Here is a 95,071-nt window from a genome sequence, read left to right on the forward strand (position 1 = left end):
TGATAATCAGGGTTAGAACAGGTTTTAATATAGCCTTTTTCGTTGGAACCATTTCCTTTAAATTCCAGTTCTACACCTATATGAGCAAAGCACATTTTTACAAAGTCTCTAACTGTTGTTGTTTTCCCAGTTGCAATAACCCAATCTTCTGGGGTTTCAGCTTGTAGAATCATCCACATCATCCTAATATAGTCTTTGGCATGACCCCAATCTCGCTGGGCATCTAGATTTCCCAAGTAAATTTTCTCTTGTAACCCAAGAGCTATTTTAGATGTTGCTCTAGTTATTTTTCTTGTAACAAAAGTTTCTCCTCTTATTGGGGATTCGTGATTAAACAAAATACCATTACAAGCATATATACCATAAGCTTCCCTATAGTTTACAGTTATCCAAAAAGCATACATTTTCGCTACAGCATATGGGCTTCTTGGGTAAAAAGGAGTCTTTTCTGTTTGTGGTACTTCTTGTACCTTTCCGTATAATTCAGAGGTAGATGCCTGATATATCCTTGTTTTTTTTTCTAGTCCTAATATTTTAATTGCTTCTAATATTCTTAAAGTACCAATTCCATCAGCATTTGCAGTATACTCCGGCATTTCAAATGATACATGAACATGACTCATTGCTGCTAGATTATATATTTCATCAGGTTGGACCTCTTGTATTATCCTGATTAAATTTGTGCTATCGGTTAAATCACCATAATGAAGAATAAAGTTTTGGTTTTTCTCGTGAGGATCTTGATAAAGGTGGTCTATTCTGTCAGTATTAAATAAAGAGGATCTTCTTTTAATACCATGAACTATGTAGTTTTTTTTTAACAAAAATTCACTTAAATAAGCTCCATCTTGTCCTGTTACTCCAGTTATAAGTGCTACTTTTCTACTCATTATTAATTAATTTATTCAATTACAGTGTTTAAAAAATTGATTTACAAAAATACCATAAATATTCATTTATCCTATTTTACTTAAACTAATAGTTATAAGTGTTTTAAACAGTTATTTAAACTGGTTAAAAAAGGTTTTGATTTTAAGTTAAAAACCTCTTCTGTTTTTTTGGTACTCAAAACTGAGTATAACGGTCTTGTTGCCAGTGTTTTATATTTTGAAGAGGAAGTTGGAATAACTTTAGTGTGAATGTTCAATATCTTGAATATGTTTAATGTAAATTCATACCAGCTAATGGATCCGGAATTGCAATAATGATACAAACCATAATCATTGATGTTTTCTGAAATAATCCAAAGTATAAATTCTGCTAAGTCTTTAGCATAAGTTGGCGAACCTATTTGATCATTCACAACCTGTATTTCATTTTTTTCACTTGCTAATCGTAGCATGGTTTTTACAAAATTATTGCCATGCTCAGAATATAACCAAGAGGTTCTGATAATAAAATAGTTTGTGAGAATGGTTTGAATATGAGTTTCGCCTTTTAATTTTGAGTTTCCATACACATTTAATGGATTTGTGGAATCCGCTTCTGTATAGGGTTCTTTTTTTGTACCGTCAAAAACAAAATCGGTTGAGATATGGATTAAGATGGTTTGATTGTTTTTAATTACAGTGGCAAGATTTTTTACCCCAAGTTCATTGATTTGATATGCTTCTTCTGGATTGTTCTCTGCTTGATCTACTGCTGTATAAGCTGCACAGTTAATACAAAAATCAATAGAATTGTTTTTAAAAAAATTCTCAACTGAGTTAAAATCAGAAATATCAAGCTCTTGGTAGTCTGTAAAAATAAAATTAAAGTTAGAGTGCTTGTGCTCCATATCTTTAATTGATTTACCAAGTTGCCCATTACTACCAGTAACTAAAATATTAATCATAGCTTTAAGTCAGAAAATTTTGGTAAAGCTAAATCTTTTTCTGAAACTATCAGGGAATCTTCCGGCAATTGCCAATTTATGTTCAAAGTAGGGTCATTATATATGATACCTCCTTCAGATTCTTTATTATAAAAATTATCACATTTATATGAAAAAATAGCTGTCTCGCTTAAAACAACAAACCCATGGGCAAAACCTCTAGGGATAAACAGCTGTTTTTTATTGGTTTCTGTGAGTTCAACAGCAACATATTGACAGAAAGTTGGGGAGTTTTTTCTAAGATCAACTGCCACATCCAATACACTTCCTTTAATAACACGAACCAATTTGGCTTGTGCATGCTCGCCTGTTTGATAATGCAAACCTCTTAAAACCCCTTTAGTTGAAAAAGATTCGTTGTCTTGAACAAACGTTGTATTGGTATTGGTCAAGGTATTGAATTGATTTTGATTGAAAGACTCAAAAAAATAACCTCTATGGTCTTCAAAAATCTTGGGTTCTAGAATAAAGCAGTCTTGTAATTTAGTTTCTAATGCTGTCATTTATTTGTTATTCAATAAACCTAATAAGTTTTTGCCGTAGCCACTTTTTAATAAGGGTTGAGCAAGTTCTTTGAATTGTTTCTCAGAAATATAATTCATTTCATATGCTGCAGCTTCAATGGATCCTATTTTCAATCCTTGCCGTTCTTCAATAACCTCAACAAATTGAGACGCCTGCATAAGCGATTGAAACGTCCCTGTGTCCAACCATGCAGTGCCTCTATCTAAAATACTAACATTTAATTTACCTTGGGATAAGTATTCCTTGTTTACATCTGTAATTTCAAGTTCGCCTCTATGGCTAGGTATGATGTTCTTGGCAATTTCAACTACGGAATTGTCGTAAAAGTAAATCCCAGGAACGGCATAATTGGATTTGGGCTTTTTTGGTTTTTCTTCTATGGAAATGGCTTGACCGTTACTGTCAAATTCCACTACGCCATAGCGTTCGGGATCGTGAACCCTATAAGCGTAAATAACACCTCCTTCGGGATTGTTGTTGCTCTGCAATAAATTTGATAATCCAGTGCCATAAAATATGTTGTCTCCTAAAATTAGGGCTACTTTATCTTTACCAATAAAATTTTCTCCTATAATGAAAGCTTCAGCTAAACCATTTGGGTGCTCCTGTACTGCGTACTCAAACCTGCAACCATACTTTTTTCCATCCCCAAGCAAATCTTTAAAAAGTGGTAAGTCTTTTGGTGTGGAAATGATTAAAATCTCATGGATTCCAGCATACATTAATGTAGACAATGGGTAATAAATCATGGGTTTATCGTAAATAGGCATTAATTGCTTGCTTACCGATAATGTTAATGGGTGTAATCTTGTGCCTGATCCTCCTGCTAGTATGATTCCTTTCATTAAAATGATGTTTTTATTTCCATGAATTACTATCTAACTACAGACAGGTGGAAATTTAGTTATATTGTTTTTCGTAATAAGATTGGTATGCGCCACTAGTAACGCTTTGTAACCAATCTTCGTTATTTAGGTACCAGTCAATGGTTTGTTTTAGGCCTTGTTCAAAGGTTACAGAAGGTTTCCAATCCAATTCTTTGTTTATTTTAGAAGCGTCTATAGCATATCTTAAGTCGTGACCTGGACGATCTTTTACAAAAGTAATCAATTCTTTTGATGACCCTATTGGCCTTTCTAAAGCTACATCCATTTGTTCGCAAAGCAAGGTTACCAAATCGATGTTTTTCCATTCGTTAAAACCACCTATATTATAGGTTTCGCCAATAGTTCCTTTATGGAAAAGTAAGTCTATGGCTATAGCATGATCAACAACATACAACCAGTCCCTGGTATAATTTCCATCCCCATAAACAGGAAGTGGTTTTTTATTTATAATGTTGTTAATGAACAATGGAATTAATTTCTCTGGAAATTGATTTGCACCATAATTGTTTGAGCAGTTTGAGATTATATAAGGCAATCCATAGGTTTCCCCATAAGCTCTTACAAAATGATCTGAACTTGCTTTTGAAGCCGAATAAGGGGAATTTGGGTCATAGGCTGTTGTTTCTGTAAAAAGTCCTGTTTCTCCCAAGGTGCCATAAACTTCATCTGTACTTATGTGATAAAACAGTTTGTTATTGAAATTATCTTTCCAAAGATCTTTAAAGGCATTTAATAATATCATAGTGCCTATAACATTGGTTTTAACAAATGCCAAGGGATCCGCAATAGACCGGTCCACATGAGATTCGGCTGCCAAATGAATTACCCCTTCAAATTGGTGTGTTTTAAAAAGCGAATGAATCTCTGGCTCATTTGTGATATCTGCTTTTAAAAAGGTGTAGTTAGGTTTGTTCTCAACATCTTTTAAGTTCTCTAAATTGCCAGCATAAGTTAAATTGTCTAAATTAAAAACATGGTAATCTGGGTATTTGTTTACAAACAATCTAACAACATGTGATCCAATAAACCCAGCACCACCCGTAATCAATATAGCTTTTTTATGCTTCATAATTTTTTACATAAGTAATTGTTTTTCTGGATAAGTAAACCACACATAAAAGCACAAAGGCAATTGCTGGAAATATTAACATGTATTTTTGATACCATTCAGAAGTTCTATTTCCTACATCTTGAAAACTGGAAATAACATCAAAAAACACGTCCTCTTCAATTTTTTTCTCCTCTAGTTGTTTTAATTGGTCCCGAAGTTTCATTTCTGTATTTAAAAGCTCGTATTCCTTGGTGTTGGTTTTGTCTTTGCTTAAAGAAAACCCTTCTCCTCCTATACTAAATTCTGTGGGTTTTGACTGAGATTCATCTTCAAGTACTTTAATATATATTTTTTGAAGCGAATCTACCTGAGCAATCTGTTCTAAAATATTTGCTTTTTGGATAGCTATTAAGGAATCTCTTTTCTTCATTTTCTTTAAAGAATAGAAATTAGTAAAAGAGTTATTTAAACCTTCTTCAAGTTTTGGAAAAATATCTTTTTTTAATGCTGTGACACTTATTTCAAAAAAATCACTTGAGTAAATACTCCTGTTTTCCACAAAATCGTCATAACTAATATTTTGAGCCCTAACGCTATCAACATTCTTTAAGAAATTTTCATATTGTAAAATTCTTTCATTTTCTGTCTCTGGTCCCGGTTGAATGTCAAATTCACCAATGTCCATAACCTCCTCTTCTGGTATTTCGAAAAGAGTGGAAAGGGTTTCATAATTCTCATTTTCAATCAAGGCATTAAAATAGTTAATATTTGTGATTAACTGATACTTGGATTCAAAGTAAGGCTTCACAAGCATGGTTGAGGTATAGGAAACTGGTTTCACTTTATCAAGGATATAACCTAATACACCAGCTAAAACCATGGTTATTATAATGATTTTAAAATTTACTATAAAAGCTCTTAACGTATAAATAAAGACCGAAAAAATGGCTTTAAAAATAGAAACTATAAAAGTTATAAGTTTATTAAAAGCGTTGCCAATTAATCTAAAAATAACAATTAAATCTACTTCTTCAGAAGGATGGTGTTCGGGTAAATTCTTATTCATTATAATGATTGGTGTTAGTTAAATATCTGTTCTAAAATTTTTCTTGTAATTAAATAGGTTGGTTTTACTCCTGATGTCCCCAGTCCTCCAGAAGCTAAAGTACTTCCTGTTTCCAATGGGTTGTCACTGGCATAATAGGCATATCTAACCTTTACCTTGGGATTGATACTATGCCTTACTTTGGATGCTGCCTGAATGGCCTTTTGGTAATGGGCTCCTTCCATTTCCAGTCCAATCACATTCCAAGTGGAGTTAAAAAAGAATTTCAAAATTTCTTTGTTTTGTAATGAGGTCCCTAAAACCGTAATCATGGCTCCTTTATAAACGGCTACGCCATGGCCATCCAAATCTTTTTTGCTCAACTCGTTCTTAAAAGGATAGTTGTCTGCTGTCCCTTCAAAAATATGTGCCGAAGGGATCATAATATCCCCTTTGCCTCCTTCCAAGATACCTGCTTTTCCCATGATGGAAATAGACTCCACATTTAAATGCACTTTTTTTCCATTGAATCTAATGGGTTTTAAGAGTTCGTCTATGGTCTCATAAGCTTGCTCGCCAAACGCATAATCCATTACGAATATAACTGGTTTTTCTGAGTTTTTAAAGTTCTCGCTTACGTCTATATCTACTTTTGAAAAATCTATTTTGGCTGTATCAAAAATCTGCACATCGATATTGGTTCCAGAACTATCTGGAATATAAATCATGCCATTCTGCAACGCTTCTTTTGTTACTTTATTGCGAAGATCTTGGTTATTCTTTTCACTCAAGGCTTCGTAAACCTCAAAAACAGTCTTCTTTTTTGCTAAGGTTTTTAAGGCTTGACTGGCAAATAACGAGTTCATAACACTGTGCATGTTGGCACTAATAATATGAATGGGCCTTTCCAACAATTCGTTTTTATGAAGAATCTCTTTAATGTTATTGGACCAAATCTCACCATGGATATGGTGTCCCAAACGCTCTCTTAACACGGGACTGAAAGTGACTGTTCTTTTGTTGTTGTTTATCACTTCTTCAATGGCCAGTTTTCCCAACCAATAAACTATATGCAACAATCTTTCTGGTTGTGAATGGGATGCAAACTGATCATAAACCGTTACTATTTCGTTAAAAGTTCGGCCTAAAATGTTTGCAGTATGCGAAATGGCAACTTCCCGTTCCTCTAGAGTAAGCTTCTTTTTTGCCAATACAGCAGATTCCAACTTTTTCCAATCTCTAGTGGTATTGCCTGTCTCGTCTATAATAACACGCTTGCTTATTTTATGCGACTCAATAAACATAAAGGTAAGGTGTGTTAAAATATCGTAAATTTCAGAACGACCGCGAGTGATTTCAATATTCATCTGTTCGCTGTCTATTCGGTAGCAGTTTCTTCTTCTTTTGGGAGGAATAATGGGTTTAAAATGTGAATTCGCATAGCCTTCATCACTGGTTAAATTAATAAAAGTACACTCTTCAATCCCTTGAGGCAATCTGTCTATAACATAAAGCAGCCCTTCCAGTTCTGCTTTTTCTTCTCCAATAGAGCCATAAATCTCCGGTCTTAAAAGCAAAAGCGCTTCACGAAGTGTTTCGCCAGAAACTCCCATAGGCTTGTAAAACCCTCTGTTAAACAAGTGCCTCATGGTAATATACATTCTCTCTATGGCATTTGAGCTTTCTTGAGCTCTCGTTCTTTCATGATGTTTTATTTTACTCATAAATCTAATTTAGCTAACAAATATAGTATTATTTAATCAGATTTTGAGCTTCAAATACATTCGCTATGTTTCTGTCGTTTGAAAGTCTCGCTATTTTGTTCTGACCACCTAGTTTTCCTATGGATTTCATATATTCCTGAAAACCGTTTTTCTTGATTTGCGTGATTTTTAAAGGCTGAAGCACCTTCCCGTTTATCAAATCAAAATAATAGCTGTTTTGTTTTTGTAAAGACGCATCTATTTTTTTAGAAAATGCTTCAAAATCTGAAGGTTCACTTTCAAACTCTATAAACCATTCGTGATAAGGCAAGCCCTTTTCTGGGTTAATTTGTGGAGCAACCGTAAATTCGGTTACCTGAACCTTACTGTTTTTCACTGCTTCTTGAAGGGCTTGTTCCACTTCTTTCCCAATAACATGTTCGCCAAAAGCAGAAATAAAATGCTTAATCCTACCAGATACAATAACACGATAGGGTTTTAAAGACGTAAATTCTACCGTGTCTCCTACATTATATGCCCAAAGTCCTGCATTGGTTGAAACAATAAGCACATAGTTAACACCCAGTTCCACATCTTTTATGGTAAGACGTTTAGGGTTTTCGGTAAAAAACTCATCTGCTTTAATAAATTCATAAAAAATGCCTGAATGGAGTTGAAGCAACATGCCTTTTGTGTCTTGTTTATCTTGAAAAGCAAAAAAACCCTCACTTGCAGGAAACAATTCTATACTATCTACCTTTCTGCCAATTAAACTTTCAAATTTTGCTCGATAAGGTTCATAGTTGACGCCTCCAAAAATAAACAAGTTGAAATTTTTAAAAACATCTCCTACCTTTTTACCGGTTTTTTCCTGAATTTTTTCAAAATACATTTGAACCCAAGACGGAATCCCGGAAATAACGGTCATGTTTTCACTTAAAGTTTCTTCAACTATAGCATTTACTTTGGTTTCCCAATCTTCAATGCAATTGGTTTCCCAAGAAGGCATTCGGTTTTTTTGTAGATATTTTGGCACATAATGAGCCACAATTCCAGAAAGTCTTCCTAGTTGGATTCCGTTTTTCTTTTCCAAAATAGGGCTTCCTTGTAAAAAAATCATTTTACCAGCTACAAATTTGCTATTTCCCGTTTCGGCTATATACATTAAAATGGCATTTCTTGCAGCTTCTACATGGGTTGGCATGCTTTCTTTGGTAATGGGAATATATTTTGCTCCAGAAGTGGTTCCTGATGTTTTTGCAAAATATAAAGGTTTTCCCAGCCATAATATATCTGTTTCACCAGCTACAACACGTTCTATATAAGGTTTAAGGTCTTCATAATCCCTAACTGGAACACGCTTTACAAAATCTGCATGCGAATGGATGCCTATAAAATCATGATCTTTGCCAAATTGCGTGGAAGTTGCTTTTCCTATTATTTCGTGAAATACTTTTTCTTGGGTTTCCACAGGATTGTTAGCCCATTTTTTTATGGATTTGGAAACATGTTTTGCAAAAGGTTTGGCTAAGGCAGATTTTAGTGAAAACATTAATTAAAGTCTATAAAATTAGTTGGATTTATTGGATACCCATCTTTCCAAAGTTCAAAATGTAAATGAGGTCCGGAAGTTAGTTCCCCAGTATTTCCAGAAGTGGCAATTACTTCACCAGATTTTACCATTTCACCTTGTGTTTTGGTTAATGTAGCGTTATGCTTGTAAACAGAAATCAAGCCATTGCTGTGTTCAATAATAATAACATTTCCTGTTTCCACAGTCCATTCAGCAAATATGATGGTGCCATCAGCTGTTGCTTTTACAGGTGTGTTGCTTTCCACAATGACATCAACACCATAATGTTTGGCTTCAAAATTATAAGTTTCGGAAATGGATCCTGTTACAGGTGGAAAAAGCACGAAATTTATTTTAGAAGTCGCTGTTTCAAACAGGTTGTATTTATCTTCTTTAGCTATTTTTTCCCTTAAAAGGGAGTCTTCCCTGGACGGACTTAAATTGACTTCGGAAACATTTATTTTGGCTTCTTCTAAAATAGAATCCCTGTTAAAATCTACCGAACTGATTTCGCCTTGCAGAACTTTTTTTATGGAAGCGTAATATTTTTCGTTTACAGCCAACAACCTCTGTAAGGAATCTGTTTTATAGCTTAATTCTACAGCTTGTTTTTTTAGGGCTGTTGATGAATAACCAGGAATGTATTCCCTTAAAGAAGTAAAGGCAATTAATAGAGTGGTTCCAGCAATTAAAATAATTGCAGATAAGGACATGACCACAAACACATTTAAGCGTGTTAACTTAAAGGAAAGTCGCTCTTCAAAAGTATCCTCATTAAGTATCACTAAACGATACTTGTGAAGTAGTTTCTTTTTAAATTTTTTGGTTTTCTTTTTATTCTCTGCCATTCTGCTAACAAAATTAAATAAAATTATCTCACTAGTGGATGTACATGATGCTAAAGTTCGTGTTAAAACGGTAATATTAAACTTTAATTATTAACTTTGCGCTTTAAAATAAATCTATATGAGTTTATATATGTTACCCTTAGCAATTGGACCTTGGCAAATAGCACTTATTGTTGTTATTGTGTTATTATTATTTGGTGGAAAAAAGATTCCTGAATTAATGAGAGGTTTAGGTAGCGGCATTAAAGAGTTTAAAGACGCTAGCAAAGAAGAAGACAAAACAAAAGACACTAAAGAATAGTGTGCTTATTATAACACGAAAAAACCCAACAAGTCATATTTGTTGGGTTTTTTTGTGTTGTGAAAAAAGCTGCAAAAACTAACCTCCTATTTTAAGCGATCTAATTATGGCTTCAAGCTCAAACATGTAATCTCTTTTTTCCACAGAAGGCGCAAAAGCAAATCCTTCTATAACCAAAAGTCTGTTGTTGATTTTATCTTCTATAATGTAGTTAATGAATGGGCCAGACATAAAAGCGTTTTTTACATCCCAAAGACCCTTGGTTTCAATAGCTGGTTTATTGTCTATAATGGTTTCAAAAACAGCTGGAGCATAAGCTTCTTCAGTAATCATATAGGTGCCTTCTGTTGGTCCAGGAATATGTGCTTGCCCAATGGAATCCCTTAATTTTATAATTTGGTCCACCAAACTATCCCCTTTTTTAATGGCGCTAAAAGGCAGTTCAAAAACCATTAAGTTAGTGGTTCCTGTGGCAATATCCTTCCGTATCCAGTAAAACTTGTCTTCTTCCTTGGCTATTCTATAAGCTGTAGGGAAATTTAGTGTAATCCCCAATTTTTCTTTTAAGGTGTTGTTTTTATGAAGCGACAATTTAATACGCCTTTGTTTTTCCTTTATTTCTTCGCTTTTAAATGCTGCCACTATTTTTTGAGCGTTTTCTTGAATTTGCTGAATGATTTCAGTGTCTGTTTTTCCTGAAACCAAGACCACTTTTTGAGGTTGTGCATATACATCTGATGCTATTTTTACCGAAGCTTCGCCTTCTTTTTCTATTTTTAAAACGGTTCTGTTATGAGTAGCAAATCCTGAAAAAACAGCTGGAGGAATTTGACTCATGTTAAATAAAGGCTCGTCTTGAGGCAAACCATCTACAGGAGCAGCCAAGACTTCCCTAATAGCCTCTCCAACATTGCCTTCCCAAAGATTATTTTCTATAACAACCGATAGGTTATTGATATTTCCCGATGAGTCTGAAAGCAATTTCTGGTTTGAAGATTTTTTGTTACCACAACTCATTACCAGTAATACTGAAAATAATAATAGTGTTTGTTTCATGGGTGTCATTTTTTAGTGTTTTGAACACAAAACGTTTAAAACCGTTCTATGTTCAGGGATTAACAAAATTATATGGAAAATTTAAAACTTAGCCTTTGGAAACCTTAAGCTTCATTCCAGGCTTTAAATTGTTACCACTAATATCGTTCCAATCTCGAATATTTTGAACAGAAACTCCCGGGAATTTTTGAGAAATACTCCAAAGGGAGTCTCCACTTTTAACCGTATATATTTTTTGACCTCCAGAAGTTGTAGTTTTATTGTCGGTTTTAGAAGTACTTGTTTCTTGTGAAACAACAGGGTTTCTAGGGTAAATGGTTAATCTTTGACCAATTCTTATGTTATTGCTCCTCAGGCCATTCCAACGTTTAATGTCGCTCACCCTTACTCGGTATTTTCTTGCTATAAATCCTAGATTATCACCACTTTTAACCCTATAGGTAACCTTGGATTCTGCTTTAAAAAACTGTGGCAACGGTTTTTCCCTTGCTTCCAGCTCTGCCTTGGCAGCTGCATATATTGTGGATTCGTTGGTAACAAAGGTTCCTATTGAAGTTCTTGGTAATCTTAAGTAATAATTTTTGTTTTCTATTACCGGAATGATATCTAATTTATAAGAAGGATTTAAAAACTGAAGTTCTTCTATGGAGATATTTGTAGCTTCAGAAACTTGGTCGAGTGTGATCATTTGTTTCACACGAATGGTGTCTGTTTCAAATCCATAAAACAAAGGTTTTTCAGACACAAAACCATGCTCCTTGGCATATTCAAAAATGTACATGGTAGCTAAAAAAGCAGGTACGTAACCAGCTGTTTCCCTTGGCAAGTTATGACGTATGTTCCAATAGTTTTCATATCCTCCAGATCGCCTAATAGCTTTAGATACGTTTCCTGGTCCAGAATTATACGCTGCTAAAGCCAAATCCCAATCGCCAAATATTTCATACAATTTAGATAAGTAAACTGCTGCAGTTGTTGTGGATTTAATGGGGTCGCTACGTTCATCTACATAACTGCTAACCTCTAATCCATATTGCTTTCCAGTAGCATACATAAATTGCCATAATCCTGTAGCTCCTACTCTGGATTTAGCCCTTGGGTTTAAAGCAGATTCCACAATGGCTAAATACTTCATCTCCAAAGGTATGTTATATGCATCCAATTCACGTTCAAACATGGGGAAATAATAAGCGCTCAATCCCATGATACGCTCAAAGTAACTTTTTCTGTTTTTTAAAAAGTTTTTTATAACACTCTCCAAGGAAGGGTTGTATTCCACATTAAAAGGTGTTCTGGCATTTAATCTGGCCAATCTGGCTTTTAAGGTATCTGTGGATAATTCTGGGTATTCAATGGTGTTATATTCCAATTCGGAAACCGTTTGGTAAATGGTATCGTAAAGTGTATTGTTGTAAAGTTCTTCCAGCCATTTTTTATCAAAGTCGGAGGCGATTTCCAAGTCTTGAAGTGAATCCAATTCCGAAATTTTAGTAATGGCATCTATTTGTTTTTTATACAATGGCTTCCCATCAATAATTGTATCAACCACATAGGTTTCGCCTTCTTCCAATTCTGCTTTAGAAAGTTTTTCGTTTAACTTTTTTATTTCTAAAGAATCTTGAGCGAAAGAAGTGCTTAAACTTAATATGAATAAAAGATTTAAAACTCTATTTAAAATCATGTTGATACTTTGTTTAACTAAGGTAAACGTAGCTATTGCCAATTTCTTGTTATAAAAACATTAAAGATACGTTATTTTCCAATTCAATCCATAATGGCAGCAATTCCTGGCAGTGTTTTTCCTTCCAGGCTTTCCAGCATGGCTCCACCTCCAGTACTTACATAACTTACTTTATCTTCAAAACCAAATTGTTTTACAGCAGCAACTGAATCGCCTCCACCTACTAAAGAAAATGCGCCATTTTTAGTGGCATCTGCAATAGCATGGCCTAAAGCTATGGTTCCTTTGGCGAAATTTGGCATTTCAAAAACACCTAAGGGTCCATTCCATAAAATAGTCTTGGATTCTGATATAACTTTAGAAAACAAAGCCTCTGTATGTGGTCCTACGTCCAGTCCCATCCATCCCTCTGGAATGTTGTTGATCTCGCAGGTATTGGTATGAGCATCATTACTAAAGGCATCTGCAATAATAACATCTACTGGTAAATGCACTTGTACGTTTTTTGCTCTGGCTTTTTCCAAAATGTCGTTTGCCAGTGTCATTTTATCGTCTTCCACAAGCGAATTTCCAACTTTACCTCCTTGTGCTTTTATAAAGGTAAAAGTCATGCCTCCACCTATGATCAAATGATCTATTTTATCTAAAATATTATCGATAATTGTAATTTTGGAAGAGACTTTAGCTCCTCCAAGAACAGCGCATACTGGCTTTTCACCGGTTTTCATGACTTTATCAATGCTTTTTATCTCCTGTTCCATCAGATATCCAAAGCATTTTTTTTCTGGAAAAAACTGTGCAATAATGGTTGTTGAGGCATGCGCTCTATGTGCTGTGCCAAAAGCATCGTTAACATAAATATCTCCTAAACTGGCAAGCTCTTTAGCAAAAGCTTCATCTCCAGCTTCTTCTTCTTTATGAAAACGCAAATTTTCCAACAACAGTATTTGTCCAGATTCTAGGTTTTTGGAAGCATTTGTGGCTTCTTCTCCCACACAATTGGAAGCAAATTTAACTTCAACGCCTAATATATCTTCCACTGTGTCCACAATGTGTTTTAAGGAAAACTTTTCTTCAACACCTTTGGGTCTTCCCAGATGCGACATCAAGATACAACTTCCTCCATCTTCCAAAATTTTTATAATGGTTGGTTTTGCAGATTGAATCCTGGTGCTATCTGTAACTTTAAAGTCATCGTTTAAAGGCACGTTAAAATCCACACGGATGAGGGCTTTTTTGTTTTCGAAATGGAAGTCGTTGAGAGTTTTCATAAGATTTGATTTTGAGACACAAATATAATTTTTTCATTTCAATAAAAAGAGATGAAATCTGTTATCTTTGCCATATGCTTTTTAGTGACATACTTGGTCAGGAACATATAAAAAATCACCTTACGCAAAGTGCCGAAAACGGTCGTGTACCTCATGCACAACTATTTGTTGGACCAGAGGGATCTGGTACTTTGCCTATGGCAATTGCTTATGCCCAATATTTGCTGTGCAAAAATACCAATGGTGAAAATACTGGTGGAAATGAGGCTTGTAATTTAAAATTTGAACATTTTTCTCATCCTGATTTACATTTCGCCTTTCCTGTAGCTACCAACGATAAGGTTAAAAAACATCCTGTTTCCAATATGTTTTTGGAAGAATGGCGTGAGCTTTTGTCCGAACAACCTTATGGTAACTTGTTTGATTGGTATAAGAAATTAGGCGTGGATAACAAACAAGGTCAAATTGGTGTGGATGAAGCAACCGAAATTGTAAAATCCTTATCCTTGAAAGCCTATGAAGGTGGCTATAAAGTGATGCTGATATGGATGGCAGAAAAAATGAATACATCTGCTGCCAACAAACTTTTGAAACTTATTGAAGAACCACCTAATAAAACCGTTTTTATACTTGTTGCCGAAGATGAGGAACAAATTATAAACACCATCCTTTCCAGGTGCCAAGTGCTGCATTTTCCCCCTCTAGCCGAAGAGGTTATTAAAGATGCCCTTGTTAGAAATTACAATCTGGATCTAACAGTTGCTACAAAAATAGCACATCAAGCCAATGGAAATTACAACAAAGCTTGTGACTTGGTTTATCATGATAGCGAAGACACTCCTTTTGAATCGTGGTTTATATTTTGGATTAGAAGTGCTTTTAAAGCTAAAGGAAACAAAAGTGCCATTCACGATTTGATTTCATGGAGCGAAGATATTTCAAAAACTGGTCGTGAAACTCAAAAGCAATTTTTACAATTTTGTATTGTCTTTTTTAGACAAGCACTTTTATTAAATTATCAAGCAGATAGTTTGGTTTATTTAGAAACCAAAACTGAAAATTTTGATCTACGGAAATTTGCACCTTTTGTTCATGGAAATAATATTTTGGACATTACCAATGAACTTCAAGATGCCATTTACCATATTGAAAGGAACGGAAATTCCAAAATTATACTCACAGATCTTTCCATAAAATTAACCAGGTTACTTCATAAAAAAGCCGATTGATATGCCAAGCTCCAAAACTTGGTTTGTTATTGTTAATCCAACCTCTGGAAATGGCTCATGCAAGAAAAAATGGCCAGACATTCTAGAGCTACTTAAAATGTATGAATTTCATTTTGAACACGTTTTTACAGAATATCCAAATCATGGCATAGAACTTACTCAAAATGCTATATATCAAGGTTTTAGTCGTTTTATTTGTGTTGGTGGTGATGGTACGTTGCATCATATTGTAAATGGAATCATGAGCCAAAAACACGTGGTTCCCAATCACATCCATGTTGGAGTTGTGCCTATTGGCACAGGAAACGATTGGGTAAAGACCGATAACATTCCCAAGAATTTAGAAAGAGCCATACTACTGATTAAAAATGGACATCCCAAACAACAGGATGTTGGTAAAATAGAGTTTTTGAATTCCTCCAAGAAACCCATTTATTTTATCAATTTGGCTGGAATTGGTTTTGATGGTCTAGTAGTAAGCAAGGTACATAAGTACAAACATTTTGGCGCTTTGGCTTATGTAGCTGGAGCTTTGCTTGGTTTGTTTTTATTTAAAAATTTTCAATCTAGGATCATGGTGAATTCCAAAGTTATTGAAACAAAAACCTTCATGGTTTTGGTTGGGCTTTGTAAATATTCCGGAGGAGGAATGCAGCTCACCAAATCACCAAATCCGTTTGATGGTTTGTTTGATATCAGTCTCGTGAAAAACATTGGGAAATGGGATATAATAAAAAATATGTCCAAGCTCTTCAATGGTAACATTACCAAGCACAATAAGGTAGAAACGTATAAAAGTAGTTCGGTATCCGTTACTATTTTGGATAACGGAAATCCTTACATTGAAGCAGATGGCGAACTCATAGACAGTGGCAACATGCATCTAAGCTTGATTCCCAAATCCTTTTCATTTTATGGAGGAACAAAAAACGCCAAACAAACGTTTGGCGCTAATCAATCTGGTTAAAAGACCTTAGTCCTTTTTGTAATCAGCATTTAAAGCATCTAAAATAACTTTGGTCAAATCGTTTGCTTCTGCTCCATACATCACACTTCCACCTTCGTTACTTCCAAAAATATAAGTGTAACCATTTTTCTTTCCGTAATCCTTAACAAAATTCCTTACTTTGGAGATAAGCGAATCTATTTCGGCTTGACTTTCTTGGGAAATTTGTTGCTCTTCTGCTTGAATACGTTGTTGAAGCATTTGTTGTTTCTGACTTAACACTTGGTATTCCTGTTGTGCTTGGGCATCAGGCATTTTTTGAGCTTTTTGTTGAAACGCTTGTGCTTCCAATTGAAAAGCCCTTCCTGTACTGTCTGTTCTTTTTTGAAATGCTTCCACTTTGGCTTTAAACTTGGCTTCTATATCAATTTTTTCTTGATAGTTATTAACCACTTCACTATTATCGATAAATCCGGTTTTTAGTGATGGTTCGCAAGAAGCTAATGTTACCATTGCCAAAGCAATTAAAAATATGTTTTTCATTTTTTAGTTTTTTTTTTAATTCGTCGCAAATGTAGAAAAGTAAAAGTTATCCTTTTAAAAAAAGACCAACAATTTAATGGATAGGGATAATTTATAGCATACCATAAACACCATAAACAATATTGATTAAAAATGAATTCATAGGAAACGATTTAAGCCGTTTTTATAATTTTCGGCACATATTGCTTATTTTAATTGGAAATCTTTCAAATAAAGCGCTTAAATTGAAAATTACTTGTTTTTTATGACATAAATGAGCGAGGAATACTCACCTGAGCGCTTAGCTTTAATATTTGACAGCCAACCTATACGAAGCGCATTAAAAATGTTCAATGAACCTTTTTTATATTTTTCTGAAAGCATGCTTACATAATACGAATCGAAAATTAAAGGCAGCACTTTTACCACTGTCATGTTTTGAGATGAAAATAATTCCGAAATGGATGTTTTACAAAAATGCCACAGATGTCTAGGCACATCAAAAGCTGCCCAAAAATTTTTATAATAGCTAGCATCGTAACTTTTGTAATTAGGAACAGCAATTATTAAAGTCCCATGAGGTTTCAGTAAAGATTTTAAAATGCTTACCTGCTTTTCAAGATTGGGCAAATGTTCCAACACATGCCAAAGAGTAATGACATCAAAACTGTGCGTTTTAAAGCTCTCTAGTTTTTCTGTATTGAAAACACGTTGATTTGTTTTGGAGTTGGCAATTGTTCTTGCTTGTTCGTTAGGTTCTATACCAAAAACTTCCCAATGATGTTTTTGTGCCATTTGCAAAAAATCACCTGTACCACAACCTATGTCCAATAATTTTTTTTCGTTTGAAGATTCATGTGGTTTCTCTGCTTGAAAAAAAGATTCGATTAATTTTACTTTTCTTTTTAAAGAGAAAGCACGAACCGTATGATATACTTTTTCAAACAGATTTCTTTTTGAATCTGTATGGGAAATATAATCTTCGGTGTTATAATATTCTGGAAGTTGCTCTACTTTTGGTTGAGGATGGGTTTCTAGAAACCCATAGGTTGTATTTTCTATAAGTTGAAAATCTTGCCCTGAAACAGAATGGTCTTTAACTTGCAAATACACTTTTTTATCCTTCATTAAAAGTTTTGACTGACTTTATTTAATTAAAAATACAATATGTTCCACGTGGAACATATTGTATTGATCGTTTTTTATCTTCCCATGTAAACCAAAAGCACTGAAACATCACTAGGGGATACACCACTAATTCTAGAAGCTTGGGAAATGGTCACTGGTTGAATTTTGTTTAACTTTTCCCTAGCCTCCATACTCATGGATTTTAACTTGGAGTAGTCGAAATTTTTAGGGATTTTTATATTTTCAAGCCTATTCAATTTATCGGCATTGTTTTTTTCCTTTTCAATATAACCCGAGTATTTGATTTGAATTTCTGCTTGCTCAATGATTTCATTGTCCAAATCATGTTCTTGAATATATGTTTCTACAGCTTCCACCTGTCGCATATCATCTATGGTAATATTAGGTCTTGAAAAAATCTTGAACATCTTGTCCGATTGTTTCATCAAGGAAGATTCCTTTTGTTCCAAAATAGGATTTATTTCTTCGTGCTTCACGCTGGTATCAGCAAAAAACTGCACAAAAGCATCTGATTTTTTTTGCTTTTCCTCCATGCGTTTCATGCGTTTTTCAGAAGCCAAGCCCAATTCAAAAGATTTAGGAGTCAATCTAAAATCGGCATTGTCTTGTCGCAATAAGGTTCTATACTCTGCACGGGATGTAAACATTCTGTATGGTTCTTCTGTGCCTTTTGTAATCAAATCGTCAATTAAAACACCTATATATGCTTCACTTCTACTTAAAATAAATGGCTCTCTTTCTTGTATTTTCAATGCTGCATTGATGCCTGCCATCAATCCTTGCGAAGCAGCTTCTTCGTAACCTGTGGTTCCATTTATTTGTCCAGCGAAATACAAACCCTCAATCAACTTTGTTTCCAAAGTATGTTGTAATTGTGTTGGTGGAAAATAATCGTATTCTATGGCATATCCAGGACGGAAAAATTTCACGTTTTCAAAACCAGCAACTGAGCGTAGAGCTTTAAACTGAACATCTTCTGGCAAGGACGTTGAAAAACCGTTGATATACATTTCAACCGTGTGCCATCCTTCCGGCTCAATAAATAACTGATGTCTATCCTTATCTGCAAAACGGTTAATTTTATCTTCGATAGAAGGACAATATCTAGGTCCTAAACTTTTAATTCTTCCGTTGAACATAGGTGATCTATCAAACCCTTCTCGAAGCAAATCATGAACTTCAGGACTTGTATAACTCATATAACAAGAACGCTGTTTGGTAAGTGGTTTTGTGACATCCAAATAAGAGAATTTTTCAGGATGTTCGTCACCAGGTTGCTCAATCATTTTGGAATAATCCAGGGATCTTCCATCTACCCTTGGTGGTGTTCCTGTTTTCATTCTTCCAGAATCGAAACCAAAACTTACCAGTTGTTCCGTGATTCCAGTGGCTGCTTTTTCTCCTGCACGACCTCCACCAAAATTTTTATCTCCAATATGAATTAATCCATTTAAAAAAGTGCCATTGGTAAGCACAACAGATTTACAAGATATTTCAATACCAAGGGATGTTTTTACACCAACCACTTTGTTGTTTTTAACAACCAGTCCAGAAACCATTTCTTGATAGAAATCCAGATTGGCTGTTTTTTCCAACATCAACCGCCAGTCTTCAGCAAAACGCATTCTGTCGCTTTGCACACGAGGACTCCACATGGCAGGCCCTTTAGACTTGTTAAGCATTTTAAATTGAATAGCCGAAGTATCGCTAACAATACCACTATAACCGCCCAACGCATCTATTTCCCTTACAATTTGACCTTTAGCAATTCCTCCCATGGCAGGATTACAAGACATTTGGGCAATGTTTTGTAAATTCATGGTAATAAGCAAGGTTTTACTACCCATGTTGGCTGCTGCTGCTGCTGCTTCACTACCTGCATGTCCTCCTCCTACTACTATAACGTCATATACTGTATTAAACATAAATTGTTCTATTCTATTTAAAAAATTCTTTTTGAAAAATATTGTTCCACGTGGAACAATTAAATTACATATTTACCAATAACGGCTTTTAATGGTAAAATAATTTGCAAATATACGCTGATTTACTGCATATTAGCAAATTTTTGAAGATAATGATTTTCCTTTTCGCGCATAGTATGTGCTTCTGCATCTGTTTTATCTTTATAGCCACAATAATGCAAAACGCCATGTACCATGACACGAAGTAACTCTTCCTGAAAGGACACTTGAAAATCCTTTGCATTGTCTGCTACTCTTTCTGTAGACACGTAAATATCGCCTTGTATTAATTTTCCTACCGTGTAATCGAAACTAATAATGTCTGTTAAAGTATCATGCTGCAGAAATTCCATATTTAATTTATGTAAATAATCGTCGTTGCAAAAGATGTAATTAATCTCTCCCAACTTAAAATTTTCTTCGGTAATAACCTCTTCAATCCATGAAGAGATTTGGTGTTCGTTATCAAGTTTAAAGGTGTTCTCTGAATTGTAACTAATCATTATCTTGCTTAAAATAGTCTTTCACTTTATTGTTGTAAACTGGTTGCAAAGGTAAACTTTGTCTGTTTAAAATTTCATTCGTGTTAAAATATTCTTTGGCTTTAGGGATTTGATTGTTACTGTTGTTGTCAAAATCGTTGGTGTTTGTTTCAGATTTACGTTTGGTATCTTGTCCTTGTTGAAAGGTTGCATTATCCATTTTTAACAATTGATGTTGTAAATTCATCATTTTTTCCAAGGTTCGTTGGGTAAAACCTTTATTGAGTAAATCCATTTCAACTTGCTCCATTTGTTTTAATAAATGATTGCCTGATGGATTGAGGCCTTCTTTAGCTAACTTATCCTCCAAGGCTTGTCTGATTTGCTGCTGCTGCTGATAGATTCTAAACAATTCGCCATTTAATTCTTCAGACATGGAGCCTTCTCCTTCCCCTTGTTGTTTGCCATCTTGCCCTGGTTTGCTGTCTTTTCCTTCTTCTCCTTCCTTATCACCTTGCTCTCCTTCATTCCCTTCTTTTCCTTCGCCTTCATCTTTAGGCTTGCCATTTTGGCTTTTCTTCATGCCTTCTTGCATTTGCTTATTGAGTTCCTCTTGGCTCATAATAATATCAGGTAAACCTTGTTCTGGTTTTCCTTGTCCGCCAGAACCTTGACCACTGGCCTGCATTTGCATGGAATCCATTACATTACTTAAAAAGTCTGCAAGATTGTTGGCAGCTGTTATGGTGTATTGCTGATTGGACACACCCTGATAAATATTGTTTTCTGAAAATTGATCCAAGGATTTGTCTATGTTATAAAAGACTTCGGAAATTTCCTTATTAACAAATTCCGATAATTTTGGTTGCCTTAAGGATAAAGCAAACAAGCTATCGTCTATATGGGAAAAATGTTCTTTTAAGGTGTATTGTTTTTTTAAATAGGTTGCGTATTTGTTGTGGTTTACTTCTATGACCTTAAATTGATTCATTAACGCCTCTTGATCCAAAGAAAACAAAATAAGGTTGTCCAAGATTTGACGTAGCATGTCTATATCCTCTTGCATTTGTTCTGCGCCTCCCATCATCTGCATACCAGCTTGCATTTTTTGGCTTAGACTTTTCATTTTCTGTCCAGCTTGTTTTTGTTTTTGAGAAGCATTTTTTTGGTTTTGCTGGGCATCCTGTTCTTTATTTTGTTCTTGGTTTTCTTCTTTTTTACCTAATTCATCTGTAGCTGCTTCCTGATCTTTCTTAATATCTTCTTCTTGATTTTTATCCTGAGGAAGTTTTAAAGGGTCTATTAAACTTTCGTTTTCCTTTTGAAGTTGTTCCATCTCTTTTTGAAAATCTTCAAATTCCTTATTTAACTCGTCTTGTTTTTCTTTGGTGTTGTTTTCTTTGTCTTCTTTAGAAAGATCCAGTTGTTTTTCGGCTAAATCCTCAAGTTCTTTTTGAAGTTTTTCCAGTTTTTTGGACACATAATATTTCTTGGTCAATTCCAATAGCTGTTCCAAACTACGCTTTTTGTTTTTATTTTGTTTTGCAAGTTGTTCTAGCTTTTCTGACAACTCTTCTTTATTGATTTTTTCTTGGAGCTTTTCCAGTTCTTCAAGAAGTTTTTCGTCTTTTTTAAGCTGCTCTTCGTTCTCTTTTAAACGTTCTTTTAAATCTTCTTTAAAAGGATCTTCTGTTTCTTTATCCTTTTGAAACTCTTCCAGGTTTTCTTTAAGCTGTTTGTTGAAATTCTGCATCATTTCTTCTTGTTGTTTTTGACGTTTCAAGAAGTTTTCCAACTGACGCTTGTCGTTAAAGTTCAACTCTGCTTTTTCTTTTTGGGTTTTTGATAGGGATTCCAATTCTTTTTGTCGTTCTTCAAATTTTTCAAGGGATTTATCCAAACTTTGGATGGTTTCACTTTGTTGTTCCAATTGCTTGTTCTCCTCCTCTTCCTTGGTTAATTTTCTATAGGAGTACACTGCACTCTTGGTACTTTTATAATTATGAAGCACATCATTGTCAAATACTTGAAAATACAAATGATAACTAACACCTTCTTTTAATTCCAATTGGTTGGGAAACGCACTTATAAAATCTGCCACATTGGACTTGGTAACCGGAATAGGTTCAAATTTTACATCTATCTCATTATCAATAGGATAATAAACCATTTGTAGTTTGGTCAATCCATAATCGTCACTTGCTTGTCCGTGGAAATAAAGCGACTGTTGGTCTAAACTATCAACAGCCATTTTAATATGGAGTTCTGGGTGTTCATCAGAAACAACATCAATGCTATAAGATAAGGTTTCGTAGTTCTTTAGTTGCGTATTACTGGTTGTTAAGCTATAATCCAAAGGGTTGGATACTTGTTTTGTGGTTTCAAATTTATTGGAAGCTGTTTCAGTTAATTGAACCGTATCTTTAGAAATCAATTGCACCAAATCCGTTGCTTTGGTTGCCAATTTCCAGGTAATCTTAGTTCCTTGTGGGACAATGGCATTTCCAGTGCTTTTTATAACCTCATCTGTTTTTTTGGTATATGAAGGGTAATCCAGGTGCATTTCAAAATGTAACAGGCTAGGCACTTCCACTACCTTTAAAACATAAGGTTTGGATATAACATTATTTGCTGTAAGTTGAAATGATACTTCTTGTTTAGGTTTGGAAAAAACATACTCAAATTGTCCAGGATTTATCTGTTGCAAGACATAAGATTCGTTATTGAATTTAATGTTTACATTCTCAGGAACCACCTCTCCTGCTGTGGATACCCTTAACCTAAAATCTGTGTTTTCGTTGGTGGTTAAGGACTCATTCAGTATAAAAAACTGAAAAGGTGCTGGTGGCTCATAAGCCGTTTTATAATTAACAACACGTTTATAGCTATCACTGAACCAATTTATGTGTCCTGTAGCATAAGTTAACAACAGGATGACAACGGGAATGGCAGCAAATTTTAAATATTTTAAATTGGATTTAAAGTTAATTGCCAATTTAAAAGGAATGGGTTGCAACTCGGCAGATTTTTGGTCGATGCTCGCCAATAACAGTTCAGATTCTACTGATGTTTCTTTTAATTGAAGTACATTTAAAAGCTTATCGTTAACCTCTGGAAAATGGTTTCCAATAATTTTTGAAGCATCTTTGTAATTTATGCCTTTTTGAAGTTTAAACAGTTTTGCCAATGGTATGGCAATAAATTTCACAAACAAAGCCAGTTCAACAACCACAAAAACCCAAAACAATGCTGTTCGCGCTGTTGGGTTTAACCAAAGAACGTATTCCACAAAAAGTGTGAACAAAAAATATAAAAAACCCAAAGCGAAAAAAAGAATGGTTCCTTTAAGCAATTCGTTGTAATAAAATCGCTTAATAAACGCCTCCAATTTTAATTGTATGTCTTTAAATTTTGTCATGAATTTAAGTCGCTGTTTTCTTAACCAATAAAACTACAATAATATTTTTACTCTGAAATGTTTAGATTTGGTAAAACTTAGTTAATTTTAGTAAGATTTGCTTGTTTTAATAATTGCAACTTGATATTTATGAAGGATTTAAAGTATTTGGCAGCTCTGTCCATGCCTGTTATGGCCTTTTTGGGTATTTATTTCAAGGGGTTTTTTGTGTTTTTAACACCTTTTTATGCGTTTGTTTTGTTACCAGCCTTAGACTTGTTATGCCCTATGGATCCATCGAATTTAAGTTCAGAAGAAGTGACAAACAAACTTAAAAACAGACTTTTTGATTGGTTGTTATATTTAAACGTTCTTGTGGTTTATGGCTTGGTTTTGTATGCTTTAACAAGGGTTTCCACCAATTCCTTGGAATTGTTTGAAGTCATTGGTCTGGTTTTTTCTATAGGTATTGTTTTAGCAGTAAATGGCATTAATGTGGCTCATGAACTTGGACACAGACAAAGCTCCAACGAACGTTTTTTAGGGAAGGCTTTGTTATTGCCATCCTTTTACATGCACTTTTACATTGAACATAACTTTGGACATCATTTACATGCCGCAACTCCTGAAGATCCTGCAACTGCAAGATACAATCAAACGGTTTATTCTTTTTGGTTTACATCTACCTTTAGACAATATATCAATTCATGGAAAATTCAAAACACACTATTGAAAAACAATAAAAATACTTTCTTTTCGGTTAAAAATGATATGTTTTGGTTTTTGGTATTTCAACTCTGTTATCTTGTATTGGTCCTTGTGTTTTTTGGAACCATAGGTCTTTTGTTTGCTATCGCTTCAGGAATAGTTGGGTTTATCATGTTGGAAACCGTAAATTATATTGAACATTATGGTTTGCTGCGTTTAAAATTGCCTTCTGGACGCTATGAGCGTGTTCGTGAAATTCATTCCTGGAATTCCAATCATGCCATTGGGCGCATTGTTCTGTATGAACTTACCAGACATAGCGATCATCATTACAAATCGTCCAAGAAATACCAAATACTCAATAGTTATGAGGATAGCCCTCAAATGCCTTATGGTTACCCAACATCTATGGTTTTGTCGCTCTTTCCTCCTTTGTGGTTTAAGATTATGAACAAACGCGTGCCTCGCGAAATGATTTCTTGATTGTTTTCAGTTCTGGTTTGCCTTTTGAGAAACTTTAAACTTTAAACTTTGAACTTAAAACTTCAAAAATCTATCTTTGCAACTTCAAACAAAACAAGATGTCTAAACAAGTTAGAGTGCGCTTTGCACCAAGTCCTACAGGACCTTTACATATTGGAGGTGTTAGAACAGCACTTTTCAACTATCTTTTTGCTAAAAAACACAACGGAACTTTTATCCTTAGAATTGAAGATACCGATCAAAACAGATATGTTGAAGGTGCCGAAAATTATATTGTGGAATCCTTAAATTGGTGTCATATTCCTTATGATGAAGGACCAGGGAAAAATGAAAAATTTGGTCCTTACAGACAAAGCGAACGCAAGCATTTATATAAAGAATATGCTGATAAATTGATTGCCACAGGCAATGCCTATTATGCGTTTGATACAGCTGAAACTCTGGATTTCCATAGAAAAGACCATGAAGAAAAAGGAAAAACCTTTATCTACAATTGGCATAACCGTTTGAAATTATGCAACTCGTTATCCCTTTCTGCAGAAGAAACCCAAGCAAAGTTGGATGCTGGAGAAGACTATGTTATTAGGTTTAAATCGCCTCAAGATGAAACCTTGCATTTAACAGATATCATACGTGGAAATATCACTATTGACACTAATATTTTAGACGATAAAGTGTTGTTTAAAAGTGATGGCATGCCAACCTATCATTTGGCAAATATTGTAGACGACCATTTAATGGAAATCACACATGTGATTCGTGGTGAAGAATGGTTGCCTTCCTTGGCATTGCATATTCAACTTTATAAAGCCTTTGGTTGGGAAGTACCAGAATTTGCGCATTTACCACTAATTTTAAAGCCTACAGGAAAAGGAAAGTTAAGCAAACGTGATGGCGATAAATTAGGGTTTCCGGTATTTCCATTAGCTTATAAAGACCACCAAACAGACGAAATATCCCGTGGTTATAGAGAGGATGGTTATTTTCCTGAAGCTGTGGTTAACTTTTTGGCCTTTTTAGGTTGGAACCCAGGATCCGAACAGGAAATTTTTAGTTTGCAAGAATTGGTTCAAGCCTTCGATTTAAGTCGTGTAAACAAAGCTGGTGCACGTTTTGATCCAGATAAAATAAAATGGTTTAACCACCATTATATGCAAGAACAAGACAACAATGTGCTTGCAGAACAATTTCAAATGCTTTTTCCCGACGCATTGAAAGACATTGATGTAAACTACATTTCCATGGTTATCCATTTAATTAAGGAGCGAGCCACTTTTGTAACCGATTTTTGGGATTTAGGACATTATTTCTTTGAAACACCTACAGATTTAGATGAGAAAGCCGTTAAAAAAGCATGGAAAGAAGAGTCGCCAGAGTTAATGAAAAAGCTTCTTTCAATAATATCTTCCATTGAAGATTTTACGGTTGAAAACCTTCAAACAGAGATTAAAGGTTGGATTACTTCAAAAGAAATTGGTTTTGGTAAAGTGATGATGCCTTTACGTTTGGCATTGGTTGGCGCTTTACAAGGTCCAGAGGTTTTTGATATTATGTATTTAATTGGGAAAGATGAAAGTATAAGACGAATAGACAATTTAATCAACACCTTATCATAAAATAAAAAAGCGACCAAAAGGTCGCTTTTTTATTTTTAATATTTTTATTTATTAAAACGTAATCATTGCAGTAAAAGCAAACATGGATTGGTTTCCTTTAATTTTTTTATCGTTTCCGGTTAAATCCAAATCGCTATCGTTTAACTTGTTCAACATATTGGTAAAACCGTAGATATATTGAGCTTTCAGTCTAAAAAAACCAAATCCAGCCGATGCTCCAATGGCTCCATCAATATTGAAATTACTAATGTCGTTCAAATCTTTGGCCAATAAATTATTGTAGTTGTTTATAATATAATTCTCATATTTTTTATCGTCCATTTCCATGTCGCCATTATATTGAATCATAGGACCTACATCGATGGTCAAAAAACTATCAATCAACTTTACATGCATCAATAAAGCAATTTGAGCCGTAAATATTTTATAATCAACAAACTCTTCACTTAAACTAATTGGAAGTGGTCTTGCAGCTATGCCAATATGGTTTTCAGATAGTTGAATGGTGTAGCTTACATTGTACCATTTATGAGGAATATCAACCGTTGCCGAAGCTCCTGCTTGCCAACCATTGCCTTTTTTGGTGTTAAAATTATCTGTTATAATATCGTACTGCGTAATTCCTCCATAAATGCCAAACCCGTTTTTGATTTTATATCTTGTGTGTTGTCCAAAGGACATTGTAACAAATCCCATACAGATGGCTACTAATACAATAAGTTGTCTTTTTTGCATGATGCTTCTAGTGTGATTGTGACAAATATAACTTAAATTAGTAGTCATTTATTTTACAATCTAAAAAAATCCTATTATGTCCATTTTATCCATTCCTATTATCATCTTATGTCTGTTTATTATCATTTCACTTTTTTTTATAGTAAAACAACAAACAGCTGTTATTATTGAACGCTTTGGAAAGTTTCAAAGCATTCGCCATTCTGGTTTACAAATTAAAATTCCACTTGTAGATAGAATAGCCGGAAGGTTGAGTTTAAAAATCCAGCAATTGGATGTTATTATTGAAACCAAAACCCTGGATGACGTGTTTGTAAGGTTAAAAGTATCTGTCCAGTACATGGTAATTAAAGACAAGGTGTATGATGCTTTTTATAAGCTGGATTATCCTCACGAACAAATAACCAGTTATGTATTTGATGTGGTTCGAGCAGAAGTCCCTAAAATGAAATTGGACGATGTATTTGTTAAAAAAGATGATATTGCCCTTGCCGTTAAAGCAGAATTGAACGATGCCATGTTGGATTATGGTTTTGATATTATTAAAACCTTGGTAACAGATATTGATCCAGATCCACAAGTAAAACAAGCAATGAACCGCATTAATGCTTCTGAACGTGAAAAAATTGCTGCTCAATTTGAAGGTGATGCTGCTAGGATTTTAATTGTGGAAAAAGCCAAAGCAGAAGCTGAAAGCAAGCGATTACAAGGCCAAGGTATAGCAGACCAACGTAGGGAAATTGCCAGAGGTTTGGAGGAATCTGTAGAGGTTTTAAACAAAGTAGGCATTAACAGTCAGGAAGCTTCAGCATTGATTGTTGTAACACAACATTACGATACCTTACAGGCCATTGGTGGGGAAACAAATACCAATTTGATTTTACTGCCAAATTCACCTCAAGCAGGCAGTAACATGCTAAATGATATGGTTGCCAGTTTTACGGCTAGTAACCAAATTGGTGAAGCCATGAAAAATACCAACAAGAAAAAGGAAGAATAAAAGGCTTATAATTGTTTAGAAAAAACCTCCAATTTTAAAACATTGGAGGTTTTTATTTTTTTATTTGTTTCTTGGCTATCAAGTCTTTTAAAATTTCAAGGTATTTTTCCAAATCTTCGGTAGACACATGAGGGTGTTCCAGATTGGGAATGGTTATAGGGTCTTCGTCCAATAATTTGTAACTAACTGGATACTCCTTTTTAATAAAAAGCAATAACTCTGATATTTCCGAAATTAAATCTTTCACAGTTTTCATATTAAAACCTAGCTTAAAGAAGTTTAAAAGATAGTGAAAATTGTCATGTTTTCAAAATAAAAAAAATGGAGATAAAAGAAAGTTAAGATTTAAAAGGTTGTATTTCTTTCCAATCTTGTTTCTGGGTTCTAAAATATCCTTAAAATAAACCATATAATAGAAAAAAAAGCCTTGAAAACATAAGTTTTCAAGGCTTTAATTTGTTTTAAAATTCCATTAAAATAGCTTTAGTTTCTGCAACCAGAAGCTCGTTGTTGTCTTCCAACGCTTTTTCAATAAATTCATTAATAGTTGCATTTCTCTCTAATCCGTTTTTTAGTAAAACACTTAAAACCAACATAACGGCAATTCGTGTTCCAACCTTTTTTGCTGCTGTGTTGAAAAGTGGTTCCAATTCTTCATAACTTACATTTTTAGCTAATTCTAAAATTTCAGCTTTTACCTTTTGTTGTTTGGTTTCTGGAAGGTTGGTATATTTTTTTCCCAATTGCTGGATCACATCAATAGCTTTACGTTGGGATTGGTTTTGTTTGGTTTGTTGCTGTTTATGATTCTTTTGACTTGATGGTTGTTGTTTGGCCCAAGAATCTTTTAAACCAACCGTCTTATTGAAAACAAGCTTTCCTGAAGTGGTGTCTGGATCCACACTAAAATAACCTATACGTTGAAACTGGAACCTATCTCCTACTTTGGCATCCTTTAAACTTGGCTCTACATAAGCTTGGACTATATTTAATGAATTTGGGTTTAAAAATTCCATGAAATCCTTGTCTGGATGGGCATCTGGAGCTTCGTCCAAAAACAATCTATCGTATTCCCTAACTTCAGCTTGTATGGCGTGAGGTATGGAAACCCAATGCAAGGTGCCTTTTACTTTCTTTGAAGTATCTTCGGAATACGTACAATGAATTTCGGTAATTTGCCCTTTATCATCTTTTATTACGCTTTCGCCTTTAATGATATAGGCATTTTTTAATCGTACTTCTTTTCCTAAAGTCAACCTAAAATATTTACTGCCTGCTTGTTCCTTAAAATCGTCTTTTTCAATGTAAATTTCACGAGAAAAAGGAACTTTTCTGTAGCCAGCACTATCATCTTCTTGATTGTTTTCGGCTTCCAACCATTCCACTTTATCTTCAGGATAATTGGTTATGACTACTTTTACGGGATCCAAGACAGCCATAACCCTTGGAGCTGTTTTATTTAAATCTTCACGTATACAAAACTCCAATAAGGCCACATCAATCACATTATCACGTTTGGCAACGCCAACGGTTTCCACAAATTTCCTAATGGAGTTTGGTGTATAACCACGACGACGAAGTCCAGAAATGGTAGGCATTCTAGGATCGTCCCAACCAGAAACAATACCTTCTTCCACCAATTTAAGCAACTTGCGTTTGCTCATAATGGTATAACTTAAGTTTAAACGTGCAAATTCCCGTTGTTTAGGAAGCATAGGAAGCGCTTCTGGTTGATATTTATAGACTTGTTCCTTGAACCAGTCGTAAAGCTCTCTATGAGGCTTAAATTCAAGCGAGCAAAGGGAATGTGATATTTGTTCAATATAATCGCTTTCACCATGAGTCCAGTCGTACATAGGATAAATGCACCAATCTGTTCCAGTTCTATGATGGGCTTTCTTTAAAATGCGATACATAATGGGATCACGCATCAACATGTTGGGATGCTGCATGTCTATTTTTGCACGAAGTACATGTGAACCTTCTGCAAATTCGCCATTTTTCATGCGTTCAAACAAATCCAGGTTTTCTTCCACAGATCTATTTCTATAAGGGCCATCCACTCCAGGTTGTGTAGGTGTGCCTTTTTGCTCAGCCATGGCTTCGCTGGATTGGGAATCTACATATGCTTTGCCTTCTTTAATCAATAAAATGGCCCAATCGTAAAGCTGTTGAAAATAATCTGATGAATATAGCTCGTTGGCCCATTTGTAGCCCAACCATGAGATGTCTTCTTTAATGGCATCTACATATTCCTGTTCTTCTTTTGCTGGATTGGTATCATCAAAACGTAAATTAACGGGAGCATTGTATTTTTCGCCCAAACCGAAACTGATTCCTATGGCTTTGGTATGACCAATATGTAAATATCCATTGGGTTCTGGTGGAAAACGGAAACGTAAGGCTTCTTGTTTTAAGCCGTTTGCTAAATCTTCTTCTATGATATGCTCAATAAAATTGAGTGATTTTGTTTCTTCAGACATATTTAAAAATAAAAAGCAAAGTTATTAAATAATAGTGTATTATTTTTGTTGAAAAGAATTTGTTTTGGGAATTATAAAAGTTGAGAACATTAGGGTTTTTGCACATCATGGTTGTTTAAAGGAGGAAACAAAAATTGGTTGTGATTATCGTGTGGATTTGAAAATTAAAGCCAATTTAAAAACCTCTGCAAAAACTGATGATTTAAGCGATACAGTTGACTATGTTTTTTTAAACAGAATTGTTAGGGAAGAGATGTTAAAACCCTCTAAACTATTGGAAACGGTAGCAAAACGTATATTAAACAGGATATTCAAAGAAGACAAACTGGTGGATAAAGCGACCATTTGTGTAAGTAAACTAAATCCTCCTATTGGAGGTGATGTTGAAATGGTTACCATAAAAATGACAGAAAAACGTAAAAATTAGATTCTAAATAGCTAAAAAGGGGAAATATTTTTATATTTGCCATCTCGTAATTTAATATGGGAAGCCTGTTTCTACAGGAATTTAAGGTGTCGTGGCCGAGTGGCTAGGCAGTGGTCTGCAACACCATCTACAGCGGTTCGAATCCGCTCGACACCTCAATAAAGAGTTACTTTATAAGTAGCTCTTTTTTTTGTTTAAATTTTATGAAAATTTATAGTAAGATTATGCGGTTCTAATGCACTCGACACCTCTAAAGCCTCCAAGTTTAGCTTGAAGGTTTTTTATATACAATTTTTAAGAAACATTCATTAAATCCAAACCCCTCTATAGCAATTCTTTATTCTGAACAATTGTTGTGAATAGGTATGTATAGCAGCTGCTCTTTTAAGACATCCTTTTTTTACTGTTTAAGTTTGGTTATTGGCGGGTTTCTATTTCTAATCTGGTTTAAATTTGTAAGAAAAAACGCTGGCTTCCATGCACTATCCATGGAGTATCTATGGAGTATCTATGGAGTATCCATAAGGTTAATTATTTGTTTAAAAAATTACATCCAAAAGCAATTTTCAAATATTTTGTTAATGATTCCTAGAAAGCTTTTTTACTTAAGCTGGACTTTATTTTAATTAATAGGATTAATTTGTTCCAACTTATCTTTAATGAGTGCTTTTTCTTTTGGAAAAAATCCTTGAACCAACAATAAAAGTCCAAAACCCAATATCACCAAAGCCACTATTTTCTTGGTTTTAAAAATACGTCTTGGTGTTAATTTACTTTTAAGTGTTTTGGCAGCTATCATCTTCAATAAATCCACTAAAAAATAAACAGCTAAAATGGTTCCTAAAAACACATATAGTTCTTGAGTGTTTTCGGTTAAGGAACTGCCTATAACAATAAAACCCAACCAACCTAAAAGCACACCTACATTAATAAAATTGAGAAGAAACCCTTTAATAAAAAGCATTCCAAATTTCTTTTTTATTTCTACTGTATGGTATTCCCTAACAATGTCACGAAAAGATTTAGAGGTTTTTATAAACGAAATAAAACCATAAATAGCCAATAGAACACCACCAAAAATCAAAAAATTTGGATCGTCTTTTATTTTATCCAAAAGCTTACTGGTACTGTAAAATGCTACGATAATGAAGAAAATATCTGCAAGTATCACTCCTAAATCGAAAATTAAAGCACTTTTAAACCCTTTTGTGGCACTGGTTTCCAAAAGCACAAAAAATACAGGTCCAATTGTGAACGATAAAATAATACCAAAAGGAATTGCTGTAAGAATAGCATCTTGCATACAAACGAGGTGTTTTCTACAAAATTACATAATTTTTTTAGCGATTACAGATAAATTGACATGAAGCTTTGCTTTTAAGCTTATTCTTTTCTTATAATTTTTCCACCAAAAACAGTATTTTCTGTTAAGGTTTCTGGATTTCCATAAATGTATGCTGTACCTCCTGCCCTAACTTTTACATCCACTTCATTGGTAGCTCTAACATGAGCTTCTCCAGCAGCTTTAATGTTAATTTTGGCTTTTTCGGTTTCTAAATCCTTACCAAGATAAGATCCTCCTGTAGTTAGGTCTATATTTTGATTTTTTGCTTGTCCTGAGATTTTTATAACACCACCTGTTATGGCTTTGGCTTCCACAAAGGTGACATCTTCAACTTGTAATTTTACACTGCCTCCTTCTTGAGCCCTCACATCTATTTCAAATTGTTTCATGACATCGTTAGAACCTATAAAAGTACCTTCATTGGCATCTATAATATCTATATTTGTATAGTATAATTGTACCCTAGTATCATCGCCATTAAACACTTTTGGAACTGTCATACGTATTTTTAAAGTGCCGTTTTTGTTAACCAAAACCACGTCTTCGGTGTTTTTTCCTGTTATAATCACTTTATTGCTATCGGATTTTATTAGCTCTACTTCTATTCTATCATAAACTTTCAGTTCCTTAAAATCGCCCAAATTCTTTTCAATTTGTGCGTAAATATTTGTTGTTGCAATTAAAAAAAATGCAAAAATTAACTGTTTCATTTGTACTATATATTTTTATAAATGTTTTGCTAAATTCTATTAAAAAAAGTATTATCCTTATTCAAGGAGCTATCAAAAACTATTCCTCATGTTTACCTATTAAAGTAAAATCCAAATGTTTCTTAACCAAATCTGTATCTTTTACTTTTACAACCACTTCATCTCCTAATTGGTACATGGTTTTTGAATTTTTTCCTATAAGTGCAAAATGGTCTTCATCAAACATATAATGATCGTCTTTCATATCGCGAACACTAACCATACCTTCGCATTTGTTGGCAATTATTTCCACATATATGCCCCAATCTGTAACTCCTGAAATCACTCCAACAAAATCTTCATCTTTATGATCTTGCATGAATTTAATTTGCATGTATTTTATGGAATCCCTTTCGGCTTTTGTTGCTAAATTTTCCATATTACTGGAATGGTTACACTTATCTTCGTAAACGGCTTCGTTGGCCGATTTTCCACCATCCAAATAATGCTGCAACAGCCTATGTGCCATAACATCTGGATAACGACGAATAGGTGATGTAAAATGGCTGTAATAATCGAAAGCCAATCCGTAATGTCCTATATTATGGGTTGAATATTCGGCTTTACTCATACTTCTAATGGTTAAAGTATCTACCAAATTTTGTTCTTTTTTACCTTCAACATCTTTCAATAAATTGTTTAAAGATGCAGAAATGCTTTTTCTATCTTTAAAATTAAGTTTGTAACCAAAACGGCCAACCACATTTTGCAGGGCAGCCAATTTACTATCGTCTGGTTCGTCGTGAACTCTGTACACAAAGGTTTTTTTAGGAGCTTGTTTGCCTATAAATTCAGCCACTTTCCTATTGGCCAATAACATAAATTCTTCAATTAATTTATTGGCATCTTTACTGGTTTTAAAAAAAACTCCTACAGGATTTGCCTGTTCATCTAAATTGAATTTTACTTCTACTTTATCGAATGAAATTGCTCCAGATTTCATGCGCTTTCTACGCATAATTTTTGCTAGTTCATTTAATTTTAAAGTAGCGAATGCAATTTCTGGTGTTGTTTGGTATTCTTTACTGGTTAATGAAACTTCGGCTGGTATTGTGTTATTCAAATGAGATGCTTCAACAGGGTTAAGTATGACATTTGAATTATTTTCTATAATGGCTTGAGCTTCTTCATAAGCAAATCGTGCATCACTATAGGTAACGGTTCTTCCAAACCATTGGTTTTTAACTTCGGCTTTATCATTCATTTGAAAGACTGCAGAAAAGGTATATTTTTCTTCATGAGGTCTTAAAGAACAGGCATTGTTGGATAGTACCTCTGGTAACATTGGTACCACTCTGTCCACTAAATAAACAGAGGTTGCTCTTTCGTAAGCTTCATCGTCCAAAACAGTATCTGGTTGTACATAATGCGAGACATCTGCAATGTGGATTCCAATTTCAAACAAACCATTGTCCAAAATCCTAAAAGATAAGGCATCGTCAAAATCCTTGGCATCTTTTGGGTCTATTGTAAAAGTCAAGACATCTCGCATGTCGCGACGTTTGGCAATTTCTTCTTTGGTAATGGACGTATCTAATTTGTTTGCATAGTCTTCAACTTCATGTGGAAAATCGTAAGGCAAACCATATTCGGCTAAAATAGCATGTATCTCTGTATTGTGTTCTCCAGGTTTTCCTAAAACCTTAAGTACTTTTCCGTTGGGAGAATCGGCTTTTTCCGGCCAATCTTCCAAGGAAACAAGCACTTTGTCTCCATCTTCTGCTTTATTGATTTTATTAATGGGAACAAAAATATCCGTGTACATTTTATTGCCATCTGTAACCACAAACGCATAATTTTTATGTATTTGAATCACACCAACATATTCGCTTTTGGCGCGTTTTATAATGTTGGTAATTTCTCCTTCAATCTTACCGCGTTTTCGTCTTTTGTAAGCATAAAATTCCACCTCATCTCCATGAAGTGCTTTGTTCATATTGTTTGAAGCTATATATATATCTTCGTCAAAATCGTCGCTAACAATGTAACCGGAACCTCTGGAAGCCATATCTACAATTCCAGTATGATATTCGGTATTTACAATGGATTTAAATTTTCCTCTTTCTACTTCTTCAATTTCTTGTTTCGCTTTTAATTGTTGAAGTTTTTTTATAATTTGATTTCTGCTACTGGCATCGTTAACACCAATTTTAGCAGCAATTTGTTTATAGTTAAAGGATTGGTTTCTATCTTTTTTTAAAATACTTAGAATGGTATTTGTAAGGTTGGAAATCTTGTTATGAGACGATTTCCTTTTTTTCTTTTTTGTCATGTATTAATTGTAATCATTTTCTATTCCTATTAAAGATAGGAATCTGTTGTTTTATAACCTAATAAAAGTGAAGTACTGGTTATAAATTTAATACAAAGCTACGGTTTTAATATTAAATGAGTACATCTTTAATGTTATGTTAACAAAAAAAGGCTTACAAATTAATGTAAACCTTTTAATTCATTATAAAATTTTATAATTATTCTTTAATCAATTGTTTCGTTACATTTCCTTGATTGGTTTCTATTTCTATTAGATACATACCTGGAGATAAATGAGTGGTATTTATTATCTTTTCTTTTGAAGTATTAATAAGCTGACCTAGAGTACTATAAATGTTTACTTTTTTAAATTCTAATCCTTTTTGTAATTGAATGTTTACTTGATTATTTGCTGGATTTGGATAAATTTTAAATTGAGTGCTTCTGCTTTCATTATTTAAACCTAAAGTTTCAATATCTGTATCATAAACTCTAACATGACCTGATTTATCACCATTTTCGTTTACATTTTCTGTTGCTCCAATAACAAGAGTTGTTTCATCTGCAGACAAAGCAAGAGCATAACCTGAGTTATCACCTGTAGCTTCTCCATCTATGGGATTTCCATATACATTCCATGAATCATTTTCAAATCTAAATATTTTAACTTGACCAATTGATGGTTTATCAGCTAATTCACCATCATGACCATGTGCACCAATAGTTAACGTTAAACCAGTTGCTGATAGATCAACTTGTTGTCCAAAACCAGACCATGATTCATCTCCATGTATTGGTAATCCCATTAATTCCCACGAATTATTATTATATATATAGGTTCTAACCACACCAGAATTACTTGCATTTCCAGTTTCATCACTAGCACCAATTGCAACAATATGCCCAGAATTAGACAATGAAACATCACGACCAAAATATGCACCTGGTGTTTGACCATGTAAATTGGTTCCTAATTGATTCCAAGTATTATTAGTGCTATTATATTGATATATTGCTGCATGGCCAGATCCTGGTTGAACTGTACTATTATAATATGCACCTATAGCAACTATTTCACCATTTGAAGATAAAGAAACGACTGTTCCAAATCTATCACCATCTGAAAGACCTATAATATCTGACCCTAGCTTACTCCAGGAATTATTTTGATATTTATAGATACTGACTAATCCTCTACTTGAAGCAAAGCCATCAGTTCCAACAGCAAGAATTAATCCATCTGAAGATAAGGAAACACTTGTGCCTGCTTTATAACTATGATACTTACCATTTATATCTGATCCTTTTTGCGTCCATAAACCATTATTGAAAGTATATACTCTAACTTCACCGGACGCATTACCATTAGAATCATTTAATGGAGCACCAACAGCAAGTGTTAATCCATCTGAAGATAAAGAAACACTTGTACCAAACCTGTCGTAAGCATTTTCTCCTACTAAGGTGTTACCCATTTGTACCCAAGTTCCATTATTATTATTAAAAACACGTACATGACCAGATTGAATTCCATTATCTTGATTATGAGGAGCACCAACTGCTAAAATACTTCCATCATCAGAAATTGCGACAGTATTTCCAAATTTATCACCATATGATACACCATCTATATCAAATCCAATTTTAGTTTGAGCAAAAATAAAAGTAGGTAATAACAGTAAAACAAAAAGTAGTTTAATTTTCATAATTATTCATTTAATAGGGGTTAATTTGTAATATTTTTTTTACATTATTAATTCGCGAACATATAAAAAAATTTAATTTTAAAATTTAGAGCTATGTTAATTATTAGTTAATATTAAACTTATCCACACATATATATACAATCATCTTTTTCTTTTAAAATTTTAAAAAAATATTAATGATTATGATGGGTTGTTAATAACAGGTATAACTTTTTTAAGTTTTGTTTTGAAATTACCTTATTGACGTTCTATTAAAATATAATTAACAATTAGTTAATATTTAAGAGCTTCATTTTTAGTTGTATTTTATTTTCTATTAACAAAATACAAGGGTTGTTAATAAGTGTTTTTTAGGTGGAATAGCTCATAAATTTCTTAAAAATTTGTGTTTATAACCTACAAATGATTGCTGAAAACTTGTCCAAAAATTATAGACTTATATTTTGGTGATGTCAACCCTTTTTTTGTTTGAAAAAATTCTTGAATAAACCATGTTTTAGTTTTAAATAATTATAAACAGTTATTAACAGGTTATGAGATTTGTTTAGCCTAACTATTAACATTAATAAAAGCTGCTTTACTAAAGCTAATAAAATTAATAAGTCATAAAACTACATTTTGTACCTTTACGGAAATAAAAACACAACTTAAAAATGAAAATTTCAATAGGCAACGATCACGCTGGAACAGAGTATAAATTTGCTATTTTAAAGCATTTGGAAGCCAAAGGGTTTACAGTAACAAATTATGGTACAGACTCTAACGATAGTGTGGATTATCCAGATTTTGTACATCCTGTGGCACAAGATGTAGAAAGCAACAAAGCCCATTTTGGCATTATTATTTGTGGTAGTGGCAATGGCGCCAATATGACAGCCAATAAACATCAAGGTGTACGTTCTGCTTTATGTTGGAACAAAGAAATTGTGGCACTTGCCAGACAACACAATAATGCCAATATTTTGAGTATACCTGCTCGTTATACTGCTTTACCACAAGCCATTGAAATGGTTGATACGTTTTTGGACACTGCTTTTGAAGGTGGTAGGCATAAAAACCGTGTTGATAAAATTCCTGTTTCCTGCTAAATGAGCCATACGCATCATACACACAGTTATAAAGATGTAAAAGATAGAAACCTGTTAATTTCCATCTTTCTTAATGTGCTTATTACTGCAGCTCAAATTATTGGAGGACTTGTATCTGGTAGTTTGGCTTTGTTAAGTGATGCCCTTCATAATATTAGCGATGTCATATCATTAATAGTCAGTTTTGTTGCTTCTAAACTCTCAAAACAAAAAGCATCCATAAATAGGACCTTTGGTTATAAACGAGCCGAAATTTTAGCAGCATTCGTAAATGCTGCAACTTTGGTTGTAGTGGCTGTTTTATTAATTATAGAAGCTGTAAAACGATTTCATGAACCTCAGGAAATTGCATCCAATTTGGTTATTTGGCTCGCTTTGATAGCTATTTTTGCAAATGGTTTTAGTGTGTTGCTGCTTAAAAAGGATTCTAAAAGCAATATCAACATACGTTCGGCATATTTACACTTATTAACAGATATGTTGGCAAGTGTGGCTGTGTTAATTGGTGGACTGCTCATGAAATTTTACCAGATATTTTGGGTGGATAGTTTATTGACCTTTTTAATTGCTTTATATTTAATTTACGTAGGATACGATTTGCTTAAAACATCCACCAAGATGTTGATGCTTTTTACACCAGATCACATAAATATCAAAGAAGTGGTACGTGTGGTCAACCAATTACCAAAAGTAAAAAAATTGCATCATGTCCATATATGGAATTTAAGTGATGATGAATTGCACTTGGAAGCTCATTTAGATTTGGAGGAAAACATTAGCACTCGAGATTTCAACGAGCTGTTATTGGAAATAGAAAGCGTGTTGCATGACCAGTTTAACATAAATCATGTTACCATTCAACCAGAATATAAAAAGGAAGACCCAAAAGAGGTTATAGTACAGGATTAAAGGAAAATATCATGAAGTTTAATGGATTTTTATTGGTAATTGCATTGTTGCTTTTTTCTTGTAATGAAGTAACAGATAATTTATTGGACGAGGTAATTCCAGAACCTGATACTCTTGAAGTAGGTATAAAAAACAATACCAATTATAGATTTAACAGAACTGAAATTATTTCAAACAATAACACCTATGTATATCAAGTTATAGAACCTGATGCTATTTCCAATTTTATTGAAATGGCCTTTATTTATTCAGAAGTGGAACTTAAAATCCAAACAGACGATGGCTATTTTTCGTTTTCGCCATCACACTACCTTGAAGACACAAAGGTAACCAAAGGGCTGTATTATTTTGAAGTAAACATATCCAACAATCAAACGGTTTCCATAACCAGAAAAATCTTTTAAACATGCTTGATATACGTATAAAAGCTTTTAATGAATTAACAATCCTGGAATTGTATGATCTCTTACAGTTAAGAGCCGAAGTATTTGTGGTAGAACAGGATTGCGTGTATCAAGATGTGGATGGCAAAGATAAAAACGCATGGCATGTTTTAGCTTACAAAGATAAAACACTAGTGGCTTATACACGTATTTTTAAAGCAGGCGATTATTTTAAGGAAGCCAGTATTGGAAGGGTTGTGGTTGCCAAAAACCAAAGGCAGCACAAATATGGTTACCAAATTATGGAAGCTTCCATAAAAGCCATAAACGAGCAGTTTAATGAAACCACCATTAAAATATCTGCACAATGTTATTTAAAAAATTTTTACAACCAACTTGGTTTTAAGGAAACTGGAGAAGAATACCTGGAAGATGGCATTCCACATATGGCCATGATAAAACATTAATGTCTTTGTCTTGTTTCACCAACATAGGTAATTAAAATCTCGACACGTCTATCAAATTTTGGTTCACCACCAAGAGGGAATTTTCTTCGCATGCCTACATATTTCATACGTTTTTTTTCAACTCCTTTTTTAGCTAAATAATCGTAGATATATTTTGCCCTGGCAACAGATAAATTGCGTTGTTTGGTTTTTCTATCAATGGCATCCCTACTGTTTTGTGTACAGCACACATGTCCTTGTATGGTAAAGTAAATATCTTTTCTTTCCACCAGAACATTGGCTATGTCTTCCAATGTTTTTTTAGACTCTGGCAACAACACACTATAACCTGTTTTAAACAAGATGTTTTCCAGTAAAATCTTGTCTCCAGCCTTTAAGTTTTCATCTTTAAAAGAGTCTGCAACATCCTTTTTTTCAGGTTGTTTCAATTCCCTGGGAGGATCGAAAGGTTGCACGATAATTTCCACTTTTCTGTTTAAACCCCTAATTTTGTTAAGGTCTTCTTCTTTAATGAGTTTCACCAAAATTTTTCCTTTTCCATCTACATTGGTAATAATGCTTTCATCAAATTCGTTATTGGAAAAAATGGTTTTTATGGCATTGGCACGTTCTTGCGAAAGGACCAAGTTATAGGAGTCACTTCCTCTATCGTCTGTAAAGCCGTAAATGGAGATTTTTTCAATGTCCAACCCTTCAATTTCAGAAAGAAAAATAAGCAATCTGTTGTGTTCGGTTTCAGGAACTTCATATTCATCGGTTTCAAAATAAACCTCGTGTGTTAACTGTTTTTGAGCAGTTATATTAAAACCGACAAAAATGAATAATATGAATACAAGTTTTTTCATAAGGGCACATGAAATTTCAAGTAAATATAAGTATTTACATTTAATATTTCAATGAAGCCATAATTACCTTAAATAATCTCTGTATTTAATAGGGTTTGCAAGGATTTCTGTGGCTTTTTTTATTTCGGTATTGTGAATTTTGTAATAATCGTACAAGCCTTCCCTGTACACATATCGTTTTACGATTTCGTCTGTTAACAAGGATAGAATTTGCTCTTTATTTTCGTTTAAAGCCAATTCTTTTGAATTTTTTAAATTGGATAACAAAGTGTTGTAATCGTTTTTGATATTATCGTCCAAAGCTTCTTTTTTAGCTTGTTCATATACGCTGTTTAAAGCTTTTTCTGTTTCTGTGATAAACGAAAAATTATTGGTACTTAAATAGGTTTTAAAATCTTTAAAATCGGAATCTTTCAATTCAAATTCATTGATATCTTTTATTTTAGGATGTTTGTAATAATAATCTGTTGCATAATCGAAGATTAAAAAATCGTTCACGATAGCATTTGTAATGGCTGAATTTTTAGTGATTTCGAAAGTTTCATCTGGAAGCACACCACCTCCATCGAACACAGGACGACCATTTTTGGTTTTAAATTCGTGATATTCCTTGCTATCAATTTTAACAGCATTGCCATCATCATCCCTGTTCCAATAATCCAAAGCTTGGATACAACGTCCAGAAGGCGTATAATATCTGGAAATGGTTATTTTTAATTGAGTTCCATAGGTTAATGGTTTTGGTCGTTGCACCAAACCTTTTCCAAAACTTCTGGAGCCCAAAATAACAGCTCGATCCAAATCCTGTAAAGATCCCGATACAATTTCGCTGGCAGAGGCACTGCTTCCATTTATTAAGACCACTAAAGGAATTTCGGTATCTATGGGATCCTTTTGGGTGTAATACGTCCGATTGTATTTTTTTACTTTGGATTTTGTGGTCACCACCAATTGTCCTTTAGGTACAAATAAATTAACCACATTTACAGCTTCGTGCAACAAACCACCAGGATTGTTACGTAAGTCTAAAATAATGCGTTGCGCTCCTTGAGCCTTTAAGTCTTTTAGTGCATAGGCAGTTTGCAAAGACGCTTTATTGTTAAAAGCACTTAGTACTATATAACCGGTTTTATCGTTTATCATGGAAAAGTGTGGTACAGCATCAATTTCTATTTCAGAACGTTTAATGGTTGTTTTATACTCTTTTCCTTGTCTTAAATAAGTAACTTCCACTGATGAGTTTGGTGTGCCTTTAAGCAAATCTCCAGCATCATCTTTATAAGTAGAAATAACTACATCTTCTACCTTTATAATTTCGTCTCCTGCTTTTAAACCAGCTTTATCTGCTGGATATTCTTTATAAGGTTCCACAATAACCAACCTGTCCTTTAAGGTTCTTACCTTGGCTCCAATACCAGTATAATCGCCAGTTCTCCTTATACGCTCTGCTTCTACGTCCTGTTCGTTATAAAAATTGGTATATGGATCCAAATCTTTCAACATGCTTTTTATGGCAGTATCCATTAAGTCTGCAGGATTGGTCTCATCCACATAATTCATGTTAATTTCTTTGAACAAGGTGGTAAAAATTTCTATTTGCTTGGCAATTTCAAAAAAATCGTTTTGAAACGCTGTTCCTGTAAAAAAGATGGTGACTGCCAAAACAGGAATGACAATCAGTTTTTTGAATCTGTTTTTCACGTGTTTGTATTTTTTGAGGTTATGGAACTTTCTTTCTCTATTTGGTTTTCTGTGAAATTGAAAAAAGAATGTTTCATATTAAATTATTCCTTGGTGGTTTTTTCTATAAATTTTTGCAACAATTGCGCCATTTTAGCCTCAATTTCCTTAAAAGTTGGCTTTTCTTTCCCAATGTACAAAATCATTAACGCATATTGTGTTGTCAAGTTGTTAAAATAAGTTGCTTTTTGCAATCTATAAGCTTCGCGAAGCAAACGTTTTATTTGGTTTCTTTTTACAGCTTTTTTAAAATTCCGTTTGGAAACCGAAACACCAGCTTTTACCTGTGTTTTATCCTGAAAAGAAGTTTTTAAATACACCATCCTTAAAGGATATGCAGAAACCGATTTGCCTTCCAGGAACAGTTGCGAAATAAGTTTTTCGCTTTTTAGTTTTTCTTTATGTGAGTAGCTTGTGTTCATAACTTTATTAGTAACAAATGTAACAAATACCAACAAGCTAAAGGCTACCTTTTTCCATATGATATATGTCATATTTTATTTTATTGATTTCCTGTAACTTAATGTTTTTATAACCAACACGTTTAAGAATGGGAGAATTACATGTTACAAAATTTCAAAATAAAAAGCAGTACGCAAATTATATACATCATTTAATGAATGATATTGAAGCCTTGGATTTAATGCTTAAAGAAGATTTAATTGAAAAAGAACCTATAAGGATAGGAGCAGAGCAGGAATTTTTTATTGTGGATGAAGCGTTTTTTCCTGATAACAATGCACTGGCTGTTTTGGAAACCATTAACGACGACCATTTTACCACAGAAATTGGAAACTTTAATTTGGAAATTAACTTAGATCCTTTTGAACTTAAAACCGATTGTTTTTCAAAATTGGAACATCAATTGACCACATTATTGGATAAAGCAAAGCAAGCTGCCAAAAAACATGATTCCAAAATAGTATTGACAGGTATTTTACCAACCTTATCCTTAAAGCACATTACCTTAGAAAACATGACACCAATACAGCGTTATTATGTATTGAACGAAGCTGTAAAGGAATCCAGAAACCAAGATTTTCATATTCATATAAAAGGCGTGGACGAGCTAAGTTTAATTCACGATTCTGTGATGTTGGAAGGCTGTAACACCAGTTTTCAAATGCATTTACAGATCCATCCAGATACCTTTATAGATAGTTATAATTGGGCTCAAGCCATTGCAGGACCTGTTTTGGCAATCTGTACCAATTCGCCGTTGCTTTTTGGAAAAGAATTGTGGGCAGAAACCCGAATTGCCTTATTTACACAAAGTGTGGACACACGAGCCAATTCGTTTTTATTAAATGAAAACCAATCCCGAGTAAGTTTTGGAAACAATTGGGAAACTGGAACGGTTACAGATATCTTTAGGGACAACATTTCCAGATTTAGAAGTTTACTTACTACAGAATATATTACAGATAGTGTAGAAATGATTGAACGAGGCGAAATACCAAAACTTAAAGCTTTAAGCCTTCATAATGGAACGGTTTATAGATGGAACAGGGTTTGTTATGGTGTTGGTAATGGGAAACCACATTTAAGAATTGAAAATAGATACATTCCCTCAGGTCCTACTGTGGCAGACGAAATTGCAAATATGATGTTTTGGGTAGGACTCATGCTTGGAAAGCCCGAAGCCTATAATAACATTAACAAAAAATGGGATTTTAAGGACGTAAAATCCAATTTTTTCAGTGCTGCTCGATATGGCATGGGTACCCAGTTTTTTTGGAACGGATCTTACATGTCCAGTCAGCAATTGATATTAGATGAATTATTGCCTATGGCTTACAGAGGTTTGTATCGCGTTGGGATAGATCCTGCCGATGTTGAAAAATATTTAACCATTATAGAAAACCGGGTAACATCCAATAATGGGTCTCAATGGTTGATAAAAAACTACAGAGCTTTGTCCAAATCCAAAACCAAGTTTGAAGCAGCTCAAATAATAACCTCAGAATTATACGAAAAGCAAGAATATAATTACCCAATAGGGTCTTGGAATGCACTGAATGAAAACGACATTGAAGTGGATACAAACAGCTATGTTGTAAAACACGTAATGAGTACAGATATTTTTTCAGTACACAAAAATGACAGTTTAAAGTTGGTTGTAAATATCATGAGATGGAAGAACATTAGGCATATGCCTGTTATAGATGCATCTAAGAAAATTATTGGACTGGTTACCCATACCGATGTTAAAGGTTTGTCCAAACAAGCAATTGATAATGGCATTTCAGTAGAAGAGGTCATGACCAAGGATTTAATTACCATTACTCAGTACGAAAGTGTTGAGACGGCAAAAGTACTGATGATTACCAACCTGATAAACTGTTTGCCAGTGGTTGAAAAAGGAAAACTCATTGGTTTAATCACCTCAAAAGATTTTTTCAATTAATGGTACATATTAAAAGCAACGCATTAAACAAAGACATACAGATAGATAGATTAATTGCTAACATTAAAGGTTCTAAAAAAGGGCCAATCCTTGTTTTTTTTGCTGGTATCCATGGTAATGAAACTGCAGGAGTATTCGCTTTAACAAACACCTTAAAAACCATGTCTCCTGCAGATTTAAGTGGAAGCATTTATGCAATTGCAGGCAATTTAAAGGCATTATCCAAGAACCAGCGATATTTGGAGAAAGACTTAAACAGGTTATGGACACAAGCTGATTTAGACGCTTTGGTTTCAAAAGAAGAATTAATTTCAGAAGAAAAAGAACAATTTGAAATTTATAACTTATTGAAAGCTATACAAAAAGCACATTCTGAACCTATATATTTTATAGATTTCCATACCACTTCCAGTAAAACGTTACCTTTTATTACCATAAACGATGCTTTGATAAACAGAAAATTTTCACAACAATTTCCTGTGCCAGTGGTTTTGGGCATTGAAGAGTATTTAAAAGGCCCTTTGTTGAGCTATATCAACCAATTGGGCTATGTGTCCTTGGGTTTTGAATCTGGACAGCACGACGAGCTTGATGCTGTTTTAAATTGTGAAGCGTTTATTTACCTTTCGTTGGTTTTTACACAAGCTTTGGATAAAGATTCTATCAAGGATTTCCAGATGCATTATAACAGGTTAAAACATCAGTCCAAAAACATTTCAGAGATATTTGAAATCACTTATTTATACAAAATAAAACCTCAGGAACATTTTAAGATGCTTGAAGGTTTTAAAAGTTTTCAGGCTATTTCCAAAGGAACACATTTGGCACAAAGCAATGCACAAGCTATTTTCTCTGGATACAATGCCAGGATATTTATGCCGTTGTACCAAACTCAAGGAGCTGAAGGTTTTTTCATAATAAAAAGCATTCATCCAATTTTCATGAAAATTTCCGAATTTATACGGAACTTCAAATTGGATAGTTTATTGGTGTTTTTACCTGGCATTTCTTGGGAAAATAAAAAGCAAGGTGTTTTATCGGTTAATTTAAAAGTGACCAGGTTTTTAGCCAAGCAGATTTTTCACATTTTTGGGTTTAGAAGTCAGCAATTAAGCAAGACACATATGTTGTTGTACAATAGGGAACGGGTTGCTAAAAACACTTTGTATAAAAATGAGGCTTGGTTTAATAAATAAAAAAAACCTGCAAGGTTATTAATAGTTTGCAGGTTCATGGATATCAATTTAAAGTTTGTATTTAATTAAGTTCAAACTTATTGTTTACTTTATTAATGTCTGCCATCCACTCTTTAGGATCTATTTGAACCGATTTTATGGCTTTGGAAGCTTCAAAGGTATAAGTTGGATAAGCCCAAGCCCAATCCGATAGTGTAGTAGCCGTAGTTGGTTTTTTACCTCGCATCATACGCAACGGAATGTAATAATCTTCGGTTGTTCCGTCGGTATAAGTAATGGTTAGGTCTATAGGCATTGGCATAAGTCCTATACGTTCTAAGGTAACCTTATTGCCACTTACAGCTTTTACGCCATAATCTATAGTGTTTGTGGTTTGAGCAAAATCTATTAAATACCAATCCAATTCGAAGTCTGTTATTTTTTCTGCTGTGCGAATAAAATCGATTGGTGTTGGATGTTTAAAGGCAAAATCGTTATAGTACTTTTTAATGGTAGCTTTTAAATTGTCTTCCCCTATAACATAGTCCAATTGCGCCATAAATACTTCTCCTTTACTATAAGCAGAAATTCCATAAGCTTGATTGTACTCAAAACGGTCAGCATGTGTGGTTAAAGGCTGCTCTTTCCCAGAAGTTGCCAGGTAAATATAGCCTCTATAAGCATTGGTTGTTGGGTTTTCTTCATTGCCATCCATAACGGCGTTCATGGCATAATCACTAATATAACTGGTAAATCCTTCGTCCATCCAATAATGTCTGGCTTCGTTAGTTGCCAATAAAAATTGAAACCAAGCATGAGCCAATTCGTGTGCCGTAACACCAACCAAACTTCCAAATTTGCGTTTTCCGGTGATAAGTGTGCACATGCCATATTCCATACCACCATCGCCACCTTGGATTACAGAATATTGTTTGTATGGGTATTTTCCAATATGCTCACTGAAATACTCCATTAATTCAACCGTTTTTGGTTGTAGTTTTTTCCAGTTTTCCAGGTATTCGGCTTCTAAAGTCTTTTTGTATAAGAAATGTAACATTGGACCATCTGGAACCTGCATGGTATCGTGAATAAATTCTGGATCTGCAGCCCAAGTAAAATCGTGAACTTTTGGTGCTATAAAGTGCCAAGACAGCATATCTCCTTTAGGTTGCTTTACTTCTCCAGTTTCGTAACCATGGCCAATTTCGTTTGGATTTTGTAAATAACCAGTACCACCAACCACATAGTTTTTATCGATGTTTATGGTTACGTCAAAATCTCCCCAAACACCATGGAATTCTCTTCCAATGTATGGATCTGCATGCCAACCTTCAAAATCGTATTCGGCTAATTTTGGGTACCATTGTGTCATGGATAAAGCCACACCTTCAGCACTGTTTCTACCAGAACGACGAATTTGAACAGGTACTTGGCCATTAAAAACCATATCGAAAGTTACTTTTTCTCCTGGTTGTATTGGCTCGTGCAATTGCACCTGTAAAACAGTTCCTACTACATCGTAATTTAAGATAATACCATTTTGCTTTAATGAGGTGACATTTAAAAAACCAATTTCGTCTGGTTTCAATTTTCCAATTCTATCTCCCACACGACTATCTGGATCTGCTATGGTTTGCGATCTTACATCCATTTCGCTGCCAGGTTGAAATGCGTTAAAATAGAGGTGGTAATACACTCTGGTTAATACATCTGGAGAGTTGTTGGTATAAACCAATTGTTGCGTTCCAGTGAATTGATAATTGGTAACATCCATGGTTACATTCATTTTGTAATCTACATGTTGTTGCCAGTAACCCGTATTGTTAGCCGTTTTGTATGGTTCTGTTTGATTGGTATTGGCTGAAGTAAAAAGAACGCCTAAACCAAAAAGGAATACAAAGATTTTTTTCATTTTAAATGAATTAAAAAAACCTCATCTTTTGATAGGATGAGGTTTAGGTTTTTTATAATTATTTAGATAACTGATCTGCCATAATAAGCGCGTTGTAAGCGTTTACAATTTTACCGGATTTTGTTAAATCTCCAATAGGTTTTACGTTATTGGTATCTCCACCAACCACTACTTTTGTAGAAAGCGCCAATCCAGAATCCATAATTATTTGCTTTACTTGAGCAGCAGATAATTTAGGGTAATAAGAACGGATTAAAGCAGCAACACCAGCTACTGCAGGAGCAGCCATAGATGTTCCCCCTTTGGTATCGTATTCGTTTTCTGGAGTTGTGGAATAAATTTTAGCTCCTGGAGCAAAAACATCTACATTGATTTTTCCGTAGTTAGAAAACCCAGCTAACATATTGGCACCATATTTAGGCTCTAAAGCGCCAACTGTAATAAAAGAGGTAGATACTTCTGGACCATTGTTTACTTGATCGTTTGGATAGCATTCTTTTTGGTCTAAATCTATACCTTCGTTTCCTGCAGCATTTACAAAAACAACATCTTTACTACTTGCGTAAGCTATTGCGTCTCTAACCCAATCGCTATGTGGAGAGTAGTACTTACCAAAACTTCCGTTGATAATTAACGCGCCATTATCTACGGCATATCTAATAGCCAAAGCAATATCTTTATCGTACTCATCGCCATTTGGAACAGCTCTTAAGCTCATGATTTTTACATTGTTGGCAACACCATCTACACCTTTACCATTACCACGTTCTGCAGCAATAATTCCTGCTACGTGAGTTCCGTGGCTTTCCCCTTTTTCAGAAGGAAGTACATTGGCGTTTCCGTATCCAACATCAGACAAGTCGTTAGGATTGTCTCCAGTGGTTCTTCCGTTGAAATCTTTGTTTAGGTTGTAGTTTAATTTATCAGTAAAATAATCCACACCTTCTTTTATGGAGTTTAAAGCTACTTTTGTGTCTTCAAATCCATTTCCATACATAAAGTTCATTACGCTAATGGCTTTGGTAATGGCTTCATCTTCTGAATCGATGGCTTCAACATCTTCTTTGGTGTAGTTTTCTTTACCTAAATGCTTGGAGATGGTTTCATCGGCATTTTTTACTTGCTCATAAATTTGATCGTATTGTGCTTTTCTACCAACCGTTTCTTGATATTCTTTGTCGTATTCTTCTTTAGCTCTAGCATAATCTGGGTTGCTTGTGTCTCCAGATGCAAGGATACGTACGTATTCCAATTGTTCATCGTAAGCATCTCCTAAAAAGTTCCACCCATGAATATCATCCACATAACCATTATTATCATCGTCAATACCATTTCCTGGGATTTCATCTTCGTTGGTCCAAAGAACTCCGTCTAAGTCTTCGTGTTCAATATCGATACCAGAATCAATTACAGCAACAATCACAGATTGGCCTTTTCTATTTTTTATAATTTCAGCATAAGCTTTTTCAACACTCATTCCAGGAATTGTATCTTTTACAAGATCTAAATGTCCCCAAGTGTGTTTTTCGTTTTCAGTTAATTCCGACACTTTTAAAGGCACAGAATCTATGTTTTCAACAGGTGTTGATACAATATCAGCACCTCCACCACAACTAGAAAGAGTAGCGGCTACAAGTACTGAAAGCATAAAAGGTTTCATTAATTTCATTTTAATTTATTGGTATTAGTTAAATATTTCATTACAGGTAAAAACATGGTTTAATCGCACACCTTTATCAGTTTGCTTTACTGTAATAATCTCGTTATGTGCATCGTGCTCCAAAAATAAGTAATAATTATTATCTGCTGCTAGTTTGAGGAATTTTTCTTTTTCGTCTAAAGTCAGCAGAGGTCTTGTATCGTAGCCCATTACAAAAGGTAAGGGTAAATGCCCTGCAGTTGGCAGTAGGTCTGCCATAAAACAAATGGTTTTGCCTTTGTAATGTATCATAGGAATCATTTGTTTATCTGTATGGCCATTTGCGAAAAAAATATCAAAGCCCAAAGGGCTGTTTTTCAACATATCTGTTTGTGGTAAGTCTGTGAATTTTAACTGGCCACTTTCTTCCATTGGCAAAATGTTTTCTTTAAGGAAAGAGGCTTTTTCCCTGTTGTTGGGTTGTGTTGCCCATTTCCAATGGTCTTGATTGCTCCAAAAATGGGCATTTTTAAAAGCAGGCTCATAACCCGTTCGGTTCTTGTTCCACTGGATTGAGCCTCCACAATGATCAAAATGTAAATGGGTCATAAACACATCTGTAATGTCATCTCTATGAAAACCATATTGTTCTAAGGACTTGTCAATAGAATCATTTCCCCAAAGATAATAGTATCCAAAAAACTTATCACTTTGTTTGTTGCCCATTCCAGTGTCTATTAAAATGAGCTTGTTGCCATCTTCAATTAATAAACAACGTGCAGCAATATCAATCATGTTGTTGGTATCTGCAGGATTGGTTTTTTGCCAAAGGGATTTAGGGACTACACCAAACATGGCGCCGCCATCCAACTTAAAATTTCCAGATTTAATAGGATATAATTTCATAATGCCTGCAAATTACTAAAACGCCCCGTATAAGTGAAAATAAAGCAAGGATATTAGTTGTTTTTTAACATTTTGGATTGGATTGGATGAGATAATTTATTTGTAGCTAATAAATATTAATTATAATTTTATAAAAAACCATTTATGAAAACACTTAAACCGAGTCCCTTGAAAATAAAAAAAATGAAATTGCTTCGGTTTGGTAGAGATTTTAAGCCAGATGAAGAAGTTATTTTAAGAGATTATTTAGCTATTGAGCGAACCAGGTTGGCAAATGAGCGTACTTTGTTATCTTATGTAAGATCTTCTTTGTATTTGTTGTTGGGTGGTATTGCTTTTTTTCAATTAAAAGATTTCCCTTTTCCAAATTTCAGGTTTCTAGGATTGTTGTCATTAGTATTTTCGGCACTTTTTTTTATAATTGGCGTATATCGATTCGTACTTCTTAAAAAGAGTTTAAAACGTTTGTACTATATGTCCGAATCCAAAAATGAGGATTGATGGTTTCATCTTTTTAATTTTTTTCTTTAGTTTTTTAACTTGTTAATAAAGCGCTATTTATAATTGTAAAATAAAAAAGCATTATTTTGCCAAGGTTTTTTATAATTGTTCACAAAATTTAAAATCTTTATATGGTAGAATTAGCAGGCATTATCATACTTGGTATATTGGCACAATGGGTAGCATGGAAATTAAAAATACCAGCTATTTTACCTTTAATTCTTATTGGTTTATTTGTAGGACCTATTGCAGCAGAATTTTTAAGTGCAGATGGCACCAAATGGATTGAACCTAGATGGAATGGCGAAGAAGGGCTTTTTCCTGGAGGCAGTTTGTTTTTCTTTGTATCTTTGGCAATTAGTATAATTTTATTTGAAGGTGGATTAACCTTAAAAAAAGGTGAAATAAAAAATGTTGGTCCAGTTATTACCAAGTTAATTACTGTAGGTTCTATAGTCACCTTTTTTGGGGCTGCCATAGCAGCACACTATATTTTTTATTTAAGTTGGGAAATTTCTTTTTTATTTTCAGCTCTGATTATTGTAACAGGACCAACGGTAATTACACCAATTTTAAGAAATATACCCCTTAAAAAAGATGTTTCTGCCGTTTTAAAATGGGAAGGAATCCTTATAGACCCAATAGGAGCCTTGGTAGCTGTACTTGTTTTCGAATTTATTAGTGTGGATGCTGGTGGGGAATTTACCAAAACGGCTTTTATTGAATTTGGGAAAATCGTATTGTTCGGTACTACTTTTGGATTTACTTTTGCTCATGGTCTTAATTTGATTTTAAACCGAAATTGGGTGCCCCATTATTTAATGAATGTGTTTGCATTGGCAGCTGTATTGGGAGTTTTTATTTTAGCCGATGAATTTGCACATGAGTCTGGTTTATTGGCAGTGGTGGTTATGGGAATGGTTTTGGGAAACTCCAAATCCCCTTACTTAAAAGAGCTGCTTTACTTTAAAGAATCCTTAAGTGTTTTATTGATATCCATACTTTTTATCCTTCTAGCTGCAGATATAAATTTTGAAGATTTGCTTTTAATTTACAATTGGAACACAGTAATCTTATTTTCTGTTGTTGTATTTGTTATTAGACCTATTGGCGTGTTTTTAAGTACCCAAGGCTCTAATTTAAAACTTAAAGAAAAACTGTTTATAAGCTGGGTTGGTCCACGAGGAATCGTGGCAGCAGGTATTGCCTCGCTATTTGGACTTAAACTTGCCGAAGATGGCGTTCCAGGAGCCGAATATATTACTCCATTGGTATTTATGATTGTGCTAGGAACTGTTATCCTTAATGCTACAACAGCCAGAATGTTTGCCAAAATAGTTGGAGTGTTCTTGACCGAGTCTAGAGGGATTTTAATTGTAGGTGCATCCAAACTCCCTAGGTTATTGGCCCATTATTTAGAGAAAAATGGCAGACATGTTGTTTTAATAGATAGCAACCAAAATAATATTGCAAAAGCCAACGAGCTTGGTCTGGAAGCAATGAATACCAATATTTACTCCGATAAGTTATTGGATAATATTGAGCTTAACGATATGGGTTTTTTATTGGCTTTAACTGGAAATACAGATATAAATAAGTACGCCATTAAGCAGTTTGGGGATAAATTTGGGGAAAATGGGTCTTACAGGTTGTTAACCTCTACAGAAATGCAGGAAACCTCAGAAATGCCAACAGAAGGCGTGTTTTCTTATACAGACGATTTTAACTCATTGACAAACGTTATCAATAAATATCCTTCCATACAAGAGATTAAATTAAAAGATAAAGACCATTATTACGATTTAATTGAAATTTCAAGTAAGGATCCAGATATTATTCCTTTGTTCATTAAAGATAATGACAACGATTTGTTTGTTGTTAAGGCAGACAAAGAAGAAACCCTTGAAAACCTTGAACCAGGTTGGAAATTAGTTTATATAGGAAAACCTTTTGATGTAGAAACAGTAAAGAATGAAACAAACGGAGGAAAAACCAATTTAAATTAATTTATTAAAAGATGGGTTTCTCGATTTAAGAACAGAGTTTAACCGTTTTTTTGCGAGATCATTTACCAATGACACAAAATCAAAAAGGTTTTGTTAGTCGTTCAGTTTTAAAACAGCCATAAAAGCTTGTTGGGGGATTTCAACATTTCCTACTTGTCTCATACGTTTTTTACCTTTTTTCTGTTTCTCAAGAAGTTTACGTTTTCTGGAAATATCTCCACCATAACACTTGGCAGTTACATCTTTACGTAAGGCTTTTATGGTTTCCCTAGCAATAATTTTTGCACCAATGGCGGCTTGAATAGGAATATCGAATTGTTGTCTAGGAATGAGTTCCTTTAATTTTTCGCACATTTTTTTACCAATACTATGTGCATTATCAGCATGTATTAAAGCTGAAAGTGCATCTACTGGTTGTGAGTTCAATAAAATATCCACACGAACCAGTTTAGAAGGTTTCATCCCAATAGGATGATAATCGAAAGAGGCATATCCTTTGGAAACGGTTTTTAAGCGATCATAGAAATCAAAAACAATCTCAGCTAAAGGCATATCAAAAGTCATTTCAACCCTTTCGGTTGTTAAATAGGTTTGATTGGTAATCATGCCTCGTTTTTCAATACATAGAGACATGACGTTTCCAACAAAATCTGCTTTGGTAATGATGGTAGCTTTAATATATGGTTCTTCCACACGATCCAAACCGGATGGGTCTGGTAAATCGGATGGATTATTAACAATGATTGGTGTCTCTGGGTATTTTTTGGTAAAAGCGTGGTAACTTACGTTAGGAACTGTTGTAATAACAGTCATATCAAACTCTCGTTCCAAGCGTTCCTGGATGATTTCCATGTGTAGCATGCCCAAGAAACCACAACGGAACCCAAAACCCAAAGCAGCAGAACTTTCAGGAGTAAAAACCAAAGAGGCATCGTTAAGCTGCAATTTTTCCATAGATGCTCGAAGTTCTTCATAATCTTCCGTATCTACAGGATAGATTCCGGCAAATACCATGGGTTTCACATCTTCAAAACCTTCAATAACATTGGTAGTTGGATTTTTAGCATCAGTTAAGGTGTCACCAACTTTTACTTCTTTAGCTTCTTTAATTCCAGTGATTACATACCCAACATCTCCAGCTTTTATTTCTTGTCTAGGAAACTGTTTTAGTTTTAAAGTACCAATTTCATCTGCAAAATATGTTTTGCCTGTGGCAATAAATTTAATGTTCTGTCCTTTTTTTATGGTTCCATTTAATACCCTGAAATAGGTTTCCACACCACGAAATGGGTTGTAAACCGAATCGAAAATCAAAGCCTGTAAGGGTTCATCAGGATTTCCGGTAGGAGCAGGAATACGCTCAATAATGGCAGCTAAAATATTATCTACACCAAAGCCTGTTTTTCCACTGGCATGGATAACATCTTCTGGTTTGCAGCCCAATAAATCCACAATATCATCGGTTACTTCTTCAGGATTGGCACTTGGCAAATCCACTTTATTTAAAACAGGTATTATTTCCAGATCATTTTCCAAGGCCAAATATAAATTGGAAATGGTTTGTGCTTGAATGCTTTGCGCAGCATCAACAATCAACAAAGCACCTTCGCAAGCAGCAATGGAACGTGATACCTCGTAGCTAAAATCTACGTGTCCAGGCGTGTCAATTAAATTTAAAATATATTGCTCTCCTTTATAGGTATATTCCATTTGTATGGCATGAGATTTAATGGTTATACCACGTTCTCGCTCCAAATCCATACTGTCCAACAGCTGTTCTTTTTTCTCGCGTTCGGTTACAGAGCCTGTATAATCCAATAATCTATCTGCCAAGGTACTTTTACCATGGTCTATATGTGCTATAATACAAAAGTTTCTAATGTGCTTCATAAAATTTATTCTAGCATAAATCTAATTTGCAAATATAATTGTTTTAAACTTGCTATAATTGTTAATAACTAACTAAATATCATATTTATTTACGGGTTTTCAGTAAAAATATGTTCAAAACTATTTTTATATTGTAGCCCCAAATAATCTTATGAGTTTTAAGTTAAATTTTTTTTACGTTTTTGTTGTCTTTTTGTTACCATTTACAGTGATGGCTCAAGATGTTTCCATTACAGGAACTGTAAAAGACATAGACCATAATCCTGTTTATTTTGCCAATGCATTGTTGCTGTCTGTAAAAGATTCCACTGCCATTAAAGGCACATCTACTAACGAACAAGGTTTTTTTGAACTAAAAAATGTTCAAGAAGAGGATTATCTTATTAAAATAAGTTTTATAGGTTTTAAAGATTATACCGAATTTGTTAGTGTGTCTTCTAAAGATATAAGTCTTGGTGATATCACCTTAGAAGAAAATAATGAAGCTTTAGACGAAGTCAATATTGTAGTGAACAAACCTACCATAAAGAAAGAAGCAGACAAACTGGTTTTTGGGGTTGAAAACACAGCGCTTTCTGAAGGTAGCTTGCTTCAAGTAGTAAAAAGTACTCCAGGAGTTTTGGTTTTGGATGGGCAAATATCTGTTAAAGGTTCTGCGCCAACAGTTTACATAAACAATAGAAAAGTGCAGCTGTCCATGGATGAATTATTGCAGCTGTTGGAAGGTTCTCCAGCCAATGCCATAAAATCTGTTGAGGTTATTACCAATCCATCTGCTAGTTATGATGCTGAAAGCGGAGTGGTTTTGAACATTCTTATGAGTAAAAACCTGGTTACAGGCTATAGAGGTAGTGTTTTTGCAAATTACACCCAAGGTGTATTTCCTAGATACAATGCAGGAATGACTAATTATTTTAAAACAGACAAAGTTAATTTATTTGCCAATTATAGCTATACGGACGACAAAATAAACAGGGACAACGACGATGGTGTTTATTACCTCGATACCAATGGTCAAGTTGATGAATTTTGGAAATCATCCGTTAACAGAAATACCTGGAGCAAATCGCATAACCTGAATTTCAACATTGATTTTCTACTAAATGAGGCAAACACCTTAAGTGTATCTTCCAACATGTTATGGACACCATATTACAAATACAACATAGATAACAATACGAATGTCTATAATGCAAACAAAGTATTTCAATCCCGTTTTGAGGCAGCTAACATGGCGAATGACGATAAATACAATTTAGGTTTTGATTTGGATTATGTACATCAATTTACAAAAGGAAGTTTGGCGCTTAATGGGCATTATACCATTTATGACTATAACAGATTTCAAGAATCCTTAAGCAATTATTACGATCAGAATAATAACTTTATAGAGCCTACAGCTTTTAATACAGATGCCAATCAAGAAACACAAATCATAACCTCTCAGTTGGATTATAAATTGCCTATAAACGACACATCTTATTTTGATGCTGGAATAAAATTCTCCAATGTGCAAACAAACAGTGATGTGACACGCTACGATTATGATTTTAACACCAATCAAGAGATTTTGGATGTAACAAACTCCAGTACTTTTGATTATAACGAAAATGTGTTTGCTGCCTATTCCAATATTAAAAAAGAATGGGAAAAATGGCGTTTGCATGCAGGAATAAGAATGGAACAAACCTCTCTAGAAGGGATATCTTTAACCAACAATCAAACAGACAAACAAGATTATTTTGACTGGTTTCCCAATGTAAGTCTAACGTACCAAGCAGGTGAAGTCCTAAGTTTTTATGCTAATTATAAACGAAGTATAGAACGGCCAAACTATAAAGATTTAAATCCTTTTACTTTTTATTTGAACGACTATACCTTAGTGGTAGGTAATCCCAACCTCATGCCTACCTATAAAGACCATTATGTTGTTGGGTCTACTGTAAGCCCCTTTTTAACCTTGGAAGCATATTACATTCATAAAAATGATAACATTTTTGAAATACCTATTCAAAACAACCAAAGTAATGAAATTACTTATTCACCAATAAACATTGAAAAATCTATAGAATTTGGCTTTGATGTCATTTCTTATTTTAACGTAACAGATGCTTGGTTTGTTTACGCAGTAACCTCTTTTTACAATACTTACGATAAAACTGCTACTGTAAATGGTATTATTGAAGCTAAAAAATGGTCCAATTACAGTGTGTTAAGTAACGATTTCACCTTTTTAGAAGACCAAAGTTTAACAGCAAATTTAACTTTTATCTACATCTCTTCGAATGTCCAAGGATTTATGGATGTTGCTGGAAGGTTAGAATCTGAAATATCAGTATCAAAAACCATTTTAAATAAAAAAGCAGTGATTTCCTTAAGTGCTGCAGACCTATTCAATTTAGGGGATTTTGATACAACAACCAATTATTTAAACCAGCGTAGTTATTACAATACCAATTTAGACAACAGATATATAAAATTAGGTTTTAGGTATAAATTTGGAAATACCAAATTACAAACCAACGAACGCCAAATTGATATTAAGGAAAGAGAGCGTATTAAGGAAAGAGATTAGTTCTGCTTGTTAACACTTTACGTAACGGTAAGTAAAAACAATTATAAATATGAAAGATAAATTAACTCTGATACTATTTGTAATTGGGATGTTGCAAACATTGTATTCGCAGGATCAATTTAAAATAGATAAATCTAATAATTCCCGTCTTATAAAAATCCTGAATAACTCCGAATTGATTGGAGATATCGTTACGGACTATGTATCTGTAAGAATTTATAAAATGGATAACGGAAGTGGAAGTGCAGGACGCGAAAGCTGCGAAGTTTCATTTAACTTATTGGTTGCCGTATCTGAATTTGGTGAATACCCAAATCAAAATCTTTTCGAAATAGGCCAACTTTATAATCCCAAATTCATTAATTGGAATAATACGGAAGACAGCAAAATTGAATTTCAATTTGAACATGGAAATTTTAATAATAGAAAAACAATCACATTAGCAGTAAATGTTGAAGAATTAAAACTAATAAATTAAAATTCACACTCTATTTCTGTTTTACTAATTTTCAGCCTGTCAATCCTTTCGGTCTTGCCATTCTGCAATAGTGATATCAGTAGTTGGATATTTCAGCCTGTCAATCCTTTCAGTCTTGCCATTCTGCAATAGTGGTATCAGTAGTTGGATATTTCAGCCTGTCAATAATTTAGTCTTGCCATTCTGCAATAAACAAATTCGTGTCGTGACCACCACCATTATTTCTATTGGAAGAGAAAATAAGTTTTTTACCATCGTTGGAAAACACAGGAAAAGCATCAAAAGTATCGCTGTGGGTAATGCGTTTTAGGTTTTTACCATCAATATCTATCATATACAAATTAAAAGGGAAACCACGTTCAGACTCAAAATTTGAGGAGAATAGTATTTTTTCTCCAGATGGATGAAAAAATGGACTCCAATTGGCGTTTCCTAAATCGGTTAATTGACGTAATTCACTCCCATCAGCATTACAGATATAGAGTTCCATTTCGGTTGGTTGTACCAAGCCTTCGGCTAACAGATCTTTATATTCCTTAATGGCTTCTTCGGTTTTTGGTCTGGAAGAACGAAAAATGATTTTGGTGCCATCTGGCGAAAAGAAAGCGCCACCATCATAGCCTAGTTCAAAAGTAATCTGTGTCACATCGCTCCCGTCAATGTTCATGGTGTAAAGTTCCAAGTCGCCACTTCTATCGGAAGTGAACACAATTTTATCACCTTTGGGCGATACGGTTGGCTCTGCATCATAACCAGGTTCATTGGTTAGTTGGTTTACAATATTACCTTCTAGATCGGCCACAAAAATGTCGTATGTATCATAAATTGGCCAAATGTATTTTCCGTTTTTTCGTAAAGGTGTTTCAGGACAATCTTCGCCACCTAAATGTGTGGATGCATAAATGATATGTTTGTTATCTGGCAAGAAATACGCACATGTGGTCCTTCCTTTTCCAGTGCTTATCATTGGAGGCATCTTGTCCTTAAAGGTTTCATCGGCATTCATTAAAAACATTTGGTCACAGTTTACATTCCAGTCTTTATTGTTGGATTGAAACACTAACTGTTTGTCATCAAAGCTCCAATAAGCCTCTGCATTGTCACCACCAAAAGTGATTTGCTTTAAAGATTTAAAATGAACTTCATCTGCATAAATTAAGGTGTCTACCCATTTAGTGGCGCCAGTTTTGGCATCTTCAGTTTGTGTTTTTTTATTTTTACAGGATACAATGCTTGTTACCAATAACAAGCCAAAAAAAAGTTTTAAAAATAGAGACATAGATTAAAGTTTAAATAAGTGGCAATTATTCCATAATTTTGCCAAAAATAACATTAATAATATGAAGAAAATATCGTTACTGGTTCTTTTTATATCGCTTTTGGGTTGTAAACAGGAATATAGCTATAAAAACAAAATAAAAGAAGATGTTGCTTTTCTGGCAGATGATACATTAGAAGGTCGAGAAACTGGCACTAAAGGAGAACAAGCTGCTGCAGCATATATTGTAGAGCGATTTAAAGAATTGGGACTACAGCCAAAAGGAACCGAAGGATTTTATCAAACCTTTACCTTTAAACCTAAAAAAGGTCCTCATGGAGAAGTAGACTATACCAATGCAGGTGAAGACTCCACCATTACAGGAACCAATGTTTTGGCATATATAGACAATCAAGCAGAAAACACCATTATTATAGGAGCTCATTACGATCATTTAGGGTATGGCAGCGAAGGCTCTTTGCATAGAGGCTATAAAGAAATCCATAATGGAGCAGACGATAATGCCAGTGGCGTTGCCGTTATGTTGGATTTGGCTGGTAAGTTAAAAACAGCAAACAGCTCCAACAATTATTTGTTTATGGCTTTCTCTGGAGAAGAAATGGGCCTATTGGGCTCTAATTATTTTACTAAAAATGCTACCTTGGATTTAAGCAAAGCCAATTACATGATAAACATGGACATGGTAGGACGTTTAAAACAAGACAGCACCTTAGCTGTTTATGGTGTTGGAACCTCTCCACGTTGGAAACAAACCCTTTCAGCAACCAATCCTGGGTTTAAAATTGTTGAAAACGAATCTGGTGTTGGACCAAGTGACCACACTTCTTTTTACTTACAGGATATTCCAGTGCTGCACTTTTTTACAGGACAACATGACGATTATCACAAGCCTGGAGATGATACCGAAAAGTTGAATTTCGAAGGTATGGATGCCATTTCCAACTATATTTTTGATGTTATAACCGAATTGGATAAAAGTGGCAAATTGGCCTTTAGAAAAACCAAAAATGAAAGTGAAGAAACACCTCGTTTTAAAGTTGGTTTAGGTGTGGTTCCTGATTATTTGTTTGATGGGGAAGGCATGCGAGTAGATGGAATAAGCGAAGACAAACCTGCACAAAAAGCAGGTTTGCAAAAAGGAGATATTGTAATAAAACTTGGTGATAGCGCTATTGTGGATATGATGAGCTATATGAGGGCTTTATCGGTTTTTCAAGCTGGCGATTCCACACAAGTGGTAGTAAAAAGAGATGGTAAAACAGTTGAAGCAAGCATTCAATTTTAGTATATTTTTTCAAAAATCAAACTAATTAATACAAAAAAAAGGTGGTAAAAATAGGTCATATAGAACTTCCAGATTTTCCTTTGCTTTTAGCTCCCATGGAGGATGTAAGCGATCCACCTTTTCGTGCTTTGTGCAAGGAACAAGGTGCAGATGTGGTTTACACCGAATTCATTTCCAGTGAAGGTTTGATTCGGGAAGCAGCTAAAAGTGTCATGAAACTGGATATTTATGAAAAAGAACGTCCAGTAGGCATTCAAATTTTTGGAGCCAATTTAGAAAGCATGCTTCAAACCATAGATATTGTTGAAAAATCAAACCCAGATATCATAGACATTAATTTTGGGTGTCCTGTAAAAAAAGTTGTAAGTAAAGGTGCTGGAGCAGGTATTTTAAAAGATGTCTGTTTAATGGAGCAACTTACTGCCGAAATGGTGAAACGTACCAACATTCCCATAACCGTTAAAACCCGTTTGGGTTGGGACCACGATTCCATTAAAATTGTTGAGGTTGCCGAAAGATTACAAGATGTTGGTTGTAAAGCCATAGCCATTCATGGAAGAACCCGAGCCCAAATGTATAAAGGGCATGCAGATTGGAAGCCCATAGCAGAAGTGAAAAACAATCCAAGAATGCATATTCCCGTGTTTGGAAATGGCGATGTGGATTCTCCAGAACGTGCCATGGAAATGCGAGATGTGTATGGCCTGGATGGCTGTATGATTGGTCGTGCCACCATTGGAAACCCTTGGTTTTTTAAGCAGGTAAAGCATTTTTTTAAAACAGGGGAACATTTAGAACCTGTAAGCCTGGAAGAACGTGTAGAAGCTGCCAGAAGACATTTACAAATGGCCATAGACTGGAAAGGGGAGAAACTAGGTGTGTTTGAAACCAGAAGACATTATACCAATTATTTTAAAGGTATTCCAAATTTTAAGGAATATAGAATGAAAATGGTTACCAGTGACGAATCGAAAGATGTGTTTGCTGCTTTTGATGAAGTTTTGGATGCTTTTTCCGATTATCAGTTTGTGTAGCAAACAAACTCCAAATTCCACAAAAGAAAATTAGATAGACACCAGTTTTTTTGAAATCCTTACCGAAGCTATTTTTGAAGCAATGATGCCCAAAACGGAAATGGTTATAAAAACTATTAAGAGGTTTTCGGCTTTTAAAGTTACAGGATAGGGTAAACTTTGCGTGATCATTATCAACGAAAAGGTTTTTTGCAACCAAACAATAATGCAACCTATTAACAAACCTATCAAACCACCAAAAATGGTCATTAAACTTCCTTGAAGAAAAAAAATATTTCTAATGTTTGGAATGGTTGCTCCTAAATTAAAAAGCGTTTTTAAGCTGCTTTTTTTATCCAGAATCATCATAATCATGGAACCAATCACATTAAACAACGCAATTATCAATACCAAGGTAAAAATTAAATACACAGCTAAATTTTCGGTATTCAACATTTTGTAAAGCGCATCATTTAATTGGGCACTGTTTTTTAGAATGATCTTATCTCCCAAAACTGAAGTAATTTCTGTCCTGGCTTGGTCTTCTGTAGCCTCTTCTTTCAATTTAAACTCTAAAGAGGTCACTTCATTTTCATCAAAACCTAAAAGCGCTCTAGCCATGTCTATGGGAGCATAAATATACTTGTCGTTTAAGTTTTCATTAACATCAAAAACACCAACATTTACAGCATTAAAGGTATTAAAGGCCTGTTTTGCAGAAGTTATTTGCCCTTTTCCTGGTTTTGGGACATATAAATTGATGCGTTTGCCATAATCCAAAACCCCAAAGGACAAGGTATTGGCAATTCCCCAACCAGACACGATCTGGTTTGTTTTTTGGGTGAGCCAACTACCAAGTACTACCACGGAATCTATGGCGTTTACCTTTTCAAAATGTAGGTCAACACCTTTTATATAAGCACTTGTGTAACTTTTTTCCTCGAAGGTTACAAACACACGTTCCTCAATAATTTTTGAAAAGGAAGCAATACTTTCCAAGTTATTCAACTTAGAAAACTCATCTTCAGAAATTACAAAAGATTTCCCAGTAGAAGCTTCAGCTTTCAAATCTGGATCGATGATTGAAGTAAACTGCAGGGTAAAATCCTTTAAACCTGCAAAACCGGAAAGCACAATAAAAAGAGAGGCTGAGCCAAGAACAACGCCAATGGCAGCAATAATGGTAATAAAATTAATAGCATTGTTAGAGCTTTTGGAGAGCAAATAACGTTTGGCTATGTAGAGTGAGAAGTTCATAAATTACAACAGCTAAAACAGATTTAACTGACAAAAGGCTTTTATTGTGAAGGTTTTATTAAAACCGATTAAGATTTTTTACGTTTATCCAATAAATCTGGTTTTTTCAAAGGGTTCTCTTCACCTTTTAGAGACTTGTCTATCTTGTCTATATACTCCAACGAGTCATCAAGATAAAACTGAAGTTCAGGCATGCGTCTCAATTGGTTCTTGGTACGTTGTGCCAATTCATGCTTAATTAAAGGCGCATTGGATTTAATGCCTTGAATCAATTCTTTGCCTTTATCGTTAGGAAAGATGCTTAAATAGACCTTGGCAACCGATAGATCGACAGTTACCTTTACTTTAGTTACCGAAATAAGTATGCCTTGCATGCCACCTTGTGTTGCTGCTTTTTGAAGCACATCAACCAAGTCACGCTGTAACACAGATCCTATTTTTTTTTGTCTTTGACTTTCTTCCACAATACTAGTTTTTTTAATGCCTTATGCAATTTACACCCTTGGACATTGGTTTTCAAAAAAATCCATTAGGGATTTCTACCTTGCAAAAATAGGGATAATTAAAGATTATTGTATTTTTGAAGATACTAAATTAGTTTTAATAAATATAGATTTCCGTTTTCGGGAAACATTCATATGAATAAAATTGAACACATAGGTATTGCTGTTAAAGACTTAGACGCATCCAATCGTTTGTTTTCCAAATTATTTGGCAAACTACATTATAAAATAGAAGAAGTGGCCAGTGAAGGTGTCAATACCTCTTTTTTTCAAGTAGGGGAGAATAAAATAGAATTGCTTGAAGCCACTAAACCAGATAGTCCCATTGCCAAATTCATAGAGAAGAAAGGGGAGGGCATCCATCATATAGCTTTTGATGTTACAGACATTCATGCTGAAATAGCCAGGTTGAAAGACGAAGGTTTTATTGTTTTAAATGAGATACCTAAAAAAGGAGCAGATAACAAACTGGTAGCATTTTTACATCCTAAATCAACAAATGGTGTATTAATAGAGTTGTGCCAAGAAATAAAGGAATAAAAAATCTTGCAGTCTTTGAAAATATGTAGTAATATTGCACACTCTTTGTCAAAAAGAGACAAGTCGCGTTAGCTAAATGCTAAAAAGGTCCTATAACTCAGCTGGTTAGAGTATCTGACTCATAATCAGAAAGTCCCTGGTTCGAGCCCAGGTGGGACCACAGAAATGAAAAGAAACCTTTCGGGAAATCGAAAGGTTTTTTTATGGGCTCCAATTTTAACTAATGCACTTAAAACCAAAGCTTTTTGTATATTTAAGCAACACTTAAACCCTTTTTTCATGAAACTACTTATCTCTTTGTTTTTTGTGCTTAGCTTTGGATTTACTTGTTTTTCACAAAAGGTTTATTCCGTTCAATATGCCAATCAAGCCGATGTTAAGGTGTTTGTTGTGGATTATGAGAATCAGGCCGATTTAAAGGTTTTCAAAGTAAAATATGCCAATCAAGCTGGAAAAAATAATGGAAAATGGTTTTTCACAGAGTATGAAAATCAAGCAAAAAAAAGCATCTATTATGTAGATTATGAAAACCAAGCCGATTTAAAAATATATTTTGTTGATTATGAAAATCAAGCTGGTTGGCTTAACAAATCAAAACAGCATTTGATGTATTGATTCAATGTTTTCATAGGCTTCATGTTAAACAAAAATTTTACGTATTTTAGTTTGATGGTTATTTAAAATTAGCAATCAATGCAAAAGTCAATTAAACTGGGACTTGTTTTATCTGGTGGAGGTTATCGAGGGGTTGCTCATATAGGTGTTTTAAAAGCCATGGAAGAACTGGGGATAAAACCAGATTTTATATCTGGTACAAGTGCAGGAGCTATCGTGGGTTCCTTGTATGCTGCAGGATGTACATACAATGAGATTTTTGATGTGTTTATAAAAACCGAATTGTTTTCCTATCAAAATTACACATTTAAAAAACCTGGTTTAATTGATGGCTCTAAAATTGAAAAGCTTTTAAAAACACATTTAAAGGAAGATAGTTTTGAATGCTTAAAAATCCCCATGTTTATAGCCACTACCGATTTAATAGACGGCAAAACCCATTTTTTTAATAAAGGACCTCTTATAAAACCCATTATTGCCTCCTCTTCTGTTCCTGGTGTTTTTTCACCTATAGTTTTTAACGATTTATTATTATGCGATGGAGGAGTTACAAATAACTTTCCTATAGAGCCCTTACAGATTTGTTGCGATAAAATTATTGGTGTGTTTTTAAATTCGCTTTTGGAAACTTCCAAAAAACAATTAAAAACCACAAGATCTGTACTGGAACGCGCCTATAAGATTACACGTGTAAACGCTTCCGAAGATAAATTTAAGTTTTGTGATGTATTTATTGCTCCCAAAGAATTGGGAAAATATGAAATTTTTTCAAAATCGCATGCCAAAGAAGCTTTTGAAATGGGTTATCAGGAAGCAAAATTTCAATTAAGTGAACTATAATTGACACTCATTCCCTAGCCTTTTTCATAATAGCTTTTAACCGTTCTTTACGCAAAACTTTTTCAGCTTTTTCCTTCTTTATTTTTCTGTTCAAAAGCTTGCTATGCTTCGCTTTGTTTTTCGTGTTTTTTTGTCCCTTGGGTTTTGGCATGATATCCTTATATTTTATTTCTAAGCTATTGTACCTTATAAAAATGGCCCGTTTTTATCAATACGGGTTAAAATAGTGTAAAAATTTAGAAATTTGGTTACATTTCAATATCGTATTTCTGCGTTAAAGCTATTAATAAATAGAATAAAGCACCAATGCGCATTATTAAAATAATAAATTTGTAATTCAGATAAATTTGTTTGGAAAAAGAAGCACATAAAGACATACCAAAGCCAACCAAAAAGAAAAGGTTTAGATTCTTAAAAATAATCGGACGGATTGTTTTGGGCATTCTTGCGCTCTTATTTTTGCTTATTTTATTTATTAGAAGCCCTTGGGGACAAGACATAATTGTAACTAAAGCTGTATCCTTTCTGTCCAATAAAACACATACCAAAGTTGAAGTTGAAAAACTCTTTATCACTTTTGATGGCGACATACAACTGGATGGGCTTTATTTGGAAGACACCAAGGGAGACACTTTAATCTATTCAAAATCCTTGGAAGCCAATATGCCTTTGTGGTCTCTAATACAAGGTAATGGCATAGGCGTAGATGCCTTGGACTGGAAAGGGGTTCGAGCCAATATTGTTAGAACAGATACCGTTCAAGGGTTTAATTTTCAATTTTTAATCGATGCTTTTACCTCGCAGAACACAACAACTGTTGCAACAGACACCACCTCTTCTTCAATAAACCTGATTTTGGGACATTTATATTTTGAAGATTTCGATGTGGTTTATAACGATGCGGTTACAGGTATTGAAAGTCGTTTTAAAGTTGGGGAACTGATTGTAGATATGGATGAAACCGATTTGGAATCCATGATTTTTAAGGCTTCGGAACTGGAATTAACTCACAGCGATATCACCTTTATTCAAACAGCTGTTCCAAAGACTGAAGATTCAGAGTCTAGTACCTTACCAACTTTAACAGTAGATGAATTAACACTTACCAAGGTGTTTGCCAATTACCAAAACCAAACAGATAACATAGCGGCAATCTTGGACATTGAAGAACTATACACTGAAATTCCCAAAGTCGATCTGGTAAATCAGCAATTTGAAATTACTGAATTTAGCCTTAAAGACTCTTCCATTACCCTAAAAACTGAAACCGAAAAAAATGCTGTAACTGAAAAAGTAGAGGAGGTGTCAGAAGATATTGAGCAAGATATCTTGAAGTTTGAATGGCCAGATTTGCAATTGGACCTTGCCGAAATAGAACTGGAAAACAACAACTTCAGCTATTTGGTAAATAACGAAACAGGTAAAAAAGGAGTGTTTAATTCAAATGCCATTGTGTTAACAAACATAAACTTACAAGCCGAAGACATAAAGCTTAAAGACAAGATTGCCCATTTGCAGTTGGATGATGCGTCTTTTAAGGAGGTTTCTGGAATTCATTTAAAGAATTTGAAATTGTCTCTGGACGCTACAGATAAGCAGCTTAATATTTCAAATTTAAAAACCCAATTAAACAATAATGCCTTAAAAGGTCAGCTGCAATTGGACTATCCTTCCTTGGCACAGTTTATTAGCATGCCTGAACAATCTAGAGTGGCATTAAACCTGCCTTCATTTGTGGTTTCCCTTAAAGATTTGTTTTTAATCCAACCAAATTTAAAAGAGAACGACTATTTAAACACTTTAAGCGAAAAACGTATTACAGGTAACATTCAAGCTACAGGATATCTGGCTGATATTAACCTTTCAAAAATGACTGTTCGTTGGAATGACACAAAAGTTTCTGTTAAAGGAAACATTCAAAATATAACACATACAGATTCCATATCTTTTCAAATTCCTGAATTTTCAGTTAGTACCAAACGTTCAGACATCCTTCAGTTTGTAAAAGAAGACGATTTTGACGTAAGCCTTCCAGAAAACGTGGAGTTGGCAGGCACAGCTACAGGAAACTTAAACCTTATGGAAGCCAATGCTACTTTAACCACTTCACAAGGGATTGCAAAAATAGAAGGACAATTTAAAAACGATGAAACTTTAGCGTTTGATGCCAACTTAGAAATAGAAGAATATAAATTAAACGAATTACTTAAAAACGAAGAATTAGGCACGTTAAACCTTCAATTAAATATAGAAGGGAAAGGGGATAACATTAATAATTTAGATGCCAAACTTGAAGCAACCGTTTCCAGTTTTAAATACAATAATTATCAGGTAAACGATTTAAAACTGGTTGGTGATATTACAAATGGTACTGGAAACATCACTTCCAATTATAAAGATAAAAACTTGAACGCGAATTTATTTGCCACTGTGGTATTGGATTCCATTGCTCCAGAAATTACTGCAGAAATAAATATTATTGGAGCAGATTTGCAAGCCCTTGGCCTTATGGATCGCAACATTAAAACAGGCATGAACATCTATGCCGATTTTAAAGGCAACGGAAATAGTTTTGACCTGGCAACCATTGTGGACAAAGGTGTTGTGGTGTACGACAATAAAAGTTATTTGCTTGGAGATTTCAATGCTTTGGCACATGTTAGAAAAGATACCACATCAGTCTCCTTAAACAATAAAATGGTACAACTGCAGCTGGAATCCAATGCAGATCCACAAACCTGGCTGTCGTCTATAAAACAACATGTGTTGAGTTATTTTTATCGTGACGAAAAAGTTTCAGATAGCATTTCCAATCCTATTAATTTAAAATTAAGGGGAAAAATCAGTCAAGCACCAATTTTAAACGATGTGTTTTTGGTAAATGTTAAAGACCTTGACACCATTGATATTTCAGTGGATTTTGAAGAAGCAGAACGTAAACTGAAAGCAAATATTACAGCGCCAAAAATCAATTACAATGGTTACGAGTTGGATAGCTTGGCTTTTTCCATGGATACAGATGTAGATAAATTTAATTTTAATTTAGGCTTTAACAACATCCAGGCTGGACCCTTAAACATTCAAAAAACGGTGATTTCCGGAAACCAAACCAATAATGAATTGACTTTGGACTTTTTAGCATATCACGATACCGAAATTTTGGCCCAGATTTCCAGTAAGATTACTGGAAGTCGCGAGGAATTGCGATACCATGTTGTTCCAGGCAACCTTATTTTAAGCAAATCGGCGTGGACTATTCCAGATTCCAATGACATTCTTATTTACGATAAAAAACTGGTGTTCAACAATTTTAAAATGACCAAAGGCAATCAAGTCATTGAAATAACCGATGCGTTTCCTGAAATTCCCAAAGACCATGTGGCTATAGATTTTAAGAATTTTAATTTAAGCGGTTTTTTAAGTTATTTAAATCCAGACGATACGTTGGCTTCTGGAAACCTTAATGGCCATTTTATTTTGGAAGAACCTTTTGAGGATACAGGCATTGTGGCAGATTTAGATGTTCAGTCCCTTCGTGTAATGGATGTGGATTTAGGTGTTTTTAAGGTGGATGCCACATCTTTAGGAAACGATAGCTACGATTTTGATGCCAGCTTAAAAGAAGGAGAAGTGGATTTTGATTTTCACGGCGATTATGTGGCAAGTCAATCAGGTGCACGTTTGGATTTGGATTTAGATATCAATCAATTCAATATGAAAGCCCTTACAGGGTTTTCACAAGGGGAAATAACAGAAACAGCAGGTAGTTTCTCAGGGAATTTTAAATTATATGGCACGACCAAAGAACCAAAATACGAAGGCACTTTGAAATTTGAGGATGCCAATTTTAAAATAGCCATGTTCAATTCGGCTTTTACGCTTCAGGACGAAACCTTGAACATTGATAATTCCGGTTTGTCCATGGATCAATTTGTAATACGTGATGCCAATAGCAATACTTTTGAAATGTCTGGAAAAATAGGGACAAAATCGTTTATTAATCCCACTTTCAATTTGGAAGTAAGCGCCAACGACTTCCAAGTTATCAATGCCACAAAAGACGACAACGATTTTCTCTATGGACAAGCTAGTTTTGATGGAACGGCTACCATAACTGGCGATCTGCAAATACCTAAAGTAAACATGGACATGACAGTAAGTTCCGATACAGATATTACCTATGTCTTGCCATCGGCTACGGTCAATGTGGAAGAGCGTGATGGTGTGGTGATTTTTGTGAATAGGGAACATCCAGATGCTATTTTAACCAGGACCCAAGAGAAAACGGCAACCATTAAAGGGTTTGATATTTCAGCCCTCTTAAAAATTGGAAAAAAAGCCACTGTAACCATTATCATTGATGAAGAAACTGGCGATAATTTTAAGGTCTCGGGCGAAGGCGATTTTAACATGACCATGAATCCCAATGGGAATTTAAAACTCTCTGGGGTTTATGAGGTTTTGGATGGTCATTATGAATTAAATTTATACAAATTGGTTAACCGAAAGTTTAAATTGGTGCCAGGCAGTCGTGTTACTTGGTCTGGAGATCCTTTTGATGCGAAACTGGATGTCAAGGCACTTTATGAAGTAGAAGCCTCAGCCTCTTCCTTAATGGCTCCTGTATATTCTGGAGACGATCCTGCCGTTAAGGGGAAATTCCGTCAAGTACTGCCCTTTTATGTCTATCTAAACATTGATGGCCAACTTATGGAACCTGAAATTGCGTTTAATTTAGATATGCCAGAAGAGGAACAAGGTGCTGTTGGAGGTCAAGTGTACGGAAGGATTCAGCAGTTAAACAATCAAGAAGACGAATTGAACAAACAGGTCTTTTCCCTTTTGGTTTTAAATAGGTTCTACCCAGATCCTGGCAGTGATGGCAGTACAGGAGGAGTAGCATCCATAGCAAGGGACAATTTAAACGATGCCGTGGCAGATCAATTAAATGTGTTTACAGATAAATTATTGGGAAATTCAGGATTTGAACTCGATTTTGGTATCAATAGTTATACAGATTATCAAGGGACTTCACCACAACAACGAACCCAATTGGATATTGCTGCCCAGCAAAAATTGTTTGATGAAAGGTTGATTGTAAGGGTTGGAAGTGAAGTGGATATTGAAGGAAGTAGTTCCACGGGAGAAGAAACACCCATAATTGGTAATGTCAGTATCGAATATTTATTGACTGAAAGTGGCAGATATAGATTAAAAGGCTTTAGCAGAAATGAATTTGAAAATGTTATTGATGGCCAAACCGTTGTAAGTGGCATTGCGCTTATTTTTACCCAAGAGTTTAACAAATACAGCGAACTTTGGGATGCCTTGTTTAAAGCACAAACAGAACAAGAGAAAAAATTAAAGGCCGAAAAAGAGGCAGCCAAGAATGAGGCAGAGAAAAAAAGAAAAGAAAAAGAAGCAGCCACAAACAAAAGTATGGAGCAAAAAAAGAACTAATATAAAGTAGAACAATTGAAATTTAATTTACCATACAAACTTATTTACCTGTTCTTGATTGGAAGTTTTTATTCTTGCAGTATTACCAAACACATTCCAGAAGAAGAACGTTTATACACTGGAGCTACCCTAACCATAGAATCAGATTCTGTAATTGACAATAAACCTGCTTTAAAAGCAGAATTGGAAAGTGTTTTACGTCCAGAACCCAACTCCAAATTTTTAGGTATGTACTTGGGCTTGTATTATCACTATAAAAACCAAAAAGAACATCCAGGATTCATCAACCGTTGGCTCTATAAGCAATTTGGTGAAGCGCCAGTCTATCAGTCCGATGTGGAAACCTATGACGTGGAAGATTTGCTGTTAAACCGACTGGAAAACAGAGGGTTTTTCTATAGTCGGGCTAGCTCTGCCTTTCAAGAAGAAGAAAAAAAAGCGTCTGTGGATTATACAGTTAAGGTTACAAAACCTTACAGAATGGAAAGTTATCAATTGGATACCTTGCCAAATCCCATTAAAAAAGACATTCAAAACCTGGTAAAGGAATCGCCTTTTAAAGAGGGTATGCGATTCGATTTAAGCAGTATGAAATTAGAGAGAAAAAGAATAGACCAAGCGCTTAAAAAGAAAGGCTATTACAATTTTAACAATAATTTTTTAATTTTTGAAGCAGACACCAACAGATACGACAACAAAAAATTCGATTTATTTTTAAAACTTAAAAATGAGGTTCCAGAAAAAAGCCTCATTCCTTATAGGTTATCTAAAATAAATATCTACCCAAATTACGAGGTGTCCGACTCTGTTCAAACGGCTACAACACGTTATAACGAAAAAAATTATATTCAAAAGGAAACTTTTTTCAAACCCAAATATTTAGACCCTTTTATTGTTTTAAATGAAGGGCAACTTTACAATCCGGAAGGCTCCAGAAATACGGCAAGACGTCTGTCAACCATTGGTGCCTACAAATATGTCAATATTCAGTACAAGGAACTGGATACCATAGCAACAGACAGTATGGGCAGGTTGGAAGCCAATATTTATTTGTCGCCATTAAATAAACGAGCCCTAAGGGCAGAGCTACAAGTGGTCACAAAATCCAATAACTTTGCAGGTCCAGCTTTTGCTTTAACCTTAAGTAACAGAAATTTATTTGGAGGAGGCGAAACCTTTAATATTAGCCCTAAAATAGGCTATGAAACACAAATAGGAGGTGAGAAGAATTCTGGAAACTCCAGTTTGGAATTGGGACTGGAAAACGAACTTATTTTTCCTCGGGTTCTGTTTCCCATTAAAATAGACAATAACTTTTTTAAATACTCCATACCAAAAACCAAGATCTCTTTAAGTATTGATTATTTGGACCGAACCGATTTGTACACTTTGCTTTCCGGAACAGCGTTGTTTGGTTATTTATGGGATGCCAACCGTTTTGTAACCCATGAAATAAACCCTATTTCCGTTAATTACACCCAGCTTTACGATACCACTCCAGAATTTGAAGAGATTTTGGATAACGATCCGTTTTTAAGACGAAGTTTTGAGCAGGAGTTTATTGCAGGACTTACTTATTCCTTTTCCTACAATGAAATGGTTGATACCCAAAAAACGCATCAATTTTATGTCAACTTCACTTTTGACATAGCAGGAAATTCCATAAGCTTATTTGGCAAGGATCAAGGAGAAGGCAATCCAAAAACATTTTTAGGTTTGGCTTATGCGCAATATGCCAAAGCAGATCTCGATTTGCATTATCACTTTAATTTTAAAAAAGAGCAAGTTATTGCAGCTAGGCTTTTTGGTGGTTATGGTTTGGCTTATGGGAACTCTGATGTGGTTCCTTTTGTAAAACAATACTATTCTGGAGGGCCTTACAGTGTTAGGGCTTTTAACATTAGGTCTTTGGGACCTGGAACCTATAACCCAGATACAGACGGAACCAATAGTGATTATTTTGACAAAACAGGAAATATAAGACTAGAGGCCAATTTGGAATATAGGTTCCCAATAGTTTCCTTCTTAAAAGGTGCTGTTTTTGCCGATGCAGGTAACATCTGGAACTCCAAAGAAAACCCAACTTATAACGGAAAAGATAAATTTAGCAGTGATTTTTTAAGCGAATTGGGAATGGGAGCAGGAGTAGGACTTCGGGTAGATATTCAAAGTTTTGTTATCCGTTTTGATTTGGCTGCCCCTTTTCACAATCCAGCACTACCCAAAGGAGAGCGTTTTCATTTTGATGTTTCCAAGCCTATCCTGAATTTTGCCATTGGATATCCGTTTTAATTCTTTATTTTTAAGACTTAGGTTCAGCAAGATTAATTTATTGATAATAAAATATACATCTGGCTTAAACGTTTATATTAAAGGAACAAGGTTCATAACAGATTTCCCCTTTGTGTTTATTAAGTTACCTTACATCCTGTAATTAATGGATATAAACGAAAATAAATGATTATTTAAGTCAAAAAAACATATATTTGGGAAATAAAACAGTCAATAGCGAATTTACAAAACCATGCGCTTTGTCGAAGATATTTGCACTTCATAGACATTTTTTGCGTTTTTTATTTTGTTAGGTCGCTTTTTTTTATACATTTACAAGCAAATGAAGATACAAAACAAAAAAATGGTTGCCTCAATCTTATTTGTATTAATAAGCTTTGTTTGTATTGCTCAAAATACACCACCACCACCACTGCCACCACCACCACCTGGTCTTCCTATAGATGGAGGGGTTTTAGCTGGTTTATGCATTGGGATTGTTATAGGTGTTAAAAAATTATTGAAACGTTAATTTAAGCTCATCAATCGGGTTACATACTTCCCAATCACATCAAATTCCAAATTCACTTCGGTACCTTTAATAAAATTTTTAAAGTTGGTATGCTCAAAAGTGTAGGGTATAATGGCCACGCTAAAAGAATCTTTTTCAGAGTCTACAACCGTTAGGCTTACTCCATTAACCGTTATGGAACCTTTTTCAATGGTTATGTTATTCAGGGACGCATCATATTGAAATGTAAATTTCCAGCTGCCTTCTTCATACGTAATATCTGTACAAATGGCAGTTTGGTCCACATGTCCTTGAACAATGTGTCCATCCAATCTATCGCCAAGTTTCATGGCTCGTTCAAGATTTACGTAATCGTTTACTTGTAGTTGTTTAAGGTTGGTTTTACTTAAGGTTTCCTCAATAGCGGTTACTGTGTATTCATTTCCAGAAATATGGACAACCGTTAAACATACACCATTATGGGCAACACTTTGGTCTATTTTCAGTTCATTTGTAAAATTACAGGTAATGGTTATGTGTAAGTTTTGTAGCTCTTTTTTTAAATCTTTTACTACTCCAACACTTTCAATGATTCCAGTAAACATATATGTCGAATATTTGGTTAAATTTGCAAGTGTAAAATTACAAACAAAAGTTATCTTATTTTAATGAAGAACGAAGAAAATATAATTGTAGGCATATCTATAGGAGACTTAAATGGCATAGGAGGCGAAATAGTTTTAAAAACTTTTGAAGACCCTAGAATGCTGGAATTTTGCACACCTGTAATTTTTGCATCTGTCAAGACCATTTCATTTTTAAACAAACATTTTAATTTGGGATTAAATTTTAACGGAGTTAATAATTACAACCAAATAATACATGGAAAACTAAATGTTTACAATGTATGGAACGATAAATTCAATATTGAATTTGGGAAGGAAGACCCAAAAATGGGCGCCTATGCCATTAAATCGCTCCAAGCTGCAACCCAAGCCCTTAAGGGCAACCATGTTGATGTTTTGGTAACGGCACCAATTAATAAACACAACATTCAATCGGATGCATTTAATTTCCCGGGTCACACAGATTATTTGGCGAAAGAACTTGAAGGCAACAGTTTAATGTTTATGGTCTCAGACACCCTAAGGGTAGGCTTGCTTACAGACCACGTACCTGTAAAGGACATTTCCGGCCACATTACCAAACAGTTAATAAAAGACAAACTGGATATTATATACCAATCCCTTGAAAAAGATTTTAAAATAAGAAAACCAAAAGTGGCCGTTTTGGGCATTAATCCCCATACTGGCGATAATGGTGTTATTGGTAAAGAAGACGATGAGGTTTTAAGGCCTACTTTAAGCGAGATCAGGGACAAAGGCAGGTTGGTATTTGGACCATATGCTGCAGACAGCTTTTTTGGTTCTAAAAATTACAAAAATTTCGATGCCATAATTGCAGCTTATCACGATCAAGGCTTAATCCCTTTTAAAACACTTGCTTTTGGTAAAGGAGTGAATTTTACAGCAGGATTGAGCAAAGTACGGACCTCTCCAGACCATGGAACAGCTTTTGAAATAGCCGGAAAAGGCGAAGCAGACGAAAGTTCTTTTAAAGAAGCCGTTTTTGCCGCTATTCAAATCTTCAAAAACAGGAAGGAATACGAGCATTTAACCAAAAACATTCTCAAAACACGACAAAAAAAGATATAAACAAAAAAATGTTTATAAGTTGTTTTATCTAAAAATTTATTTGTTATATTTGCAGGCTCAAATTAGATGTGAAAATGAAGCGATTGAAAGAGTTTACAATTCCGTTTGTAGGATTAAAACTAGGAAAGCATCATTTTGAGTATCAAATTAATAATACGTTCTTTGAACATTTTGAGTATGAAGAATTTAACAGCTCGTCTGTAAATGTAGATGTTCTGTTCGACAAAAAAACAACCTTGTTTGAGTTGCATTTCGAAATCTCTGGAACCGTAAACATTAATTGTGACTTAACAAATGAAGCTTACAACCAGGAAATTTCAAACCAATTTGACATAGTGGTTAAATTTGGAGAGGAATTGAACGATGAAGAAATAGATATATTGATTTTGCCACATGGTGAATACGAGATCAACATTCAACAATATATTTACGAGTTCATTGTGCTATCTGTTCCTACCAAAAGGGTTCACCCAGGAGTTAAAGACGGAACACTAGATTCAGAAATACTTAAAAAATTAGAAGAATTAAGCCCAAAGCTTAAAGAAAACAAAGAAACTGAAGAGGAAACGGATCCTCGTTGGAATACATTAAAGAAACTATTAACGGATAAATAAACATAGAAAATGGCACATCCTAAAAGAAAAATCTCTAAAACAAGAAGAGACAAAAGAAGAACACATTATAAAGCAACAGCACCTCAAATTGCTACGTGTCCTACTACAGGAGAAGCACACTTATACCACAGAGCTCACTGGCACGAAGGTAAGTTATATTATAGAGGACAAGTTCTTATAGATAACTCTGAAGTAGAAGAAAACTTAGCATAAGTATTATGCATGCATATAATAAAACGCTCACTTGTGAGCGTTTTTTTTGTTTTAAATTTTTATAGAAGTCAAAAACGACTTAATTTGCATTAAATTAGACCAAAATGAATTGTTTTTCATACATTTCATGATTATTTAATTGAATTTGCAATAATTTTGGGCCAAATTAACTTTAAAAATTATGAGTAAAATCTCAGCAGCAATTACAGCTGTAGGTGGTTATGTGCCAGATTATGTATTGACCAATAAAATGCTGGAAGGCATGGTTGATACCAATGATGAATGGATTACCACACGAACAGGAATTAAAGAACGAAGAATTCTTAAAGAAGACGGTAAAGGAACTTCTTATTTGGCCATAAAGGCTGCCCAGAACCTCATTGATAAAAGTGGTGTAAACCCCAAAGATATTGAATTGGTAATTGTTGCAACAGCCACTCCAGACATGAAAGCTGCTTCAACATCTGCTTATACAGCAACGCATATTGGAGCCACGAATGCTTTTTCATTCGATTTGGAAGCTGCTTGTTCCAGTTTTTTATATGGCATGTCTGTTGCTGCCAGATATATCGAATCTGGAAAATACAAAAAAGTACTTTTAATAGGTGCAGACAAAAACTCGTCCATGATAAATTATGAAGATAGGGCAACCTGTATCATATTTGGAGATGGAGCAGGAGCTGTACTTTTTGAGCCTAACCAAGAAGGTTTTGGATTGCAGGACGAGTATTTAAGAAGTGACGGTTCTGGAAGGGAATTTTTACAGGCTACCTATGGAGGATCTTCGTATCCATCCACACCAGAAGCCATTAAGGAACACAAACATCAAGTGTTTCAAGATGGAAAAACCGTATTTAAAAACGCCGTTTTTAACATGGCAGATGTGGCAGTAAAAATATTGGATAGAAACAATTTAACAACCAAAGACATTTCTTGGTTGGTGGCACACCAAGCAAACAAGCGCATTATTGATGCCACAGCCAACAGAATAGAATTGCAGGAAGACAAAGTCATGATGAATATTGAAAAATACGGCAATACCACATCAGCCACTTTACCTTTATTATTAAACGATTACGAATCTCAACTGAAAAAAGGCGACAATTTAATTTTTGCAGCTTTTGGAGGTGGATTTACTTGGGGCTCCATTTATTTAAAATGGGCCTATAACTCCTAACTAACTACTTAATAAAATTTAATATCTAAAATTATGGATTTAAAGGACATTCAAAACTTAATTAAATTTGTTGCCAAATCAGGAGCAAGTGAAGTTAAATTAGAAACAGAAGATGTAAAAATCACTATTAAAACAGGTAGTGATGACAAACAGGAAACAACAACCTATGTACAGCAAATTCCTGTAGGTGCGCCAGTGGCTCAACCAGCAGCACCAGCACCAGCACCAGCAGCTCAACCAGCAGCTGCCGAAACCACTACTGCAACAACAACTGCAGAAGATTCTAAATACATCACTATAAAATCGCCTATAATAGGAACCTTATATCGTAAACCTTCTCCAGACAAACCGGTTTTTGTTGAAGTTGGCCAAACCATCAAGGAAGGGGATGTATTGTGTATTATTGAAGCCATGAAACTATTTAACGAAATAGAATCTGAAGTTTCTGGAAAAATTGTAAAAGTTTTAGTTGACGATTCATCACCAGTAGAATTCGATCAACCTTTATTTTTAGTTGATCCATCATAATTTAAAGTTTAATGTTTAAAATTTAAAGTTCCAGGTTTTTATAAACCAGAACCACAAATGCACAAAACAATAAACTTATATACTCAATAAAATTATGTTTAAAAAAATATTAGTTGCCAATAGAGGAGAAATAGCACTACGTGTTATTAGAACCTGTAAAGAAATGGGCATAAAAACGGTAGCCATTTACTCTACAGCCGATGCCGAAAGCTTACCAGTTAAGTTTGCGGACGAAGCTGTATGCATTGGGCCTCCACCAAGTAATTTATCTTACCTAAAAATGTCGAATGTGATTGCAGCTGCCGAAATTACCAATGCAGATGCCATACATCCAGGTTACGGATTTTTATCGGAAAACGCTAAATTTTCAAAAATCTGTGAAGAACATAAAATAAAATTTATAGGTGCCTCTGCCGAAATGATTAACAAAATGGGAGACAAAGCATCTGCAAAAGCGACCATGAAAGCTGCAGGAGTACCTTGTGTACCAGGAAGCGATGGCATTATTGAGGATTTTAAAGAAGCCGAAAAAATTGCCAAGGAAATTGGTTATCCAGTCATGCTTAAAGCTACTGCTGGAGGTGGAGGAAAAGGTATGAGAGCCGTTTGGAAACCAGAAAAACTAAAAGAAGCGTGGGAATCTGCCAGACAAGAATCCAAAGCTGCTTTTGGAAACGACGATATGTACATGGAAAAACTTATTGAAGAACCAAGACATATTGAAATACAAATTGTAGGAGACTCTAACGGAAAAGCATGTCACCTATCGGAAAGGGATTGTTCGGTACAAAGACGCCATCAAAAATTAACCGAAGAGGTGCCATCTCCATTCATGACAGCTGCTTTACGTAAAAAAATGGGAGATGCTGCCGTAAAAGCAGCCGAATTCATTAAATACGAAGGTGCTGGAACCGTTGAATTTTTGGTAGATAAACACAGAAACTTCTACTTTATGGAAATGAATACGCGTATTCAAGTAGAGCACCCAATTACAGAACAGGTAATCGATTTCGATTTAATCCGTGAGCAAATTCTTGTAGCTGCCGGAGTGCCAATCTCTGGAAAAAACTACACACCAAACTTACATTCCATTGAATGTAGAATCAATGCCGAAGATCCGTTCAACGATTTTCGTCCCTCGCCAGGAAAAATAACAACCTTGCACGCTCCAGGAGGTCATGGTGTACGTTTGGACACGCATGTGTACGCAGGATATACCATACCACCAAATTACGACTCCATGATTGCCAAGTTAATCACAACTGCGCAAACACGTGAAGAAGCCATTAACAAAATGAAACGTGCCCTAGACGAGTTCGTGATAGAAGGTGTAAAAACAACCATCCCTTTTCACAGACAGCTTATGGAACATCCAGATTATTTGGCAGGAAACTATACCACCAAGTTTATGGAAGATTTTGTAATGCAAAAACCAACAGAAGACTAGATTAAAAACTCCGAAAGCAACTTCGGAGTTTTTTTTGTTTAGGGTGTTCTTTTACTTTAACAAAGTAAAAGCCAGGCTATCGCAAGTCGCTTTTTTTCCAAAAAAAAGAGCTCCAACAATTGCTCTATCCTTAACACAAAACACTATTTTTACTTTTTAGCAACCCACCAAACATGCAATTATCATACTGGGAAATAAAATCGTGGTTTACCCATATCGACTATACCATAGTTGGAAGTGGAATTGTAGGACTTAATTGTGCTTTACAGTTAAAGCAAAAATTCCCAAAAGCCAACATACTTGTTCTGGAAAAAGGCATATTGCCACAAGGCGCGAGCACCAAAAATGCCGGTTTTGCCTGTTTTGGCAGTTTAAGTGAAATTCTGGACGATTTAAAAACACATTCAGAACAAGAAGTGCTGGAACTTGTAAAAAAACGCTTGGATGGTTTACTGCTTTTAAGACAACATTTAAGCGACCAAACCATATATTACCAACAATTGGGAGGTTATGAACTTTTTACCAAAAAAGACACCCAACTGTTCGAAACCTGTTTGGCAGAAAGAGAAACGGTAAATACCTTGTTGCAGCCTTTTTTTAAAGACCAGGTGTTTCAGCTTAAAAACAATGTATTTGGTTTTAAAAACATTCAAGAAACCTATATTTTCAATCCGTTTGAAGGACAAATAGACACAGGTAAAATGATGGAAGCCTTACTTCAAAAAGTACAATCCCTAGGTATAAAAATCTTAAATAATATAACGGTTGAAAGTTATGAGGATATTTCAAAAGGGGTTCAAATAAAAACCAATCAAGTGGAGTTTCAATCCAAAAATGTTATTTTCACTACTAACGGTTTTGCATCTCAGCTCCTTCAAGAAGAGGTAACACCAGCAAGAGCACAAGTGCTCATTACTAAACCTATTAAAAATCTTCATGTTCAGGGCACTTTTCACTTGGATAAAGGGTATTATTATTTCAGGAACATCAACAATAGAATTTTATTTGGAGGAGGTAGAAACCTAGATTTTAAAACTGAGGAAACTACAGAATTTGCTCAAACAGAACTCATTCAGAATAAGTTGAAAGAACTTTTAAAAACCGTTATCTTGTCTAAAACCAACTTCGAGATAGATTATAGCTGGTCCGGTATTATGGGAGTTGGAACAACTAAAAAGCCCATTGTTAAACAGCTTTCAAACCATGTATATTGTGGCGTAAGGTTAGGAGGCATGGGAGTTGCCATTGGTAGTTTAATTGGTAGGGACATAGTGGATTTAATAGAATAAGGCCGTGAAAAGAATTTTCAAATTCATTTTTAAACTTTTGTTATGGCTATTGGTTTTTTCAATAGGCATGGTGTTTTTATATAAATGGGTTCCAGTGCCTGTAACACCTTTAATGGTGATTAGAAGTGTAGAAAATTATCAGGACCAAAAACCCATGGGCTGGAAACACGATTGGGTTTCCTTAGATCAAATTTCTAAAAATCTACAATTGGCCGTGATTTGTAGTGAAGACCAAAACTTTTTAAAACACAATGGTTTTGATGTAGAGGCCATTGAAAAAGCCTATCTGGATAACAAAAAGGGAAAGCGCATTAAAGGAGCCAGTACCATTAGTCAGCAAACAGTAAAAAATGTGTTTTTATGGCCACAACGCAGTTGGTTTAGAAAAGGCTTGGAAGTGTATTTTACGTTTTTAATAGAGAGCATTTGGAGTAAGGAACGCATAATGGAAGTATATTTAAACAGTATAGAAATGGGTCCTGGTATTTATGGTGCCGAAGCTGCTGCCATATATTGGTATAAAAAACCAGCTTCCAAATTATCACAGTATGAGTCAGCTTCCATTGCAGCTATTTTGCCCAATCCGTTAAAATATAAAGCCAATCCAGCTACCAATTATATAGAACGCAGAAAAATCTGGATTGTAAGACAGATGGGTTATTTTGGGAAGTTGGAGTATAAATAAATTAAATTATAGCCTGTAAAGGGTTTATTATGACCATTAAACAACAATTATACCTGCAATGTGTTGAATACTGTAATAACCGATTAGAGGTCATTAAAAATACCATTGTAGAAATTCAAGAATCCCTAACCTCTGAAACCAAAAGTTCGGCAGGAGACAAACATGAAACAGGACGTGCCATGTTGCAATTGGAGCGCGAAAAAGCAGGTAATCAACTGGCTGAGACAGAAAAATTACAAGAATTGCTTACTAAAATAGATGTTAATAAAAGCTCTAAAACGGTTTGTTTAGGAAGCTTGGTTTTTACTACACAGGCAAATTATTTTATTGCTATTAGTGCTGGAGAATTAGTTATTGAAAGTAAAAAATATTATGCTATTTCGCCTAACACACCTATTGGGAAATTGTTAATAGGAAAACAGGTTGGTGATTTAGTGAGTTTTAGGGAACAGGAATTTAAGGTTGTGTCTGTTTGGTAATCAAGTAAATTTCTTTGTTATTTTCAATGGGTTCTTCATTTTCAATAAATATGGAATTTCCATTTAAATCTGCTTCAATCAAATAAGAAGCTCCTTTAAAGTAAGATTTTTTAACCGTAGCTTTTAAATTTGATTGATCAACAATTTTTAATTGATGTGTGTAAACAATTTTCCCATCAATCACATTAAACTCCCCAAAAAAGGAAGCAATAAGAGGTGTTTTAGGATGCTTGTACAAATGTTCCGGAGTGTTGTTGGCAACTATTTTCGAGTTGTACAAAACAATCATTTTATCGGAATAAGGTAACACATCTTCCTTATCATGTGAAGCAACAACACAAACAATGTTATTTGCTTTTAAAAAATTGAATAGGTTACGTCTTAAGCTTTGTTTTTTAAAATTATCAATATGACTAAAAGGCTCGTCTAATAATAATATTTCTGGCTCTTTGGCTAAAGCTCTAGCTAAAGCTACACGTTGTTTTTGTCCTCCACTTAAAAGTTTCACTTTGGTGTTAGCAAACTCTGTGAGTTCTACAACTTTAAGCAGTTCTTTGATACGTGCTTGTTTTTCTTCAGGATAGAAGTTGGAGAGATGTTTTCCAATGTTTTCAGATACAGTAATAAAAGGCATTAAATCGAATTCTTGAGCCACGTATTTCATAAAATCGTAACCTACAATCAGATTGTGTTTTGGACCAAGAATTTGAGTGTCTTTCCAAAAAATGGAACCTTCATGAACATCCATTTCGCCGTAGAGCAATTTTAGCAAAGTGCTTTTTCCAGAGCCACTTTCACCAATTACAGAAAGGTGTTCACCTTTATCGACTTGAAAATCAATATTTTTTAGAATGGGTTTTTTATGATACCCAAAAGACATGTTTTTTACCTGAAGCATGGTACAAAAATAACATAAATATAGCCCTTACCAAGACAGTAAGGGCTTGTTTTATTTTAGAAATATGGCATGGCTTTTACATACCGCCATGTAACTCCTGTTGCCAATCCAATAAGGCGTTCCATTTGCCATGGTATGCCATTTTAGCCTGTTCTGGCCATGTGTCTGGACGATGCATCTTATATCTGGACCCTCCACTATCCAAAATTGTTTGGCATTTGGCTACAGAACATTCGGAAAGGGCTTTCCAGGTTTTAATGTCATGATTGTGAAAAAGTTCCTGAATTTTAGGTCCTATACCTTCTATGATGGTTAGGTCGTTTTCCTTTATTTTTTTACCAAAAACAGCCTTGGCAGCATCAGCATCAAAAAGAATGCTTTGTACATTCAAATGTGTTTTACTTTTTGCCAAATCCGACTCCAATTGCGCTATTCGGCTTTTGTAAACAGATACATCAATTTGGTTGTTTTCGTCTCTTGCAATCGATTGCCCCAAAAGATAGCCTAACAAGGCACAAATGACACCTATGGCTATGGGAATTAAAATACACCAGTTCATAATTATTTTAGTTTAGTTAATGGTTACAATTACACGTCTGTTCTTGGCTCTACCTTCTTCTGTATCGTTTGTTGCTATAGGATTGTCCGGCCCTTGGGAACTGGCTTGAATCCTACTTTCCGGGATGGCATTACCCACTAAATAGCGTTTAATAAAATCGGCTCTGTGCTGACCAAGCTTTATATTGCTATGTCTATCTCCCGTATTATCTGTATAGCCAATAATTTGAATCATGGCATCCTCTACCTTGTCAATGTAACGCGATAGATTGGCAATTTTATGTCTTTGGTTTTCTGTTAGGTTTAATGAGGTTTCAGCCACATCAAAATACAAAACCAATGGTTGTTCCTTTAAGTTATTGCCTATGGTAATTACAGCATTGTCTTCATTCAAATCGGTATCATTTAAAGTGGAAACCGAAAAAGATACAGGACCATAATAAATATTGTTTTTATCTGGTTTCATGTTATTGTCCAACTCACCATAGGTGTTTATTTTTTTGGAAGGAATACCTGTAGAAACAAAATAATTTTTAACCGCATTGGCTCTAGCTAAGCCCAGATCTGGAAAAGCCGAAATGTTGTTTTCTGCTGCTGAGTAAAAGCCAGTAATATTTATAATCTTTAAAGAATCTGTTAAAAGGTAATCTTTGACATTTAATACACCACTGTTAACAGCTGTGGCAACAGGTTCCAATATATTAAAGCTGGAAATCTTAAAATTTAAATTATCATCTATAAATAAATCCAAGCCACCTTGATTGTCTTTAACCATAAAAGCATTTTTGGTAGCATCTGAAACAGGTTCTGTAACCAATTCTGAAGCATTATTGGAAGTATTTATGGAGCAATTGTTGCCACAAAGAAAGTTGTATAAAATACTGCCAATAATAATGGTTAACAAAATACCTATTAGGTAAAGTGTTTTTTTATTCATTAGTTGGTTTTTAAGTTAGTGACTATTAAGATATTAAAAAAAATTCAACTATGGCGATTTAATGTCAAATTTGTTTTAAGGCATGAGTAAAATCCCCAAAAACAAAAAGACCGTTTTCAATTTGAAAACGGTCTTAAAAAATTAACACTAATATAAGGTTCTATAAATCGAATTTAATGCCTTGGGCTAAAGGTAATTCATCCGAATAGTTAATGGTATTTGTTTGTCGTCTCATATATACTTTCCAAGCATCAGATCCAGACTCACGTCCTCCACCAGTTTCTTTTTCGCCACCAAAAGCACCACCAATTTCAGCACCAGAGGTTCCAATATTTACATTGGCAATTCCACAGTCTGAACCAGTAAATGACAAGAATTTTTCAGCTTCTTTCAATTCATTGGTCATAATAGCAGAAGAAAGCCCTTGATTAACACCATTTTGAAGTTCAATGGCATTCTCAACATCGCCAGAATATTTCATGATATATAAAATAGGGGCAAATGTTTCGTGCTGTACTATTTCGTAATGGTTTTCAGCTTCAATGATGGCTGGTTTTACATAACAACCACTTTCATAACCTTCTCCTTCTAACACACCACCTTCAACTATAACACGTCCACCTTCAGATTTTGCTTTTTCAATAGCGGCTAAATAGGTATTCACAGCATCTTTGTCTATTAATGGACCAACATGATTGGCTTCATCTAAAGGATTACCAATCTTAATCTGTTTGTATGCCCCAACAATGGCATCCCTAACTTTATCGTAAACCGATTCATGAATAATTAATCGTCTTGTAGAGGTACAACGTTGTCCACAGGTTCCTACAGCTCCAAACACAGCACCAGGTACCACCACCTTTAAATCGGCAGTTGGCGTAATTATAATGGCATTGTTGCCACCTAACTCCAATAAAGATTTCCCAAAACGTTCAGCAACGGTTTTTCCAACTATACGCCCCATTCTGGTGGAACCTGTAGCAGATACTAAAGCCACTCGTGGGTCTGTAGTAATCATTTCACCTACTTTGTAGACTCCATTAACAATACAAGAAATACCTTCTGGCAAGTTGTTTTCCTTTAAAATGCCAGCTATAATGTTTTGACAGGCTACGGAACAAAGAGGTGCTTTTTCTGAAGCTTTCCACACACACACATCGCCACAAATCCATGCCAATGCAGTGTTCCAACTCCAAACGGCTACCGGGAAGTTAAAGGCCGAAATAATACCAACAACCCCAATTGGGTGCCATTGTTCCCTCATAACGTGTCCAGGACGTTCAGAAGGAATGGTCTGCCCGTTTAACTGTCTGGACAACCCAACTGCAAAATCGCAGATATCAATCATTTCCTGAACTTCTCCATAACCTTCTTGTAAAGATTTTCCCATTTCGTAAGAAACCAACTTCCCAAGAGGCTCTTTCAGCTCTCTTAATTTATTCCCAAACTGGCGAACAATTTCACCACGTTGAGGGGCTGGCATACTTCTCCACGTTTTAAAAGCTGTGGTAGCAGCAGTCATTACTTTTTCATAATCTTCTTTAGTGGATGATTTTACTTTTCCAATCAATTTACCATCAACAGGAGAATAACTCTCTATAATGTCTCCATTAGAAAAGTTGTTTGAACCTGTTGAGGTTCCATCATTTATATCTTTAACTCCAAGTTGTTTTAGAGCTGTTTCAATTCCGAAATCGGTAGCAATGGCTTCCATATTTACTTGTTTTTTTACTGATTAATATATTTAGATGCGAAGATAAGAATAAAAAGTCGGTTTCGCTTGAGAAGGCTTTTCTAAAAAAATGTAACTTTAAGCCACTCAATTTAAATAATTACAGTTATGAAAAAGTATCTCTATTTTTTATCCATATTCGTTGTTTTGTTTGGTTGTAAAAACGAAGAGGAATTAAAGGCTTTGTCGAATAGCAGACAGATGTCCAAGGACAGCTTAGAGGTTTCAAAAGATACAACAACTGTTCAAATCAATGAGTTTGCCATTGTAATCCATGGAGGTGCTGGAAATATTTTAAAAGAGAACATGCCTGATGCCTATGAAGCAAGTGTAAAATCAAAGCTGGAAGAAGCCATTAGAGTAGGCTATGAAATTTTAAAAAACGGAGGAAGTAGTTTGGATGCCGTTGAAAAAACCATTAATGTCCTAGAAGATTCGCCGTTGTTCAATGCAGGTAAAGGCGCCGTTTTTACCAATGCAGAAACTAATGAACTGGATGCTTCCATTATGGATGGCAGCACATTGAATGCTGGTGCATCTGCAGGGACCAAGACTGTTAAAAATCCAATAAATTTAGCAAGGGCAGTTATGGAAGCGTCGCCACATGTAATGTTGGCTGGACATGGTGCTGATGTTTTTGCCAAAGAACAAGGACTGGAAATTGTAGATCCAAGTTATTTCTATACAGAACGCAGTTTTAAGAGCTTACAACGTGTTAAAGAATATGAGAACAAAAAACCGGCTACAGATCAAGCTAATACAGGCGCAGATAAAGCAAACCGTAAAACAGCTTTTTATGATGCAGCTATTAAAAATTCAAAATTTGGAACTGTTGGTTGTGTTGCCTTGGATAAGAAAGGTAATTTAGCAGCAGGAACATCTACAGGGGGTATGACAAATAAGCGTTGGGGACGTGTTGGTGATGCGCCTATAATTGGCGCAGGAACCTATGCAAACAATAACACCTGTGCCGTTTCCAGTACAGGTTGGGGAGAGTTTTTTATTCGTGCTATGGTAGCTCATGATATTTCTGCACTTATGGATTACAAAGGGTTGAGTTTGGAACAAGCTGCCAAAGAAGTCATTCAGAACAAGGTTCCAGAACTTGGTGGTGATGGTGGCATTATTGCCGTAGATAAAAATGGAAATATGGTTATGGAATTCAATACGTCTGGCATGTATCGAGCAAGCATGAACGACAAAGGGGAACTTTATATTGGTATTTACAATGAATAAGCAGAAACCATATTATGCAGTTATTTTCACCTCAAAACAAAATGAAGATATTAAGGGTTACCAAGAGATGGTACAAAAAATGGAAACCCTAGCCAAGCAGGAAAAAGGGTTTTTAAGTATGGAATCTGCCAGAAACGATATTGGTATTACCATAAGTTATTGGGAAAGTCTAGAGGCCATACAAAGTTGGAAACAGCATTCCGAACATCTGTTAGCGCAACAAAAAGGTAAAAACCAATGGTACAACTGGTATCATGTAAGAATTTGTAAAGTGGAACGTGAGTACCATTTTCAATTAACGTAAGGATTGCCCTTTGGCAACCCACCATGGATGTATCTCTATTTCAAGTCTTCCTGCTTTTACCATAGGGTCCAAATGGGCCAAACTATCAGCCATTTTAAGGGTTGGTACGTTGTAAACCGTAATGCCACGAATGTTTCCATTATCTCCAAAAGGCCCAATTAAATCGGCATACCCTTCTTTATACATACGTGCTAAATGAGCTAAATGTGCTTCCTGCAACATGGCAGCTTCTTCTTCGTTTTGAGAACGAATGGGACCACTTTTTAAAAAAGCCATAAAATATTGTTGCATTAAAATAGTGTCTTGAGTTTTGCTATCAATAAAGTCAAAGGTTTGAAAACCTTTTGTGGTTAGGTCCTCTTTTAGTTCCTGTCTGGTTTTTTCAACTTCTATGGGAGCGACTTTTTCAATAACTATGGTGTCTGTTACTTTTTCTGAAACTTCAGCTTCGGTTCCCTTGGTGTCTTTTTTACAGGCTGTAAAAACCAAGAAGCATAAGGTTATGGATAAGGCATTTTTAAGTGTTTTCATATCACCAAGTTTTATAAGGTTGCTTGCTTAATTGCGAGTTGTAATACTTTATATTTCCTGTCACTTCTTCTCCAAGCCATGCAGGTTTTTTAAATAATTCGGTAGCGTGGTTCAGTTCTATTTCTGCTATAATTAATCCTTCATTGTCGCCAAAAAATTCATCGATTTCAAAGATATGGTTCCCAGTTTCAACTAGGTGTCTGGTTTTTTCAATCAGGCCTTTTTCACATAATTCAAAAAGGGCTTCAGCATCAGTTTTGCTGATTTCTTTTTCCCATTCAAATCTGGATAAACCGTTATTGCCAGATAATCCCTTTACGGTTAAAAACCCTTGACTATCTGTTAGTCTTACACGAACGGTTCGTTCTTTATCCGAATTTAGAAACCCTTGTTTTATATGGATTTTTTTGAAGGCCTCATTTTTAAAGCTGTTGTTTTTTACTAAAAATTTACGTTCTATTTCAATCATGTTACTTTCCCATACATATGGGAATCTATTTATTGTTTGCTATTTTTTTAATTTCATCTGAAACAATCCGTCCTGATGGGTGAGAGCCATTAGCCAAAACAATCATACCTCTCGCTATGGTTATAGGATGAATGGATTTGTATTTTGAAAGCGAACCAAACAAAAACGGGTTTACAAGTTTCATTAATAATTTCGCTAAATATTCCCCCAATCTTTTTTCATTTCTTTCTCCGGCAATCAAAGAAGGTTGCAACACATAAGTATTTGGGATTTTTTCCATGAATACAGCTTCTTCCATCCGTCCTTTGGTTCTATTGTAAAAAACTTTACTGTGTTTGTCTGCTCCCAAGGCCGATATAACCAAAAATGTGTTTATATTGTTCTCCTTGCACAGTTTTGCTGCCATAACAGGGATTCCATAATCTATTTGAAGATACTGTTCTTGATTAGGTGTTTTGGCTTTTGTGGTGCCAATACAGCAAAAAACCTCGTCTGCAAAAAACTTACTTTTTTGGGAAGACAGATCCAACAAATCAACCAAATGTTCTTCAATCTTTTCGTGTTTTATATTGCAGGAAGATCTTGAGAACAGCTTGATTTTGGTATATCTGTTATCCATTAAAAGCTGTTCCAACAACAAACCTCCAGTTAAACCTGTTGCACCAAGTATGATTGCTGTTTTACCCATTTAGAGATATCATTTTTTGATAAAGATATTATAAATTTACATGATGCAAGACAATTTACCAATTCGAAAAATTATTCATGTGGATATGGATGCTTTTTACGCTTCTGTAGAACAAATGGACAACCCTGAGTTAAAAGGGAAACCCATTGCTGTTGGTGGAGGAGGCGCAAGAGGAGTGGTAAGTGCTGCCAGCTACGAAGCCAGGAAGTTTGGTGTTAGAAGCGCCTTAAGTGGTGCTCAAGCCAGAAGAAACTGTCCGGAACTAATTTTTGTGAAGCCTCGTTTTGATAGGTATCATGAAATATCGAAACAAATTAGAGCTATTTTTTACGATTATACCGATTTGGTTGAACCCCTATCTCTAGACGAAGCGTATTTAGACGTTACCCAAAATAAAAAAGGCAATCCAAGTGCCAGTTTAATTGCCAAGGAAATAAGGGAACGAATTTTTAAGGAAGTTGGTTTAACTGCATCTGCTGGAATTTCCATTAATAAATTTGTGGCTAAAGTAGCTAGCGATTATAATAAGCCTAACGGACAAAAAACGGTCAACCCAGAAGAAGTGCTTGCATTTCTTGAAGCTTTGGATATCAGAAAATTTTATGGAGTTGGTAAAGTAACTACTGAAAAAATGTATCAATTGGGCATATTTACAGGCAAGGATTTAAAACAAAAATCCCTGGAGTATTTAGACACAAACTTTGGTAAGTCTGGTAGGTTTTATTATTACATAGTAAGGGGTATCCATACTTCTGAAGTAAGACCCAAAAGAACCAGAAAATCCTTAGCTGCAGAGCGTACTTTTAATGAAAACCTATCCAGTGAAATTTTTATGCTTGAAAAACTGGAGCATATTGCCCAAGAGGTTTCCAGACGTTTGACTAAAAGTAAGGTGTCTGGAAAAACCATAACTTTAAAAATTAAATACAGTGATTTTACATTACAAACCAGAAGCAAGACTTTACCTTATTTTATAAGTGATAAAAGCATTATTTTAGAAACTGCCAAAGATTTACTGTTTCAAGAGAAATTGCAAAACTCTGTTAGGCTTTTGGGAATCTCATTATCCAATCTCAATACTGAAAAAACAAAAAAGAAATTAGAAGAAAAAAAGGCAGTAAGTGTACAGTTACAGTTTGAGTTTTAATTTTTTTTATCAAAATCACAACTTGTAATTTCTGTAACACGTAAGGTGTTTACCATCCCTTTTGCTTGAATTGGCATGGCAGCCAAACTCACTAACATATCACCTGCTTCCAGATACCCTTTTTTACAGGCAATGGCATTGACATCCTCAATGGTTTCGTCTGTGCTCACAAATTTATCATAATAAAAAGCCTCTACGCCCCAAAGCAAGCTAAGTTGTGTTAATATACGTTTGTTGGAACTAAAGACCAAAATATGCGCACTTGGTCTCCAAGCCGATATTTGAAAAGCTGTATAACCACTATTTGTAAGTGTTGAGATGGCTTTGGCATCAATTTCGTTGGCCATGTTTGCTGCGTGATAACAAATAGACTTTGTTATGTACCTTTTTGTACGTATATGAGGTGGTACTTGAGGGACTTTAATTAATGAAGAATCTTCAACGCTTTTGATAATATTGGACATTTGCTTGATAACCTGAACTGGGTAACTGCCAACAGAGGTTTCACCAGAAAGCATCACAGCATCTGCACCATCCATAACAGAGTTGGCAACATCGTTAACTTCTGCTCGTGTAGGCGTTAAACTGGAAATCATGGTTTCCATCATTTGGGTAGCAATAATTACAGGAATCCTGGCTTGTTTGGCCCTTAAAACCAGTTTCTTTTGAATTAAAGGCACTTCTTCAGCAGGAATTTCCACACCCAAATCGCCACGAGCCACCATTAAACCATCACAATAAGCTACAATTTTATCAATGTTTTCTACAGCCTCAGGCTTTTCAATTTTAGCAATTATGGGGATTTTATGATCACTATGTTTACTGATCAACTCTTCCAATTGCATGAGGTCTTCAGCATGGCGCACAAATGAAAGCGCGATCCAATCTACTTTTTGTTCTATAGCAAAAAGGGCATCTTCAATATCCTTTTCTGTAAGTGCTGGTTGCGAAATATTTGTGTTTGGCAGGTTTACGCCTTTTTTTGAGCGCAAAGGACCTCCTTGAACAACACGCGCTTTGACTTCACTTTTCCTGTCGGAAGAAACCACTTCAAATATTAGTTTCCCATCATCCAACAGGATTCTTTCTCCTGGTTGAGCATCTTGAGGAAACTTATCATAGGTCATGTACACACGTTCTTTGGTGCCTTCAAAACGTTTTCCGGTAGCAAAAACAATTTCGTCCCCTTCGTTCATAAAAACCTCACCTTTCATATTTCCCACACGTAATTTAGGGCCTTGCAAATCGGCAAGAATGGCAGCATTGTAACCAAACGCATCGTTTAAATCACGTATCATTTCAATACGTTCTTTAACGTCGTTGTAATTGGCATGCGAAAAGTTTATTCTAAACACGTTAACACCTTCATCTAACATACCTTTTAATATTTCTTTGGTGCTAGTTGCTGGGCCTAAAGTGGCTACAATTTTTGTTTTCTTTCTTTTTAACATATGTATTTTCCGTGAAATGGTATTCTTTTTTAATTGAATATTAAATTGTTTTTTGATTTAAGAGGCTCCAGGTTAATTTGATACGCAGTAACTATTTGGGCAATCTCTTGTATGTTGTTAATGATTTTTAAGCTTTTATTTGTTGGAAATTGATCGTCGTTGATTTTCAATAAATAATTAACTTTTTTTAATTCTGGCAGTAAATAATAAGTTTCAATTATTTTTTCGGAATCTACAAATAAACCCTTATCAATACTTGTATTGGCAGATTCTATTTTGCACATATTTGAAACTAAATTCCAAGTAACAAGCTGTTTATTGTCCTCCCATTCATAAATGGAGTAAAAGGCTCGATTGCTAAAATCCAAATCTTTTTTTTTCCTTTTAAGTTGGATGTTTAATTTAGAGTTCAGTAAATAGGCCAATCTGTAATCTTCCAAGGATGTATGGATTCCTATAAGCGTAAAACCCTCATCGTCAAAAAAATCGTCCAAACTTAGTTTTTTTATTGCCATAACAAATTTCTTATGTAAATATAAGACATATCCTTTTCAATAAAGTTAAGTTAATTTAATCTTAACACTATTAAAGTAAAGAAAAAAAGCACTTAAAATTCTCGGGATATTTGTTTTTGGAACACAAAAAAGGCGCGCTTGGAAGCTTTTTCCTCAGCTTTCTTTTTGGACGTTGCCCTGGCTTTGGCGACCACTTTATCGTCTATAGAGAGCTTAACCGAAAAGTGTCTAATATCGTCGTTACCTGTATCTTCATACACGTGGTAATCGAACGTTTTCTTTTCTTTTTGGCACCATTCAATAAGCAAACTTTTGTAACTAATGACTTTACCTTCCAGTTTTTCAATATCCACATAAGGTATAATGACTTTTTTGTAGATAAATTTTTCGCAATATTTATATCCTTTATCAAGGAATATAGCTCCTACCAAAGCTTCAAACAAATTGCCGTGAATGTTATCGCCAAATTGTCCTTTGGGAATTTTACTTTCAACTAAACTTATTAAGTTCAGGTCTCTTCCCAGTTCGTTCAAATGTTCGCGACTTACTATTTTGGAGCGCATTTTTGTTAAATAGCCTTCGTCTCCACTAGGTACTTCAACATAAAGGTGCGAAGCAATAACTGCTCCCAACATGGCGTCTCCTAAAAATTCCAAACGCTCATAATTTATGGTGTTGCCCTGGCTGTCCTTAATATTCATAGAACGGTGTGTAAATGCCGTTTTATAAAATTTTAAGGATTTTGGTTTAAAACCTAGGATTTTGTGGATAAACACAAAAAAATTCCCGTCATTTTTAGAACGGGAATTTAGTATGTTTCGAATGTTTTTCATTCGTTGGTTTAATCTAATTTTTTGAATAATACGCAGGCATTGTGTCCTCCAAAACCAAAGGTATTACTCATGGCTACTTTAACGTCGCGTTTTTGTGCTTTGTTTAATGTTAAATTTAATTCAGGATCAATATTTTCATCAACTACTTCATGATTGATTGTAGGAGGAACAACGCCATGTTCTATGGCCAAGATGGCAGCAATCGACTCGATGGCTCCAGCAGCTCCCAACAAATGTCCCGTCATGGATTTTGTTGAATTGATATTGATATGTTTTGCATGTTCACCAAACACTTCTGAGATGGCTTTTAATTCTGCAACGTCTCCAAGAGGTGTTGAGGTGCCATGAGTGTTGATATGATCAACGTCTTCAGGTTTAATGCCAGCATTATCCAAACAATTTTTCATTACAGCAATAACACCTATACCTTCTGGGTGTGGCGCAGTCATATGGTAAGCATCGGAAGATAATCCACCTCCTATCACTTCAGCATATATTTTTGCACCTCTGGCCTTGGCATGCTCATAGTCTTCAAGAATGATCGCTCCAGCACCTTCTCCCAATACAAAACCATCTCTGGTAGCATCAAAAGGTCTAGAGGCTGTTTCTGGGCTTTCGTTTCTTGTTGATAAGGCGTGCATGGCGTTAAAACCACCCATTCCAGCTATGGTTACAGCTGCTTCACTTCCACCAGTAACCACCACGTCACAATGTCCTAAACGTATATAGTTTAAAGCATCAATCATAGCATTTGCCGATGAAGCACAAGCTGATACAGTTGTATAGTTTGGACCCATAAATCCATGTTTAATGGAAATGTTTCCAGGGGCTATATCTGCAATCATTTTAGGGATAAAGAACGGGTTGAATCTAGGTGTTCCGTCTCCAGCTGCAAAGTTCAATACTTCGTCTTGAAAGGTTTCCAAACCACCAATTCCTGCTCCCCAAATAACACCAACCCTTAATTTATTGATGGCGTCCAGATCTAATTTGGAGTCTGCAATGGCTTCATCTGAAGCCACCATGGCATACTGCGTAAATCGATCCATTTTGCGCGCTTCTTTTCTATCAAGAAAATCGGTTGCGTTAAAGTTTTTTAATTCACAAGCGAATTTGGTCTTGAACTTTTCAGTGTCAAAATACGTTATAGGTGCAGCACCACTTTTTCCACTTTTAAGCGCTTCCCAATATTCGTCTTTGGTATTGCCAATAGGTGTTAGTGCTCCTAAACCAGTAATTACAACTCGCCTTAATTCCATAAGTTTTTGTGAATTATTTTGCTGCTTCTATATAAGAGATAGCTTGACCAACTGTTGCAATGTTTTCAGCTTGATCGTCTGGAATTTGGATATCAAATTCTTTTTCGAATTCCATGATTAATTCTACAGTGTCTAATGAATCTGCTCCTAAATCGTTTGTGAAGCTAGCTTCAGTTACAACTTCGTTTTCATCAACACCTAATTTGTCTACGATAATCGCTTTTACTCTTGATGCAATGTCTGACATAATCTTTTAATTTTAAGTTTTAATTAGTTGGCAAAAATAAAAAACTTTATTTTTAAAACACACCTTTAGCATAAAAATGTGCATGTAATTTACTAAATAACCTTGAAGTATTTTAATTTTACCCGCTAATTGTTAATATTTATTCTTTTTTGTTGAAAGAATCAAATCATTTAATCTGTAAATAAAACAAGTATCATCGATATTAACAAACATTCCCTTAAATTTGAACCCTATGTCACCCATCTACGTAGCTTTATATAGTAGATTAATTTATTTTAATAGATGAAACGTATTGTAATTTTTGCTTCCGGAAGTGGAACAAATGCTGAAAACCTAATAACTTATTTTAAAAACAGAACACATGCGTCTGTTATTCAAGTATTAACCAACAATCCTCATGCCAAAGTTTTAGATCGGGCAAGAAACCTACAGGTTAGCGCTTTGTCTTTTAACAGAATAGCCTTTTCGCAAACAGATGATGTTTTAAACATTTTAAAAGCCAATGATCCAGATTTAATAGTGTTGGCTGGGTTTTTATGGAAATTTCCAGAATTTATTTTAAATGAGTTTCCCAACAAAGTAATTAACATTCATCCAGCACTTTTGCCCAAATATG

Annotated in this window: 85 protein-coding genes and 2 tRNA genes (1 of these 87 only partly in view); 40 read left to right on the forward strand and 47 right to left on the reverse strand. The window is 34.7% G+C overall.

What is annotated here, in order from left to right; translation table 11 throughout:
- The 9 genes from gmd to AACY93_RS00620 all read right to left on the reverse strand — a co-directional run.
- Positions 1-890, reverse strand: the 5' portion of a protein-coding gene (gmd, locus tag AACY93_RS00580) for a GDP-mannose 4,6-dehydratase (protein WP_286853079.1). Its footprint begins 229 nt before the window's first position; only the first 890 of its 1,119 coding nucleotides appear in the window; its start codon is at positions 888-890; the stop codon falls past the left edge of the window.
- A 92-nt stretch (positions 891-982) separates the two neighbouring features.
- Complete coding sequence (gene rfbD, locus AACY93_RS00585) at positions 983-1,834, reverse strand: dTDP-4-dehydrorhamnose reductase (RefSeq protein ID WP_286853078.1); 852 nt, start codon at positions 1,832-1,834, stop codon at positions 983-985.
- On the reverse strand, positions 1,831-2,376 hold the full coding sequence (gene rfbC, locus AACY93_RS00590; RefSeq protein ID WP_286853077.1) for a dTDP-4-dehydrorhamnose 3,5-epimerase: 546 nt from the start codon (positions 2,374-2,376) through the stop codon (positions 1,831-1,833). Before rfbC ends, rfbD begins: the two co-directional genes overlap by 4 nt.
- Positions 2,377-3,243 carry a glucose-1-phosphate thymidylyltransferase RfbA gene (gene rfbA / locus AACY93_RS00595; RefSeq protein ID WP_286853076.1) on the reverse strand — a complete coding sequence of 289 codons (867 nt, stop codon included), beginning with the start codon at positions 3,241-3,243 and terminating at the stop codon, positions 2,377-2,379.
- A gap of 55 nt (positions 3,244-3,298) precedes the next feature.
- Positions 3,299-4,354 carry a dTDP-glucose 4,6-dehydratase gene (gene rfbB / locus AACY93_RS00600; RefSeq protein WP_286853075.1) on the reverse strand — a complete coding sequence of 352 codons (1,056 nt, stop codon included), beginning with the start codon at positions 4,352-4,354 and terminating at the stop codon, positions 3,299-3,301.
- Positions 4,344-5,402 carry a hypothetical protein gene (locus AACY93_RS00605; protein WP_286853074.1) on the reverse strand — a complete coding sequence of 353 codons (1,059 nt, stop codon included), beginning with the start codon at positions 5,400-5,402 and terminating at the stop codon, positions 4,344-4,346. Before AACY93_RS00605 ends, rfbB begins: the two co-directional genes overlap by 11 nt.
- Positions 5,403-5,416: 14 nt before the next feature.
- Positions 5,417-7,105 (reverse strand): hypothetical protein, encoded by a 1,689-nt coding sequence (locus tag AACY93_RS00610; protein ID WP_040491233.1) that lies wholly within the window; start codon positions 7,103-7,105, stop codon positions 5,417-5,419.
- Positions 7,106-7,133: 28 nt separating this feature from the next.
- The gene (locus AACY93_RS00615; protein ID WP_286853073.1) at positions 7,134-8,636 is read right to left on the reverse strand and encodes a GH3 auxin-responsive promoter family protein; all 1,503 of its coding nucleotides are present in this window, start codon (positions 8,634-8,636) and stop codon (positions 7,134-7,136) included.
- The gene (locus AACY93_RS00620; RefSeq protein ID WP_007647262.1) at positions 8,636-9,505 is read right to left on the reverse strand and encodes a M23 family metallopeptidase; all 870 of its coding nucleotides are present in this window, start codon (positions 9,503-9,505) and stop codon (positions 8,636-8,638) included. The genes AACY93_RS00615 and AACY93_RS00620 overlap by 1 nt, the downstream gene beginning before the upstream one ends.
- A gap of 118 nt (positions 9,506-9,623) precedes the next feature.
- Here AACY93_RS00620 and AACY93_RS00625 point away from each other — a divergent pair, with 118 nt between their 5' ends.
- Positions 9,624-9,806 carry a twin-arginine translocase TatA/TatE family subunit gene (locus tag AACY93_RS00625; RefSeq protein ID WP_007647261.1) on the forward strand — a complete coding sequence of 61 codons (183 nt, stop codon included), beginning with the start codon at positions 9,624-9,626 and terminating at the stop codon, positions 9,804-9,806.
- 78 nt (positions 9,807-9,884) lie between these two features.
- Here AACY93_RS00625 and AACY93_RS00630 read toward each other — a convergent pair whose 3' ends face one another.
- The 3 genes from AACY93_RS00630 to AACY93_RS00640 all read right to left on the reverse strand — a co-directional run bounded on the left by AACY93_RS00630 (position 9,885) and on the right by AACY93_RS00640 (position 13,814).
- Entirely contained in the window at positions 9,885-10,862 is a 978-nt protein-coding gene (locus AACY93_RS00630) for a DUF4837 family protein (RefSeq protein WP_286853072.1), read from the reverse strand.
- A gap of 88 nt (positions 10,863-10,950) precedes the next feature.
- Entirely contained in the window at positions 10,951-12,543 is a 1,593-nt protein-coding gene (locus tag AACY93_RS00635; RefSeq protein ID WP_007647259.1) for a LysM peptidoglycan-binding domain-containing protein, read from the reverse strand.
- An 83-nt stretch (positions 12,544-12,626) separates the two neighbouring features.
- Complete coding sequence (locus AACY93_RS00640) at positions 12,627-13,814, reverse strand: phosphoglycerate kinase (RefSeq protein ID WP_286853071.1); 1,188 nt, start codon at positions 13,812-13,814, stop codon at positions 12,627-12,629.
- A 74-nt stretch (positions 13,815-13,888) separates the two neighbouring features.
- Between AACY93_RS00640 and AACY93_RS00645 the strand changes: the two genes are divergently transcribed.
- Both AACY93_RS00645 and AACY93_RS00650 read left to right on the forward strand, forming a co-directional pair.
- Positions 13,889-15,043, forward strand: a complete 1,155-nt coding sequence (locus AACY93_RS00645) for a DNA polymerase III subunit delta' (protein ID WP_007647257.1) — start codon at positions 13,889-13,891, stop codon at positions 15,041-15,043.
- 1 nt (position 15,044) lies between these two features.
- A complete protein-coding gene (locus AACY93_RS00650; RefSeq protein WP_286853070.1) occupies positions 15,045-16,010 on the forward strand; it encodes a diacylglycerol kinase family protein in 966 nt (321 codons plus the stop codon).
- Between the two features lie 6 nt (positions 16,011-16,016).
- Here the strand turns inward: AACY93_RS00650 and AACY93_RS00655 are convergent, their stop codons facing one another.
- From AACY93_RS00655 to AACY93_RS00675, 5 genes are all read right to left on the reverse strand, one after another.
- Entirely contained in the window at positions 16,017-16,532 is a 516-nt protein-coding gene (locus tag AACY93_RS00655) for an OmpH family outer membrane protein (protein ID WP_007647255.1), read from the reverse strand.
- A gap of 231 nt (positions 16,533-16,763) precedes the next feature.
- Complete coding sequence (locus tag AACY93_RS00660; RefSeq protein WP_286853069.1) at positions 16,764-17,639, reverse strand: class I SAM-dependent methyltransferase; 876 nt, start codon at positions 17,637-17,639, stop codon at positions 16,764-16,766.
- A gap of 74 nt (positions 17,640-17,713) precedes the next feature.
- A complete protein-coding gene (gene mnmG, locus AACY93_RS00665; protein ID WP_286853068.1) occupies positions 17,714-19,585 on the reverse strand; it encodes a tRNA uridine-5-carboxymethylaminomethyl(34) synthesis enzyme MnmG in 1,872 nt (623 codons plus the stop codon).
- 122 nt (positions 19,586-19,707) lie between these two features.
- Positions 19,708-20,127: an rRNA maturation RNase YbeY gene (ybeY, locus tag AACY93_RS00670; protein WP_286853067.1), complete on the reverse strand. Its 420-nt coding sequence runs from the start codon at positions 20,125-20,127 to the stop codon at positions 19,708-19,710.
- Complete coding sequence (locus tag AACY93_RS00675) at positions 20,120-23,524, reverse strand: DUF4175 family protein (RefSeq protein WP_286853066.1); 3,405 nt, start codon at positions 23,522-23,524, stop codon at positions 20,120-20,122. The genes ybeY and AACY93_RS00675 overlap by 8 nt, the downstream gene beginning before the upstream one ends.
- A 129-nt stretch (positions 23,525-23,653) precedes the next feature.
- Between AACY93_RS00675 and AACY93_RS00680 the strand changes: the two genes are divergently transcribed.
- A complete protein-coding gene (locus AACY93_RS00680) occupies positions 23,654-24,694 on the forward strand; it encodes an alkane 1-monooxygenase (RefSeq protein WP_007647248.1) in 1,041 nt (346 codons plus the stop codon).
- A gap of 98 nt (positions 24,695-24,792) precedes the next feature.
- A complete protein-coding gene (gene gltX / locus AACY93_RS00685) occupies positions 24,793-26,310 on the forward strand; it encodes a glutamate--tRNA ligase (protein WP_286853065.1) in 1,518 nt (505 codons plus the stop codon).
- Between the two features lie 51 nt (positions 26,311-26,361).
- Here gltX and AACY93_RS00690 read toward each other — a convergent pair whose 3' ends face one another.
- Positions 26,362-27,093 (reverse strand): hypothetical protein, encoded by a 732-nt coding sequence (locus AACY93_RS00690; protein ID WP_238307547.1) that lies wholly within the window; start codon positions 27,091-27,093, stop codon positions 26,362-26,364.
- 28 nt (positions 27,094-27,121) lie between these two features.
- Between AACY93_RS00690 and AACY93_RS00695 the strand changes: the two genes are divergently transcribed.
- Complete coding sequence (locus tag AACY93_RS00695; RefSeq protein ID WP_286853064.1) at positions 27,122-28,045, forward strand: SPFH domain-containing protein; 924 nt, start codon at positions 27,122-27,124, stop codon at positions 28,043-28,045.
- A gap of 52 nt (positions 28,046-28,097) precedes the next feature.
- Here AACY93_RS00695 and AACY93_RS00700 read toward each other — a convergent pair whose 3' ends face one another.
- Together AACY93_RS00700 and AACY93_RS00705 are read right to left on the reverse strand one after the other, a co-directional pair.
- Positions 28,098-28,301: a hypothetical protein gene (locus AACY93_RS00700; protein WP_007647241.1), complete on the reverse strand. Its 204-nt coding sequence runs from the start codon at positions 28,299-28,301 to the stop codon at positions 28,098-28,100.
- Positions 28,302-28,506: 205 nt separating this feature from the next.
- A complete protein-coding gene (locus AACY93_RS00705) occupies positions 28,507-30,528 on the reverse strand; it encodes a glutamine--tRNA ligase/YqeY domain fusion protein (RefSeq protein WP_286853063.1) in 2,022 nt (673 codons plus the stop codon).
- A gap of 64 nt (positions 30,529-30,592) precedes the next feature.
- Between AACY93_RS00705 and folB the strand changes: the two genes are divergently transcribed.
- Together folB and AACY93_RS00715 are read left to right on the forward strand one after the other, a co-directional pair.
- Positions 30,593-30,955 (forward strand): dihydroneopterin aldolase, encoded by a 363-nt coding sequence (gene folB / locus AACY93_RS00710; RefSeq protein WP_286853062.1) that lies wholly within the window; start codon positions 30,593-30,595, stop codon positions 30,953-30,955.
- An 85-nt stretch (positions 30,956-31,040) separates the two neighbouring features.
- Positions 31,041-31,111, forward strand: a tRNA-Cys gene (locus AACY93_RS00715).
- A gap of 466 nt (positions 31,112-31,577) precedes the next feature.
- Here AACY93_RS00715 and AACY93_RS00720 read toward each other — a convergent pair.
- The 4 genes from AACY93_RS00720 to AACY93_RS00735 all read right to left on the reverse strand — a co-directional run bounded on the left by AACY93_RS00720 (position 31,578) and on the right by AACY93_RS00735 (position 37,008).
- The gene (locus AACY93_RS00720; RefSeq protein ID WP_286853061.1) at positions 31,578-32,258 is read right to left on the reverse strand and encodes a LysE family transporter; all 681 of its coding nucleotides are present in this window, start codon (positions 32,256-32,258) and stop codon (positions 31,578-31,580) included.
- Between the two features lie 80 nt (positions 32,259-32,338).
- Positions 32,339-33,010 (reverse strand): head GIN domain-containing protein, encoded by a 672-nt coding sequence (locus tag AACY93_RS00725; RefSeq protein WP_007647237.1) that lies wholly within the window; start codon positions 33,008-33,010, stop codon positions 32,339-32,341.
- A gap of 79 nt (positions 33,011-33,089) precedes the next feature.
- Positions 33,090-35,321, reverse strand: a complete 2,232-nt coding sequence (gene rnr / locus AACY93_RS00730; protein ID WP_286853060.1) for a ribonuclease R — start codon at positions 35,319-35,321, stop codon at positions 33,090-33,092.
- A 199-nt stretch (positions 35,322-35,520) separates the two neighbouring features.
- Positions 35,521-37,008: a T9SS type A sorting domain-containing protein gene (locus AACY93_RS00735; protein ID WP_286853059.1), complete on the reverse strand. Its 1,488-nt coding sequence runs from the start codon at positions 37,006-37,008 to the stop codon at positions 35,521-35,523.
- Between the two features lie 653 nt (positions 37,009-37,661).
- On the opposite strand from AACY93_RS00735, the gene rpiB reads away from it, so the two are divergent.
- The 4 genes from rpiB to AACY93_RS00755 are packed head-to-tail and all read left to right on the forward strand — an operon-like array spanning position 37,662 to position 39,855.
- Positions 37,662-38,096 carry a ribose 5-phosphate isomerase B gene (rpiB, locus tag AACY93_RS00740; RefSeq protein WP_007647233.1) on the forward strand — a complete coding sequence of 145 codons (435 nt, stop codon included), beginning with the start codon at positions 37,662-37,664 and terminating at the stop codon, positions 38,094-38,096.
- On the forward strand, positions 38,097-39,005 hold the full coding sequence (locus AACY93_RS00745; protein WP_286853058.1) for a cation diffusion facilitator family transporter: 909 nt from the start codon (positions 38,097-38,099) through the stop codon (positions 39,003-39,005). It begins immediately after the preceding gene.
- Positions 39,006-39,016: 11 nt separating this feature from the next.
- Positions 39,017-39,409: a hypothetical protein gene (locus AACY93_RS00750; RefSeq protein ID WP_286853057.1), complete on the forward strand. Its 393-nt coding sequence runs from the start codon at positions 39,017-39,019 to the stop codon at positions 39,407-39,409.
- A 2-nt stretch (positions 39,410-39,411) separates the two neighbouring features.
- Positions 39,412-39,855, forward strand: a complete 444-nt coding sequence (locus tag AACY93_RS00755) for a GNAT family N-acetyltransferase (RefSeq protein ID WP_040491230.1) — start codon at positions 39,412-39,414, stop codon at positions 39,853-39,855.
- Here AACY93_RS00755 and AACY93_RS00760 read toward each other — a convergent pair.
- The 3 genes from AACY93_RS00760 to rnpA form a co-directional block, all read right to left on the reverse strand.
- The gene (locus tag AACY93_RS00760) at positions 39,852-40,700 is read right to left on the reverse strand and encodes an OmpA family protein (protein ID WP_007647224.1); all 849 of its coding nucleotides are present in this window, start codon (positions 40,698-40,700) and stop codon (positions 39,852-39,854) included. The two genes, AACY93_RS00755 and AACY93_RS00760, sit on opposite strands and share 4 nt — an antisense overlap.
- Before the next feature lie 63 nt (positions 40,701-40,763).
- Entirely contained in the window at positions 40,764-42,401 is a 1,638-nt protein-coding gene (locus AACY93_RS00765; RefSeq protein WP_286853056.1) for a S41 family peptidase, read from the reverse strand.
- A gap of 83 nt (positions 42,402-42,484) precedes the next feature.
- Entirely contained in the window at positions 42,485-42,862 is a 378-nt protein-coding gene (gene rnpA / locus AACY93_RS00770; RefSeq protein WP_286853167.1) for a ribonuclease P protein component, read from the reverse strand.
- A 128-nt stretch (positions 42,863-42,990) separates the two neighbouring features.
- Here rnpA and AACY93_RS00775 point away from each other — a divergent pair, with 128 nt between their 5' ends.
- Together AACY93_RS00775 and AACY93_RS00780 are read left to right on the forward strand one after the other, a co-directional pair.
- Complete coding sequence (locus AACY93_RS00775) at positions 42,991-44,847, forward strand: CBS domain-containing protein (protein ID WP_286853055.1); 1,857 nt, start codon at positions 42,991-42,993, stop codon at positions 44,845-44,847.
- Positions 44,847-46,043 (forward strand): succinylglutamate desuccinylase/aspartoacylase family protein, encoded by a 1,197-nt coding sequence (locus AACY93_RS00780; protein WP_286853054.1) that lies wholly within the window; start codon positions 44,847-44,849, stop codon positions 46,041-46,043. The genes AACY93_RS00775 and AACY93_RS00780 overlap by 1 nt, the downstream gene beginning before the upstream one ends.
- A 61-nt stretch (positions 46,044-46,104) precedes the next feature.
- On the opposite strand, the gene AACY93_RS00785 is transcribed toward AACY93_RS00780, so the two are convergent.
- From AACY93_RS00785 to AACY93_RS00795, 3 genes are read right to left on the reverse strand one after another with little or no spacing between them, the layout of a single operon-like run.
- Complete coding sequence (locus tag AACY93_RS00785; RefSeq protein ID WP_339610822.1) at positions 46,105-47,934, reverse strand: M1 family metallopeptidase; 1,830 nt, start codon at positions 47,932-47,934, stop codon at positions 46,105-46,107.
- Between the two features lie 58 nt (positions 47,935-47,992).
- Complete coding sequence (locus AACY93_RS00790) at positions 47,993-49,603, reverse strand: S8 family peptidase (protein WP_040491228.1); 1,611 nt, start codon at positions 49,601-49,603, stop codon at positions 47,993-47,995.
- Positions 49,604-49,618: 15 nt separating this feature from the next.
- On the reverse strand, positions 49,619-50,479 hold the full coding sequence (locus AACY93_RS00795) for an MBL fold metallo-hydrolase (protein WP_007647214.1): 861 nt from the start codon (positions 50,477-50,479) through the stop codon (positions 49,619-49,621).
- 144 nt (positions 50,480-50,623) lie between these two features.
- Between AACY93_RS00795 and AACY93_RS00800 the strand changes: the two genes are divergently transcribed.
- Both AACY93_RS00800 and AACY93_RS00805 read left to right on the forward strand, forming a co-directional pair.
- The gene (locus AACY93_RS00800) at positions 50,624-50,980 is read left to right on the forward strand and encodes a DUF202 domain-containing protein (protein WP_238307544.1); all 357 of its coding nucleotides are present in this window, start codon (positions 50,624-50,626) and stop codon (positions 50,978-50,980) included.
- A 131-nt stretch (positions 50,981-51,111) separates the two neighbouring features.
- Positions 51,112-52,986 carry a sodium:proton antiporter gene (locus AACY93_RS00805; protein WP_286853053.1) on the forward strand — a complete coding sequence of 625 codons (1,875 nt, stop codon included), beginning with the start codon at positions 51,112-51,114 and terminating at the stop codon, positions 52,984-52,986.
- Positions 52,987-53,079: 93 nt separating this feature from the next.
- Here AACY93_RS00805 and lepA read toward each other — a convergent pair whose 3' ends face one another.
- Positions 53,080-54,876, reverse strand: coding sequence for a translation elongation factor 4 (gene lepA / locus AACY93_RS00810; RefSeq protein ID WP_007647210.1), 1,797 nt, complete (start codon positions 54,874-54,876; stop codon positions 53,080-53,082).
- Positions 54,877-55,027: 151 nt separating this feature from the next.
- Between lepA and AACY93_RS00815 the strand changes: the two genes are divergently transcribed.
- Together AACY93_RS00815 and AACY93_RS00820 are read left to right on the forward strand one after the other, a co-directional pair.
- Positions 55,028-57,451, forward strand: a complete 2,424-nt coding sequence (locus tag AACY93_RS00815) for an outer membrane beta-barrel family protein (protein ID WP_286853052.1) — start codon at positions 55,028-55,030, stop codon at positions 57,449-57,451.
- A gap of 49 nt (positions 57,452-57,500) precedes the next feature.
- Positions 57,501-57,929 (forward strand): hypothetical protein, encoded by a 429-nt coding sequence (locus AACY93_RS00820; RefSeq protein WP_286853051.1) that lies wholly within the window; start codon positions 57,501-57,503, stop codon positions 57,927-57,929.
- Between the two features lie 169 nt (positions 57,930-58,098).
- Here AACY93_RS00820 and AACY93_RS00825 read toward each other — a convergent pair whose 3' ends face one another.
- Positions 58,099-59,208: a hypothetical protein gene (locus tag AACY93_RS00825; protein WP_286853050.1), complete on the reverse strand. Its 1,110-nt coding sequence runs from the start codon at positions 59,206-59,208 to the stop codon at positions 58,099-58,101.
- A gap of 61 nt (positions 59,209-59,269) precedes the next feature.
- Here AACY93_RS00825 and AACY93_RS00830 point away from each other — a divergent pair, with 61 nt between their 5' ends.
- Entirely contained in the window at positions 59,270-60,493 is a 1,224-nt protein-coding gene (locus tag AACY93_RS00830) for a M28 family peptidase (RefSeq protein ID WP_286853049.1), read from the forward strand.
- A 41-nt stretch (positions 60,494-60,534) separates the two neighbouring features.
- Positions 60,535-61,527: a tRNA dihydrouridine synthase DusB gene (gene dusB, locus AACY93_RS00835; protein WP_286853048.1), complete on the forward strand. Its 993-nt coding sequence runs from the start codon at positions 60,535-60,537 to the stop codon at positions 61,525-61,527.
- Positions 61,528-61,557: 30 nt separating this feature from the next.
- Here the strand turns inward: dusB and AACY93_RS00840 are convergent, their stop codons facing one another.
- Complete coding sequence (locus AACY93_RS00840; RefSeq protein ID WP_286853047.1) at positions 61,558-62,763, reverse strand: ABC transporter permease; 1,206 nt, start codon at positions 62,761-62,763, stop codon at positions 61,558-61,560.
- Positions 62,764-62,831: 68 nt separating this feature from the next.
- Positions 62,832-63,227, reverse strand: a complete 396-nt coding sequence (rbfA, locus tag AACY93_RS00845) for a 30S ribosome-binding factor RbfA (RefSeq protein WP_286853046.1) — start codon at positions 63,225-63,227, stop codon at positions 62,832-62,834.
- A gap of 174 nt (positions 63,228-63,401) precedes the next feature.
- Between rbfA and mce the strand changes: the two genes are divergently transcribed.
- The 7 genes from mce to AACY93_RS00880 all read left to right on the forward strand — a co-directional run bounded on the left by mce (position 63,402) and on the right by AACY93_RS00880 (position 73,524).
- Positions 63,402-63,806: a methylmalonyl-CoA epimerase gene (mce, locus tag AACY93_RS00850; protein WP_286853045.1), complete on the forward strand. Its 405-nt coding sequence runs from the start codon at positions 63,402-63,404 to the stop codon at positions 63,804-63,806.
- A gap of 86 nt (positions 63,807-63,892) precedes the next feature.
- Positions 63,893-63,966 (forward strand) — tRNA-Ile (locus AACY93_RS00855).
- Between the two features lie 119 nt (positions 63,967-64,085).
- Complete coding sequence (locus AACY93_RS00860) at positions 64,086-64,421, forward strand: DUF6150 family protein (RefSeq protein WP_007647194.1); 336 nt, start codon at positions 64,086-64,088, stop codon at positions 64,419-64,421.
- A gap of 78 nt (positions 64,422-64,499) precedes the next feature.
- The gene (locus AACY93_RS00865; RefSeq protein ID WP_286853044.1) at positions 64,500-65,261 is read left to right on the forward strand and encodes a patatin-like phospholipase family protein; all 762 of its coding nucleotides are present in this window, start codon (positions 64,500-64,502) and stop codon (positions 65,259-65,261) included.
- A gap of 351 nt (positions 65,262-65,612) precedes the next feature.
- Positions 65,613-70,721, forward strand: coding sequence for a translocation/assembly module TamB (locus AACY93_RS00870; protein ID WP_286853043.1), 5,109 nt, complete (start codon positions 65,613-65,615; stop codon positions 70,719-70,721).
- 15 nt (positions 70,722-70,736) lie between these two features.
- The gene (locus tag AACY93_RS00875; RefSeq protein WP_286853042.1) at positions 70,737-73,013 is read left to right on the forward strand and encodes a BamA/TamA family outer membrane protein; all 2,277 of its coding nucleotides are present in this window, start codon (positions 70,737-70,739) and stop codon (positions 73,011-73,013) included.
- Between the two features lie 322 nt (positions 73,014-73,335).
- On the forward strand, positions 73,336-73,524 hold the full coding sequence (locus AACY93_RS00880; protein WP_007647184.1) for a hypothetical protein: 189 nt from the start codon (positions 73,336-73,338) through the stop codon (positions 73,522-73,524).
- Here AACY93_RS00880 and AACY93_RS00885 read toward each other — a convergent pair.
- Positions 73,521-74,108 carry a riboflavin synthase gene (locus AACY93_RS00885; RefSeq protein ID WP_286853041.1) on the reverse strand — a complete coding sequence of 196 codons (588 nt, stop codon included), beginning with the start codon at positions 74,106-74,108 and terminating at the stop codon, positions 73,521-73,523. The genes AACY93_RS00880 and AACY93_RS00885 overlap by 4 nt on opposite strands.
- A 63-nt stretch (positions 74,109-74,171) precedes the next feature.
- Between AACY93_RS00885 and pdxA the strand changes: the two genes are divergently transcribed.
- From pdxA to AACY93_RS00930, 9 genes are all read left to right on the forward strand, one after another.
- Entirely contained in the window at positions 74,172-75,218 is a 1,047-nt protein-coding gene (pdxA, locus tag AACY93_RS00890) for a 4-hydroxythreonine-4-phosphate dehydrogenase PdxA (RefSeq protein ID WP_286853040.1), read from the forward strand.
- Positions 75,219-75,292: 74 nt separating this feature from the next.
- Entirely contained in the window at positions 75,293-75,832 is a 540-nt protein-coding gene (locus tag AACY93_RS00895; protein WP_286853039.1) for a DUF177 domain-containing protein, read from the forward strand.
- A 9-nt stretch (positions 75,833-75,841) separates the two neighbouring features.
- Positions 75,842-76,045: a 50S ribosomal protein L32 gene (gene rpmF / locus AACY93_RS00900; protein ID WP_007647175.1), complete on the forward strand. Its 204-nt coding sequence runs from the start codon at positions 75,842-75,844 to the stop codon at positions 76,043-76,045.
- 181 nt (positions 76,046-76,226) lie between these two features.
- Positions 76,227-77,222 carry a beta-ketoacyl-ACP synthase III gene (locus tag AACY93_RS00905; RefSeq protein ID WP_007647174.1) on the forward strand — a complete coding sequence of 332 codons (996 nt, stop codon included), beginning with the start codon at positions 76,227-76,229 and terminating at the stop codon, positions 77,220-77,222.
- A 33-nt stretch (positions 77,223-77,255) separates the two neighbouring features.
- Positions 77,256-77,750 (forward strand): acetyl-CoA carboxylase biotin carboxyl carrier protein, encoded by a 495-nt coding sequence (accB, locus tag AACY93_RS00910; protein ID WP_007647173.1) that lies wholly within the window; start codon positions 77,256-77,258, stop codon positions 77,748-77,750.
- Positions 77,751-77,844: 94 nt separating this feature from the next.
- Positions 77,845-79,197, forward strand: coding sequence for an acetyl-CoA carboxylase biotin carboxylase subunit (accC, locus tag AACY93_RS00915; RefSeq protein ID WP_007647172.1), 1,353 nt, complete (start codon positions 77,845-77,847; stop codon positions 79,195-79,197).
- A gap of 173 nt (positions 79,198-79,370) precedes the next feature.
- Entirely contained in the window at positions 79,371-80,486 is a 1,116-nt protein-coding gene (locus tag AACY93_RS00920) for an FAD-dependent oxidoreductase (protein ID WP_286853038.1), read from the forward strand.
- A 4-nt stretch (positions 80,487-80,490) separates the two neighbouring features.
- On the forward strand, positions 80,491-81,171 hold the full coding sequence (gene mtgA / locus AACY93_RS00925; RefSeq protein ID WP_286853037.1) for a monofunctional biosynthetic peptidoglycan transglycosylase: 681 nt from the start codon (positions 80,491-80,493) through the stop codon (positions 81,169-81,171).
- Positions 81,172-81,200: 29 nt separating this feature from the next.
- Positions 81,201-81,650, forward strand: coding sequence for a GreA/GreB family elongation factor (locus tag AACY93_RS00930; RefSeq protein WP_007647167.1), 450 nt, complete (start codon positions 81,201-81,203; stop codon positions 81,648-81,650).
- On the opposite strand, the gene AACY93_RS00935 is transcribed toward AACY93_RS00930, so the two are convergent.
- From AACY93_RS00935 to AACY93_RS00950, 4 genes are all read right to left on the reverse strand, one after another.
- Positions 81,628-82,548 carry an ABC transporter ATP-binding protein gene (locus tag AACY93_RS00935; protein WP_286853036.1) on the reverse strand — a complete coding sequence of 307 codons (921 nt, stop codon included), beginning with the start codon at positions 82,546-82,548 and terminating at the stop codon, positions 81,628-81,630. The two genes, AACY93_RS00930 and AACY93_RS00935, sit on opposite strands and share 23 nt — an antisense overlap.
- A 76-nt stretch (positions 82,549-82,624) precedes the next feature.
- Positions 82,625-83,107: a hypothetical protein gene (locus AACY93_RS00940; RefSeq protein WP_007647164.1), complete on the reverse strand. Its 483-nt coding sequence runs from the start codon at positions 83,105-83,107 to the stop codon at positions 82,625-82,627.
- A gap of 12 nt (positions 83,108-83,119) precedes the next feature.
- The gene (locus tag AACY93_RS00945; RefSeq protein WP_286853035.1) at positions 83,120-84,043 is read right to left on the reverse strand and encodes an OmpA family protein; all 924 of its coding nucleotides are present in this window, start codon (positions 84,041-84,043) and stop codon (positions 83,120-83,122) included.
- A gap of 160 nt (positions 84,044-84,203) precedes the next feature.
- On the reverse strand, positions 84,204-85,757 hold the full coding sequence (locus AACY93_RS00950; RefSeq protein WP_286853034.1) for an aldehyde dehydrogenase family protein: 1,554 nt from the start codon (positions 85,755-85,757) through the stop codon (positions 84,204-84,206).
- A 126-nt stretch (positions 85,758-85,883) separates the two neighbouring features.
- On the opposite strand from AACY93_RS00950, the gene AACY93_RS00955 reads away from it, so the two are divergent.
- Together AACY93_RS00955 and AACY93_RS00960 are read left to right on the forward strand one after the other, a co-directional pair.
- Positions 85,884-87,011, forward strand: coding sequence for an isoaspartyl peptidase/L-asparaginase (locus tag AACY93_RS00955; RefSeq protein ID WP_007647161.1), 1,128 nt, complete (start codon positions 85,884-85,886; stop codon positions 87,009-87,011).
- Positions 87,004-87,315 carry an antibiotic biosynthesis monooxygenase gene (locus AACY93_RS00960; RefSeq protein ID WP_286853032.1) on the forward strand — a complete coding sequence of 104 codons (312 nt, stop codon included), beginning with the start codon at positions 87,004-87,006 and terminating at the stop codon, positions 87,313-87,315. Before AACY93_RS00955 ends, AACY93_RS00960 begins: the two co-directional genes overlap by 8 nt.
- Here the strand turns inward: AACY93_RS00960 and AACY93_RS00965 are convergent.
- From AACY93_RS00965 to AACY93_RS00975, 3 genes are read right to left on the reverse strand one after another with little or no spacing between them, the layout of a single operon-like run.
- Positions 87,307-87,846, reverse strand: a complete 540-nt coding sequence (locus AACY93_RS00965; RefSeq protein ID WP_007647157.1) for a YciI family protein — start codon at positions 87,844-87,846, stop codon at positions 87,307-87,309. The two genes, AACY93_RS00960 and AACY93_RS00965, sit on opposite strands and share 9 nt — an antisense overlap.
- Before the next feature lies 1 nt (position 87,847).
- Positions 87,848-88,315: a CYTH domain-containing protein gene (locus AACY93_RS00970; protein WP_286853031.1), complete on the reverse strand. Its 468-nt coding sequence runs from the start codon at positions 88,313-88,315 to the stop codon at positions 87,848-87,850.
- 25 nt (positions 88,316-88,340) lie between these two features.
- Complete coding sequence (locus AACY93_RS00975) at positions 88,341-89,003, reverse strand: NAD(P)H-binding protein (RefSeq protein WP_286853030.1); 663 nt, start codon at positions 89,001-89,003, stop codon at positions 88,341-88,343.
- Between the two features lie 43 nt (positions 89,004-89,046).
- Here AACY93_RS00975 and dinB point away from each other — a divergent pair, with 43 nt between their 5' ends.
- The gene (gene dinB / locus AACY93_RS00980; RefSeq protein ID WP_007647152.1) at positions 89,047-90,150 is read left to right on the forward strand and encodes a DNA polymerase IV; all 1,104 of its coding nucleotides are present in this window, start codon (positions 89,047-89,049) and stop codon (positions 90,148-90,150) included.
- Here the strand turns inward: dinB and pyk are convergent.
- The 5 genes from pyk to AACY93_RS01005 form a co-directional block, all read right to left on the reverse strand.
- Positions 90,147-91,601, reverse strand: a complete 1,455-nt coding sequence (gene pyk, locus AACY93_RS00985) for a pyruvate kinase (protein ID WP_007647150.1) — start codon at positions 91,599-91,601, stop codon at positions 90,147-90,149. The genes dinB and pyk overlap by 4 nt on opposite strands.
- A gap of 29 nt (positions 91,602-91,630) precedes the next feature.
- Positions 91,631-92,116 (reverse strand): IPExxxVDY family protein, encoded by a 486-nt coding sequence (locus AACY93_RS00990; protein ID WP_286853029.1) that lies wholly within the window; start codon positions 92,114-92,116, stop codon positions 91,631-91,633.
- Between the two features lie 92 nt (positions 92,117-92,208).
- Positions 92,209-92,949 carry a ribonuclease III gene (rnc, locus tag AACY93_RS00995; RefSeq protein ID WP_286853028.1) on the reverse strand — a complete coding sequence of 247 codons (741 nt, stop codon included), beginning with the start codon at positions 92,947-92,949 and terminating at the stop codon, positions 92,209-92,211.
- A gap of 8 nt (positions 92,950-92,957) precedes the next feature.
- Positions 92,958-94,208 (reverse strand): beta-ketoacyl-ACP synthase II, encoded by a 1,251-nt coding sequence (gene fabF / locus AACY93_RS01000; protein WP_286853027.1) that lies wholly within the window; start codon positions 94,206-94,208, stop codon positions 92,958-92,960.
- A 13-nt stretch (positions 94,209-94,221) separates the two neighbouring features.
- The gene (locus AACY93_RS01005) at positions 94,222-94,455 is read right to left on the reverse strand and encodes an acyl carrier protein (RefSeq protein ID WP_007647141.1); all 234 of its coding nucleotides are present in this window, start codon (positions 94,453-94,455) and stop codon (positions 94,222-94,224) included.
- 282 nt (positions 94,456-94,737) lie between these two features.
- Here AACY93_RS01005 and AACY93_RS01010 point away from each other — a divergent pair.
- The coding region (locus AACY93_RS01010; RefSeq protein ID WP_339610844.1) for a formyltransferase family protein at positions 94,738-95,071 on the forward strand (334 nt) is incomplete at its 3' end.

The sequence above is a fragment of the uncultured Xanthomarina sp. genome (genome assembly GCF_963971605.1).
Taxonomy (GTDB): domain Bacteria; phylum Bacteroidota; class Bacteroidia; order Flavobacteriales; family Flavobacteriaceae; genus Xanthomarina; species Xanthomarina gelatinilytica.

Bases quoted from the DNA above. Each gene is read 5' to 3' on its own strand.
- AACY93_RS00735 (WP_286853059.1), bottom strand. From the start codon at position 37,008: ATGAAAATTAAACTACTTTTTGTTTTACTGTTATTACCTACTTTTATT.
- AACY93_RS00690 (WP_238307547.1), bottom strand. From the start codon at position 27,093: ATGACTACTAATTTAAGTTATATTTGTCACAATCACACTAGAAGCATC.
- gltX (WP_286853065.1), top strand. From the start codon at position 24,793: ATGTCTAAACAAGTTAGAGTGCGCTTTGCACCAAGTCCTACAGGACCT.
- mnmG (WP_286853068.1), bottom strand. From the start codon at position 19,585: ATGTTTAATACAGTATATGACGTTATAGTAGTAGGAGGAGGACATGCA.
- AACY93_RS00795 (WP_007647214.1), bottom strand. From the start codon at position 50,479: ATGAAATTATATCCTATTAAATCTGGAAATTTTAAGTTGGATGGCGGC.
- AACY93_RS00610 (WP_040491233.1), bottom strand. From the start codon at position 7,105: ATGAGTAAAATAAAACATCATGAAAGAACGAGAGCTCAAGAAAGCTCA.
- AACY93_RS00755 (WP_040491230.1), top strand. From the start codon at position 39,412: ATGCTTGATATACGTATAAAAGCTTTTAATGAATTAACAATCCTGGAA.
- AACY93_RS00620 (WP_007647262.1), bottom strand. From the start codon at position 9,505: ATGGCAGAGAATAAAAAGAAAACCAAAAAATTTAAAAAGAAACTACTT.
- pdxA (WP_286853040.1), top strand. From the start codon at position 74,172: ATGAAGAACGAAGAAAATATAATTGTAGGCATATCTATAGGAGACTTA.
- AACY93_RS00830 (WP_286853049.1), top strand. From the start codon at position 59,270: ATGAAGAAAATATCGTTACTGGTTCTTTTTATATCGCTTTTGGGTTGT.
- rfbC (WP_286853077.1), bottom strand. From the start codon at position 2,376: ATGACAGCATTAGAAACTAAATTACAAGACTGCTTTATTCTAGAACCC.
- AACY93_RS00990 (WP_286853029.1), bottom strand. From the start codon at position 92,116: ATGGCAATAAAAAAACTAAGTTTGGACGATTTTTTTGACGATGAGGGT.
- AACY93_RS00960 (WP_286853032.1), top strand. From the start codon at position 87,004: ATGAATAAGCAGAAACCATATTATGCAGTTATTTTCACCTCAAAACAA.
- AACY93_RS00775 (WP_286853055.1), top strand. From the start codon at position 42,991: ATGGGAGAATTACATGTTACAAAATTTCAAAATAAAAAGCAGTACGCA.
- rnr (WP_286853060.1), bottom strand. From the start codon at position 35,321: ATGACAAAAAAGAAAAAAAGGAAATCGTCTCATAACAAGATTTCCAAC.
- AACY93_RS00880 (WP_007647184.1), top strand. From the start codon at position 73,336: ATGAAGATACAAAACAAAAAAATGGTTGCCTCAATCTTATTTGTATTA.
- AACY93_RS00825 (WP_286853050.1), bottom strand. From the start codon at position 59,208: ATGTCTCTATTTTTAAAACTTTTTTTTGGCTTGTTATTGGTAACAAGC.
- rfbD (WP_286853078.1), bottom strand. From the start codon at position 1,834: ATGATTAATATTTTAGTTACTGGTAGTAATGGGCAACTTGGTAAATCA.
- AACY93_RS00645 (WP_007647257.1), top strand. From the start codon at position 13,889: ATGCTTTTTAGTGACATACTTGGTCAGGAACATATAAAAAATCACCTT.
- AACY93_RS00650 (WP_286853070.1), top strand. From the start codon at position 15,045: ATGCCAAGCTCCAAAACTTGGTTTGTTATTGTTAATCCAACCTCTGGA.
- AACY93_RS00750 (WP_286853057.1), top strand. From the start codon at position 39,017: ATGAAGTTTAATGGATTTTTATTGGTAATTGCATTGTTGCTTTTTTCT.
- dinB (WP_007647152.1), top strand. From the start codon at position 89,047: ATGCAAGACAATTTACCAATTCGAAAAATTATTCATGTGGATATGGAT.
- AACY93_RS00700 (WP_007647241.1), bottom strand. From the start codon at position 28,301: ATGAAAACTGTGAAAGATTTAATTTCGGAAATATCAGAGTTATTGCTT.
- AACY93_RS00885 (WP_286853041.1), bottom strand. From the start codon at position 74,108: ATGTTTACTGGAATCATTGAAAGTGTTGGAGTAGTAAAAGATTTAAAA.
- AACY93_RS00950 (WP_286853034.1), bottom strand. From the start codon at position 85,757: ATGGAAGCCATTGCTACCGATTTCGGAATTGAAACAGCTCTAAAACAA.
- AACY93_RS00760 (WP_007647224.1), bottom strand. From the start codon at position 40,700: ATGAAAAAACTTGTATTCATATTATTCATTTTTGTCGGTTTTAATATA.
- AACY93_RS00695 (WP_286853064.1), top strand. From the start codon at position 27,122: ATGTCCATTTTATCCATTCCTATTATCATCTTATGTCTGTTTATTATC.
- AACY93_RS00655 (WP_007647255.1), bottom strand. From the start codon at position 16,532: ATGAAAAACATATTTTTAATTGCTTTGGCAATGGTAACATTAGCTTCT.
- AACY93_RS00720 (WP_286853061.1), bottom strand. From the start codon at position 32,258: ATGCAAGATGCTATTCTTACAGCAATTCCTTTTGGTATTATTTTATCG.
- AACY93_RS00675 (WP_286853066.1), bottom strand. From the start codon at position 23,524: ATGACAAAATTTAAAGACATACAATTAAAATTGGAGGCGTTTATTAAG.
- AACY93_RS00975 (WP_286853030.1), bottom strand. From the start codon at position 89,003: ATGGGTAAAACAGCAATCATACTTGGTGCAACAGGTTTAACTGGAGGT.
- AACY93_RS00840 (WP_286853047.1), bottom strand. From the start codon at position 62,763: ATGAACTTCTCACTCTACATAGCCAAACGTTATTTGCTCTCCAAAAGC.
- AACY93_RS00805 (WP_286853053.1), top strand. From the start codon at position 51,112: ATGGTAGAATTAGCAGGCATTATCATACTTGGTATATTGGCACAATGG.
- mce (WP_286853045.1), top strand. From the start codon at position 63,402: ATGAATAAAATTGAACACATAGGTATTGCTGTTAAAGACTTAGACGCA.
- AACY93_RS00640 (WP_286853071.1), bottom strand. From the start codon at position 13,814: ATGAAAACTCTCAACGACTTCCATTTCGAAAACAAAAAAGCCCTCATC.
- AACY93_RS00865 (WP_286853044.1), top strand. From the start codon at position 64,500: ATGCAAAAGTCAATTAAACTGGGACTTGTTTTATCTGGTGGAGGTTAT.
- rfbB (WP_286853075.1), bottom strand. From the start codon at position 4,354: ATGAAGCATAAAAAAGCTATATTGATTACGGGTGGTGCTGGGTTTATT.
- AACY93_RS00940 (WP_007647164.1), bottom strand. From the start codon at position 83,107: ATGAACTGGTGTATTTTAATTCCCATAGCCATAGGTGTCATTTGTGCC.
- AACY93_RS00625 (WP_007647261.1), top strand. From the start codon at position 9,624: ATGAGTTTATATATGTTACCCTTAGCAATTGGACCTTGGCAAATAGCA.
- AACY93_RS00815 (WP_286853052.1), top strand. From the start codon at position 55,028: ATGAGTTTTAAGTTAAATTTTTTTTACGTTTTTGTTGTCTTTTTGTTA.
- rnpA (WP_286853167.1), bottom strand. From the start codon at position 42,862: ATGAACACAAGCTACTCACATAAAGAAAAACTAAAAAGCGAAAAACTT.
- AACY93_RS00680 (WP_007647248.1), top strand. From the start codon at position 23,654: ATGAAGGATTTAAAGTATTTGGCAGCTCTGTCCATGCCTGTTATGGCC.
- accC (WP_007647172.1), top strand. From the start codon at position 77,845: ATGTTTAAAAAAATATTAGTTGCCAATAGAGGAGAAATAGCACTACGT.
- AACY93_RS00955 (WP_007647161.1), top strand. From the start codon at position 85,884: ATGAAAAAGTATCTCTATTTTTTATCCATATTCGTTGTTTTGTTTGGT.
- AACY93_RS00780 (WP_286853054.1), top strand. From the start codon at position 44,847: ATGGTACATATTAAAAGCAACGCATTAAACAAAGACATACAGATAGAT.
- AACY93_RS00705 (WP_286853063.1), bottom strand. From the start codon at position 30,528: ATGTCTGAAGAAACAAAATCACTCAATTTTATTGAGCATATCATAGAA.
- AACY93_RS00930 (WP_007647167.1), top strand. From the start codon at position 81,201: ATGACCATTAAACAACAATTATACCTGCAATGTGTTGAATACTGTAAT.
- AACY93_RS00605 (WP_286853074.1), bottom strand. From the start codon at position 5,402: ATGAATAAGAATTTACCCGAACACCATCCTTCTGAAGAAGTAGATTTA.
- AACY93_RS00920 (WP_286853038.1), top strand. From the start codon at position 79,371: ATGCAATTATCATACTGGGAAATAAAATCGTGGTTTACCCATATCGAC.
- AACY93_RS01005 (WP_007647141.1), bottom strand. From the start codon at position 94,455: ATGTCAGACATTGCATCAAGAGTAAAAGCGATTATCGTAGACAAATTA.
- pyk (WP_007647150.1), bottom strand. From the start codon at position 91,601: ATGTTAAAAAGAAAGAAAACAAAAATTGTAGCCACTTTAGGCCCAGCA.
- AACY93_RS00660 (WP_286853069.1), bottom strand. From the start codon at position 17,639: ATGAAGGATAAAAAAGTGTATTTGCAAGTTAAAGACCATTCTGTTTCA.
- AACY93_RS00860 (WP_007647194.1), top strand. From the start codon at position 64,086: ATGAAACTACTTATCTCTTTGTTTTTTGTGCTTAGCTTTGGATTTACT.
- rpiB (WP_007647233.1), top strand. From the start codon at position 37,662: ATGAAAATTTCAATAGGCAACGATCACGCTGGAACAGAGTATAAATTT.
- AACY93_RS00965 (WP_007647157.1), bottom strand. From the start codon at position 87,846: ATGAAAACACTTAAAAATGCCTTATCCATAACCTTATGCTTCTTGGTT.
- AACY93_RS00895 (WP_286853039.1), top strand. From the start codon at position 75,293: ATGAAGCGATTGAAAGAGTTTACAATTCCGTTTGTAGGATTAAAACTA.
- AACY93_RS00970 (WP_286853031.1), bottom strand. From the start codon at position 88,315: ATGATTGAAATAGAACGTAAATTTTTAGTAAAAAACAACAGCTTTAAA.
- lepA (WP_007647210.1), bottom strand. From the start codon at position 54,876: ATGAAGCACATTAGAAACTTTTGTATTATAGCACATATAGACCATGGT.
- AACY93_RS00615 (WP_286853073.1), bottom strand. From the start codon at position 8,636: ATGTTTTCACTAAAATCTGCCTTAGCCAAACCTTTTGCAAAACATGTT.
- fabF (WP_286853027.1), bottom strand. From the start codon at position 94,208: ATGGAATTAAGGCGAGTTGTAATTACTGGTTTAGGAGCACTAACACCT.
- rnc (WP_286853028.1), bottom strand. From the start codon at position 92,949: ATGAAAAACATTCGAAACATACTAAATTCCCGTTCTAAAAATGACGGG.
- rfbA (WP_286853076.1), bottom strand. From the start codon at position 3,243: ATGAAAGGAATCATACTAGCAGGAGGATCAGGCACAAGATTACACCCA.
- AACY93_RS00935 (WP_286853036.1), bottom strand. From the start codon at position 82,548: ATGCTTCAGGTAAAAAACATGTCTTTTGGGTATCATAAAAAACCCATT.
- AACY93_RS00785 (WP_339610822.1), bottom strand. From the start codon at position 47,934: ATGAAAAAAATCTTTGTATTCCTTTTTGGTTTAGGCGTTCTTTTTACT.
- AACY93_RS00725 (WP_007647237.1), bottom strand. From the start codon at position 33,010: ATGAAACAGTTAATTTTTGCATTTTTTTTAATTGCAACAACAAATATT.
- AACY93_RS00820 (WP_286853051.1), top strand. From the start codon at position 57,501: ATGAAAGATAAATTAACTCTGATACTATTTGTAATTGGGATGTTGCAA.
- AACY93_RS00790 (WP_040491228.1), bottom strand. From the start codon at position 49,603: ATGAAATTAATGAAACCTTTTATGCTTTCAGTACTTGTAGCCGCTACT.
- AACY93_RS00630 (WP_286853072.1), bottom strand. From the start codon at position 10,862: ATGAAACAAACACTATTATTATTTTCAGTATTACTGGTAATGAGTTGT.
- AACY93_RS00905 (WP_007647174.1), top strand. From the start codon at position 76,227: ATGAGTAAAATCTCAGCAGCAATTACAGCTGTAGGTGGTTATGTGCCA.
- AACY93_RS00635 (WP_007647259.1), bottom strand. From the start codon at position 12,543: ATGATTTTAAATAGAGTTTTAAATCTTTTATTCATATTAAGTTTAAGC.
- ybeY (WP_286853067.1), bottom strand. From the start codon at position 20,127: ATGATTAGTTACAATTCAGAGAACACCTTTAAACTTGATAACGAACAC.
- AACY93_RS00945 (WP_286853035.1), bottom strand. From the start codon at position 84,043: ATGAATAAAAAAACACTTTACCTAATAGGTATTTTGTTAACCATTATT.
- AACY93_RS00745 (WP_286853058.1), top strand. From the start codon at position 38,097: ATGAGCCATACGCATCATACACACAGTTATAAAGATGTAAAAGATAGA.
- rpmF (WP_007647175.1), top strand. From the start codon at position 75,842: ATGGCACATCCTAAAAGAAAAATCTCTAAAACAAGAAGAGACAAAAGA.
- AACY93_RS00800 (WP_238307544.1), top strand. From the start codon at position 50,624: ATGAAAACACTTAAACCGAGTCCCTTGAAAATAAAAAAAATGAAATTG.
- accB (WP_007647173.1), top strand. From the start codon at position 77,256: ATGGATTTAAAGGACATTCAAAACTTAATTAAATTTGTTGCCAAATCA.